Here is a 114,531-nt window from a genome sequence, read left to right as displayed (position 1 = left end):
AAAAATTTACTGAATATATGTATAACCCTCGCGCCCCTCTGTACAGTCGATGACGATTCGCTTCACTTCGCCGGTCGGCCGGGCCGCCGAACTCGCGGCGTCGATGGAGGTGTCCCCGTAGTGGTCACCAAACGCTCGCTCGTCTTCTTCGCGCTCGCCAGCGTCTTCTTCGGGGGCGTGTTCGTCGCCGCCAAAGCCGGACTCTCGTACTTCCCGCCGCTTCTGTTCGTCGCGCTCCGCTTCGACGTCGCTGCGGCGGTACTCCTCGGCTACGTGGCGCTCACGACGGCCCGCGAGGACCTCCTCCCTACGACGCGCGGCGACGTCGCAGGCATTCTCGCCACCGGCGTGCTCGCCATCGGCCTCGCCAACGGTCTCCTGTTCGTCGGCCAGCAGTACGTCTCCAGCGCCGTCGGCTCTATCATCTTCAGCCTCTCGCCCATCTTCACGCCGCTTCTCGCGGCGTTTCTGCTCTCCGACGAGCGACTCTCGCGCCGCGGCGGCGTCGGCGTGCTCGTCGGACTCGTCGGCGTGGCGCTCGTCGTCGGCGTCGACCCGCAAAACCTGCTCGGCGGCGGCGTCGTCGGCAAGGCCGTCGTCCTCGGCGGTGCGGCGAGCGCGGCGCTCGGCGGGGTGCTCATCCGCCGCGCCGACGGCACACTGTCGAGCACCGTCCGAACCGCGTGGGCGCTGCCCGTGAGCGCGCTGATGGTCCACGGCATGAGCCTCGGCGCGGGCGAATCGCTCTCGGCCGTCTCGTGGACGCCCGCCGCTTTCGTCGCGCTCGTCTACGTCAGCGTGTTCGCCGGAGCCGTCGCCTACATCGCCTACTTCGGTCTGCTCGACGACGTGGGCGCGATTCGCGCGAGCCTCGTCTTCTACGTCAGCCCCGTCGTCGCGACGCTCGGCGGGTGGGCGTTGTTGGGTGAGGCCATCTCGCTGTCGACCGTCGCGGGCTTCGGCGTTATCTTCGCCGGGTTCGTGATTCTCGGCTCCGAGGAACTCGAAGGTCGGCTGCCGGAACTCGCGGCCCGATTATCGACCGGCGAACCGTCGACGGTGCTGACCGACGGCGGCCGCGACGCGGAGAGTCGGACGGGTTGCGACGCGGAGTGAGCGACGATTTCGAGCGTCCGTCGAGGACTCCGGGGTAGTTATCTTCTGATGACAAATTTCTTTTACTGACGGCTGAAACGCGCGAGCGAATGGTCTCCAGAAGCACGAAGACGACGCTCCTCCTCATCTTCGGAATCGGGTTGCTGTTGAACCCCGTATACCTGTATCCGAACAACCTCGACGGCACCGGAACCGTCGTCACCTACGAGGTCGAACCGGTAGAGAACGAGACGGTCGCGGAATCGCTCGTCTACATCTCCGAGCAGACGCTCACGTGTGGGACCGAGCGGGCGTGCGCACTCGAACGCGAGGTGGCCGAACAGGGTTCGCTCGAATACAATCACACCGTTCAAGAGAGGTTACCGGGTTGGGACCCATTCAGTCTGAGCTACGCGAGATACACCCTCGTCGCTATCGACGGGCGGTTCTACGCGCCGGAGGTCAGAGAGGACGGCGAGCGGACGATTCTGACCCACCGCGAACTGTCGACGATGGAAGCGCTCGACCAGATCGCGGTCCCGAATGACGAGACCTCGCCGGAAGTCCGTCGGGCCGTGGAAACCGGTTCGGTCACGGTCGTCGACCACCGAATTCCCGAGTTCGAGCGCCGCGACCCCATCGCCCACGACGGCGAGGTGTACGCCGTGACGGGGCGGAGCTACAGTTCGGGCCCGCCCGAGAAAGTCCTCGTCTGGCGGGCGTTGTTCGTTCTGGTCGGCGTCGGGTGCGTCGCGGTCGCGTGGGATCTTCGCGGACGGGAGTAGAATCTCTCACTCCGAGCGTCGAGACCACATAGAACGGCGACTCCTACTGGAGACACGCCACTCCACGGCTCTTCTTCAGCTCTCCGTCCGAGGAGACACCGAACGAGAGTCGCCACTCCCGACACTTGTCCGTCCTCGTGAGCGACTCCCGTTTGGCGACCGTCTCTCCGTCGAGTGCCACCGTGACACTGTAACTACCCGGCTCTCGGAGCGGAACCTGCTCACTGCTCCCGGCCTCCAAGACGTGGTTTTCTTCGTGAATCACTTCGCCGTACCGTTTGACGACGACGGAGAGTTCGTGCGTCGACGAATCCGAGTTTTCGAGAACGACGCTCCCCACGTCTCTACTCCGTTCGGTGGTGGGTTCCGACGACAGCGTCGACGACGCGTTCGCCGGCTCGTCTGTACTTTCGTCTCCGGCCGCGTCCGTCCTACTGGTGCAGCCACTCAAACCGAGTGTGAGCGTGGTAGCAGTAATCTGAACCGTGCGACGACGTGTCAACGGAGGGCTCATAGACGATTTCGACGACCGAGGGCGAGAGAATAAGCTTTCCGTTGTCGCTCGGCGTTTCGAGCGTTCTTCGACTTCCTCGACCCCTCACTTCGCCGCCTTCACCTTCTCCAGCGCCTGTGGGTTCTCGATGCTGCTCATGTCGCCGAGTTCCTCACCCTCGTACACCGAGGCGATGGCGCGGCGAATTATCTTCCCGCTCTGAGTCTTCGGGAACTCGTCGACGAACAGCACCTCGCGCGGGCGGAACGGCTTGCCGAGTTCCTCGCCGACGACCGCTCTGAGTTCCGCGCGCAGGTCGTCGCTGGCGTCGACGCCGTCTTCGAGGACGACGTAGGCGACGACGGCCGTGCCCTTGGTGTCGTCGGAGACGCCGACGGCGGCGGCCTGATTTACTGCCCTGTGGTCGATGAGCGCGCCCTCGACCTCGGCGGGGCCGACTTTCCGACCGGCGACGTTGAGCACGTCGTCGGCGCGGCCGTGGAGGAACCAGAAGCCGTCCTCGTCCTTCTGCGCCCAGTCGCCGTGGTTCCACATGTCGTCGAAGCGCGACCAGTACTCGTTCAGATAGCGCTCGTCGCCGTCCCAGAGGCTCTTGGTCGTCGACGGGCAGGAGTCGCGCGCGACGAGGTAGCCCCGCTCGTGGGTGTCGGCGATGCTCTCACCTGTCGCGTCGACGATGTCGACGTTCATGCCGAGGCCGGGGCCGCCCAGCGTGCAGGGTTTCAGCGACTGGATGGGCATCGGCATGAGGAAACAGCCGCAAATCTCGGTCCCGCCGGAGATGTTCACGATAGGCGCTTCGCCGCCGCCGACGTTCTCGTAGAACCACATCCACGACTCGGGGTCCCACGGTTCGCCGGTCGACCCCAACAGTCGAAGCGAGGAGAGGTCGTAGCCGTCGAGCCAGTCGTCACCGTGCTTTCGAAGCGCGCGAATCGCGGTCGGCGAGATGCCGAACACCGAGAGCTTGTGCCGGTCGATCATCGACCAGAAGCGGTCGGGTTCGGGGTGGTCCGGCGCGCCCTCGTACATGAAGACGGTGCCGCCGAAGGCGTGGTTGCCGATGAGCGTCCACGGCCCCATCATCCAGCCGATGTCCGACACCCAGAAGAAGCGGTCCGACGGCTTGTGGTCGAAGCCGAAGTAGATCTCCTTGGCCGTCTGCATCAGCACGCCCGCGTGGGTGTGGACGATGCCTTTCGGCTTTCCCGTCGTCCCCGACGAGTACAGCAGCATCGACTCCTGCTCGCTCGGCAGTTCCTTCGTCTCGTACTCGTCGTCGGCCTCTTCTACTGTCTCGTGCCACCACTCGTCGCGCTCGTCGTGCCACTCTATCTCCGAACTGAGTCGCTCGTAGACGACGGTGTGTTCGACGTGGCCGGCCTGCTCGATAGCCTCGTCCGCGGCGTCTTTCAGCGTCACTTCGCTCCCGCGGCGGTAGAAGCCGTCGCCCGTGAAGAGCACCGAGCACTCGCTGTCTTCGATTCGCGTCGCCGTCGCGTCGACGCCGAACCCCGAGAAGATGGGAACGGCGACGGCTCCGACCTTGAAACAGCCGTAGAGAATCGAGATGACTTCGGGCACCATCGGCATGTACAACCCCACGGTGTCGCCCGTCTCGATGCCGCGCGCTTCGAGAACGTTGGCGACGCGGTTGGCCTGCCGGTGGAGTTCGTGGTAGGTTATCTCGCGGACGTCGCCGGGTTCGCCCTCCCAGATGCAGGCGACTTTGTTTCGAGTCCCGGAGTCGACGGCGGCGTGTCTGTCGAGCGTGTTGTGCGCGACGTTGATGGTGCCGCCGGGGTACCAGCGGGAGAACTGCGGGCCGTCGCTGTCGTCGCGGACGGAGTCGTAGTCGTGGTAGAAGTCGATGCCCAGATAGTCGGGCAGGAGGTCCCAGAACCAGTCGACGCCCGAGTCCGGTTCGCCCTCGACGTCGCCGCAGGTACGGGCGACGAGCTCCTCGTAGTCGTCGATCCCGTGCTCCTGCATGAACGCGTAGACGTTGGTCGACTCGACGAACTCCCGGGTCGGTTCGTGGACCACCTCGTCGGTGTCTGGGTGCGTGTTCATCGCACCCATCTTCTGCTGCCGCCGTCAAGTAGCTTGCTCACTATCGTCTGTGAACGATCGAGCCCGACGACTGGCCCGCGAGAGCGCTCGACGGGATGCGTTCTGTCGACGACCGCACGGTCGGTCCCGACGCCTCGCCCCGCCCCGCGATTCGCCAAATGTAAAAACAACCACACCAATCTGATAGTCGGCGGAAGCTGTCAGAACGGCCTCTCCCGTAGTCTATTCGGACTGTAACGAACCCCGAAGATACGGATTCACCGATACATCTCACCAATCTGTTAAGTGCTGTCCCGTGGGATACACCCTCGGTGGAGACAGATGTCCGACGAACCAACAACACGTGAACGAAACGTCACGACGGACCGAGACCGAATCCGAGAGTGGGCCGACGAGCGCGAGTACGCACCCGTCTACGAGGAGCGAGACACGGGTGGGATGAACTACCGGTTCGTCCGCGAGAGCGAGATAGACGACACCCACGACCGCCGCGACTGGGACGAGTTCTTCGAGACGTTCGACTCGGAGAACGTCGCGTTCGCCTACACCGAAGGCGAGACGGAAGGCGACGCCGAACCGTGGGAGTTCGTCACCCACTCCGACGTCGCAGAGCGCGCGGCGCTCGACAACGAGGAGGTCGAGAGCGCGCTGATGGAGGGTGAGACGGTGACCACCGAGGTCACGGAGACGAAAGTCGTCGAACGGACCATCGTCGAGCGCGACACCATCGAGAGCGACGTCGTCGACACCGAAACCATCGGCGAGACCACGGTCGACCGCGAACTCGTCAGTCGAGAGCTCGTCGAAGCGTCGTTCGTCGACGAAGAGAGCATCGAGGCGACTATCGAGGAACTGTGGTCGAACACCAACGAGATTCTCGAACGGATGATCGTCCACAGTCGCGTCGTCGACACCGAGCTCGAGGAGACCGACACCGTCGAGAGCGACACGATGGAGGCGGATATCGACATCCGAGGCGTCCAAGAGACCATCGTCGAGAGCGACATCGTCGAGAGCGACGCCGTCGGGAGCGAGGTCGTCGAGGCGGGCATCGTCGAGAGCCAGGTCATCGAAGGTGACATCGTCGAGAGCGAACTGTTCCAGCGGACCATCGTCGAAGAGGAGGTCGAGGAGCGCAAACGCGGCATCTACACCCTCTCGGAGACGGAGCTACTCGATACGAACGTCGTCGCGAGCCACGTCGTCGAGCGCGAAATCGTCGACCGCGAGTACGAGGGGATGGAGGCGGTCGAGACCCACGAGACGGCGACGACCGCCGACGCCGAGATGGCTGCGACCGCCGAAGGAACGGAAACCGACCAACCCGAGCGAGGCGAGGGAACCGCCGCACCGACGGGAACCGAGGGGACGGCGGCCGCCGAGGAGAACCGCTCTGAAGCGGTCGAACAGACCGACACTACCGGTACCGAGGAGGCAGAGCCGTTCGGCAGCGACGCGACCGAGACGGAGGACAGCAACGAACCGTTCACGAGCGACGCGACCGAGTCGTCCGACGCGACCGAGGAACAGCGACACGAGGGCGCACAGGCCGAAAGCGACCCGAGAACCGAAGCGGACACCGAGACGCACCTCGACGAGAACGACCAGGGGAAAGACATCGTCGACGAGAGCGGCCGGGAAGTCGGCATCGTCGCCAAAGTCGAAGGCGACGTCATCCACGTCGACCCCTCGCCGAGTCTCACCGACCGGTTGAAAGCCGAACTCGACTGGGGCGACGTCGACGACGACACGTACACCCTCTCGGGCTCCGACGTTCGGGAGGTCACCAACTCCCGTGTCGTCGTCCGGGATATGTGAAACTCGGCGCCACCGCCGCGGGCGCTGACGGCTGCGTAAATTCTTTTGCCCGCTCGGAGACTACTGGGTGACATGTACGTTCGAGACGCCAAGAACCGAGACGAGGTCTGGTTGCTCGATCACATCGAGGCGATGGACCTCGACGACGTCGCGTTTCGCTCGCGCGACTACGTCATCGCCGTCGACGAGGCGTCGAACACCCGGGCGGGATTCGGTCGGACCCGAATCCACAAACACGACGAGGGCGAGTTCTGCGAGCTCACCGGTATCGGCGTCTTGAGGGAGTGGCGCGGCCAGGGCGTCGGCGCACACGTCGTCGAACGACTCGTGAAAACCGCCGGCGACGAGGGGTTCGAGCGAGTGTACTGCTTCACGAACGAGCCGAACTACCTCGTCCAGTTCGGTTTCGCCCCGGTCGAGTCGGAGTCGCTTCCCGCGACGGTCCGGGAGCGGCTCGAAGCCAAGCGCGAAGACGTGATGCCCGACGCCGTGGCGCTTCTGCTTCCCGTCGACGCGTTCGAGATGCCCGACGAGGCGCGCGAGGCGTTCAAGCGCGCCGCACCGAAGGCGGAGCAGGCGTCGGAACCCGAAGAGCGCGCCGAGGACTTCGGCATCGACCCGGAGTCGGCGACGTACAAGTACGACACCGGCCGATAGGCGGGCGGAGAACCGGCCTACGTCCGGTCGTCGAGGAAGTCGGTGCTGAAGACGATCCACGCCAGCACCGAACAGAAGAGGATGGGCGGGAGGATGGCGAACGCCCACAGCGGTTCGATGCCCCAGAACAGCAGCAGCACCACGTCGAAGAGTCCCAGAGCGAGAAACGGTGCGACGGCGAGGGCGGCCCGTCTCCGGTTTCGCCCGCTCTCCTCCGCTAGCGGTGTGTTCTCCTCCGGTGTCGGCGTCGGCTCCGGTGAGTCGGAGTCGCTCGTCGAGGCGGCCATACCGAAACTCCGTGGCCGACCCTGAAAAGAGCCGCGCTCCGTTCGACGCTTCGACTACACTCGGTCGCGTTCTTCCACCCGAGAGACGAACTCCACGGCGCCGAACAGCGCACCGAGCGCTACCGTCGCCAGAACCGCGCCGTAGAGCGCCATCGGTATCGGACTCACTGGCAGCGTCGCGACGCCGAGAAGGTCGATAGACGCGCCCGCACTGTTCTCGCCGACGAACAGGCCGATGAGCGCCGCGACGAGCACGACGACGGCGCCGACGCCGAGGAGGATGCGCCGACCGCGGCCGGATTCCTTCACGTCGAGTTCGTTCACGGTCGAACTCTGTGGCGTCGGCTATAGACTCTTTCTCACTGCGACCGAGACGACACCGAGTCCGGTGCCGGAATCCACCGATCCGTGGCGGAGCGATTATACCCGCCGCGTGCGATGACGAAACCCCATGGTCGACGAACTCGTCGAGAAGGCGCGCGCGGTGCTCTCGAACGCTCACGTTCCGTACTCCGAGTACCGCGTCGGTGCCGCGCTCCGAACCGCCGACGGTACGGTGTTCGTCGGGTGCAACATCGAGAACGCCAACTACAGCAACAGCCTCCACGCCGAGGAGGTCGCCATCGCCGAGGCGGTGAAGAACGGCTACCGCGAGTTCGACCGCATCGCCGTCTCCTCGGGCGTCCGCGACGGCGTCACACCCTGTGGCATGTGCCGACAGACGCTCTCCGAGTTCTGTGACGACGGGCTCGTCGTCGTCTGCGACGAGGGCGGCGAGCGGGCCACCGAGTACACCCTCGGTCAACTGCTGCCGAACACCATCTCCGAGGGGACGCTCTCGGACGCCGAGCGCTCGGGCGAGAGCTAACGCGTCGCCGTTCATTTTTCCCCGCGGAGTCCCGTATAAATCGAATGATTTATACTGTTAACGGGTAACAAGCGACACGCCCGCGTAGCGATATCATACTATCGTCTGTCATCCCACCAGCGCGCGTCGCCGACGCCGTCCACGGTCGTCGGTGAGCCGTCGCGGGCGTTTCCATCCACCGAGCGACCGCGTCGTCGGACGCGCTCGTCGGGTCCTGCGCACCACCGGTTTATTTGTCGCATCGTCCCCGAGAGCGGATATGACCGACACCGACGCCAGCGAGGACCCCAACGACGAGGTCCAGTACCACATCGAAGTCGCCGAGGGCGACGTCGCCGACGCCGTGTTGCTCCCCGGGAATCCCGAGCGCGTGGACAAGATAACCGCGCTGTGGGACGACTACGAGGAGGTCGCGTACCACCGCGAGTACCGCACGGCGACGGGAACGTACGACGACGCGCCCATCTCGGTCACGTCGACCGGTATCGGCAGTCCCTCGGCCGCCATCGCCGTCGAGGAACTCGCGCGCGTCGGCGTCGAGACGTACATCCGCGTCGGTTCCTGCGGCGCGATTCAACCGGAGATGGAGGTCGGCGACCTCGTCATCACCTCCGGGGCGGTGCGACAGGAGGGGACCAGCGCCGAGTACGTCCGCGAGGACTACCCCGCCGTCGCCGACCACGAGGTCGTCTCGGCGCTCGTCGCCGCCGCGGAGCGTCTCGGCTACGACTACCACGTCGGCCTGACGATGAGCGCCGACAGCTTCTACGCCGGACAGGGTCGGCCGGGTCTCGACGGCTTTCGCGCGGCGGGCAGCGAGTCGCTCGTCGAGGAACTGCGGGAGGCGAACGTGAAGAACATCGAGATGGAGGCCAGCGCGCTGTTGACCATCGCCAACGTCTACGGCCTCCGCGCGGGTGCGGTCTGCTCGGTGTACGCCAACCGCATCACCGGCGAGTTCCGGACCGAGGGCGAGTCGCGGGCGGCGGAGACCGCGAGTCTCGCCGTTTCGCTTCTCGCGCGGATGGACGAAGTCAAACGCGAGGCGGGCGTCGACCAGTGGCACGCCGGCCTCTCGCTGTAAACCGACGCACCCGCCTCGTTTCCCCCGAACGGCCCCGTCACGGAATCGGGACGCACCCCAAAATTCGTTCGCTCTCGCGCGCGACGAGGCCGTTCTCGTTCCAAAGCCCCTTTATCGTATGACTCCGCAAATAGACGCATGACTCAGAAGGTCGTCGTTCTCGGTGCCGGGTACGCCGGTGCCGGCGCGGTGAAAGCGTTCGAAGACGAGATCGAAGACGGCGAAGCCGAACTCACGTGGGTCTCGGAGCGAGACTACCACCTCGTGCTCCACGAGGTCCACCGGGTCATCCGCGACCCGAGCGTCGAGTCGAAAGTCGCCGTCCCCATCGACGACGTGAAATCGCCGGAGACGGACTTCGTGAAGGGTCACGTCGAGAACGTCGACGTCGACGAACGCGTCGTCGAACTGAGCGACGACCGGACCGTCGAGTACGACTACCTGCTCGTCGCCCTCGGCAGCGACACCGCCTTCTACGGCATCGAGGGTCTCGAAGAGTTCTCGCTCACGCTCAAGAGCCTCGACGACGCCCGCGAGATTCACGAGCAGATCAAGGCGGCCTCCGAAGACGCCTCGCGCAGCGAACCCGCGCAGGTCGTCGTCGGCGGTGCGGGCCTCTCGGGCATCCAGGCGGCGGGCGAGATCGCGGAGTTCCGCGACAAGCACCGCGCGCCCATCGAAATCGAAATCGTCGAGGGGCTCGACGAGGTGTTCCCCGGTAACGACCCCGAACTGCAGGGCGCGCTCCGCAAGCGTCTCGACATCCAGGACATCGACGTCATGACCGGCGAGTTCATCTCGAAAGTCGACGAGGAAGCCATCTACGTCGGCGACGACACCGAACTCGACTACGACGTGTTCATCTGGACCGGCGGCATCACCGGCCAGAAGGAGGTCGCGGAGGCGAAACTCGACAAGGACGAGCGCTCGAACCGCATCTTCGCGGGCTCTGACTTCTCGACGAGCGACGAGCGCGTCTTCGCCATCGGCGACTCGGCACTCGTCGACCAGGGCAACGACAACGTCGCCCCGCCGACCGCGCAGGCGGCGTGGCAGGCGGCGGAGGTCGTTGGCGAGAACCTCGCCCGCACGATTCGCGGTCAGCCGCTGAAGACGTGGACCCACAGGGACAAGGGGACGCTCGTCTCCGTCGGCGACATGGCCGTCGCCCACGGCGTCCAGGGCGTGCCCGTCCAGACTTTCGGCGGTCCGGGCGCGAAGTTCCTCAAGAAGGCGGTCGCGACGCGCTGGATCGCCGACATCTCGTCGCCCAAGCGCGCGTTCACCGCCTGGGACGACATGTAAGAGACGGCCGCCTCGCGCGGCCCGCCCGACTTCCCAGACTTCTCGACTACTCGGTCTTTCCTCTCTCCGTTTCCGGACACCGTCTGCGACGAGCGACGGCACTGGTTTTCGGGCGTCGCTGTCGACGTCTCGGCGTCGTCACTCCGAGCGTAGAAGAGAAGAACCGTAGAAGACGAAAGAGCGTCCCCGAACCAGTTAGTGTTCCGGCTCCTCCGCGGGAGCGACCATGTCGTCGATGCGGAGAATGAGGATGTTGCTCGTGTCGTCCTTCCCGTCGACGGTTCCCTCGACGACGAGTTTCGATAGCGGCGTCGGGCCGACGGTGACGTTGTCGCCTTCGTGGAAGTCACGGACCGATCCCTGGAGGTGAATCTCCGCGCGGCAGAGCTCCGGGTGGTGGACGCTCGAGAGGTCGATCTCCTCGACGTTGGCGTTCTCGACGCGCTCGCCCTCGTGGAACAGCGGCACCGTCGCGGGTTCGTCCATCTCCTGGACGTCGAGCGCCTCGTAGGCGTTCGCCGTCGGCTTGTAACCGCCCTTCGGACCCGGGACGCCCTCGACCAACTGCAGCGCCTTCAGGCTCTGCATCTGGTTGCGAATCGTCCCCGGATTGCGGTTCACCTCCGCGGCGATATCTTCGCCTTTCACTGCGTCCTCGGCCTGACGGTAGAGATTTATCAGGGCCGTGAGTATCTGTTTCTGGCTCGGGGTGAGCTCGATAGACGACATAAACGAACGTTCGTAATTGATGTTCTTAAATTCGACGGATAACCGGTTTTTTGGTGATTATTATGGCGATGCTGTTGACTCGGTGACTGTCTCTTCAGAGAATGTCTGTTCGGTGACGTTCGACGCCTCAGTCCAACCTGAAACGTTCTGTTTCGCCTTAACGTATCGGTAGGCCTTTACCGCCACCTCTGGCCGTACACGTATGCAGAATCAGCGAGTTCTCGTCACCGGCGGGGCCGGATTCATCGGGTCGAACCTCGCGAACCACCTCGCCGTCGACAACGACGTGGTGGCCGTCGACGACCTCTATCTCGGTACCCCCGAGAACCTCACCGACGCGGTCGAGTTCGTCGAGGGGAGCGTCCTCGACGACGACCTGCCCACCGACGTCGACGTGGTGTTTCACCTCGCGGCGCTCTCGTCGTACGCGATGCACGAGGAGAACCCGCGTCGCGGCGCGCGCGTCAACGTCGAAGGGTTCGTCAACACCGTCGACCAGGCTCGACAGGACGGCTGTGACACCGTCGTCTACGCCTCTACGTCCTCCATCTACGGCAGTCGAACCGAACCGTCGCCCGAGTCGATGGCCGTCGAGGCGCGAACCGGCTACGAGGCGTCGAAACTCGCCCGCGAACGCTACGCGGAGTACTTCCACAACCACTACGAGCTGTCGCTCGCGGGGATGCGCTTCTTCTCTGTGTATCAGGGCTTCGGCGGTGCGGAGGAACACAAGGGCCAGTACGCCAACACCGTCGCGCAGTTCGCACACAAAATCGCTAACGGCGAGCGGCCCGAACTGTTCGGCGACGGCTCGCAGACGCGCGACTTCACCCACGTCGACGACATCGTCCGGGGACTCGAACTCGCCGCCGACCACCGGCTGCAGGGCACCTACAACCTCGGAACCGGCGAGAGCTACGACTTCAACGAGATGGTGGCGATGATAAACGAGGTGCTCGGCACCGACGTCGAACCGGAGTACGTCGAGAACCCCCTCGACGTCTACGTCCACGACACGATGGCCGACGCCTCGAAGATGCGCGAGGAGACGGGGTGGGAGCCGACAATCGGCTTCGAGGAGGGCGTCCGCCGCGTCTGCGAACCGTACCTCGGCGACTAAGCGGGTACGGGTCTCGGTCCGCGAACCGACCGACTCGACTGCCCGGCCTGTTGCCCCTCGCGGAACTCGACGGAGACGGCGACGTCACGCCCGGTCTCCTGTCGAATCCGCTCGCGGAGCGTCTCCGCGAGATTCGGATACGACTCGTCTGCCGGCCGCAGCACGACGACGGTCACCTCCGGCGTCTGTCCGAAGTGGCGCGCCATCCCCACCTCCGTCTGCATCGACGTGAGTTCGAGTTCGCCGTACTGGTCGTCTTCCAGCACCTGCTCGACGGCGGTGTTCACGTCGTTGTCGAACCCGATCTGACCGACGAGCAGGCCGCCGGCGCCGACGAAGATACCCCCGAGCAGTAGCAGCGCGACCACCGCTCCGAGATACTGCGGGCGGTCGTCCGTCTCGGCGGAGTCACCGTTGTTGACCTCGCGGGTGTTCTCGGTCCACGAGTCGGGTCGGTAGCCGAGATACCAGAGCACGAGAAACGCCGAGACGTTGACCGCCACGGCGTTCGCGACGAGCAGCACGCCCGCGCCGAGGTAGACGCTCGGCAGGCCCCACGCCAACCCGATGCCGACGGCCGCCGCCGCCGGAATGAGCGCCGCGGCTATCATGACGCCGACGAGCGAGACGGGCAGTGCCGTCGCGAGGCCGAACGCCCCGGCGGCCCCCGCACAGAGACCGACGAGCAGCGAGAGCAGTCCGGGAGAGATTCGCTTGCTTATCTGGCTGACCGTCGAGACGTCGAGGACTGACGTGACTATCTGGCCGGACTGCAGGAGCAGTCCGAGCGCGAACGCACCGAGAATCGCCGCGCCGAAGCCGAAGAACTGCTGTGCGAACCCGATACGAATCATCCGGCGGTCGTTCAGCGAGATGCCGACGCCGGCGATGAGCGCGGAGCCGACCTGCGGCGCGATGACCATGGCGCCGACGACGACGGCGGGCGAATCCAGAAGCAGACCCGACGCCGCGACGATGGCGCTGAACATCGTCATCGAGTAGTACGTCAGCTTGCTCCGGTGCATGTCGAGCGCCTTCGCGCGAATCTCCTCGCGCGCCACCGCGTCGTCCTCCTCGACGCCGGCGACGAACCGTTCTTCGAGTTCGTGGTAGTTGCGGGTTTTCGCCGTCTCGGCGCTGGCGATGACGGTGTACTCCCGGTCGTCGACGCCCGCGTCGCGGAGCTCGTCGATGACGTAGCCGACGGCCTGCGTCGGGAGCGGGAACTCGACGAGCACCGTGTCCTCGCGCTCCGTCGCGTTCTTCGTGACGACGAAGTCGATGTTCTCTGTCTCCAAAACGTCGACGACGTTCTGTTTGTTGGCCTCGTCGACGAGGAGTTTGATGAGCCGCATCTACTCCAAGAACACGCCTTCTCGCCTTGAGCGTGGCGGACAGTCGCATACGACGAAACGTTGTGTTCACGTCACTGTCGGGTTCGCAGGGGGAATCGGAACCACTACCCGCTCGGTCACGAACGTTCGGGTATGACCCGAACGGTCCGAATCATCGGAGCACCGACCGACTACGGGGCGAACCGACGCGGCGTCGACATGGGGCCGTCGGCGATTCGCTACGCCGGTCTCGCCGAGCAACTGGAGAACGCGGGCGTCGTCCCCGAGGACGCGGGCGACCTGCCGGTTCCGCGAGCCGAGGAGCGCGACCCGGAAGTGAACCAACCGTCGCAGGGACACGCGAAGTTCCTCCGCGAGACCGAAGAGGTCTCGAGGCGACTGGCCGACGACGTCGCCGACGCCCTCGACGACGGCGTGACGCCGCTGGTGCTCGGCGGCGACCACTCCGTCGCCATCGGGTCGCTCGTCGGCTCCGCGCGCGACGCCGACATCGGGGCCATCTGGTTCGACGCCCACGGCGACCTGAACACGCCGACGACGACGCCCAGCGGTAACGTCCACGGGATGCCGCTGGCGGCCGGTCTCGGCATCGCCGACTTCGGCGGCGTCGAGTGGGCGAACGCGCCGGGGCTCGACCCCGAGAACGTCGCCCTCGTCGGCCTCCGCAGCCTCGACGACGCCGAACGCGAACTCATCCGCACCACCGACCTCACGGCGTTCACCATGTCCGACATCGACGAGCGCGGCATCACCGACGTCGTCGACGACGCGCTCGACGTGGTCACCGACGGCACCGACGGCGTCCACGTCAGCCTCGACTTGGACTGGCTCGACCCCAAGGAGGCCCCCGGCGTCGGAACGCCCGTCCGCGGCGGCGTCAGCTACCGCGAAGCGCACTCGGCGCTGGAGACGGTCGCTCGGTCGGAGGCGATGCGCTCGCTCGAAGTCGTCGAGGTGAACCCCATCCTCGACGAACACAACGAGACGGCCGAGTTGGCGACGGAACTGGCCGCGAGCGCGCTCGGAAAGACGATTCTCTGACGACACAGCGTCACTCACCCTGAATACACAGACACCCCGTTTTTGCGGCTCTCCGTCGCTACTTTTCACGTGCGCCACGTCCACATCTTCGTCCCCGCCGAGGAGCGCCCGGCGGTCGAAGAGACGCTCTCGGAACTCGACGTCGACTACGCCGTCACGAGCGACGGCAGCGGTACCGAGGCGAAGGTTCTCTTCCAGTTTCCCGTCCCCGTCGACGGGGTTCGAGAGGTGCTCGAAGACCTTCACGACGCCGGGGTAGAGGAGGGGACCTACACCGTCGTCGGCAGCGCCGAGGCGGTGTTGACGCCGAACGTCGACCGGCTTCAGAAGCGGTACGCGCAGGACTTCACCCCGTTGGCGGAGTTCGAACTCCAGTCGAAAGCCGAGTCGTTGAGCCGCGACGACTACTCCTACGTCTGGATGCTGTTTCTCAGCGCCATCATCGCCACGGCGGGGTTGCTCATCGACTCGCCGGCCATCGTCGTCGGGTCGATGGTCATCGCGCCCATCATGGGGCCGATACTCACCGCGACGGTCGGCGCGACGACGAGCAACTGGGAGATGTGCGTCGCCGGCGTCCGCCAGCAGGTTCTCGGCCTCGGCGTCGCCGTCGTCGGCGCGACGGTCACCGCGTTCGCGCTGAAGGAACTCTCGCTCGTCTCGTCGACGCTCGCCCCCGCGAGCATCGAACTCGTCAGCCTCCGCCTCGCCCCCAGTTCGGTCGCCATCCTCGTCGGCGTCGCCGCCGGGGCCGCGGCGACGTTCGGCGTCACGACGAAGGGGCCGCTGTCGCTCATCGGCGTGATGGTCGCGGCGGCGCTCATCCCCGCGGCGGGCGTCACCGGCATCGGCGTCGCGTGGGGTGCGCCGCTGCTCGTGCTCGGGACGCTGTTGCTTCTGGCCGCGACGGTGCTCGCTATCGACGTCGCGATGATCGCCACGCTGTCGTTCTTGGGGTACCGCTCCAGCGTCGATAGCCTCCGCGGCTACCTGCAAAACGACGCCGTCAACGTGCCCGCCGTCGCGCTCGCGGCGCTGGTTCTCTTCGCGGGAGTGGGCGTCGTCACGGTCGGGACGGTCCAGCAGGTGAACTACCAGCGGACGGTGAACCAGCAGGTCGAAGAGGTGCTTGGGCAACAGCGGTACAGCGACCTGCAGGCGACGAGCGTCAGCGTCCAGTACGCCTACCCGGTCGGCTTCGCGGAGCGAGAGACGGTGACCGTCACGGTCACGCGGACGACCGACCGGTCGTACTCGTCGCTTCCGAGCGAGATACAGCGGGAGATACGCGCCGAGACGGGACAGAACCCCGTCGTCCGCGTCCGGTTCGTCGACTACTCGCAGACGAACTACTCGTCGTCGGCGTCGGCGGTCGGCGTCTCTTCGGATTCGATATCTGACTCCGCCTCTTCGCCGACGCTCGCGGCCGGAATCACGTCGACGGCGGCGACGTAGTCGCCGTCGTCTAAGTCCATCACGATGACCCCCATCGTGTTGCGACCGTACTTCGAGATGTCGTCGACGCGGGTGCGCATTATCTGGCCGTCCTCGCTCATCACGAGCAGGTGGTCGCCGGAGGCGACGGCGTCGATGGCACAGACCGTCCCGTTGCGGTCGTTGGTTTTGATGTCGATGAGACCCTTGCCGTTGCGGGACTGTTTGCGGTAGTCTTCGAGGTCGCTGCGCTTGCCGTAGCCGTTCTGCGTCACCGTGAGCAACCAGTCGTGCTGGCCGGGGTCGACCGCAGCGACGCCGGCGACCACGTCGCCGTCGGTGAGGCGGATGCCGCGGACGCCGCGGGCGCTGCGACCCATCGCGCGGACTTCGCCCTCGTCGAACCGGATGCTCATGCCGCCCTCGGTGGCGACGACGAGGTCGCGGTCGCCGTCTGTCACCTCGACGTCGACGAGTTCGTCGCCGTCTTCGAGGCGGATGGCGCGGATACCCGTCGAGAGGATGTTGGCGAAGTCGTCGACGGCGGTCCGCTTGGCGTAGCCGTCGCGGGTGACCATCGTGAGGAACTCGTCGTCGTCCATCTCGTCGGTGTTGACGACGGCCGTTATCTCCTCGTCGGCGTCGAGGTCGAGCAGATTGACCGCGGATTTTCCGCGGGCGGTCCGACCCATCTCCGGTATCTGGTACGTTTTCAGTTGGTAGACCTGCCCGTGGGTGGTGAAGACCAACAGGTAGTCGTGGGTGTTGGCGAAGAAAACGGAGGAGACGCGGTCGCCCTCCTTCAGGTCGGTGCCGATGATACCCTTCCCGCCGCGGCCCTGCGCGCGGAAATCGGCGGCGGGCATCCGCTTGATGTAGTCGTCCTCGGTGACGACGACGACCATGTCCTCCTGGGGGATGAGGTCCTCGCGGGTGACCGTCCCGGTGTCCTCGATGAAACTCGTCCGGCGCTCGTCGCCGTACTCCTCCTTCACGTCGCGGAGTTCGTCTTTGATGACGCCGAGCAGTTCGGACTCGTTTTCGAGAATCTCGTTGAGACGCTCGATGGTCGCCTGCACCTCCTCGTACTCGTCTTCGATGGCCTCGGCCTCCATCGAGGTCAGCGAACCGAGCTGCATCGCGACGATGTGGTCGACCTGCGCCTCCGAGAAGTCGTACTCCGCTATCAGCGCCTCCTTCGCGTCGTCGCGGCTCTCGGAGTTGCGGATGAGGTCGACCACGTCGTCGACGTTCTCGAGCGCGGTCAACCGACCCTCGAGGATGTGCGCGCGGTCTTCGGCCTCTTCGAGGTCGTACTCGCTGCGGCGGCGCACGACCTCGCGGCGGTGGTCGACGTACTCCTCCAGCGTCTCCTTGAGGGTGAGCACGCGGGGTTCGCCGTCGACGAGCGCGAGATTGATGACGCCGAACGTCGATTCGAGGTGGTGTTCGAGCAACTGGTTCTTCACAACCTCGGGCATGGCGTCGCGCTTCAGTTCGACGACGATGCGGATACCGTCGCGGTCGGACTCGTCGCGCAGGTCGCGGACGCCCTCTATCTTGCCCTCGTTGACGTTGTCGGCGATGCGCTCGACGAGTCGCGCCTTGTTCTCCTGGAACGGGAGTTCGGTGATGACGATGCGCTCGTCGTCTTCGACCTCGTACTCCGCGCGGACGCGGATGCGACCGCGGCCGGTTTTGTACGCCTGGTGGACGGCGTTGCGGCCGACGATGTTAGCACCCGTCGGGAAGTCCGGCCCCTTGACGAACTCCATCAGGTCCTCGATGGTGCAGTCGGGGTTGTCGATGAGGTGAACCGTCGCGTCGATGACCTCCGCGAGGTTGTGCGGCGGGATGTTCGTCGACATCCCGACAGCAATCCCGGAAGAGCCGTTCACGAGGAGGTTCGGGAACGATGCGGGGAGCACGTCCGGCTCCTGCAGGCGGTCGTCGTAGTTCGCGCGGTAGTCGACGGTGTCCTTCTCGATGTCCGAGAGCAGTTCCTCGGCGATGGCGGACATGCGCGCCTCCGTGTACCGCATCGCCGCCGGCGGGTCGCCGTCGACGGAACCGAAGTTGCCCTGGCCGTCGACGAGCGGGTAGCGCATGGAGAAGTCCTGCGCCATCCGGGCGAGCGCGTCGTAGATGGCGGAGTCGCCGTGCGGGTGGTAATCACCCATCGTCTCGCCGACGATAGAGGAGCTCTTTCGGTGCGAGGAGCGCGCGGTGACGCCCGCCTCGTGCATCGCGTAGAGGATGCGGCGGTGGACGGGTTTGAGGCCGTCGCGGACGTCCGGGAGGGCGCGGCCCGCGATGACCGACATCGCGTAGTCGATGTACGACTGCTCCATCTCGTCTTCGATTCGTGCGGTCTTGACGCGCGCGGCCTCCGCGTTCGCGTCCGGGTCGGGGAGTTCTGAACTCATGTATCAGATTAAATGTCCACCCACTCTGCGTCGGTGGCGTGGTCTTTGATGAACTGTTTTCGCGGTTCGACGGCGTCGCCCATCAGCACGTTGAACATGCGGTCGGCCTGGGCGGCGTCCTCGATGGTTATCTGTTTGAGGATGCGGTTCTCGGGCTCCATCGTCGTCTCCCACAGCTGCTCGGGGTTCATCTCGCCGAGCCCCTTGAACCGCTGGATGCGCGTCGGGTTGCCGTTGCACTTCTCTTCGACGATGCGCTCGCGTTCTTCCTCCGTCATCGCGTCGTACGTCTCGCCGCGGTAGCGGATGCGGTACAGCGGCGGTTGCGCCGCGTACACGTAGCCGGCCTCCAGAAGCGGCTTCATGTGACGGTACAGAAGCGTGAGGAGCAAAGTACGGATGTGCGCGCCGTCGACGTCGGCGTCGGTCATCAGGATGATCTTGTGGTAGCGGGCGTTCTCGATGTCGAACTCCTCGCCGATGCCCGCGCCGATGGCGGTGATGAGCGCGCGCACCTCGTTGTTCTCCAGAATCCGGTCGAGACGGTGCTTCTCGACGTTGAGAATCTTCCCGCGGAGCGGGAGGATGGCCTGATTGTGCCGGTCGCGGCCCTGTTTGGCGCTCCCGCCGGCGGAGTCACCCTCGACGATGAACAGTTCGGACTCCGCGGGGTCGCGGGTCTGACAGTCGGCGAGTTTGCCGGGCAGCGCCGTCGATTCGAGCGCGCTCTTGCGGCGCGTCAGCTCTTCGGCCTTCTTCGCGGCTTTCCGGGCTTTGGCGGCCTCGGCGGCCTTGCGGATTATCGCCTGCGCCGTTCCCGGGTTCTCCTCGAAGTACGTCGAGAGGCGTTTGTGCGTCGCGCTCTCGACGATTCCTCGGACCTCGGAGTTGCCGAGCTTCGTCTTCGTCTGCCCCTCGAACTGCGGGTCGGGGTGTTTGACGGAGATGACCGCGGTGAGTCCCTCGCGGACGTCCTCGCCGCGGAGGTTGTCGTCCAGGTCGTCGATGAGTCCCTGCTTGCTCGCGTAGTCGTTGACGACGCGGGTGAGCGCCGTCTTGAACCCGGTGAGGTGGGTACCGCCCTCGCGGGTGTTGATGTTGTTGGCGAAGGCGTGGATGGAGCCCTGCAGCTCGTCGGTCGCCTGCATGGCGACTTCGACCTGGATGTTCTGGTCCTCGTCTTCGAAGTAGACGACGTCGTCGTGAAGTGCGGTCTTCGTCTCGTTGAGGTACTCGACGAACTCGCGGATGCCGCCGTCGTAGTAGAACGTCTCCGAGTCGTCGGAGCGCTCGTCGGTGAGCGTGATTTCGACGCCGGAGTTGAGGAAGGCGAGTTCGCGGAGACGGGTGGCGAGCGTCGAGAAGTCGAACTCCGTCGTCTCGAAGATGTCGGAGTCGGGCCAGAACTGGATGGTGGTTCCGGTGCTCTCGTCGGGGTCGAGGTCGCGGACGCGCTCGAACTCGCCTTGTTCGGGTTCGCCCCGGTCGAAGCGGTGCTTCCAGACGCCGCCGTCGCGCTTGATCTCGACCTCGAGCCAGTGAGAGAGCGCGTTGACGACGGAGACGCCGACGCCGTGGAGGCCGCCGGAGACCTGGTAGGATTTGTTGTCGAACTTCCCGCCGGCGTGGAGGACGGTCATGATGACCTCGACCGCCGGACGCTCGTACTGTTCGTGGGTGTCGACCGGGATACCCCGGCCGTTGTCGGAGACCGACACCGAGCCATCGTCGTGAATCGTCACCTCGATAGCGTCACAGTGGCCCGCGAGGGCTTCGTCGATGGAGTTGTCGACGACTTCGTAGACGAGATGGTGGAGTCCACGAACGTCTGTAGAACCGATGTACATCGCCGGACGTTTCCGGACGGCTTGCAGGCCCTCGAGGACCTGAATCTGCCCGGCGCCGTACTCGCTGTCTTGGGACATAGAATCTACCTCAGCTAAGATACCGCCCTCCTTAAAGCCCTCGCACGCGCGGGCGCGCGGACACCAAATAAACCACAGAGGCGACGTTCGACGACCCGGCGTTCGGAGCGGACGGACGACGTTCGTCGCGTCCGAGCGCCGCTCGCTGTGACGATACCGAGATGACCTACGAATAGTTTTCGACTGTACGACCGACGAAACGACCCGACGCTCCGAGTCGCCTTTCGGCGGTCGCCCGTAACCGTCCGGAAGGGGGTTTCGGGCGTCGAACCCCTGGGGGAAGCCCACCGACAACGCCACTCTTCGAACATCGTACTACTCGGTTGTGCGAGACATTTCGGAAGGCGAACCGTTCGGTGTGCGAACGGCTCTCACTCCGATTTTCACTTTCACCCTGGTCCCGAACAGGTTTTAACCGTCCCGTCGATAACTGGATTCACAGAATGACCTCGTTTCAGTCGACACTCGGCGACGAGGCGGGAATCGCCGACGAGCTGGCGCAGAACCAGCGGTCGATTTCCATCGCCGAGTTCTTCGAGAAGAACAAACACATGCTCGGCTTCGACAGCGGGGCCAGAGGGCTGGTCACCGCCGTCAAGGAGGCCGTCGACAACGCCCTCGACGCCACCGAAGAAGCCGGAATCGCCCCCGACATCTACGTCGAAATCGCCGAGGCGGGCGACTACTACCGCCTCGTCGTCGAGGACAACGGACCGGGCATCACCAAAGAGCAGGTGCCGAAAGTGTTCGGGAAACTGCTGTACGGCTCTCGCTTTCACGCCCGCGAGCAGTCGCGCGGGCAGCAGGGTATCGGTATCTCCGCGGCCGTCCTCTACTCGCAGTTGACGAGCGGGAAACCCGCCAAAATCACCTCCCGAACCCAGGGAAGCGCCGAGGCGCAGTACTTCGAACTCGTCGTCGACACCGACAAGAACGACCCCGAGATTCGCGAGTCGCGCGAGACCTCGTGGGACCGCCCGCACGGCACGCGCATCGAACTGGAGATGGAGGCGAACATGCGCGCGCGCCAGCAACTCCACGACTACATCAAGCACACGGCGGTCGTCAACCCCCACGCGCGCTTCGAGCTCCGCGAACCCGGCCTCGACGCGCCTCTCAAGTTCGAGCGCGCGACCGACCAGCTCCCCGCCAAAACCGAGGAGATTCGCCCGCACCCCCACGGCGTCGAACTCGGCACGTTGCTGAAGATGCTCGACTCGACGGACTCGTACTCGGTTTCGGGCTTCCTCCAGGAGGAGTTCACCCGCGTCGGACAGAAGACGGCGTCGAAGGTGCTCGACAACTTCCGCGACAACCACTTCGGCCGCGAGATGTCGTGGCCCGCCGTCGCCGACGCCGACGAACTCGAAGCCGAAATCGCCGACGCCGTCTCCGGGAAAGGTCCGGACGCGACGGCTCAGTTCGCCGGCGGCGTCGCCGACGTGCTGACCTCCCGCGAGCGGACGAGCCACTTCCAACTCGTCGACATCGTCGACAACGTCGCCGAGACGGTGCAGGAGGAGACCGGAAAGACGTTCGGCGAGACGGTTCGAGAGAACGCCGTCGACGCCGCGTGGGCCGAACTGACCCGCCACGAGGAGACCGACGAGGGTACCGAGTCGGCGCTGGTTCCCTCGATACACGCCGCCGTCGACGAGGCGACGAGTACGCAGAAAGACGACGCGACGGTTCACGGCCTCGCAGAGCGCATCGCCCGGAAGTTCGCCGCGCTCGACGACGACAGACACCGCCTCTCGCGGAAGACGCTTCGAGCGCTCGTCGACGACGCCGCCGACGCCACCGTCGAGTACGACGACGCGACGTTCGGCGAGACGGCCCGCGAGAACGTCGTCGACGTGCTCTGGAACTCGATGCGGACGGTCCCCGACGACGCGCCGCCGGTGCGCGAGGTCGCAGACGACCGCGACGCCGCGAGCGACCTGCTCGAAGCGATGCGCGTCACCGACATCCTCGCGCCGCCGACGGAGTGTCTCTCGCCCATCACCGCCGAACTCGTCGAGGCCGGACTCCGGAAGGAGTACGACGCCGACTTCTACGCAGCGGCCACCCGCGACGCGGAGGTCCACGGCGGCGACCCGTTCATCGTCGAAGCCGGTATCGCCTACGGCGGCGAACTCGCCGCAGAGGGACGCGTCGACCTGCTCCGGTTCGCCAACCGCGTCCCGCTGGTCTACCAGCGCGGCGCGTGCGCCACGACGGACGTGGTCAAGGGTATCGGCTGGCGAAACTACGGGTTGGACCAACCCGGCGGCAGCGGGATGCCGAACGGCCCCGCGGTCATCATGGTCCACGTCGCCTCGACGAACGTCCCGTTCACGAGCGAGTCGAAGGACGCGCTGGCGAACATCCCGGCCATCGAAGACGAGATAGAGCTCGCCATCCGCGAGGCCGCCCGCGAACTGAAATCGTACCTGAAGAAACGGCGCTCGATGCAGCAGCGCCGCCAGAAGCAGAACGTCCTCGGGAAGATTCTCCCCGAGATGGCCGACAAGGTGTCGGAGGTGACGGGACGAGAGCGCCCGAACATCGACGGCGCGATGGCCCGCATCATGAACAACGTGAGCGTCGAACGCCGCGTCGACGGCGACGAAGTGACGCTCAGCGTCCGCAACTACTCGGACCGAAGCGAGGAGTTGGACATCACGGACATCGTCTCGGTCGAACCGCAGGGGCTCAACGGCGAGGCGAGCGTCGTCGACCTGGACGGCGAGTGGTTCGTCCAGTGGAAACCCGCGGTTCCGTCGGGCGAGACGGCGACGCTGACCTACACGGTCGGCGCGGATGCAACGTTCGACATCGACGTCGACGGTGTCGAGACGGAACGACTTACGGTGAACGCATAATATGAGTTCAGACACGGAGCTACAGGAGGAGAAAGCCCGCGAGCGTCTCATCGACCTCGCGGTGGAGTTCTACGACCAGTTCGCCGGCGGGCAGATTCCGGAGATGAAACTGCCCACCCGGACGAAGAGCAACATCGAGTACGACGAGGACAGCCACGTCTGGGTGTACGGCGACCGGACGAGCACCCGCAGCGCCAACAGCGTCCGCGGCGCGCGGAAACTGCTCAAAGCCGTCTACACCATCGACTTCCTCGCCCAGCAGTTGGAGGAGGACCGCTCGTCGACGCTGCGTGAGTTGTACTACCTCTCGGAGTCGTGGGACTCCGAGGAGGCCGGCTTCAACGACCAGGACGAGTCGAACCAGCTGGTTGAGGACCTCGAAATCGTCTCGAAGGTCACCCGCGAGGACTTCCACATGCGCCCCGAGGAGTCGGGCGCGACGCTGATGGGGCCGCTCCGCATCCGCGAGCAGACGCGGCGCGGAGAGCGCGAAATCCACTGTCAGGAGGACGTCGGCGAGGGCGGCTATCAGATCCCGAACAACCCCGACACCATCGAGTTCCTCGACCACGACATCGAGTTCGTCCTCTGCGTGGAGACCGGCGGGATGCGCGACCGACTCGTCGAGAACGGCTTCGACGAGGACCACGGCGCGATGGTCGTCCACCTGAAGGGTCAACCCGCCCGCGCGACCCGCCGCATCACGAAGCGACTGCACGACGAACTCGACCTGCCCGTCGTGGTGTTCACTGACGGCGACCCGTGGTCGTACCGCATCTACGGTTCCGTCGCCTACGGGTCTATCAAATCCGCGCACCTCTCGGAGTACCTCGCCACGCCCGAGGCGAAGTTCGTCGGCATCCAACCGCAGGACATCGTCGACTACGACCTGCCGACGGACCCGCTCAGCGACTCGGACATCAACGCGCTCGAAAGCGAGTTGGACGACCCGCGGTTCCAGACGGAGTACTGGACCGAACAGATAGAGCTCCAACTCGACATCGGCAAGAAGGCCGAGCAGCAGGCGCTCGCGTCCCGGGGGCTGGACTTCGTCACCGACACCTACCTCCCCGAGCGACTCGGCGAGATGGGTATCCTGTAGGGACACGCGACGGCCGGTCGCTTCACGGCGTCGCGTTCGACGACGCCGTCGAACTCGTTTCCGGTATCGGGAAACCGGCGACGCCGTACCGGTAGACGCTTCTACGGTTCCCGAAAAGAGTAGCTCGATGAGCGGAGACGCCGAACCGGACTCTCGCTCCGAGACCGTCGGAGTCGCGTTGGTCGTCGTCTCCGCGTTCGGCTTCGGCACGCTGGCGGTTCTCGGGGAGTTCGCCTTCGACGCGGGGTTGAACATCTCGTCGGTGCTCGCGCTGCGCTTCGCACTGGCGGCGGCTCTCGTCTGGACGCTCCTCGCCGCGCGTCGACGCCGGTCCGACGCGTCCGGGCGGCTCCGACTCCGCGGACGACTACTCGCCGTCGCGGTCGGACTCGGCCTCGTCGGATACACGGGACAGAGCGCGCTGTTCTTCTGGGGGCTCGAGTATCTCACCGCCGGCGTGACGACGCTCGTGCTCTACACGTACCCGGCGTTCGTGCTCGTGCTCTCGGCGCTGTTTCTCGGCGAACCGCTGACGCGACGGCGACTCGTCGCCCTCCCGCTCGTCCTCGGCGGGGTGGCGCTCGTCGCGGGCGTCGACCCCGCCGGCGTCGCCCCCTTCGGGGTCGCCATCGTCCTCGGGTCGGCGCTCGTCTACTCGGGCTACATCGTCGTCAGCCGGGTCGCGCTCGCGGATACCGACGGTCTCCTGCTCGCGGGGTACGTCCTCCCGGCGGCCGCGGTTTCGTTCTTCGTCTACGGGACCGCCACCGGCTCGCTGGCGTTGCCGGCGACGACCACCGCCTGGTCGACGGTCGTCGGTATCGCCGTGCTGTCGACGGTGGTTCCCGTCGTGACGTTCTTCGGCGGTATCCGACGAATCGGTGCGTCGCGGGCCGGTCTCGTCAGTACGGTCGAACCGATAGTCGCCGTCGTCCTCGGCGTACTGTTGCTCGACGAACCGTTCCCGCCGGCGGCGTTCGTCGGCGGCGCGCTCGTCCTCGTCGGCGTCTGGCTCATCCACGCGGAGTCTTGACGACCCTCAGGCCGTCTCGTAGAGTTCGCTCGGTTCTCGCTCGACGGCCGACACGCCCACGTCCTCCTCGGCCGCACAGCGACGACAGTAGCTGTTCGACCCCTCCTCGTGCGTCTTCACCGGAACCCCGGCAAGGTACGTCTTCTCGGCGAACGTTCGCTTCACGCCGCCGCGGGCGCGCTCGCCGCAGACGACGCAGCGCTCGCGCTCGCCGGCGGCTTCGGTGTCGACGCTCCGATTTCGGCCGAACGTCGTCAACGACTGCTCCCTGTCGAGTCGCTTTCGGACCGGCGGCAGTAGCCCCAGTCCTGCAGTCAGGAGCAGCAGTCCGACGAGCAGGTCCCCGACGCCGAGGACGCCTGTCGAAAACACGGCGAGCGACACGAATACGAGCAGAATACCGGCGACGAAGCCGCCCGCCGTCGCGAGGTCGACGCCGAACTTCGAGCGACTCTCCGACCGACCGTCGACCCACCGCTCGGTGCCGTCGGCTCTCAGTTCCGCCCGCGACGCGCCGAGCGAGTAGCGGTACCACGCGTAGACGGCGTTGCCGATGCCGCCGGTGACGAGGAACAACAGGACGTGGACCGGAATCGACCCGAAACCGCGCTTCCTGACGACGACCCTGTCGCCGTAGTCCTGTTCTATCTCCCAGCCGTGGACGGTGTACTCGCGGACTCGCCGGCGGAACGGGGAGAGCGTCGCGCTCGCGGCCGACTCGGTGGAGGACGAGACGGCCGTTCCGCACCGCGAACAGAACGACGCCCCCGCCGCGAGGCGGGCACCGCAGTCCGCACAGAAGTTCGGTGTCTCCGATTCGGGGACCATGTTCGAAAATCGACACGCGCGCGACAAGTAATTTACGTGACCCGGAACTCGGGCGGTTACGCAGTCCGGAACTCGCGCGGTTACGCGACTCGGAACTCGGGCGACTCGACTCGTCGCTCAGTCGAGTTGCGCCACCGCTTCGCTTCGGTCGCGCAGGAATCGCCGTATCGTCGCGTCGGCGGTCGCCCGCCGCTCTTCGAGCGCACCGTGTCCGACGCCGCCGAGCAGTGCGAGTCGACCGTCGGGAATCCCCGCGGCCGTCTCGCGCAGAATCTCCTCAGTGAAGAAGTGGTCGTGCGCGCCGCCGATGACGAGCGTCGGCGCGTCGACGTCGACGAGTCGCCGCCGCGTATCGTGTTCGAGACACGCACGACAGGAGACGGAGACGTCCGAGCCGACGAGAGGGTCCGGAACCGACGCGTCGCCGACCAGCCGGAGCAGTGGCGGGTAGACCAACGAGCGATAGCCGCCGTACGTCACGGCGACGCTGTCGAGGAGAATCTCGCGCCAGTCGCCCCGCTCGGCCCAGGAGGACCACCGCCCGAGCGTGTCGGCACCCCGTTGGCCGACGTAACAGCCGCTGACGCCGAGGACGAGACGCCGAGTCAACTCGGGGTAGTCGGCGGCGAAGTGCTGGGCGACCAGCCCTCCCATCGAGAGACCGAGAATCGACGCCGACCCGATGTCGGCCACCACCTCCGCGTAGTCGGCGGCCATATCACGGGTCGTGTGCCCGGCGGGCATCCCCCGCGGACGGCTGATGACCCAGACGGTGTACTCGTCGGTGTAGCGACGGTACGCGTAGTTTGCGAGCAGTTCGGCGACTAAGCGGGATGGCTCTCTCCCCGAGAGAGGGTCGCTCAGACCCGGAAAGACGACGAGTCGGCGCGGGCCGTTACCGACCCGGTGGTAGGGGTGTCGCCCGTCGAGATGTCCGTAGTCGATGCGATTGCGCACGGGCGTTCACCGCTCGTCCAGCACGACGGGGACGCCCCGCGACGCGATGTCGGCGGCGAACGCGCGCGAGTCTGTCTCCAGGTCCTCGAACGTGTCGTAGTGGATGGGAAGGACGAGGTCGGGGTCGAGCGTCTCCGCGAGGTCGGCGGCCTCCCCGCGGTCCATCGTGAACGCGCCGCCGATGGGCGGCAGGAACAGCGACACCTCCAGTTGCTCGTGACCCTCCAGCGCGTCGGAGTCGCCCGGCCAGAAGACGGTCCGGCCGCCCACCGCGAGGAGGTAGCCGACGCCGAACCCTTCCGGGTGGTAGGGTTCGCCGTCCTCGCGGGTGTGGGGGCCGCCCGGTTCGTTGTACGCCGGGAGCGTCCACACGTCCGCGCCGTCGACCGAGAAGCGGTCCTCCTGACCGAGCGTCACCACCTCGTAGTCGAGTCGGTCGAGCGGCGTCACGTCGCGGTCCGTATCGCCGGCGTCGATACCGCCGTAAGCGACGACCGTCGCGTCCTCCTTCGCCACGCGCTCGATGGCGTCGGGGTCGTAGTGGTGAACGTGCGTGACGCAGACCAGATCCCCGTCTCCGGCGTCGTAGCCGTCGAGGACGCCGTAGCGACCGGGGTCGAGGTAGGCGACGAACCCCTCGGGCGTCTCGATTCTGACCGTCGCGTACCCGAACCAATCGACGGAGAGACCGTCGTGTCGAATCGTCATACAGAGTGAGTCGAACCGCGCCGGGATAAATCTCGCACGTCTTCGCAGACGCTGTGAGTCGCTCGCCGACTCTCGCCGCGGCGCTGCGGTCACTGCGTCTCGGCGAGTCGTTCGACCCGCGCGAGCGCGTCGGCGTCTTCGGGCGATTTATCCTCCCGCACCGAGAGGAACCGCGGGAACCGCAGCGCGTACCCCGACGAGTACGTCGGCGACCGCTGTATCTCCTCGTAGCCGACCTCGAACACCGTCGAGGGTCGAAGCTCCACCTCGCGGCCGTCCTGGGAGACGATTTCGGGTTCGAGGCGTTCGGTCAACTCGGCGAGTTGATCGTCGGTGATGCCGGTGGCGACCTTCCCGAGCGTGCGGTACCGGCCGTTTTCGTCGCGCGCCGACAGCAGAAACGTCCCCAAAAACTGCGCGCGCCGCCCCTCGCCCCACTCCGCGCCCGTGACGACGAGGTCGAGCGTCTCCACGTCCGGTTTGCGTTTCAGCCAGTGTCTCCCGCGGTTGCCCGGCGAGTACGTCGACTCGGGGTCTTTCAACATGATGCCTTCGTGACCCGCGTCGAGCGCGTCGGCCTCGAAGGCGGCTATCTCGTCGGCGTCGGCCGAGCGAAGCAGCGTCGAGACGGCCGCGTCGTCGCCGACGACGTCGGCGAGACGGTCGTGACGCGTCACGAGCGGTTCTTCGAGCAAGTCGTCGCCGTCGGCGTGCAGACAGTCGAAGGCGTGCAACCTGAGCGTCACCTCCTCGCGCATCCGCGCGACGTCGTGTTTGCGACGGAACCGCCGCAGGACCTCCTGGAAGGGCAGCGGGTCGCCCTCGTCGTCGACGGCGACGACTTCACCGTCGAGAATCGCGGGCGCGTCGACGGCGCGTTCGACGAACTCGACAATCTCGGGGAGGGCATCCGTCACGTCCTCCATGTTGCGGGAGAACAGCGACACCGCAGCCGACTCGGCGTCGTTCTCGTTACCGGCGTCGTTCTCGTCGCCGGCGTTGCTCTCGTCGCCGGTATCGTTGTCGCCATCACTGTCGCCGTCGTCGCCACCGCCGCCGTCGGACCGACGACGGTGAATCTGGACCCGCGCGCCGTCGTACTTCGTCTCGACGACGGCGTCTTCCCACTCGTCGAGAGCGTCGGTGACGGTACCGGCCTGCGCGAGCATCGCCTGCACCGGTCGGCCGACTTCCAGACCCACCTCGTTCAGGCCGTCGACGCCGTCGTCGCGGGCGATTTCGGCGACGTAACCGTAGTCGTTCGACACCTGGAGCGCGCGCTCGACGCTCTCGGTGGGCACCTCGAACGCTTCCGAGATCGCGTCTCGAACCGCCCCTTCGCCGACGCCGATGCGCATCTCCGAGAGGACGACCCGCGCGAGATAGCGCGCCTCCTCCGGGCTCGTGCGGTTGAACAGGCCGAACAGGGTGTCGACCTTCCGGTCTTGGCTCCCCGACCCCGTCGCCGCCGCGAGCGCTCGGAGCGTCTCGTCTACTTCGGCGACGGTCAGGTCGGCCGCTCCCCCGGTCCCGAACGCGGCGAGACCCCGCTGGCCGCCGAACTCGTAACTGGCGGCGACGGCACCGATTTCGCCGGTCTCGGCGAGTTTCGACTCCACGTCCGAAGCGTCTACGTTCCGGCCGGCGGCGCGCGCGATAGCCTCGTAACAGAGATTCGGACCGATGTCGAGCGTCGCCGACCGCCACGCGGGAAAGACGCGCCCCTGGACGAACCGCGCGACGACCGGAAGCTCCGGCCCGGCCTCCAGAAACGTCTCCGCCAACAGCGAGACGATTTCGAGGTCCGCCGACTCCGCCTCGATAGCCGCCGCCCGGTCTGCGAACGCCGCGAACTCCATCGCAGGGCGGTACTCGCGTCCTCGGTTTAACTGCCTCGCCTCGGCGGCGACGCGGTCGATTGAGGGGTTCGTATAAACTAGATAAACTTTACTCCGGGAGAGAGAGTGGGAGCGTTCTTATGTGGAACGCTCTTTATCACCCGTATGCATCGGAGGCGGTTCCTGGCGCTCGCGAGCGGTGCACTCGTTGGCCTCGGGGGCTGTACGTCGAGCGATACGCGACCCGTCGACACGACGTCCGAACCGACGGAGACCGAAAACGGCGTCATCGACCGGCTCGCGGGTAACGACAGCGGCGGCAGTACCGACGAGGATTCCCCCGACATCGTAGTCACCTCCCACGAACTCGTCACCACCGACGATACCTACCGTCAGTCGGCAGCCGTCCTCGCGCTGATGGAGAACGTCGGACCGACGCCTTCCGGGGGCATCCGCGTGACTGCGCGCTTCTTCGACGAGGACGACAACCCGCTCGACGTCGCCACCGAGTACCTCATCGGTCTCAACCCCGGCGAGACGTGGAAGGCGTACATCCCGTACTACGACGACGGGGTGAACGTCGCATCGCACGAACTCGAAGCGGCGTTCCAGGTCGAACCGCTCCCGCGCGTTCCGGAGGGAATCGAACTCCTCGACAGCCAACTCGACACCGAGGACTCCGAGGCCGTCGAGGCCGAACTCACCGGGAAACTCCGCAACGTCGGCGAGGAACCGTTCGAGTACCTCAAAGCCGAGGCGAAGTTCTACGCCGACGAGACGACGGTCCTCACCTCGAACTACGCGAGCACGACCAACCTCGAAGCCGAAGACGAGTGGTCCTTCACGGTCACTTACCTCCCGTACGACGAAGAGTGGGCCAGCCCGATCACCGACTACGAGTTACACGTCGTCGACAGCCCCTACTGACCGACCGAGCGCGGGCCGACTCGGCCGAGGCCGTCGCACTTTTAGACGCCCCTCGCGCATGAGACGGTATGGACAAGACGTTCGCGGAGCGGGTGTCGGCGGTGCTCGGCGTCGACACCGAGACGTTCCGCGCACAGGCCGCCGCCGACGGGGAAGTCGTCAAGGAAGAGTTGGCAGCGGGCACGTTCGACAACCACCAGTCTATCGTCGGCTTCGAGTACGAGTTCTACGCCGTCGCCGACGGCCGCTGGACGGAGTCGACCGACGACGAGAACGCACTGATGCGCGTCCCGCGGCGACTGCTCGAACTCATGGGGTTCGAGAAGGAACTGGGCCTGCACAACGCCGAGATGTCGACGAGTCCACAACCGTTCGGGCCGTACGGCATCCGCGCCCAGGAGTCGGAGGTTCAGGCGCGACTCGCGGCCGCGCTCGACTGCACCGCCGCCGAGGGGATGCGCCTCGTCAGCGACGCGATGTGGACGATTCCGCCCGCGGGCGAGACGGCCCGGAGCTATCTCTCCGACAGCGTCGTCGACGACGGCGTCCGCATCGCCACCAACATGAGCGACTCCGTCCGCTACCACGCGATGGCGAACACGGACGAGGCGGCCGACACGTTCGCCGTCGACGCGCCGAACGTCGACCTGCGGGCGGACACGGTGATGCCCGAGAGCCTCATCACCTCCATCCAGCCGCACTACCAGGTCGCCCACGCCGCCGACCTCCCCGTCTACCACAACTACGCGCTCCGCATCGCGGGGCCGCTTCTCGCGCTCGGGGTCAACTCGCCGTTTTTCCCGCCGGACCTCTACGAGGAGGGCGTCGACGCCGAGACGATTCTCGCCGACGCCTGGGACGAGCACCGCATCGCGGTCTTCGAGTCCGTGCTGAACGACGACGACGACGACAAAGTCGCGTTCCCCGAGGACCTCGACTCCGTCGAGGAGGCCGTCGACAGGGTCGTCGTCGACTCGACGCTCGTCCCGATGCCCGTCGAGCGGGGCGACCGCTTCGACGACTCGTTTGCGACGCTCAGAACGAAACACGGCACCTACTGGCGCTGGGTTCGTCCGGTGTTCGACGGGCCGACCCGGTCGGCGGCGAACGCCCGCATCGAGTTCCGGCCGATTCCCGCCCAGCCCACCGTCAGAGACTCCATCGCCTTCCAGGCGGCGTTCGCGGGGCTGATGGAAGCGTTGCCGCGCCGGGAACACCCCGTGCTCTCGCTGGACTGGGGACAGGCGCGCGAGAACTTCACCGCCGCGACGCGGATGGGACTCGACAGCGGCCAGCGCTGGATCACGAACGACGGCCAGGAGACGACGAACCCGGTCGAACTGTACGAGGACCTGCTGGCGCACGCCCGCCACGGCCTCGAAGTTTCCGGCTTCTCGGAGACGGAGGCCGAGCGCTACATCGCACCGCTTCGCTGGCGCGTGGAGGCGAAGGAGACGCCAGCGACGTGGAAGCGCAGAGAGGTGAGAACGCGACTCGACGACGGCGCGTCGCTCGCCGAGGCCATCGCGGGGATGCAGCGAGCGTACATCGAGGCCCAGGAGGAGACGCTCCTCGAAGGGACGTTCGCCGACTGGGCGTAGCACGGTCGCCGACTGGGCGTAGCACGGTCGGCCCGAGTGCGTTCTTGCCGACGGGGGCAACGGTGAATATCGGGCGCCCCAACTGCTGGCTATGGTCGACATCGGAGACGAAGCACCCGACTTCACAGTACCGAAAGCCGGCGGGGAGGCGTACAACGACCTCGAAGCGTTCACCCTCTCGGACGCCGTCGCGGACGGGCCGACAGTGCTCGCGTTCTACCCCGCGGCGTTCACCAGCGGCTGTACCGCGGAGATGTGCGCCTTTCGGGACTCGATGGGGCTGTTCGACGACCTCGACGCGCAGGTGTACGGCGTCAGCGTCGACTTACCGTTCTCGCAGAACGTCTGGATACAGCAGGAGGCGATCAACTTCCCGATGCTCTCGGACTGGAACCACGAGGTCATCCACGCCTACGACGTGGTGCTCGACGATATGTACGGGACGATAGAGGTGGCCCAGCGGAGCGTGTTCGTCGTCGACACCGACGGCGTCGTGACGTACAAGTGGGTACGGGACGGAGAGAACCCCGACTTCGATACGCTCGTCTCCGAGACGGGAAAGGCGGTCGAGGAGGCCACGCTCGCGTCGGACTGAGAAAAGTCGGCGTCCGAGCGGTCGGTGGTCGCCGTGACCGGTCGCCGCGGTTCTCGTCGCCGTCTACAGCAGCGACTCGATGTCTTTGTGTCGCTCGATGTCGACGCCGTCTTCGGTGACGACGGCGATGTTGATGCCGTTGCCGGAGGCCAGGTCACGTTCGACGGCGCTCTTGATGGCGCGAGTCGCGACGTCTTTGGCCTCGTCGAGCGAGAGGCTCTCGTCGTAGTCCTGTTCGAGCACACCGAGAGCGTACTGCGAACCGGAACCGCTGACGGTGTACTCCTCCTCGGTGGTGCCGCCGGCGGGGTCGATGCTGTAAACGTGCGAACCCTCGGAGTCGACGCCGCCGAGGATGGGGCTGACGATGAGGAAGCCGCCCGAGCGCAGGAAGTTGCCGACGAGCGTCGACAGCGCGGTCATGCTCATCTCCTCGCCGCGGCGGGCCTCGTAGAGGCGCGTCTCCGCGCGGAGCGAGCGGATGAGCGACTGCGCGGCCGACACCGACCCGGCGATGGTGAGCGCACCCGTCGGGTGAATCTCTTCGACCTTCTGGACGTCTTTGCTCGCCACCATGTAGCCGGCGCTGGCGCGCATGTCGGTCGCGAGAACGACGCCGTCCTCGGTTTTGATGCCGACGGTGGTCGTCCCGGTTTTCATCTCGCCTTCGCGCGGTTCCGACGACTGCTCGGCGTTCGGGAACTCGCCGAGTTCCGGCCCGAACACGCTCGAACGGTTACCGTCGAGGGGACTGTCGCTCCCGGAGAAATCCGATGTCGGTGGACGCATTACCTACACTTGCGCGGCCGCGCAGATAAATGCACCTCTTCACTCGCTCGTTGCCGCCGTCGCAGCGGTCGGTTCTCCGTCACGCGAGGGCGCCGCCGCTGGACGAGCGAGAGCCACAAAGACGGGCGGTGTCGACGGGTTCGAGTGGGGTCGACGGGTTCGGGGTTACTGTGCGGCGGCGTTCTCGTAGGCGGTTCCGACGGTTTCGACGAGACGGCCGACCGGGAGTCGAACGCCGAGCTGGCGAACCAGGAGCGTCAGTGGGAGGAGCGCGATACCCAGTGCGAGCGTCAGGTGGTACAGGGCGAACAGGCTGATACGGGACAGCGACTCGAACATTGCCTACCCCGGGCTCCATCCCGGTGGTATATAAACTTTCTCGCTTCTCCAAGCCGACGAAGTCGACGCCCGCTTGCGATTAAACTCCAGTTGTGTTCTCCGCAACTGGGGTGGGTTTTCTGGCAACCACGACGGATACGGTGGGTGGGCAATCACTGTATCACGCATAACTTACGGAGATAATCCGCCGAGGTACACGGCCGGTTCCGACCGCTCTCCGCGGCGGACGTTCGGTCACGACCGAATCACAAGACACGAAACCCCCTATCCCTACCTACGGGTATGAGCAACTACCTCGTAGCGATGGAGGCGGCCTGGCTCGTACGTGACGTGAAAGACATCGACGACGCCATCGGCGTCGCCGTCAGCGAAGCGGGCAAGCGCCTCAACCAGCAGAACAAGGAGTACGTGGAAGTCGAAGTCGGCGCGACGCCGTGCCCGGCCTGCGGCGAACCGTTCGACTCGGCGTTCATCGCGGCCAACACGGCGCTCGTCGGCCTGCTCCTCGAAATCGACGTCTTCAACGCCGACGGCGAGAAGCACGCCGCCCGCATCGCCAAGAGCGAAGTCGGCGGCGCGCTCCGCGACGTGCCGCTGTCGGTCATCGACATTGTCGAGACCGAAGAGGAAGACGAGTAACGCGGCGACGAAGTCGACTCTTCGCTCGTTCGACGCACCGCGCACCGCGCGCCGCGGCGCGGATAGCCGAAACCTTTTCAATAACCGCTGGTAATCGGCGGACATGGAACTCCCGACGCCGCAGGACCTGCGCGAACGCAGGAACACGCTGGGGCTGACCCAGAGCGCGCTGGCGGACGCCGCCGGCGTCTCCCAACCGCTCATCGCCCGCATCGAGGGCGGTGACGTCGACCCCCGACTGTCGACGCTCCGCCGCATCGTCGAGGCGCTCGACGAGGCCGAAGGCGACGTGCTCCGCGCCGGCGACATCATGAACGAGACGGTCATCCACGTCGAACCGGACTCCTCGGTCCGGGAGGCCGTCGACGCGATGGAGGAGGAGGCGTACTCGCAACTGCCCGTGCTCCAGTCGGGGATTCCGGTCGGCTCCATCAGCCAGTCGGATGTCATCCGCGGCGGCGACAACGTCGGCGACAAGCCGGTGAGCGAACTGATGAGCGAGTCGTTCCCCACCGTCGCCCGCGACGCCACCGTCGACGAAGTTCGCAACCTCCTGGACCACTACAAGGCCGTGATGGTGACCGAGGGCGGCGAGACGGTCGGCATCATCACCGAAGCCGACGTGGCCGCGCAGCTCTCGTAGTCGATTCTCACACTCTCCCCGTTCGCCGTTCCGAGCGTTTTTGTGCGAAGACGGGGCCATCCTGCCGCGTGACTTGACGAGTCTGCGCAGCGCGGCCGAGGCGGGAGCACGGCGAGCCCGTTGCGCTCCGAAGTCCCGATTCGCCGTCTGTTCGCCATCCGCTTTCCCCTTCGAGCGTCGGCTCTCCGACCGGACGCCTACAGCTCCAACCCGCGAATCGAGACGCCGGAGCCGTCCTCGACGCGGCCGATTACGCTCCCGTCGGCCGCGTCGGCCAGCGCTTCTGCGCCCTCAGGGTCGAGCGCCGCGACGAACCCGGTGCCCATGTTGAACGTCCGGTGCATCTCCTCGTCGGAGACGTTGCCTTCCGACTGGACGAACTCGAACACTGGCTGGGGGTCGAACGCGTCGTCGACGACGTAGCGGTTCTCGCCGAGGCGTTCGAGGTTCGTCCACCCGCCGCCGGTGACGTGCGCCGCGCCGCGGACGCCGTGGTCGCGCATCGGGTCGAGCAGGTGGGTGTAGAGTCGCGTCGGTTCCAACAGCGCCTCGCCGACCGTCTCGTAGCCGTCGCCGGGGAACGCGTCGTCGTAGTCGTGGTTCTTCGTCGCCGCCTTCCGCGCGAGCGTCAGGCCGTTCGAGTGGATGCCGGAGGACCGAAAACCGACGAGCGCGTCGCCGGGTTCGGCGTGGCCCTCGAAGATGTCGTCTTTGGCTGCGAGGCCCGCACACGTGCCCGCGAGGTCGAGTCCGTTGATGACCTCGGGCATCACCGCCGTCTCGCCGCCGACGAGTTCGATGTCCGCCTCGTCGGCACCGGCGGCGAGTCCTTCGCCCACCTGCTCGGCGAACGTCTCGTCGGGTTCGTCGACCGCGAGGTAGTCGACGAACGCGACCGGTCGCACGCCGGCGGCGACGAGGTCGTTCGCGTTCATGGCGATGCAGTCGATGCCGACCGTCGAGTAGTCCGAGAGCGCCTCGGCGACCAGCAGCTTCGTCCCGACGCCGTCGGTCGCCAGCGCGAGGTACCGGTCGCCGATGTCGAGCAGTCCGGCGTAGTCGCCCTCGCTGTCGCCGACGGCCGATACGAGCGCGGCCGTCGCCGCCTCGCTGGCCCCGATGTCGACGCCGGCGTCCGAGTACGTGAGTTCCTCGTCGTCTCCCATGCGCGAACCCCCGCGGTGGCTCCTCAAAAGCCCACCGCTCGCGGGTCGCCGCCTCGCCGGGGTGGTGGTACGCGGGACGTAACAGGGCTGTGCCCCGTCCCACTTTCGGGATAGGCAGCCCCAACCCCGGCGGTTGCGGTCGCCTAACGCGGTCGACGCCGCGGTTGAGACCGCCTAAACGTCGCTTCGACGACCGTACGCCTACTCGGGCGGAATGCGTCGGGGTCGCCCGAATTCCGCCGTGATAGCCGTTCGCACGAACCGGTAGGCAGTGACAACTCTCGAGAACGGTTCAGAACGAACTACCGCTTATATGCGGACTGAAGCAGTCGAATAGAACGCCGTCCATGGCAAGTGCGCCTTCAACTGCCGACCGCCGTATCACTCGCCCCGCGGACGTTCGGTTCGGCCCCACGGTTCGTGCGATCACCGTCTCGGCGATTCGATTCGTCGCCTTCTGGCTGGCGGTCGCACTGCCGTTCTGCCAGCTCGCGCTGGTCGTCGGCGGGCTGTCCGGCGACCGGTCGCTAGTGCTCGTCGCCCTCCTCGGCGTGAACGTGCTCGCGCTGGTCGTCGGGCACAACTACCGGAGACGGTGACGCCGCCGAACGCGTCACCCTCCCAGCGGAACCTCGACGAGAGCCATCTCGTCTCCGTCGACCACCGAGTCCAGAACCGTTTCGAGCTCTGCCCACGACTCGGGGCGGTAGCCGTCAACGCCGAAGCTCTCGGCGAACGCGACGAAGTCGGGGTTGGTGAGTCCCGTTCCGAACGCCTCGCCGGTGTGTTCGCGCTGCTTCTCCGAGATGAGCCCGTAGTCGTCGTCGTTGAACACCAAGACGGTGAAGCCGAGACCGAGACGCGTCGCCGTCTCCAGTTCCGCGGCGTTCATCAGAAAGCCGCCGTCGCCGGTGCCGACGACGACGTTCGAGTCGAGCGCCAAGTCGGCGGCGACGCCCCCGGGGACGCCGATGCCCATGCTGGCGAGACCGTTCGAGACGATGCACGTGTTCGGCTCGAACGTCGGAAACCGCGTCGCGATGGCCATCTTGTGGCTCCCGACGTCGGAGACGAGCACGTCGTCGTCGGCCATCGCGTCTCGGAGGTACGGGAGCACGCCAGCGACCGAGAACGGCTCGTCGTCCTCGGGCGTCTCCAGGGCGTCCGCGAGCACCGCTTCGTGTGTGTCGGCACACCACGTCCCCCACGTTCCCTCGACGGTCGCTTCGAGGCGCTCCAGCGCCCGCGAGATGTCGGCGACGATCTCGACATCCGGGTTGTAGTGCTGGTACACCTCGGCGGGTTCGTGGTCGACGTGGACGACGCGAGTGTCGGCGTTCGGATTCCAGCGCTTCGGGTCGTGTTCGGCGATGTCGTAGCCGACGGCGACGACGCAGTCCGCGCGTTCCATCGCCGCCTCCGCCTCGCCGTCCGGTCCCGAATCCAGCGTCATCAGCGAGTGGGCGCTGCGGTCCGACACCGCGCCCTTCCCCATGTACGTCGAGACGACGGGGACGTCGGTCGCCTCGACGAACGACCGCAGGCGGTCGGCGGCGTTGGCTCGGACCGCACCGTTTCCGGCGAGTACGATGGGTCGCTCGGCGGTCGACAGCAGGTCGGCGGCGCGTTCGACCGACGCCGCGTCCGGGTCGGGTCGACGGACCTTCTCTCGGACCGGGAGCGGTTCGTAGTCGACGGCTTCGGCGGCGACGTCCTCCGGAAATTCGAGGTGAGTCGCGCCGGGCTTCTCGTACTCGGCGAGTTTGAACGCTTTTCGGACGGACTCGTTGATTATCTCGGTGTCGTTCAGCTGCGTGTTCCACTTGACGACGGCCTCGAACGTGTGGACGACGTCGAGCGCCTGGTGGCTCTCCTTGTGGAGTCGCTCGCGGCCGCCCTGTCCGGTGATAGCGACCAGCGGCGACTTGTCGAGGTGCGCGTCGGCGACGCCCGTGAGGAGGTTCGTCGCGCCCGGACCGAGCGTGGCGAGGCAGACGCCGGCGTCGCCGGTCAGACGACCGTGCACGTCGGCCATGAACGCCGCGCCCTGCTCGTGTCGGACCGGGATGTACCGTATCGAGGAGTCCCGAAGCGAGAACAGCACGTCCTCCAGTTCCTCGCCGGGGACCCCGAACACGTACTCGACGCCCTCGGCCTCCAGACACCGGACGAGAAGGTCCGAAGCCTTCATTCCGAGAGCGACTCCAGGCCGGTGCTCGAGTCGCCGTGCTGGACCCAGACGGTCTTGCGGTTGACGAACTCCCAGATACCGTGTTCGGAGAGTTCGCGGCCGTAGCCCGAGTCCTTCACGCCGCCGAACGGCACCCGCGGGTCGGATTTGACGATCTCGTTGACGAAGCAACAGCCGGCGTCGAACGCTCGCGCGAATCGCTCGCCGCGGTCGGGGTCGCCGGTCCAGACGCTCGCGCCGAGTCCGAACGGCGTGTCGTTGGCTCGCTCGATGGCCTCCTCCTCGCCGTCGACGCGCCACAGCGACGCGACGGGGCCGAATATCTCGTCGTGGGCCGCCGGCGTCCCGTCGGGGATGTCCGTCAAGACGGTCGCCGGGTAGTACGCTCCCTCTCTGTCCATCGGCTCGCCGCCGGTCAGCACCGTCGCCCCGGCGTCGACGGTCTCTTCGACCTGCTGGTGAAGGTCCTCGACGAGGCCCTCTCGCGCCTGCGGGCCGAGTTCCGTCCCCTCGTCCGCCGGGTCGCCGACGGTGAGCGACTCCATCTCCTCGACGAATCGCTCCTCGAACTCGTCGTACACCTCGTCCATCACGATGAATCGCTTGGCCGCGATACAGGATTGGCCGTTGTTCTGCGTCCGCCCGTAGACGGCGCTCCTCACCGCGCGTTCGACGTCGGCGTCGTCGAGGACGACGAACGGGTCGCTGCCGCCGAGCTCCAGCACCGACTTCTTCAGGCTCTCGCCCGCCGTCGACGCGACGGCTCGACCGGCGGGGCCGCTGCCGGTGAGCGTCACACCCTGCAGCCGCTCGTCTTCGATGATGCCGTCTACGAGGTCGGAGCCGACGAGAAGCGACTGGAACGCGCCGTCGGGGAAGCCGGCTTCCGAGAACACCTCCTCGATGGCCTTCGCACAGCCCGGCACGTTCGAGGCGTGTTTCAGCAGGCCGACGTTGCCCGCCGCGAGGTTCGGCGCGGCGAATCGGAACACCTGCCAGAAGGGGAAGTTCCACGGCATGATGGCCAGAACCGGGCCGAGCGGTTCGTAGCTCACGAACGCGTGGGCGTCGGCTTCGGTGCCGATAACCTCGTCCTGAAGGTGTTCTTCGGCCGTCTCGGCGTAGTACTCGCAGACCCACGCGCACTTTTCGACCTCCGAGCGGGCTTGGACGATAGGTTTGCCCATCTCGCGCGTCATCAGTTCGGCGTACTCGTCGGTGTTCTCGCGGAGCACCTCGCCCGCTCGCTTCAGGAGCGAACAGCGGTGCGCGAAACTCGTCTCGCGCCACTCCGCGAACGTCTCCGTCGCTCGGTCGAGGGCGGCGTCGACGGTCTCCTCGTCGTCGTCGGGATACGTGTCCAGTCGCTCGCCGGTCGCCGGGTTGACGCTCTCCATAGCTTCGAAAACGGAAGCGAGTCGCTTAGTCGTTCGCCGGCGAGCGAAGGCCCGTCGGCCGTCTCCTGTCCCCTCAGAAGAAGAGCAGAAGCACGGTTACGCCCATCGTCGGCACCGTGAAGACGACGTAGACGATTTTGCTCCACCCGAGCACCTTTCGGCCGTCGAGCGGGCCGAACGGAATCATGTTGAACGCGGCCAAGAAGAGGTTGATGATGACGCCGAGGTTCGCCATTTCGGCGAGGAAGCCGCCGGTGGGAACGACGAGCGCCAGCGGCAGAAACACCAGCGCCAGCACGACGTTCACCGCCGGTCCCGCGAGCGCGATGAGGCCGTGTTCTCGCTCCGTGAGCATCCCGCGGTGGTGAACCGCGCCCGGGGCGGCGAAGATGAAGCCGAGAAACGCGCTCAGAAGCGCCAGAACCAGCATGCTGTAGTCGGCGCGGAACTCCGCGACCTGCCCGTAGTGGACGGCGACGACTTTGTGTCCGAGCTCGTGCAGCAGGAAGCCGACGCCCGCCGTCAGGAGGCTGACGACGAGCCCGGAGACGAGTCCCCGTTCGAGCAGTCTGAAGGGGTCGCCGCCGGCGAAAAACAGCGCGAAGGCGACGCCGAGTACGAGCCACGCGACGGCGAGGTCGCGGACCTCGCGGCCGCTGAAGGTGAGATTCACGCGACCGCCCCCCAGACGAGCTCGGCGCTTCTGCGTGCGCCCTCCAGCATCAGTCGGCTGACGGCTTCGGCACCGCCGAGCTCCGCGCCGAACAGCGGCAGGATGTACGTCACGAACAGCAGGCTGGCGATGATACTGCCGATGTTCGTCATGGCGACGACCATGATGAGTCGGAACAGCGGTACGTCGAACATCTGCTCCAGCAGTTCGCCCAGCGGCGTCTCCTCGTCGGTGAGCAGTTCGTTCAAGCGACCGATGTCGGCGACGTTCACCGCCGTGTGGCGCAGTTCCATGTAGCCGGTGAACCACCCCGGCGCGAGCAGCGGGTTGACCGAGGTCATCCAGGCGACGAGACCGCCCACGGTCGCCGACGACCATCGCGCACCGGCGAGTTTGGCGAGTCCGGCCGCGAAGATGCCGTTGACGAGGAACCACGCGCCGAACAGGCGGAGCAGGAAGCCGTCTCTGACGCCCGCCATCGCCAACAGGACGAAGAAGGCGACGAAGCCGACGGAGACGAGCGTGCCGATTATCTTCATCCACGGGATTCCGCGTTTCTCGGCGACGCCCGTCAGCGACTCCATCGGCGGCAGCGTCTCGGGGTTCCGGAGGTAGTTCTCGATACCCCGTTTGTGCCCCGCGCCGACGACGGCGACGACGTCTTTCCCCTGGTCGCGGAGGGCGACGATGTTGTGCGCGAGGTAGGCGTCGCGCTCGTCGATGAGCGCCTCCGCGCCGCCGGGGCTGAACGCCCGAAACTCCTCCATCATCACGCTCACGACGTCGGTGTCGGTGAGTTCGGCCATGTCGAGTTCCTCGACCTCCTCGCCGCGGTCCATCCCCGTCGCCGCGAGGACGAAGCCGGCGAGCAGGCCGACGACGACGCTCCCGGAGATACCGAGCGCGAGGCTCCCGCCCACCTGAATCACGAATCCGGAGAACGTCGACTGGACGAACGGATCCGTCAGACCGAGCGTCGCCCCGCCGAGCAGCGCGACGGCGAGACCGCCGGCGATACCCGCGAAGATACTGTCGCCGTCGTCGACGACGAGGGAGGCGACCCACGAGACGACGAGGCCGGAGACGACGCCCGCCAAGGCGGACCCGAGCGCCCGGACGAACACCGCGTCAGTGATGCCGAGAAAGCCGCCGAACAGCGCGATGATCGGGCCCGCGACGAAACCGACGAGTAGGCCGAACATGAGACCGACGACGCGGGCGTCGGTGACGCCGAAGGCGAGGCCGCCGGCCATCCGGAGTTTCTCGACGAAGCTCATCCGCGCCCAGAACCGCTGGATGGTCGTCTGGATGTCGCGGTCGACGAGCGCCACGTCGATGCCGTGGCCCTGGGCCGTCTCGACGGCCGCGAGCATGTCCGCACCGGGTTTCACGTCGAACTTCTCGCCCATCTGCGCCTGCACGTACGAGAGCATCCAGTAGGCGATGAACTGAAAGACCGTGTTCCCCTGCAGCAGTTCGCCGGGGTCGAGGTCGTCGGGCGTCTCGCCCTGCATCTGCCGATAGCGCCCCTCGTCGAGTTCGACGGCGACCACGTCGGGTCGCTCGGCGTCGATGGTCTCTTCGACCTCGCGGACGCTGTCGGCGGAGACGTGCGCGGTGCCGACGACGCGCACGCGTCCCGTTTCGGGGGCGGACTCCGCTCTATTACTCATCGACCTCCGCTACAAGTTCACCCCTGTTATCAGTGTCGGAGTCGTGAACGAATCTCTCGGCGAATACGACGGTTGTGAGCGTCTCCCGCCATCTACGCTTTTGTCGCCCCCGTGCGACGCTCCGGTATGACCTTCGTCCGCAACGCCGCCGCGCTCGGCGGCAGCGAGGCCCGCGAGACGGCGCTGGCCTGTCTCGACGCCGGAATCGACGCCGCGAACCCCGAACGCGTCGTCGCCGACGCGGTGACGTTCGACGGGCGGCTGCTGACCGTCGGCGACGACAGCTACGACCTCCGCGAGTTCGACGACGTGCTCGTCCTCGGCGGCGGGAAAGCGGGCGTCGGCGTCGCTCGCGCGCTCGAAGGCGTTCTCGGCGACCGTCTCACCGACGGCGTCGTGGTCGTCCCCGACGCCGCCGATCTCTCCCGCGTCTCCGTCGTCGTCGGCGACCACCCCGTTCCGAGCGACCGCGGCGTCGAGGGAACGCGTCGCCTGCTCGACCTCGCCGAGGCGGCCGACGAACGGACGCTCGTCCTCGCCGTCGTCACCGGCGGCGGGAGCGCGCTTCTGGCCGCGTCCGCGGAGGACGTGAGCCTCGACGACCTCCGGCGAACCACGGACGCGCTGCTCGACAGCGGGGCGGAGATACGGGAGATGAACGCCGTCCGCAAGCACCTCTCGGCCATCAAAGGCGGCCGCCTCGCCCGCGCCGCCGCCCCGGCGACGGTGGTCGGTCTCGTCCTCAGCGACGTCGTCGGCGACGACCTGAGCGTCATCGCCAGCGGGCCGACCGCACCGGACGAGACGAGTTACGCCGACGCCCTCGACGTGCTGGACCGGTACGATATCGACGCCCCGGCTGCCGTCCGCGAACGACTCGAACGCGGCGCGGCGGGTGGAATTTCGGAGACGCCCCGCGAGGGCGACTCCGCCTTCGACCGCGTTCGAAACGTCCTGCTCGGGAGCAATTTCAGTTCTCTCGACGCCGCCAGAAACGAAGCCGAGACGAGGGGTTACGACACCTGTATCCTCTCCTCGCGGGTCCGCGGCGAGTCGCGCGAAGCGGCGAAGACGCACGCCGCAGTCGCCGAAGAAGCAATTTTCACCGGAAATCCGGTGTCCCCACCGGCAGTGGTGCTCTCGGGCGGCGAGACGACGGTGACGGTTCGCGGCGACGGCACCGGCGGTCCGAACCAGGAGTTCGCGCTCTCGGCCGCCGTCGAGTTCGCGACCGCGTGGCGGGGCGAAGCCGACGTCGTCCTCGCCTGCGTCGACACCGACGGCAGAGACGGCGGGACCGACGTCGCCGGAGCCGTCGTCGACGCCGAGACGGTCGACGACGCGGCCGCGGCCCGAGCGGCCCTCGCCGACAACGACGCGTTCAGCTACCTCGACGCCCGCGACGCCGTCGTCGAGACGGGACCGACGGGAACGAACGTCAACGACCTGCGGGTGCTCGTCGTCGAGGACGAGTGAGGTCGACGCTGACGCCGAGTGAAGTCGTCGCTGACGCCGAGTAAGGTCGTCGCTGACGCCGAGTGAGGACGACTCGTCGACGAAAACGGTTTAGTCCACCCGTGGGATACTCTCTCGGTATGGCGAGACTGTTGCCCTCCACGCCCGACACCTCCGCCGCCGACGAGGCGGAGCCGCGGGTCATCGGCGTCGACAGCGAGGACGCCGACGACCTGCTGTCGGCGCTCTCCTCCGACACCGCACGCACCCTCCTCTCGAAGCTCCACGACGAACCCGACACGCCGTCGGGGCTCGCGTCGCGCGTCGACTCCTCGCTGCAGAACGTCCAGTACCACCTCAAGAAACTGGAGGACGCCGGCCTCGTCGGCGTCGTCGACACCGTCTACTCCGAGAAGGGCCGCGAGATGAACGTCTACGCGCCCGCGGACCGCCCGCTCGTCGTCTTCGCCGGCCGCGAGTCCGAGAGCGCGGGTCTGAAGACGGCGCTCAAGCGTCTGCTGGCGAGCGTCGGCATCCTCGCGGCCGCGAGTTTCGTCGTCCAAATCGTCGCCACCGGCGAGATACCGTTTCTCGCGCAGTCGGCGTCCGGCGGCGATGGGGGAACTGAGCTCACGACCTCCGCCGTCGAGACGACTGCGTCGACGGCACCCGGCTTCCCGCCGGGGCTGGCCTTCTTCCTCGGAGGCCTCGTCGTTCTGGCGTTCGCCTTCGCGGTCTGGTACGCCCGGCGGTGAGCGTCCGACGCTCCGCCGTCGAGCTATCAGCAGAATCGATTGTGCTGTTCGCGTTTCTCTCCGCCCGTAGTGTCTGTTCGCGCTATTTGCGGGTCGCAGGTAGCTATTTACCTTCGACGACGAACGTGTGAGCATGGAGCACACTGCCGAAGTGGAGGGCATCGGCGTCGGCGTCGGGGCCGACGGGACGAACGTCCCCGCCGTCGTCCTCCGCGCCCGCGAAGAGGTCCTTCCGATATTCGTCACGGCCGACCAAGCACAGACGATCCGTCTCGGACTCGCCGGCGAACCGTTCGAGCGCCCGCTGACTCACGACCTGTTGGTCGAGATGGTGACCGAGTTCGGCGGGGCCATCGACGGCGTCCGCATCGACGACCTCTCGGACGGGACGTTCTACGCGAAACTCGACGCCGAACGCTACGAGGACGGCGAACCGGTGAGTTACGTCTTCGACGCCCGCCCGAGCGACGCCATCGCCCTCGCCGTCCGCGTCGACTGCCCCATCTACGTCTCCGACGAGATTCTCGACGCCGCCGGACGACCACCCTCCGCCATCGACCTCTCGCCGGACGACGACGACACGTTCTGAATCCGTCGAGATTCGCTCGTTCTCGCTTTTCTCGGTCGCATCGACTCGAATCCCGCCTCGACGGCATTGGAGCGGCGACTGATGCGCTCAGACACCTCTGTTCTCGGCGAACAGGGCGTCGAATACCTTGTTTTCCGCCTTCCGAAGGTGTTGGGAGAACGTCGGTGCCGAGACGCCCAGCGACTCGGCGACCTCCGCACCGGTGCTCTCGCGGGGCCACTCGAAGAACCCGGCGTAGTACGCCGACTCCAGGACGGCACGCTGTCGCTCGGTTAGGTCCTCGTAGAACGCGCTCACGGCTTGGTTCGAGGCGTCGTCGGTGCGCGTGACCTGACGCTGCGAGCGCATCACCGCGGCCGGGTACGCCTCCTGGACGGTCTCGACGAACTCGCGGACGTCCGCGGTAACCGGAAGTTGGATGCGCATGTGGTAGTCGTCGTCCTCGATTTTGGCGTGCTTGACGTAGCCGCTCAGCGACGCGATAGCCGAGAGCACCGGCGGCTCGGAGAGTCGGATCTCGAACTTGGCCCGGCCGAACCCCTCGCTGAGCACGCGAAGGGCGATCCAGTGCGGTACTCGCTCGACGATCTCCCGCACGACTTCGAGGTCGTCCGCGCTCGCCGTGCCGTAGACGAGGTACTCGCCGCCGCCGATGGGAACCGACTGGCCCAACGTAATCTCGTCGGTCGCGGTGGCCTGCAGGTCGAGTTCGTCGAAGACGTTCTCTATCTGGAGGTCGATCTCGGTGAGCTGGTCGCTCGTGAGCGCGTGCTTGCGCTCTATGGCGGTGATGGCGTGTCCGACGACCTCGCCGAGCTGTTCCAGCACTTCGCTTTCCTCCTCGGTGAACGCGAGCGCTCGCTCCGCGTACACGTTCAGAACGCCGTAGAGGTTCCCTTCGTACACGATAGGAATCGCGGCCGAGGAACGGTAGCCGTACATCGTCGCCCGCTCGCGCCAGTGCGCGTAGTGGGGATCCGAGAAGATATCCTGTGTGACCTGTATCTCCTGCGTCTGCACTGCCCGGCTCGTCGGTCCTCGACTTCGTGGGTCGTCGGGGTCGACGGAGAGAGTTACATCGTCGAGGTAGCCATCGACGCCCGCTTCCTCGCGAAGGGAGACCGTCTCCGTCTCGGCGTCCACCTCACCGACCCACGCGAAGAGGTACGAATCCGTGGAGGTGAGCGCCTCACAGACTGTGCGTTCGATCTCCTCGCGCGTGGATTGACTGATGACCGCTTCGGTGACCTCACGGGCGACTCGATTGAGGTGGTTCAGCGCGACGAGCCGTTCGCGCTGCTGTTCGAGTTCGCGCTCGCGCTCGCGCAGTTCCGTTATCTCCTGTGTCACGAGCATGCCGGCGTACGGCTCGTCACGTTCACCGACGATGGGCACGGCCCACATCTGAAACACCCGGCCGTTCCACTCGAACTCCGAGCGAGTCGTCTCTCCGTCGAGCGCGTCCCGACAGTATCGACGAAGGTCGTCACCCAGTTCGACGTCCGATGAGAGGTCGGCGACGTCGGCCCCCAACAGCCGCTCACTCGAGATGTCGTACTCCTCGAAGACGGCTCCCTCGAGCAGCGTGTACCGCAGTTCCTCGTCGAAGAGTGCGACGCCCCCGTTGGGGAACTGTTCTGCGAGCGTCCGGTAGCGCCGCTCGCTCTCCTCCATCGCCCGCTCGTGCTCGGCGCGTTCGATGGCCGTCGCGAGGACGTTCGCGACGCTCTGTAGAAAGTTCACGTCGTTCTGTGAGAACTCCCGTCGCTCGGTGGCGTGCGCGCCGAGGATACCCCACGGGTCGTCGGGCGGGCCGACGACGACGCTCATACCGCTCGTCACGTCGTGGTCGAGCAGCAGGCCCCGCCCCGAAAACCGCGTCTCGGCGGCGAGGTCCTCGACGACGACCGGTTCGTTCGAGCACAGCGTGTACCCCGCCTGAGAGTTTTCCTTCGCGTCGACGGTTGCGGTGCCGACGATTCCCTCGTGCCACCCGACACCCTCGCAGAGGATCAGCTCATCGCCTTCGGGGTGAAGCTCTAGAAGCTCGCAGTACTCCATCTCGAGCGTGTCGGCGACGGCGGCGACGACCGTCTCCACGAGCGTGTCGAGGTCCCGTTCGGCGAGCGCCCGCTGGCCGAGGTCGGTGACGACCTGTTGTTGGCGGACCCGCGATTCGAGTTCGCGCTCGCGTTCGATTCGCTCGGTGATGTCCCGGACGACCCCGCACCGGCCGTCTCTCTCCGCCATCGAGAGCGGGGCGACCCGACTCTCCACGGGCACTTTCTCGCCGTCTCTCGTCGAGAGGTCGAGTTCGATGATTATCTCCTCGCGGCTCCCCTCGCTCACCTCCTCGGCCATCCGCCCGACCTGCGGTGTGACCGCGTCGTCGTGGACTATCGTGGCGTGTGCACCGAGCAGTTTCTCGCGGTCGTAACCGGTCGTCTCGCAGAAGGCGTCGTTCACGAGAACGAAACGTGCGTCCGAGTCGACGGCGTAGATGCCGTCGTCGACCGTCTCGACGATGGTCTCGTACCGTTCGAGTTCGAACTCGCGCGCTTTGCGTTCGGTGACGTTCTGGAAGTACACGGACAGCCCCGTCTCGGAGGGGTACGCTCGCACCTCGAACCACGTATCGAGCGGCGGGTAGTACTCGTCGAACGAGACGGATTGCTGCGTCTCCATCGCTCGGCGGTACTCGGTCTCGAACGCCGTCCCCACCGTTTCGGGGAGCTCCTCCCAGACGTTCGCGCCGACGAGTTCGTCGGCCGAGCGCTCCAAAACCGCCTCCGCCGTCTCGTTGACGTACGTGAACTGCCAGTCGGTGTCCAGACCGATGAACGCGTCCGTGACCCGCGTGAACAGTTCGTCGAGCTCCGACCGGAGTTCGTCGCGCTCGCGCCGCAGCCACTCGGTCTGTCGCTTCAGTTGCGTGATGTCGTCGCCGACGACCACGACTTGCTCGACCTCTCCGTCGTCGAGGAGCGGCATCGCGTTGATGGAGTACCAGCGCCGCTCGCCGCCGGGGAGCTCCATCTGCGCCTGCCAATCGTACACCGGTTCGCCTCGTTCCAGCGCCCACGCGTACGGGCGCTCCTCGCGGGGAACCGGTTCGCCCTCCTCGTCGTACACCGGGATGCTGCCCGCCGTGTACTCTAACACCTCCGAGCCGTTCGTGTAGGCGTCGAGCACCTGCGCTGCGGCGTCGTTCGCGCGGACCAGGTCGCGGCTCTCCGCGTCGAAGACGCCGACGATGACGGGACACGTCTCGAGGACGTTCTCCAGCAGGTCGCGCTCTCGCTCGAGCTGTCCTTCGCGTTCGCGGCGCTCGGTGATGTCGCGGGCGATTCCCACCGTCCCCGTCACTTCGCCGTCGTCGGTGAGCAGCCCGAACCTGATTTCGACCGGAATCTCGCGGCCGTCGCGCATCCGAATCGGTATCTCGCGGGTTCGAACGCTCTCGGTCGGTTCGCGGAGGAGTTCGAGAATATCCGAGGCGAACCGAGCGACGTCGTCGTCGTCTAACAGTACGGAGACGTGCTCACCGACGAGTTCCGCGCGAGAGTACCCTGTGACGTCGAGGAGGACGTCGTTCACGTCGACGAAGCGACCCGAGAGGTCCAGCTGATAGATTCCGTCGCCGACCGTCTCGATGACCGACTCGTATCGCCGGAGCTTTCGGCACCTCTCTACGCGTGTTTGTGACTCGTCTCTCCCGCTCCCACCCTCTCCAGACATATTAGTCGCTCACAGTCGACTACGAGGCATAAATTATCTGGACAGAACCCCGGTCTGTAGCGAGGACTGACAACTCGGCGACCGCTCGACGGTCGGCTCTATCGCCCGTTCGCCAACTCCGCCTCCGCTTCCAACGCCTGCTCGCGGAGTCGTTCACCCTCCTCGCTCTCGACGGTCAGTTCCGGTACCGGCGACGGCTTGTGATTCTCGTCGATGGCGACGTAGACGAAAAGCGACTCGGTGGTCAGTTCCGTCTCGCCGGTCTGTGGGTTCTCGCGGAACGCCTTGATGCGAACGCGGATGCTCGTCTCGCCGGCTTTGTAGACGTACGCCTGTATCAGCGCCGTGTCGCCGCGCGGGATGGGTTGGACGAAGTTCACCTGCTCCATCCGGGCGGTCACGCAGGTCTGTCCGGCGAAGCGCATCGCCGCCAGCGCGCCGTCGGTGTCCATCCACTTCAGGACGTTGCCCCCGTGGGCCATGTCGTAGTTGTTCGTGTCGTTCGGCTGGATGAGGTGCCGGTTCTCGATGTACGTCTCCATCAAGTCGGTCATGGGTCACGTTTCGACGGGAGACTGCAAGAACGTGGCGTCGAATCGTTCGTGACAGTCGTTACTGGTCGTCCAGTTCCTTCAGCACCCGCGCCGGATTCCCCCCGACGACGACGTCCGAGGGGACGTCTCCCGTCACCACCGCCCCGGAGGCGACGACGGCGCGGTCGCCCACCGAGACGCCGGGGTTGAGCACCGCTTGCCCGCCGACCCACACGTCGTCACCGACGGTGACGGGGTCGCCGAACTCGACGCCCTCGCGCCGCGTCTCGGCGTCGAGCGGGTGCGTCGCCGTGTACACGTGAACGCCCGGTCCGAGCAGGCAGTGCGACCCGAACCGTATCTCGCAGACGTCCAGCATCACGCAGCCGAAGTTGGCGAAGAACTCGTCGCCGACGTGAATCTGCGAGCCGTAGTCGCAGCGGAACGGCGGTTCGACGAAGGCGTTCTCGCCGACGGTGCCGAACAGTTCGGCCAGTAGCGCCGCGCGGGTCTCCGTCTCGGTCTCCTCGGTGTCGTTGTACCAGCGGGTGAGCGACCGGGCTCGGCTCCGTTCTTCGACGAGTCGGGGGTCGAACGGGTCGTAGGGGTCGCCGCGAAGCATCTTCTCCCTCTCGGTGGTCACGTCTGCGTGCCGACTCGGCGTGCGAGCGAAAGTAGGTTCGGGTTGCGCTCACGGAACTGCACGAGGCGGAGAGCGGATGCTCGACGTGCTGCTGTCGACGGAGCGCCGGTCGACGAGCGACCGGCGTCGCGGTACTTTTCTCTCTCGCCCGCGACGCTCGAACCATGGCACTCGACGTTTCCACCCCCGACCCGCCGGAACTGTCCGCAGTCGACCCGAGCGAGTACGACGACGCCGAGGTCATCGCGGACGACGACTACCGCCGCGACGAACTCGGCGAGTTCCTCGACTCGGGCGCGTGGGCGGAGTCGTTCGAGCGGTGGACCGAAACGGCCGAAGTCAGCGAGTCGGAGTGGCGCATCGTCGAGGAGCTCGGACTCGTCGAGCGGTTCGACTTCTTCTGGGACGACTTCGCCGACCGGGTCGGCTACCACGCGCCGGGTATCCCCGAGGACTGGAAGGAGCGAGCGGTGCACCCGGACCTCGACAGCTGGTCGCAGGTGTCCTCGATAAACGCTGGACTCACGGAACTGGGGCAGGTCGTCTGCGACGTGCTCAAAGACGACTACGTCGACTGGGAAGCCGAGTTCGAAGCGCCCGACGACTTACCCGACTTCGACTGACGACGCGACTCGGCGAGCGCCCCGGCGCGCCCGCCGGATTCATCACCTCGCCGCGTGACCCACACGACAGGTGACTCGTCATCTACTCTAAACACCATCTCGTCGTCTCGCTGGCGCTCGGCGCGCTGTTCGTCCTCGCCGTCGACTCCTCGCTTCCGCTCTGGTTCGTCCTCGCGTACTCCGCGGTCGTCGGCGTCGGCATCGACTTCGACCACTTTCTCGTCGCCCGCGTCAACACCGGAAGCTGGCGCGCCGCCCGCGAGTGCCTCCTGAATCCGACGCGGGTGTTCGCCGGACAGGACGAGATATTCGAAGACGGGGAGGTCGGGACGCTCCGGCGACTGCTCAGCCACGTCGTCGTCGTCGGCGTCGCGGTTCCCGCGCTCGTCCTCGTGAGTCCGGCGCTCGCGCTGTTGACGGCCGTCGTCCTCTACGGTCACCTCTTGGCCGACCTGGTCTGGGACGTGTACCTGGAGATAGAGAACGGGAGTCCGGAAGTGCCGAACGTCGTTCGGCGGTGAGCGACTGCGCGACGGCCGCGCGGCGACTGCGGATGATTGGATGACTGCGCGACGACCGTGCGACGACTGCGGACGACTGTGTGACGCCCGCGCGCTGACCCGTCTCACAACCGTACGCGCGGGACCACCGTTTTGATATACGCCGGGCGACAGCATCCTGTATGGAAGACGTCGCAGACCAGTACGCCCCGGAGGACGTGGAGTCCTCGACGCGGGCGCACTGGGACGACACGGACGCCTACGAGGCGACGAAGGAGGCGCACGCCGACGACCCCGCTTTCTTCTTCGTCGACGGCCCGCCGTACACCTCGGGTCAGATGCACCTCGGAACGGCGTGGAACAAGACCCTGAAAGACGCCATCATCCGACGCAAGCGGATGGAGGGCCACCGCGTCACCGACCGACCGGGCTACGACATGCACGGCCTGCCCATCGAGGTGAAAGTCGAGCAGGAGCTCGGCTTCGAGTCCAAGCGCGACATCGAGGAGTACGGGATGGAGGCGTTCATCGAGGAGTGCAAGCAGTTCGCCGAGCGCAACAGGGAGAACATGGACGAGGACTTCCAGTCCATCGGCGTCTGGATGGACTGGGAGAACCCCTACAAGACGCTCTCGCCGGAGTACATGGAGGCCGGTTGGTGGGCGTTCAAGCAGGTCCACGAGAACGGCCTGCTCAGTCAGGGTAAGCGCTCGGTCAACCAGTGCCCGCGCTGCGAGACGGCCATCGCCGACAACGAGGTCGAGTACCACGAGATCGAGTCGCCCAGCATCTACGTCAAGTTCCCGCTGAAAGGGAGAGAGGGGAACCTCGTCATCTGGACGACGACGCCGTGGACCATCCCGGCGAACACGTTCGTCGCCGTCGACGGCGAGATGACCTACCTGGGCGTTCGCGCCGAGAGAGCGGGAGAAAGCGAGGTGCTCTACCTCGCCGAACCCGTCGTCGAGGAGGCCCTGAAGGAGGGTCGCTACGAGGACTACGAGGTCGTCGACGAAGTCACCGGAGAGGAGATGGTCGGCTGGGAGTACGACCACCCGCTCGCCGACGAGGTGCCCGACCACGCCGACTTCGAGGGCGCGGGGGAGGTCTACACCGCCGACTACGTCGAAGCCGACCGGACGGGTCTCGTCCACTCCGCGCCCGGCCACGGGCAGGAGGACTTCGAGCGCGGTCAGGAACTCGGCCTCGACGTGTTCTCGCCGGTCCGCGGTAACGGCGACTTCACCGAGGAAGCGGGCAAGTACGAGGGGACGTTCGTCCGCGACGCCAACGACGAGATCATCGAGGACCTCGACTCGAAGGGCCTCCTGTTCGCCTCGGGCACCCACCGCCACCGCTACGGCCAGTGTTGGCGCTGCGACACGGACATCATCTTCCTCGCCACCGACCAGTGGTTCATCACTATCACCGACGTCAAAGACGAACTCCTCGACAACATCGAGGATTCGGAGTGGCATCCGCAGTGGGCGCGCGACAGTCGCTTCCGCAACTTCGTCGAGGACGCCCCCGACTGGAACATCTCGCGGCAGCGCTACTGGGGGATTCCCCTTCCTATCTGGGTGCCGCAGGGTAACGCGACGCCGGACCCCGAGGAGTTGATCGTCGTCGGCACGCGCGAGGAACTCGCAGAGCGCGTCGACCAGGACGTGAATCCCGAGGAGATCGACCTGCACCGACCCTCGGTGGACCTGCTGACCATCACCGAGGACGGGACGACGTACGAGCGCGTCCCCGACGTGTTCGACGTCTGGATAGACTCCTCGGTGGCTTCGTGGGGGACGCTCGACTTCCCCGGCAACGAAGAAGACTACGAGGAACTGTGGCCCGCCGACTTCATCGTCGAGGCGCACGACCAGACCCGCGGCTGGTTCTGGTCGCAGCTCGGCATGGGGACGGCCGCGGTCGGCGAAGTGCCGTACAAGGAGGTGCTGATGCACGGGTTCGCCAACGACAAAGATGGGAGAAAGATGTCGAAGTCCGTCGGCAACATCGTCACGCCCGAGGAGGCCATCGAGCGCGCGGGCCGCGACCCGCTGCGCGCGTACCTGCTGAGCCACGACCAGCAGGGCGTCGACCTCTCGTTCGAGTGGGAGGGTCTCGGCGACGTGCAGTCGACGCTCAACATCCTCTGGAACGTGTTCCGCTTCCCGCTGCCGTACATGCGACTCGACGGTTACGACCCCGCCGAAGCGAGTCTCGAAGACGGTGAACTCACCGTCGTCGACGAGTGGGTGCTCTCGCGCCTGCAGTCGGTGAAATCGAACGTCGACGAGGCGTGGGACGAGTTCCGTATCGACGACGCGCTCAACGAGGTGCTCGACTTCGTCGTCGGCGACGTCTCGCGGTTCTACGTCAAGGCCATCCGCGAGCGGATGTGGGAGGAGGAGGACTCCGATTCGAAGCGCGGCGCGTACGCCACGCTCTCGACGGTGTTGCTCGAAACCGTGCGCCTCATCGCGCCGTTCACACCGTACCTCGCCGAGGAGATGTACCAGCATCTCGACGGCACCGAAACCACGGTGCACATGCTCTCGGTCCCCGAGGTCGACGACGACCTCCACCGGCCGAAACTGGAGGCCGACATGGACGTGCTCCGACGCGTCGAGGAGGCGGCGGCGAACGCCCGCCAACAGGGCGGCCGCAAACTCCGTTGGCCCGTCCAGCGCGTCGTCGTCGAGACAGGCGCCGACGAGGTGGCCGACTCGGTTCGCTCGCTCGAATCGCTGCTGCTCGAACGCGTCAACGGTCGGTCGCTCGAAGTCGTCGACGGCTTCGACGAACTGGTCGAGCGCGCCGACCCGCAGATGAGCGTCATCGGCCCCGCCTTCGGCGGTGACGCCCAGAAAATCATGGGCGCGGTACGGGGCGCGTCTCGGGACGAACTCACGCGGGACGGAACGCTCGTCGCGGAGGTCGACGGCGAGACGTACGAACTCGACGAGGAGATGGTCGAGTTCCACGCCGAACCGCCCGAGTACCTCTCGGCCGCCGAGTTCGAGAGCGGGACGGTGTACGTCGACACGCGCCTGACCGACGATATCGAGTCCGAGGGCTACGCCCGCGACGTGGTCCGCCGGATACAGGAGATGCGCAAACAACTCGACCTCGACGTCGAAGAGAACATCCGGGCGTACGTCGACGTCGCCGACGACCGGGTCGCCGGGTTCGTCGACGAGAACCGAGAGTTCATCGCCGAGGAGACCCGCACGAGCGAGTTCGTCGGCGAGGACGAGGAGTTCGACCTGCGCGAGGAGTGGGACGTCGAGGGCGTCGACGTGACCATCGGCATCGCCCGCGTCGCCGAGCAGTCCGCGTCCGCGCAGGACGACTGAGCGGCGCGCACCCTCCGTACAGTCAGTCGAGAGACCGCTCCAGAACTGTTTTACAGCTTACCTGTTATCACGCTGTATGGTTGGCGACCCGCCCGAACAGTCGACCCTCCGTCAGTCGCACCGCCTCGTCGAACACTACACGCCCGACGGGATGCTCGGCCGGCTCCTCCTCGCATCGGTGACGGGCGCGCTCTCCGGCGGCGCGTTCCTGCTCGCGATCTTCGGACTGGCTTCCTTCGGCTTCGTCTGGTTCATCACGGGAGTGCTCGCGGCGGTCGTCGGCGTCGTCGCCGCGTTGCTGACGATTCTGACGCTCTGGCCGGTGTACCTCTCGCTCATCGGCAACGTCGACTCGCCGGAGAAGTACGGTCGGACGGGCTCACCGTCGACGCCGGCCGCTAAGCGCGCCGCCGACACTGACCCGTCGGAGATTCTAAAGCGCAAGTACGCGGCCGGAGAACTCTCCGACGAGGAGTTCGAGCGCCGGTTGGACACGTTGCTGGACGCCGACGAAGTCGCTCGCCGCGGAAGCGACGGCGAAAACGCGGCCTCGAAGCGCACGCTTCGAGAGCGGAACTGAACCGAATCGGTCGCGGCTCAGTCCGCCGTCAGCACGTCCTCGTCCGACGGCGAGCGCGCGTCGTACTCCGCGACGAACTCGTCTAACCGCCGTTCGTCGTCGATTCCGGGTAACTCTTCCTCGGCGGTGCGACACGGTTCGTCGACGCCGATCGCCTCGCAGACGTGGTCGGCGGTCGCCTCCGCCATCATCCGGTACGTCGTCAGTTTGCCGCCGACGATGCTGGCGAAGTTCTCGACGCCCTCTCGCTCGTGGTCGAGTAGGAAGAAGCCGCGCGAGATGCCGCGGGCGTCGCCCTCGCCGCCGTCCATCGTCTCGCGCTCGGCCTCGTCGGGCGCGTACAGCGGGCGGACGCCCCACCACGTGCGGAGAATCTCGCTCTTCGCCGCTTCGGGGAGCATCTTCGAGCACTCCTCGACCATCTTCCGTATCTCCCAGTGTTCCTCGTCGAACTCGTCGGGGTCGTCGACTTCGATGCTCGTCGTCCCCAACACCGCCTGCGTCTCGTGGGGGACGACGATGTCGCCGTCGGCGGGCGGGCGGCAGCGGTTGAGCACCGGGCCGAGACCCGGATAGTCGACGGAGACCATCACGCCCTTGGTCGGTCGCATCGCCACCTCGACGCCCGCGAGTTCCGCGCACTCACCGGCCCACGTGCCGGCGGCGTTGACGACGTAGTCGGCGTCGACCGTCTCGTCTACGTCACCGCCGAGCGTCGCGCCGGTCGCCCGTCCGTCTTCGACGCGGACGTCCGTGACCGGCGCGTGCGTCAGCACCTCCGCGCCGTTCTCGGCCGCGCTCGCCGCGTTGGCGGCGACGAGACGCGAGGGGTAGACGACGCCGTCGGGGACTTTCATCACTCGCTCCGCGTCGGGTGTGAGCCCCGGCACCTCCGCTCGGGTTTCCTCGTCGCCGAGCACCTCCGCCTCGATGCCGATATCCTCGCAGGCGGCCAGTTTCTCCTCGAAGAACTCGGGGTCGTCTTCGGGTAGTTGGACGAAGAATCCACCCGTGTCGCGGATGCAGTGCCCTGCGATATCCCGAAGGATTCGGTTCTCGCGGATACACTCCTCCGCGCCGAGTTCGTCGTCCGGTGCGTACCGCGCGCCGCTGTGCAGCAGGCCGTGCGACCGTCCGGAGGTCCCGCTGGCGAGGCCGCCGCGTTCGGCGACGACGACGTCGACGCCGCGCATCGCCAGGTCGCGCGCGATTCCGACACCCGTTGCTCCACCGCCGATGACGAGGACTTCAGTCTGGATAGTCATAGTCGTCGGGCGAGTTTGCTCGCCCACAGTCTCCGCTCGCGGGTTAGGACCCGACGCGCAAAAGCCCTGCGTGAGTCGCCGTCGAGGGCGAAAAATCGTGTACTTCGGCTACGCCATCGCCTCTTCGAGGACCTGGAGGGGGTGTCGAATCTCGTAGCCGGTGCCGTGTTCCATCTGCATCGAACACGTCGGACACTCGGTCATGCCCACCTCGCCGGCGGCGTGGTGCATGTGCTCGAACATCTCTTCGCCGATCTTCATCGACTTCTCGTACTTCTCTTCTTTCCAGCCGTACGTGCCGGAGATGCCCGAGCACGACGGCCCGACGTCCTCGATTTCGACGCCGTCCAACTCGCGGAACAACTCGACGGCTTGGCGGTCGAGTCCCTGATTGCGGGCGTGACACGGTGCGTGGTACGCATACGATTGCTCCGGGACCGACGAGTCGGCGAGCGCACCCTCTAAATCCTCGTGGATGCGGAGGTACTCCATCGCCTCGTAGGTGTGCGCCGACACGTCCTCGATGCCGTCCAAGTCGAACAGTTCGGGGTACTCCTGTTTCAGAGACATCGAACAGGACGTACACGAGGCGACGATATCGTAACCGTCGGCGATCAATCCAGAGAAGTTCTCGACGTTGATGCCGGCGGCGCGTTTCGCGTCGTCGAGCATCCCGTTGGCGAACATCGGCGTGCCCGAACAGCGCTGGACGGGGACGACGACCTCGTATCCGAACTTCTCGAAGACGCGGACCAGCGCCTTGCCGACCTCGGGCGTGTTGTAGTTCGAGTAACAGCCGTGGAAGTACGCCACGCGCTTTTGTTCGTCTCTGACCTGCGGCCCACCGCGTTCGTTCCACCACTCTCTGAACGTTTGGGCGGCGAACTCGGGGAACTCCCGCTCCGACGTGACGCCCAACACCTTCTCGTTGAACAGTTTGGTGACGCCGAGGCCCATCACGAAGTTGGTCAGTCGCGGAACCTTGCTGCCGAGTTCGGCCATCGTCCGGTAGTTGGCGAGAATGCGGTTACGAACGTACTCTCGGGAGAGTTTCTCCATCCGTTCGTCGACGAACTCGCCTCGCGCGGTGTTGTGCATCTGGCTCAGCGGGACGGACGACGGACAGACGTCGTCGCAGCGCATGCAGTTCGAGCAGTCCATCACCGACGCGTCGATGTCCTCGTCGCTCTTGCGTTTGAGGCGCCATTGCTCGGGTCCCTGGAACTTCGGACCGGGGAACTCGTCGTCGACTTCGGCGACCGGACACGCCGAGTCGCATGTCGTACACTTGTAACAGTTGTCCGCGCCCGGTCTGAGGTCCATCTCGTCGGCTTCAGGAAACACCTGTACGGGTTCGAAGTCGTCCTGTGCTACGTTCGGGTTGCTCTCGTCTGCTGGGTGTTCTGCGTCGCTCATTGGGTTAGATACTCGCTCCTGCTTCTCGGCCGGCGACGACGCCGGTCGCGAGGGAGATGCCGCTACTCGATTTCTCGGCCGCGCCGTCGGCACCGCCGACGACCGCGCCCGCCGCCCGCAGATTCGCGAACTGCGGCGCGTCGTTTCGGTCCAAAACGCGCATTTCGTCGTCGACGACGACGCCGAAGCGTGCGAACGGATGGTCGCCGAAGGCGTCGGTGTCGAACCAGTCGTAGCGGTCGGACGGGTGCGGCACGTACGACTCGAAGATCGGTTCTCGGACGCGCGAGCGGTTCGAGTCGATGCCTTTGCCGACCAATCCGCCGGTCGCCAACACGAACTCGTCGGCGTGGTACGGAACCTTCCTGCGTTTCTGGTCGACGTGGACGGCTTGTAACTCGTCGCCGTCGGCTTCGTAGTCGACGACGGGGTTGCCCGTACTCATCCTCACGCCCGCGTCGTCGAGCGCCGCAAACAGCGCGTTTTCGAGTCTGAGTCCGGGGAAACTCGGCGGTCCCATCGGAATCTCGAACACGTCCACACCGAGATGTGATTCGAGGTCCGCGCGCACCTCGTCGGCGTGCTCGTCACCTAACAGCGAGGGGAAGCCGACGCGTTCGACACCTTTGAGCCGCGGTTTGACGGTCTCGGCGAGCGCCTCGCGCGCCCCGACCGACCGGCCCGCGAAGCGAATCTCCTCGTCTCTGTCGAGCGCGTTGGCGAACCGAGTCACTTTGGCGTCAGCGCGGAACTCCTCCGGGAACGAGAGCTCCGCGCCGCGGACCTCGAAGGGAACGCCGGCGGCTTCGAGATGTTCGGAGACGAGTCGGGCGTCGAAGTCGGTGAGCGAACGAAAGCCGACGACGAGCATCGACCGCGCATCGCTGGCGAGGCCCGCCGCCGACGCTTCGGGATACCGGGCGGTCGGTTTGACCGTGCCGCCGTAGGTGGGCACGAGCGCGTTCGCGTCCGTGTGTGAGCCGCGATAACTGTCGGCGGTCACCTCGTCGAACAGGTCGAGTCCGTCGCGGATGGCTTGCTCGCCGGCGAGCGAGTACGGGTGGTCGTCGGGAAGCGACGAGAGCGCGTCGTACGGATTCGAGACGGGGCCGTCGCCGTTCGGATAACCCAACACGTCGATTAGTCCGCTCGCGAAGCGGAGCGTGCTCTTCTTGTAGGAGACGAGGCGGACGCTCGCGCCCGCCTCGGCGGCCGAGAGTGCGGCTATCGAGCCCGCGAGGCCGCCGCCGACGACGACCACGTCGTCTCGGATGGGCATCAGCGCTCACCCCGTCGCGTTCCACCATCCGCGGCTGTCGCGTCCGAGCGTCCGGTTTCACCGTCACTCGCGTCGACGCCGACCCCGCCGTCGAAAGCGGCGAAGTCGACGGCTCCGTCCATCGCTGCGGGGTCGCCGTCGCGGTTCATCGTCGTCGCGTGCAGCGCGTAGTTCAACATCGCCTGCGAGAGCTGCTCACCCCATAGCGCGTGGACTTCGCCTTTCCAGCGCTCCTGAAACAGTTCGTCGAGCGCCTCGCGAGCGGTTGGCTCGTCGTACTGTGGGTAGAGTTCGTTCGCCATGCGGTGACAGCAGAAACCGCCCTGGCAGTTGCCCATCGAGGCTCTCGTGCGGATTCGGACGGCGTTGAGGTCCGAACCGGACTGCTCGATAGCGTCCCGAATCTCGGCGCGGGTGACGGCCTCGCACTCGCAGACGACGGGGTTCGGCTCGCCGGTTTTCAGCACTTCGTCGGCGCGTGAACCGAGTCGCTGGACGCTGCGGCGGCCGATAGGCGACCGGAGGCCGAACTCGTCCATGTAATCGCGCAGTACGGAGAAGTCCTCGCTACCCGGAAGCGGTTCGTCCGCGGTGCGACACGCCGCGTTGATGCCGAACTGCTCGCAGACGTGGTCGGAGATCTTCTCGGCCATCATCCGATAGGTGGTGAACTTGCCGCCGACGATGCTGGTCATGCCCGGGAGGTCGTCGCGTTCCTCGTGGTCGAGCAGGAAGAAGTCGCGCGTGATGTCGGTGGGGTCGGTCGTGCCGGTCCCCGGTGGTTCGTACAGGGGACGCACGCCCCAGAACGAACGAATCGTCCGGGCGTCTTTGAGGATGGGGACGAGTTCAGAGAGCGTGTCGATCATGAGGTCGACTTCCCACTGTTCTTCGGGATAGTCGTCGGGGTCTTCGACCTCCTCGTCGGTCGTGCCTAAGATGCAGGTGGTCTCGTGGGGGACGACGATGTCGGCGTCGCCTTTGGGTCGACAGCGGTTGACGACAGTGTCGACCTGCCGGGTGTTCATAATGGTCATGACGCCTTTCGAGGGACGCACCGCGACTTCGACGCCGGCCATCTCGCCGATTTGGCCGGCCCACGCGCCCGTGGCGTTGACGACGTAGTCGGCGCGAATTTTCTCGGTCGAGCCGGGAGTTCGGTGGACGCGCTTGCCGGGGCCGGAGGCGTGTTCGACTTCGATGCCGACGACCTCGCCGTCTTCGAGGAGCACGTCGACGACTTCGGCGTGGGGTTCGATGCGCGCGCCGTACTCCTGGGCGCTGGCGGCATTGGCGACGCAGAGTCGGAAGGGGTCGATAGCGCCGTCGGGGACTTTTATCGCTCTCTTGATGTCTTTGGCGAGGTACGGTTCGATCTCTCGGGCTTCCTCGGCGGTGAGCACTTCGGCGGGGATACCGCACTCGCGGCAGCCTTCGAGCTTCTCGTCGAAGTAGTCGTCCGGGTCGTCGGGTTTCTGGACGAACAGCCCGCCCGTCATCTCGACGCAGTGGGCGGCGATGTCGCGGAGGACGCGGTTCTCCTCGATGCACTCTCTCGCGCTCGCTTGGTCGGAGACGGCGTAGCGACCGCCGCTGTGCAACAGTCCGTGCATGCGGCCGGTAGTGCCGTGGGTGAGGTTGCCTCGTTCGACGAGGGTGACGTCGAGGCCGCGCATCGCGAGGTCGCGCGCGATGCCGCAGCCGGTCGACCCGCCCCCGACGACGACCACGTGGGGTGTATCTGTCATCGGTTTACCGTGACGAGGGTTTTCTGGCGACTTCACTCTACCTTCGACGAAGCGGACGGTTTCGTCCGCAGACCAGTTCGAGTTCCGGATTGTATTTCTCGGAGAGAATCGTTTCGAACCAAACGAGTGTGTGTCGAACGATCAGATTAACCACCGTTCGACCCCGTATCGCGGTCGAAAAGTGAGCAACGTTTATCATCTTCATGCACGGTTTTTCATTGTGGTGTGGGGCGCTAGCACGTCAGCGTAGTACGCGGGACTAGCTCCGACACACGAAGGAGAAACACCAATGGCAACAGAAACATACGTTGGCGCTATCGACCAGGGGACGACGGGAACCCGGTTTATGGTCTTCGACCATAGCGGACGCGTCGTCACGAGTGCGTACGAGAAACACGAACAGATCTATCCCGAACCGGGTTGGGTCGAACACGACCCGGCCGAGATCTGGGAGAAAACGCAGTCGGTGATCACGTCTGCGCTCCAGAAGGCCGACCTGACGGCCGACCAGCTGGAGGCGATCGGCATCACGAACCAGCGCGAGACGACGCTGCTGTGGGACGCCGACTCCGGAACGCCGGTCCACAACGCCATCGTCTGGCAGGACCGACGAACGACCGACCGCGTCGAGGAACTGGAGGCCGAGGACAAAGTCGAGTGGATTCGCGGGAAGACGGGGTTGGAAGCCGACGCGTACTTCTCGGCGACGAAAGCCGAGTGGCTGCTCGACAACGCCGACCCGATGAAGATGCAGCGGGCGCGACCCGCCGACGTCCGCGAGCGCGCCGAAGACGGCGAAATCCTGTTCGGCACCATCGACACGTGGCTCATCTACAAACTGACGGGCAACCACATCACGGACGTCACGAACGCCTCGCGGACGATGCTGTTCGACATCCACGAGATGGAGTGGGACGAGGAACTCTGCGAGGAGTTCGACGTGCCGATGGCGATGCTCCCCGAGGTCCGACCGTCCTCCGACGACAACTACTACGGGACGACGGACTCGGAGGGCTTCCTCGGCAGCGAGGTGCCCGTCGCAGCCGCGTTCGGCGACCAGCAGGCGGCGCTGTTCGGCCAGACCTGCTTCGACGAGGGTGACGCGAAGAACACCTACGGAACGGGGTCGTTCATGCTGATGAACACCGGCGAGGAGGCCGTCGAGAGCGAACACGGCCTGCTGACGACCGTCGGCTTCCAGCGCTCTGGCGAACCGGTGCAGTACGCCCTCGAAGGGGCTATCTTCGTCACCGGTGCAGCCATCGAGTGGCTCGAAGACATGGAGATCATCTCGAACGCCTCCGAGAGCGAGACGCTCGCTCGGAGCGTCGACTCGACGGACGGGGTGTACTTCGTGCCGGCGTTCACGGGACTGGGCGCGCCGCACTGGGACGGCCGCGCTCGCGGGACCATCGTCGGGATGACCCGCGGGACGCGCCGCGAGCACGTCGTTCGCGCGACGCTCGAATCCATCGCGTTCCAGACGAAGGACGTCGCCGACGCGATGGAGGCGGACTCGGGCATCGAGATGACGACGCTTCGCGTCGACGGCGGCGCGGTGAAGAACAACTTCCTGTGTCAACTGCAGGCGAACATCGTCGACTCGACGATCGTCCGCCCGCAGGTCGACGAGACGACCGCGCTCGGGTCGGCGTACGCCGCCGGGCTCGCGGTCGGCTACTGGGAGACGCTCGACGAACTGCGCGACAACTGGCAGGTCGACCGCGAGTTCGAAGCCGAGGACGGCAAGAACGTCGAGAGACGCCACGAACGCTGGCAAGAGGCGGTCAAGCGCTCGCTCGACTGGGCGCGCGACGGGAGTGACTGACCGATGTTGAAACTCGGACCCCTCACCGCGGTCGGTCTCTCCGGTTTCGTCCCGGTGATGCAGACCGGTTTCGGCGTCTTCGTCGACCCGGTGATGATTCTGGCGGCGCTCGCGGGCGGCGCGTTCGGCGCGGCGCTCGGCGCGCTCCCGGCGTTCATCTTCACCGGCTTCATGGTCATCGCCGGACAGGTCGCGGAGTACGTCAACCCCGAGGCGGCCGGCATCACCGGCGCCATCGCCTTCGGACCGCCGTTCTCGCCGGCCATTAGCTTCGCCGGCGGCGCGGCCGCGGCGGCGTACGCCGCCAAACAGGGCTACATGGACACCGGTTTCGACTACCACGAGGCGAAGAACATCGCCTTCGCACAGGGGACGAAACCCGACGTGCTCCTCGTTGGCGCGGTGTTCGGCGTCGTCGGCTACTGGATCACCCAGGTGTCGAACGTCTTCCTCCTGCCGTGGGACTCCATCGCGATGGGCGTCGTCATCTCGGCGCTCATCCACCGACTCGCCTTCGGTTACCCGCTCATCGGCGACGTACGCGGGGGCAGCCTGCTCGACATGTCGCCGTTCGAGCGAGAGGAGATGCGCGCGAGCGGCGGCGGAGAAGCCGCAGTCGACGGCGGAACCGACCGACCGCAGACGGACGGGGGCACCGTGACCAAGTCCCGCTTCGCGGTCGAACCGTGGCTGCCCCACCAGTACAAGTGGGTCAACGTGGCCACGCTCAGCATCTTCGGCGGTCTGCTCGGCGGGTTCATCGCGCTCGAAACCGGCCTCGTCTTCCTCGGGTTCGGCATCAGCGCGGCGACGCTCGTCTTCCTGAACTGCGGCGTCGAACAGATTCCGGTCACCCACCACATCACGCTCATCGGGAGCGCGGGTGCGGTCGCCGCGGTCGGCGGTGACCCCGCGGGGGCGACGGTAGTCGGACTGCTCGCGGGCGCGTTCTTCGGCCTCATCTCGGGGCTGTTCGGCGAAGCGTTCCAGCGCGTCTTCTACGCGCACGGCGACACTCACTGGGACCCGCCGGCGGCGGCCATCGTCTTCGGCTCGCTCGTCATCGCGGTGCTCGCCATCCTCGGCATCCTGCCGGACTCGTCGTACGTGCCGACGCTCGGAATCGAAATCTAACTGTACTTTTCTTCTCCTTTCGAACCGGTCGCTCGGGACGCGTTGCCGAACCGGAGAGACGGCGACGGCCGAGTCACCCGAGCGGTTCGACTTCGTCTTCGGTGAGTTCCGTGAGGTGGAGCGTACTCTCGGCTAAGGAGTTGTGCGCCCGGCGGAGCCGTTCCGAGAGCGCCTGTTGGGTGATGCCGATCTCGTCGGCGAGTTCGGTGAGCGTCACGTCTCGCGGAACCTTGAAGTAGCCGCGCCGGTGAGCGATGACGAACGCCTCCTTCTGCTCGTCGGTGAGTGCGAACTCGCTGTCGCCGAACGTCTCGTCGAGTTCGGTGATCCGTTCGACGGTGATCTGCAAATCGTTCGATTCCCAGCGGTCGTGTGCCGTGGCGAGTTGTTCGTGTCGGGGGAACAGTACGCGGAACTGCCAGCGTCCGTTCTCCGCCGAGGCACCGAGCAGTGTCGCACATCCGAGCAACGTCTCGAGGGTGTCTCGGACCGACGGCGTCCACGTGAGCTGATAGAGCCACTTTCCGTTCGACTCCGCCAGAAGCGTCGCGGTCTCGACCGACGAGTCGCGGTCGAGAGCCGACTCGAGGTCCACCGACCCGTCGTGGTTGAACCACAGGAGCGACGCTGGCGTCTTCTGTCCGTCCGCTGCGGTCCGGAGAACGTCAGTGCTGACCTCCGAGTGTCGCTCGAAGAGCGTTCCCAGAGCGAACTGTTCGGCCGGCGTACGTAGTTCTGCAATCGTTGTCATATCCGTGAATTGTCTAAGTCGTGTCGGGTGTCTCACAGTGCCCGGAGTCCTCGATTCCCTTCGATTAGTTGTCCACGAGTAGCGAGATAAGCAGTTTTGTGACTATCGAAGACATACACCGACACTGACTGGGTTCGCCGGGACCAGCGTCGAAGCGACGCCGTCGCTTCGGCCGGTTCTCCGTTATTCGACCCGTCGTCGGAGCCGCCCCTTCGCGCGTTGTCTCGTCCCCGCGAGACCGTACGGCATCAGACGAGATTACACGACATCAGTTTAGTTTCCGATAATCTCGGGCTTCCTCGGCGGCTTCGACGACCGAATCGAGAGTCGCCTTCGACCCGCTCGCCTCGACGGCGGCGTTGAGCGTTCCTTCTAGTATCGGTGCATCGGCGATACGGACGTTCGAGTCGCTCATCTCCATGGCGACCTCGGCGTTCATCACGGCGCTTCCGAGGTCCACGAGGACCACCACGCCGTCGCCGTCTGCGGCGTCGGCGATGGCGGCCTCGATTCGGTCGACACTCGTCCCGATGTCGCCGTCGGGACCGCCACCGGCGGGTTCGATACGCGCGTCGCCGCCGCCCATCTGCGCGGCGATCTCACAGATTCCTTCGGCGGCTTTCCCGCTGTGAGAGACGACGACCAGGCCGACCATCTACTCGTCCCCCTCGTCGAGCGGTTCGTTCGCGGCCTCCTCGGGCGACTCGTTCGGTACGTCCGGCGACCGGGCGTCTCGAACCACCTCGCCGTCGAGGTACTCCGCTGCGGTTTCGAGTAGTTCCTCCAGTACGAACAGCGTACTCGTCGCGCCGGGGTCCTGATGTCCGACCGACCGCCAGTCGAGGTACGACGCGCGACCTTTTCGCGCTCGAAGCGGGACGGTGTAGCGGACGCCGCGCTCGCAGGCGTCGACTGCCTTCGAGAGCGCCGTCAGCGGTGGCAGGTCGTCCTGTTCGATGGACTTCTTGTACGTGTGGACCGCCGGAACGAGCGCGTCGACCATCGTCTTCGCACCGATTTCGGCTTTGCCCCGGTCCTGCACCTTCTGGAGATACGTCTCGGCGAACGCCACGCTCGTCTCGGCGGTGATGCCGCCTTCGAGCTCCTTGCTGGCGAGCATCGTCGACCCGCCGTACAGCGGCCCCGCCGCGCCGCCGACGTTCGAGATGATGGTCTTGCCCACCAACTTGACGAGCTCGTCGGGGCCCATCTCGTCGACCTCGTCGTCGTCGACGGCCTCGACGACGGCCTGAAACCCCCTGTTCATGTTCGCCCCGTGGTCGGCGTCGCCGATGGCCGAGTCGAGGTCGGTCAGATACGACTTCTCCTCCGCGATACGCGCGGCGACGTTCTCGACGGCCGCCAGAATCGCCTCCCGCTGAATCTCCGCGTCTGTCATATCCGATAGAGGGGCCCCGCGGCGCAAAGTGTTTGCGTCGGTGGCACCGCTCGGCGGACGCGACTGAGCAGTGGATAGCGTACAGACGACACGACCGATAGCCTCTTCCGCTCCGTGCGACGCGGTGTCGTACTCCCGCGGGGCGTCGCACGGCGGTTCGTCAGGTCACGGACTCTCTGGCCGCCTTATCGTTCAAAAAAGGTCGGACGGCTGTGCGCTCAGTCCGTGCGTTTGAGCGCCGGCGTGTCGACGGGCGCGCCGAGCAGTTCCTTCAGTTCGTCGTCGAGACGGAGCACGGTGACCGAACAGCCCATCATGTCGAGCGAGGTCATGTAGTCGCCGACCCACGCGTCCCAGGTCTCGACGCCGCGGTCGTCGAGAATCTGCTGGACGCGGCGGTTGACGATGTACAGCTCCGACAGCGGCGTGCCGCCCATCCCGTTGACGATGGTGGCGACCTCGTCGCCGCCGTCGATTTCGAGGTCGTCGAGCACCTGTTCGGTGAGGCGGTCGGCCACCTCGTCGGCGCTCATCACGTCGGTGCGCTCGACGCCCGGTTCGCCGTGGATGCCGATGCCGAGCTCGATCTCGTCCTCGCCGAGGTCGAACGTCGGTTCGCCCTTCTCGGGCGTGATACAGGAGGTGAGCGCCATCCCCATCGTGCCGACGTTGTCGACGACTCTCTCGGCGACCGTCCGAACTTCCTCCAGGTCGCCCCCGGCGGCGGCTTTCGCGCCGGCAATCTTGTGCACGAAGATGGTGCCGCAGACGCCGCGGCGACCGCTCGTGTACAGCGAGTCCTCGACGGCGACGTCGTCGTCGACGACGACTTCCGCGACGTCGACGTCCTCCATCTCGGCCATCTCGCCGGCCGTCTCGAAGTTCATCACGTCGCCCTCGTAGTTCTTGACGACGCAGAGTACGCCCTCGCCGGCGTCGCAGGCGCGGACCATATCCTCCAGTTGGTCGGCCGTCGGCGACGTAAACACCTCGCCCGCCGCCGCGCCGTCGAGCATCCCGTCACCGATGTAGCCGGCGTGCGTCGGTTCGTGGCCGCTTCCGCCGCCGGAGACGACGCCGACCTTCCCGTCGACCGGTGCGTCCGCGCGGACGAGCACTTTCGTCCCGTCGAGGCGTCGGAGGCGGTCGGGGTGAGCGGCGACCATTCCGTCGAGCATCTCGTCTACGTAATCTGCCGGGTCGTTGATGAGTTTCTTCATGGTTCGTGGTAACGTTGGGCGAAACCGGGCAAAAGCTTTCCTCGCCCGCGGAGCCGTTCCCGTCTCGGTGCGACCGCCGGGCGTGCCGATGGAACGGGATTTACGCCTTCGGAGACGAACTCCCCGCATGTCTCGCCCCCTCGCGCTCGACATCGACGGGACGCTCACGCGCGGCGACGGCTCCGTCGACCCGCGAATATTCGACGTACTCCGAAACTGGGACGCACCGGTCGTCCTCGCCACCGGCAAATCGTTTCCCTATCCGGTCGCGCTCTGTCACTTCGTCGGCATTCCTGAGACGGTGGTCGCCGAGAACGGCGGCGTCGTCTACGCCGCCGACGAGGTGACGTTCACCGGCGACCGCGAGAGCGCGAGCGCCGTCGCCGACGAGTTCGTCGCCCGCGGCGGCGACCTCGGGTGGGGGAGAGCCGACACGGCGAACCGCTGGCGCGAGACCGAGATCGCGGTCAACGTCGACGCCGACGAGGAACTGCTGAGGACCGTCGCCGACGAGTACGGAATGGAGGTCGTCGACACCGGCTACGCCTATCACGTGAAGTCGCCGGGCGTCTCGAAAGGCAGGGGACTGAAGGCGGTCTGCGAGACGCTCTCTCTGGACCCGACGACGTTCGTCGCCGTCGGCGACAGCGAGAACGACGTCTCGACGTTCGAGCTGGTCGAGGAGTCGTACGCCGTCGCCAACGCCGACGAGCGAGCGCGCGCCGCCGCGGAGACGGTCCTCGAAGAGAGTTACAGCGACGGGACGCTGTCGGTGCTGGAGTCGCTTCGGTGACGGACCGCTCGCTCGGCTACTCTCCGTCGGACTCGACCGCGCCCGCGCGCCACGCCGCGAACGAGTCGAGCACGTCGTCCTCGTCGAACCGCTCGATGCAGGGCGTCTCGTGCGGGTGGAGTTCGAGCACCCGGTCGCGGAGTTCGTCGTAGGCGTCGTCGGTCGTCTTCGCCAGCAGTACGACTTCGTCCTCGTCGACGACCTCGCCCTCCCAGCGGTACGTCGAGGCGCAGGGGAGCTGGTTCACGCAGGCGGCCAGTCGCTCGTCGACGAGCGTCCGTGCGAGCGTCGACGCGTCGCTCTCGGGGGCGGTGATGTAGGCTGTGGGCATGAGTGGAGTGGAGACCGTCGGCTATCCCTCGATAGGGAGGAAGTTTCCGTTGATGTCCCACTCGTGGATGCAGTGGACGCTGCCGGTCTGCGGTTCGTCGGCGTCGTCGACGACGACGCGCCACGACTCGTTGTCGTCGTTCCACGCCTCGCGGCGGCCGCAGCGCTCACAGGTTCTGTCTGTCGGTCGGCGGAGTCGGACACCGCTGCTCATACGTCTCAGAAACGTGCCGAGCGAGTTAAGCGTATTCCCGGAGCGTACAAGCGAACCCGACTCGCCGAGGCCGACGGGTCCTCGCGCCGGTAAAACGCTCCGGCACCGACGACTGTAACCGATAGAGGGAAGTCGTCCCTCACGGAGGGTCCTGTATGATTAAACTGGTAGAACTGCTGGTGCGCCGCGACGGGATGAGCCACGAGGAGTTCGTCGACTACTGGTTGAACGAGCACAGCCCCATCGCCGAGGAGATGCCGGGGCTGCAGAAGTACGTCACGTCGATACCGAAAGACCCCGAACGCACCGAGTACGACGGCGTGCTCGAACTGTACTTCGAGGACAGCGAGGCGATGTCGGCCGCCTTCGACTCCGAGGCGGGCGAGCGAACCCTCGCGGACGCCGAGCAGTTCTTGGAGACCGGTGCGGGGCCGCGGCTCGTCCTCGACGAGACGATACAGCTCGACGACCTGTAGCCGGACGACCGCCAACCGAACGGCTCCTCGCGGCGTCGGTCTCCGACGTTCGCGGGTCCGACTCTCGGGCGGAGCGGTTCGACGTTTCGCTCACGGGTCGAACTCGTCGCACCCGATACTTTCCTTACGCCGCCGCGCGAACGGGCACTATGGGTTTCCACACGTTCGATATCGACCGCGCCGACGCGCTGGAAGATGCGAGTCGCTACCGCCACCTCTCGGCGGAAGAGCTACTGTCGGCGCTCCGACCGAACCCCGAGATGACCGTCGCCGACCTCGGGAGCGGGACCGGGTTCTACACCGACGACGTGGCCCCGCACGTCGGTCACCTCTACGCCGTCGACGTGCAGGAGGCGATGCACGACCTCTACGGCGAGAAGGGGCTCCCCGAGTCGGTCGAAACCGTCGTCGCCGACGTGGCGTCGCTCCCGTTCGACGACGGCGCGCTCGACGCGGCGTTCTCGACGATGACCTACCACGAGTTCGCAGGCGCGGAGTCGCTCGCGGAGCTCGCTCGGGTGCTCCGACCCGGCGGTCGGGTCGTCACCGTCGACTGGAGTGCGACCGGCGCGGGCAGGGCGGGTCCGCCGAGGGACGAACGCTACAGCGTCGGCGACGCCGCCTCGGCGTTCGAAGACGCCGGTTTCTCCGTCGACCGCGCCGAGTCGCGGACGGAGACGTTCCTCTGCGTCGTGTCTCTCTGAAGCGCTCCCGGTCCCGCGTCAGGACTCGAGAGGGGCAAAAATCCGGATTTTCAGTCGAGATCAATGCCGGCGACCCGGTCGACGACGACGACCAGTCCACCGCCGACGAGCGCCGCGACGGCGAACGCGACGAGGACGTCCGTCGTCCACGACCCGCCGTGTTCGGCGAGGCTCGTCGACAGTTGCGAGATGGGCGCGCGGAGCGCGCCGAAGATGAGCGCGATGAGGAACGCGAACGTCGCCTCGCGGTGGTGTTCGAGCGCCCAGTCGACGGCGTGGGCGACGGTGAACAGGCCGATGAGTGCGCCCGAACAGAACGTGACGATGGTGACGAACGGACCGGCCAGCGCGTCGAGGGTGCCGCCTCCGAGGAGGCCGAACACGCCGTCCCGGAACGTCGAGAGCGTGTCGGTCATGTAGAAGTACTGCCCGAGGATGAGCAGCAGCAGCGACCCCGAGACGCCGGGGAGAATCATCGCGCTGATGGCGACGGCTCCGGCGACGAACGTCACGACGGGGCTGTGTCCGAGCGCCGACTGCGCCTCGCCGGAGACGACGAACGCGAGGGCGAAGCCGGCGACGGAGGCCGCGATTCGGCCGGGCGTGTCGACCGACACCTCCGTGACGAGCACGAGCGCCGACGCCGCGATGAGACCGAAGAAGAACCCGAACGTCGGGGCCGGAACGGTCTCGACGGCGACTTCGACGAGACCCGTGATAGTGACGATGGCCGTCATGATACCAAAGCCGAGCGTCACGAGAAACGCGGCGTCCATCTCCCGCAGCGAGGCGAACGCGTCGCTGCTGTCGCCGGTGACGCCGCGGAGCACGCGGAGTACGTTGTCGACGTCGATGGCCGTCACCGCGTCGATGAGGCGCTTGTAGATGCCGGTGATGAGCGCGATGGTGCCGCCGGAGACGCCGGGCACCGCGTCAGCGGCACCCATACAGACGCCTCTGAGGTAGATGCCGAGCCACCCGCGTAGGCCTCCCGACACCGTGTTCACGTCCGAAACCGTCTCTCCGTCGGCCATCGAGTTAGCCCCACACCGCCGCCGGAGCGGTCACCAGTGCGGTCGCCGCGCCGCGAGCGGTCGTCGCGTCGGGAGCGACGAGCGACGTGCTGTTCTCGGAGTCGTTTCCGGCGGCGGTCGACTCGTTCGACGAGGTCGAGTTGCCGGTCTCGTTGCCCGACTCGCCCTCGACGCTCTCGTTGCCGAATGGGTTCTCGCCGGTGGCGTTGTCGACCGTCCCGTTACCGACCGTCTCGTTGCCCGAGTCGTCGCTCCCGTCTTGCACGGGCGACTCGGTCAGTTCGACGGTCGCGGGACTGCCGTCTTCACCGACGACTTTCGCGTCGGAGACGTCGACCGTCCCGTCGTAGACGACCGAATCGCCCGACTCGTTCTCGGTCGCCTGCGTGCTGACGTAGTACGGACCGGTCGCGCGGACGCTGACGTTCGTGTACTCGTCGCCCGTCTCGTCGTAGCCGGTCGTCGAGTACGGCAGCGTGAGCTCGAAGTCGCCGTCGGCGTCGGTCTCGGCGTACTGGACGTAGGTGAACGTCTCGCCCGCGCCCATCTCCATCTGGACCGCCGCGCGAACTTCGCTGTTGGCGGGTGCGCCGCTGCCCTCGACCGTCGCGCCGGGGACGCGCTCGAACGTCTTGACCCACTGCGGCGGCGTCTGCGTCAGGAACTGCGCGTTCAGCCCCGTTATCTGGCCGGTGCTGAGCAGTTGGCGGAAGTACGACTGCGACTGCGTCGCCGACGACTCGCTGGCCTTCACGAGGCGGTAGTGTTCCATCGCCTCGACGCGCTCTTCGGGGTACGGCCCGACGCCGCCGACCTGGGCGGTGCCGTCCTCCTCGACGAAGTCGCGGGCGGCGCTCATGTTGTCGAACGTCCGCAACAGCGTCGCGTTCTCACCCTCGCCGGCGGGCGTCGGCACGGTGACCTCCTCGCCGGTCTGCTGGTTCACGGCGGGGGTCGGCTCCCAGTCGACGACGAACGGCTGGGGGTCCATCGCGCTGCCGTGGTACTCGTACAGACGGACCATCGTGCTGTCGTAGTAGCGCTGGTCCTTGAGGAAGAAGCTCCCTCTGAACCCTTCGGCGTAGACGCGCTGGTAGAAGTCCGACTGCGAGATGTTCTCCTCGTCGTCGTAGAAGACGGTCGGCGCGCCGAACTTCTCGCCCGGCGTCACCATCTGCCAGTCGACCATCACGTAGCGCGTCTGGTTGCCTTCGGTGCTCTGGCTGGCGAGCACCTCCTCGGACCGCTCCTCGCTCGGCGCGAGCAGGAAGTTCGCCGCGGCGGTCGCGCCCTGCTGGAACGGGTTCGCGTTCGGTATCCGCTCTGCGCCCATCGTTATCCAGTGGCCGTAATCCCACCAGGACATGACGCCGTAGGCCCCCTCGGGGTAGTCGTAGTCACCGTCGGCGGGACGCTCGAAGCGGTCGTAGTAGCCGAACTGGTCGGCGTTACCAGCGCCGCCGTAGTCGCCTTCCGCGGGCGTGTTGTTCGCCATCCACTCGAGGCTCCCCTGCCACTGCGTGTACGCGCCGGGCTGGTTCGCGGCCCCGATCTGCTGGGCTGTCGCCGTCTGTGCGCCCTGGCCTCCCCCGAGGGGAACGAGAAGCACCGGCGTGAGCACGAGCACGATGACCGTCGCGACGGCGAGCACCTGGTACGCTTCGATGTCGTCGGTGGCGCGCGCGATGGATTTCCGAAGGCCGAGATAGCCGAGCACCTCTCCGAGGAAGAACGCGTTCATCACGACGACGACGAGCGCGAGGTAGTAGTTGAAACGCAGCTGCGTGAACGCCGCCGCGGTCAGAAACGCCGCCCAGACGACGACGAGCAGGTGTTCGGCCCGGTACGTCGTCAGGAGCGTCGCACCGACGATGAGCCCGAAGACGACGACGAGACCCAGAAGGGCGTGGTCGATGCCGAGCGCGCCGCCGACGGCTTTCGGCACCGCGGGGACGAGGTACAGGAGGCCGACGACGGCGACGGAGCCGGCGACGTACCCGACCTTACGCGGGTCCGCACCGCGCAGCAGCGGCTTCGCGAGCATCCACGTCGCCGCCGCGACGCCGGTGAAGATGGCGAGGCCGTACTCGCTGAGCAGTTGCATCGTCGCCGTCGTCCCGAACTGCGAGAGGGTGTTCGGGTCGAGGAACGGCTGCGCCTCGCTGATGGTCCGGGTTCGCGCGCCGGCGCTGAAGCCGAGAATCCGGTTGAAGTTGTTCGTCAGCTGCTGGAACGCGTCCGGGAGCACGACGGCCATGAGGCCGAGCGAGACGACGATCGCGCCGCCGACGGCGACCGGGTACAGCGCGATAGAGAGGTCGCGCGACTCCCACTCGCGGGCGAGCCACGCGAGGAACACCGACCCCGCACCGACGGCGAACGCCAGCACCGGCTGGATGAGCGAGAACTGCGTCGCGCTGAACTCGAACGTGTCGATGCGGAGGAGCATGAAGAGGCCCGCGACGCCCATCGACACCGCGCCCACGAAGGCGATGGGTTCGGGCGACTCGCCGTTGACGGTGTCGCTCACCATCTTCACGACGAGGAACGTCCCGACGATACCGACGAGGAGGACGCCCGGCGGCCACACCCACATGTACATCGCCAGGGCGACGCCGGCGAGGGCGGACCACTTCAGCGGCGAGCGGAGCGCGTCGCGGTCGCGAGCGTCGACGAGTTCCCAGATGGGTTTCTCGCGCTCGGCGACGGTGAACGCGACCATGAACGCCAGAACGGCGACGGCCATGAACAGCGGCTCGACGCCGTTGTGGTCAGAGACGCCGACCAGCGAGCGTCGGAGGAACGACCCCGGGAGCAGCATCAGGATGACCGCGCCGAACAGACCGGCGAACCGGCCGGCGAGCCGTTTGCCGATGTAGTACACCGGAATCGCGGTCAGCGCGCCGAAGACCGCGGGCGCGACGAGCAGCGTCTTGGCGACGAGTTGGTCGCTCGGGCTACCGAGGCCGATGACCAGCGCGACGGTGGCGACGATCTGGTCGTACAGGGTCCCGAACTGTCCCTGATAGGTGCCGTACGGAAAGTAAGTCCAGGGGTCGAACGGCATCGTGAAGGGCCAGTGTCTGACGGTGTATTCGACTTCGCGGAGGTGGTACCAGGCGTCGTTGCCCGAGAAGACGACGGTACCGTTCTCGATGTAGTTGCCGTAGCCCTGCAACCGGTAGTAGAGCATGACGGCAACCACACCCAGGAGGGCGGGGACGTGGTACCAGTCTTCGAGGCGGTCGAGGTAGGAGTTCTCAGTCTCCTCGACGCTCTCTGTTCGATGACTCATTGGCCGAAAGGACTGGGAAAACCCGCATAAGCCTTATGATACGGGACTCTTCGAACGTTAGCGAATCTCGCCTCTCAGGTCCTGTACGACCCACCACGCGTCGTTTCTGAGTCGACCGTTCGTCACGAGCAACGAGGCGAAGTACGCGAGGCCGCCGACGCCGAGCACGACGCCGAGCGTGAACAGTCCCGAGATGCCCCCGAGAAGCGCGTAAACGGCGCCGACGATGAGCATCATCGACAGCGTCGCCGCCAGTTGGCTCCCCACGTCGGCGAGCAGTTCTCGAGTGGGTCTGTACTCGAGACTCCACCACAGCAGTAGACAGCTCCCGCCGAAGCTGAGTGTGGTCACGAGGCCGAGTCCGATAGTGCCGGCCAGTTCGGCCAGCGGGAGGACGAAAACGGCGTACGTCGCGATGAGCACGACCGAACTCAGCGCGCTGATTCGCGGACGGTTCGTCCCGAGGAAGTACGATTCGAGGACGCTCCGGTAGCCGTTCGAGAGGTTCGCCAGCGCCAGCACGGCGATGAGGAGGTTACCGACGCCGACTGCGCCGACGGCGCCGAGCGAGACCGTTCCGGGGTCGACGTCGTAGATAACCGAGAGGATGTCGTTGCCGACGATGAGGCCGCCGCCGATGGCCGGGATGGCAAACAGGCCGGCGTACGTCACCGACTTGGCGAGCAGTTCGCGGATGCGCTCGGCGCGGTCGCTCGCCTCGAGCCGCGAGAACTCCGGAAACGAGACGTCCGACAGCGCCGACGAGAACAGCATCGCCGCCTCCGTCAGCGTGAACGAGAGCTTGTACAGCCCGGCCGCACTGCTGCCGAACAGCTGGCCGAGGACGATGTAGTCGGCCTGTTTGAACAGTTGCGACCCGAGCGACTGCACGTAGGTGTACTTCGAGAAGGAGAGGAAGTCTCCGAGGAGTTCGCGCGAGGGGAACGCGGGAATCACGCGCGCGTAGCCGAGGTAGGCGACGAGAAACGTCGCGAACTGCCCGAGGACGAGCCCCCACAGCAGCGCGTACACCTCGTACCCGAGGAGCAACAGCGCGGTCTGGATGCCGACGATGACGACGTAGCGCCCGTTCTCGATGAAGCCCGCCAGCGCCACTTTCCCCTTCCCTTCGAGGAACGCTCCGGCCACTCGCATGAGGCTCCACGAGAGGATGCCGAGCGGGACGAGCAGCGCGGCGTCGGCGTCGAGAATCCCGTTGACGAGCGGCGCGGCCGCCGCGAACGCGACGGCAGAGATGGCGGTTCCGACGAGGACGATGAGGACACCGCTCGTGAAGTGTTTGGCCTCGTTCTCGCCCTCGCTGACTCGCTTGGTGAGCGCGCTGAAGAGCCCGAACGTCACGAGTGTCGCCGCCGCCATCTGGAAACTCGTGAAGATGGCGTAGACGCCGAGACCCGACGTCCCCAAGAGGCGCGTGAAGTACACCGTCCCCGCGAATCCGGCGACGGTTCCAAAGACGTTCGCCACGAACCGTTTCGAGACCTCCGCGCCGACCTTCATTATTCGAGGTAGCCGAGTTCGCGCAGGCGGGATTTGACCTCCGTCTCGCGTTCGTCGTCGCCGGAGACGCCGCCCTCGTTGACCGCGCTCTCGCCGGCGAAGTCGTAGTACTCGGGCTCTCGCTGCGCGGCGTCGCTTCCGGCGGCGAACACGTCCAGCACGTCGCCGTCGATCGAGTTCGGGAGCGCCCGGCCGAGCGCGTGCAGCACCGTCGGCGCGATGTCGGTGATGCGAGCGCCGTCGACGGTGCCGGTGCGGAACGACGGACCGCGCGCGAAGAAGATGCCGTTGCGAGCGTGGCCGCTCGTCGAGGCGTCGAACAGCGGCGACTCCACGTCGAACCGCGAGGAGGCGTGGACCTCGGGCGTCTCGATGACCATCGTGAGGTCCGGCGTGTGCGGTCCGCCGCGGTCGAGTTCGACGAAGCGCACGTCGAGTCCGGCGTCGTCGGCCGAGTCGACGAGTGCTTCGCGGGCTTCGGCGACGATTTCAGCGCGCTCGTCGGCGTCGTCGGTGAGCGCGTACACCATCGTCGTCTTCTGGCCGATGTCGGCGACGGCGCGAGTCCGCTCCCAGTCGATGCGACCGAGGCTGATGGCGTTGTCGAGACCGAGCGTCGACCCCGTCGGGAGGTCGGCGACGTAGCTCTCGGGGACGACGTTGCGCGCGAGCGTCAGCAGGCCGACCCGACCGAGCGCGTCGCTGGCGGCGTCGCGGAGTTTCCCGAGCGCCTGCTTCTTCCCGTCGCCGCTCTCGTTGAGGCGGACGAGTCCGGCCTGCGACAGCGCGTAGTTCGGCGCGAACTTCTTCGAGACGGCCTCGAAGCCGTGGTCGCTCATCACGACGACGTCCTCGTCTTCGTGGGCGTCGAGGAACTCGCCGAGGCGCTCGTCGACGCGGCGGTACACCTCGAATATCGGGTTCGACTCGTCGGCGGGCGGTAGCGTGTCCGTCCCCCAGTAGTGGTGGGCGACGCGGTCTGTCGCGCGGACGAGGCCGACCGCCAACTCGGGCTCCTCCTTCTCGATGAAGTGCTCGAAGCCGTCGAAGCGTTTGTCGACGAGCGAGAGGCTCTGGTCGACGTAGTTCCGGCTTCCGGGGGTCGCGTCGTTTCTGAGCTTGTAGTCGCCGACGACCGACTCCAACTCCTCCCAGCGCTCCTCGGGGTAGCTGTAACTCTCTTTGTACTCGGGCGCGGCGGCGATTATCGTGCCGTCGATGGCCTGCCACGGGTACGACCCGGGGATGTTGAACACGACGCAGCGGCCGCCCTGGTCGTCGACGACGTCCCACATCTTTCCGGGGACGAACTCGTCGTGGCTCAGGTCCAACTCGCGCGTCTCGCGGTTGAAGTGCGTGAAGCCGTAGACGTCGAGTCGCTCGGGGTTTCTACCGGTGGCGAAGGCGGGCCACGCCGGAACCGTGATCTCCGGGATGGTGCTCTCCAAGTCGCCGTGGACGCTCTCCTCGTAGAGGCGGGCGAACGTCGGGAGGTGTCCCGCGTCGACCCACGGACGAATCAGCGAGTGGGTCGCGCCGTCCAAGCCGAGGACAATCATGCCGGAAGCGATGTTGGTTCCGAGTAAAAGCCGTTCGGTCTCTCGGGCGGCGAGTCACTCCAGATACCCCAAATCCGCGAGTCGACTCGCCACCTCGTCGTCGTCGGTCCGCACCCGGCCGCCGACGTCGAACTCCGCGTACGTCTCCGGTTCCGGCCCGGAGACACAGGGGAGCGTCTCGCCGTCCATCTCGACGTCCGGCGCGATACCGAGCGTCGCCAACACGGTCGGCGCGACGTCGAACAGATGTGCGCCCGAGAGGTCGGCGTCGGCATCGACGCCCGAACCCGACACCGAAACCACGCCGTCGAGTTTGTGGTTCCACGGTTCGGGGTCGCCGAACTGCTCGCCGACGAGTGCCGACAGCGAGTGTTCGAATTCGGTAGGGACGGTGACAATGTCGACCGCTTCCTCGGCGTACGGCCCTTCGAAGACCTCCTCTCGCGGAGCAACGCGCTCGAACACCGGCTCTCCGTCGGGCGTCGTCGCTGCGCGCAACTCCTCCATCAGCGCCTCGCGGACGGCGTCGTACTCGCCTTCGGGAATCGTTCCCTCGGGCTCTCTCCCTTCGGCGTTCAACCGAACGCCCAACTCAGAGGGCGAGCGGAGATAGGCTTCCGACGCGGCGAAATCGACGGACTCGCTGGCCGCGAACACAACGGAGACGGGAACGTGGCGGCCGACGAACTCCGCGAGACCGACGCGGTCAAGAATCGCCTTTCCGCGCTGGTAGGTCAGTCCCGCGCGCGCGGCCGCGGCGGCGACGGCCGAGAGTAACTGTGTACCGCTGTCGCCGTTTTCCTCACTCGATTCGGACTCGTCGGTCAACTCGCTATCCTTGATCTGGAACCACGAGGGCACGTCCTGGCCGCCGCGAGCGGTGACGACCCGGTTTCGCTCCTTGAGGAACTGGTTGACGCGGAACTCGTAGCCGTCGTACTCGCCCATCCCGTGGTCGCTGGCGACGACGACGGCCTCGGGGTCGCAGGCGTCGAGAATCTCGGCGAGTTCCTCGTCGACGGCGCGGTAGATGTCGCGGACTTTCGCCCGGTCGTCGGGGAAGTCGTGGAAGACGGCGTCGGTTTTCTGGAACTGAACGAAGCCGAACTCGGGGTCGAACCGGTCGGCGAGGTAGCGGAACGTTCGCCCTCGAAGGTGGCTCAGTTCGACGTAGTCGCGGAACTTCGCCTCGTCGCTGCGGCGTTCGTCGGTCTCTCGTTCGGCGTAGACGCGGTACGGCCCCACGTCGTCCTCGATGTCGTCGAGCAGTCCCTCGGGATGACAGCGCGGTTTCTCGGCGGCCAGATACCCCGGCACGAGCGCGCCGTCGAACTCCCGCGGCGGGTCGGTGACGGGCGCGTTGACGACGACGCTCGTCAGGCCTGCCTCGTCGGCGTACTCCCACATCGTCCGCGCCTTCACGTCCGTCGAGTTGACGATATCCCACTCGTACCCGTCGAAGGAGAGGAAGTCGAAGACGCCGTGTTTGCCGGGGTTCTTCCCCGTGTACAAAGAGGGCCACGCGCTCGCGGTCCACGGCGGAATCTGCGACTCCAGCGGCGCGGCCGCGCCCTCGTCGAACAGCGAGCGGAGCGTCGGCAGGTCCCCGTCGTCGAACAGCGGTCGAAGGACGGGCAGACTGGCGGCGTCGAGTCCGACCAACAGGGTTCGCATGGTTTCCCGCACAGGCTTGGTCGGTAAAACGTTCCCTATCTACTTCGTTGGAGGCGTCCACTCCGGTCGACCGACGGCGGGCTAATCGAGATAGCCGAGCTCCCGAAGGTTCCGCTCGACGCCCGCGCTGTACTCCCGTTCGTCCTCCCCGTCGACGACGAACTCCTCGCCGAGCGTCCCGACCAACCGCTCCCGCAACGAATCCGCGAGTGCCGGGTCGTCGGTCTCTTCGCCAGTCCGCACGTCGTACAGTCGCTCGCTCCCGTCCGACCGTCGCTCGAGGCGATGTGTCGCCGTCTGAATCGACTTCTTGCCCGTCTCGAACGCCGAAAGCGTCTCCCTCGACACCTCTGCGGCGGCCTCCCGGTCACGTTCGTCCATAACCGCCGTCTCCGCGAACACCGCGTTGCGCTCGTCGTCGTTCGACTCGTTCCCGTCGTCCGCGTCGCGGGCGAACAGCGCCCGCCCGCTCGTCGCCTCCGGTGCCGATATGCCCGAGAGGTCGCAGACCGTGTCGAAGACGTCGACGAGCGAGACGAGGTCCGAGCGGCGCTCTCCGGCGGGGACTTCGGGACCGCTGACGACCAGCGGAACGTGCAGCAACTCGTCGTGGAGGAAGTACCCATGGTACATCGTCCCGTGCTCGCCGAAGCACTCGCCGTGGTCGGAGGTGAGGACGACGTGGGTCTCCTCGCGCCGGCCCGTCTCGTCGAGCCAGTCGAACAGGTCGCCGAGTCGGGCGTCCAGATACCGGACGCAGGCGCGGTACCACGCCCTGAGCACCGAGAGCTCCGCGTCCGTGAGATACTCGCCGGTCTCGTACTGCCGCATCGCGATGCTGGTCGCCGACGCGCCGTCGGCCGCCGCGAACAGCCGCTCGGGCCGTACGTCGTCGCGGTCGAGCCGCACCGCCGACGGGCGAAACTCCTCCAGCAGCGGGAAGAACGGTCTGCGTAACTCAGGCGTCTCCTCGCGCATGTACGGCTTCGGTACCCAGTACGGCGCGTGAACGGTAGTGAGATTCGCCATCGCGAACCACGGCGCGTCGGCCTCGGCGACGAACCGGCGGAGCTTCTCCAGCTTGATTTCTGTGTAGTAGTCGTTGCCGCGGGTGGCGAGGCGCGCGAAGTCGCGGCGGACGAACTCGTCGGTGAGCAGCTGTCCGAGATACCGCAGCGAGGGTCGCTTCGCCATCTCCTCGTACACCTCGTAGTACTCGTCGAAGCCGCGGTCGAGACCGACCGGCGACCCCATCTTCGACGGCCCCGGAATCCCGATGGTGTCGTACCCCGCGTCGCGGAACCGTTCGGCCATCGTGGTCTCGTCGTCCGACAGCGAGGGCCACGCGCCGGCGAACCCCGTCTCGGAGGGATACCGGCCGGTGAACAGCGCGCCGTGCGAGGGCGGCGTCCACGACCCGACGGCGAACGCGTTCTCGAACGTCGTCCCCTCGGCGGCGAGGCGGTCGAGGTTCGGCGTCGGCGGCGCGTCGTCGGCGTAACGGGAGAGGGCGTCGACGCGGAGGGTGTCGCAGACGACGAGGAGGACGTTGGGCGGAGAGTCCATAACGGTCGTTTCGGAGGAACGGTAATATCGTTTGCGTGTCAGAACCGCCGTCGACGGCGCGGCGGCGTCCGGCGGAGTCCAGCGGATTTATACCCCTCTCGCTCGCCGCTTCTCCCGTGAATCGACGGACCGCACGGGTCGCGATGCTGTATCAGGACCCCCACCCCGCCCACCGCGGCTTCGCCGAGGCCATCGACGCCGACCTGGTCGACTTCCAGCGACACTCGCTCGGCCCGCTCTCCGACAGCCTCGTCGGCGACGTGTACAACGGGCTTCGCTACCCCTCGTACGACGTGTACCTCGTCGAAGGCTCTCGGCCGCTGTACGCGGCGCTCGCCCACCGTGCGGTCCGTCGCTCGAAGCTCGTCTACCTCTGCGCCGACCACGGCCTCTACAGCCTCGGCCAGTCGGAGTTCGAGGGGAGTTCGGGGTTCAAATCGCTCGTCGGTCGCTTCGGCAAACCGGCCGTCGGCGCGGTCGGCTCTCGGTTTATCGACGGCGTCGTCGCCGTCTCCGAGTTCGCCGCCGAGTTCACGCGACCCGTCGTCGGCCCCGACACGCCCATCGAAGTCGCTCATCCGTTCATCCAACCGAAGGTGTACGACGCGCTCGGCGGCGTCTCCCCCGCGCTCGACGACGACGTCGCCGTCACCGTCGGCCGCCCGTGGCGCTACAAGGGCGTCGACATGCTCGTCGAGGCGTGGCCGACGGTCCGCGAGTCGGTTCCCGACGCGGAACTGCACGTCGTCGGCGGCGGTCACCCCGAGTCGTACGCCGAGACGCCCGGCGTCGAGGTCCGCGGTTACGTCGAGAACCTCGCGGACGCCTTCGCGCCCGCCTCGCTGTACGTTCAGCCGTCGCGGATGGACACCTTCCCCGTGAGCGTGCTCGAAGCGATGCGAGCCGGGTTGCCGCCGCTGGTCACCGAGACGACGGGGACGCGGTCGGAGGCCCGCGCGCTCTCGCCCGAACTCGTCGTCGACCCCGCTCCCGAGGCGCTCGCTGCGGGCGTCGTCGCGTACTTCGAGCGCGACGGCTCGGAGCGACGAGACCTCTCGTCGCGCGCTCGGGAGCGCGGGGCGACGTTCGACGCCGAGAGCCGCACGAACGGCTTCGCTGAGGCGTTCGATACCGTACTCGAAGCACTTTAACGCGGGTGTGCCGATAGCCCGGACATGACCGTCTACGTCGTCGGACTCGACGGGGCCGACTGGTCGTTGCTCCGCGACGGTATCGACGCGGGCGACCTCCCGGGATTCGCCCGTATCGCCGACGAGGGCGTCTCCGGGAACTTAGAGAGTACGCTCCCGCCGATCACTTTCCCCGCCTGGAAGTGCTACTCGACCGGCAAGACGCCCGGCAAGCTCGGCGTCTACGAGTGGTTCGGCTTCGACCGCGAGTCGCAGTCGATAACGACGAACGACTCCTCGAACTTCCGCTCGCGGGAGTACTGGGACGTGTTGGCCGACGAGGGATTCACCCCCGCCGTCGTCAACATGCCGACGACGCACCCGCCGAACACCGACGACGGCGTGCTGACCGTCGCCGGCAGTCCCGCCTCCGAGCGCGGCGAGTTCACGAAACCGGCATCGCTGAAAGCCGAACTCCTCGACGCGGTACCGGACTACCGGACGAAACCCGACCTCGTCCTCGACGAGGCGTCGCCCGAGGAACTCGTCTCGGAGGCGAAGACGCTCGCCGACCAGCGCTTCGACGCCGCCGAGTGGTTCGCCGACGAGAAAGCGTGCGACCTCGTCCACCTCACCGTCTTCGTCACCGACACGGTCCAGCACCGGCTCTGGGACCGGCCCGAGATGATTCGGGAACTGTACGAACGCATCGACCGCCGCATCGCGGCGCTGCTCGACCGCGAGGACGCCGAGGCGGTGTTTCTGATGAGCGACCACGGGTTCACCGAGATAGACGAGACGTTTCTCGTCAACCAGTGGCTCGTAGAGCGCGGCGACCTCGCCGTCGACGACGCGGGCGGCCGCGACGCGCTCGCCTCCGTCGGCATCACACGCGAGCGACTCAAGCGCCTCGTCGACCGCCTCGGCCTCGTCAACCTCGCGCAGGGGTTGATTCCCGAATCCTTGCAGCGCTTCTTCCCCAGCGAGAGCGGTCGCGTCGCCATCCAGGACGCGCCCATCGACTGGGCGGAGACGAGAGCCATCTCGCTCGGCCGCGGCCCCATCTACCTGAACGACGCCGCCTTCGAGAGCGACGCGGCGAAACGAGCCTACCGAACGTCGCTGTCGGAGGCGCTCTCGTCGCTGGAGACGCCCGACGGCGACCCCGTCGTATCGGCGGTTCACGAACCCGACGACGTCTACACGGGCGAGCTGCACCGCGCGCCGGACCTCGTCGTCGAGTACGCGACGGGCGTCGACGCGCCCGAGGCCGTCGGCGGTCGCGTCTTCGGCGAGCGGACCGAGTGGTTGGCGACGCACCGCAGGCAGGGCGTCTTCGGTGCGTGGGGCGACGGGTTCAGCTCCGGCCGGTTCGACTGCACGCTGTACGACCTCGCGCCGACCATCCTCCACTGGTTCGGCGCGCCGGTCCCCCGAGACATCGACGGCGACGTCCTGCGGGCGATTCTCATCGGCGAACCCCAGCAGCGCAGCGTCGAGGAGGGGCCGGCGACGGCGACGTCCGGCGGCGGCGACACGGCGGGCGACGAAGTGCAGGAGACGCTACGCGATTTGGGATATCTGGACTGAGCTCGCGGGCGCACGACTACGATTCCTCGGAAACTCACAAAATACAAACGAGACGCCGACGACTCTCGGGTATGTCCGACCGCCCGAACACCCTCCTCGTCTCGTGGGACAGCGTCCGCGCCGACCACCTCTCGACGCACGGTTACGAGCGCGAGACCGCCCCGTATCTGACGAGCGTCGCCGCCGACGGCCTCGTCTTCGAGGACGCGCAGGTACCGGGCGTCGGTACCATCACGAGTTTCACCGGCGCGTTCACGGGTGCGCACGCCGACGCGACCCAACAGTCCATCGAACCCGCGGACTGGAAGGCGGCCAACGCCGACCGCCGCCTGCTCTCGGAGGCGCTCTCCGAGGCCGGCTACCACACCGGTGCGGTCCACTCGAACGCGCTCATGAGCCGCTTTTACGGCTGGGACCGCGGGTGGGACGTGTACAAGGACAACGTCGTCACCGAGTCCGACGGCGACTCCGACTCGGCGAAGTGGTGGAATCGAGTAAAGAAAGAGCGACTGCTGCCGACGCTGCGCCGCCTCGGCGTCGCCGGCGCGGTCATCCACGGCCGCAACATCGCGCTGAAGACGCCGTCGTACGTCGAGTGGGAGCGGATGTGGGACGATGTGGAGCAGTTCGTCCGCGAAGCGCCCGAACCGTGGTTTCTCTGGGTCTTGCTCGTCGACACGCACCACCCGTGGTGTGCGCCGCCGGAGTACCGCGAGTGGGAGCAACCGGGGTTCCGCGGCGCACACGCGTGGAACTACGTCATGCGACGGTACCCCGAGCGGACCGGCGACCGTCGTCCGACCATCGTCAACGCCTACGACAACGAGATTCGCCACGCCGACGCGTTCCTCCGGAAGTTGGACGGCCTCCTCGAAGAGACAGGGAACGACGACGCGGCGCTCGTCGTCCACAGCGACCACGGCGACGAACTCGGCGAGCACGGCGAGTACGGCCACTCCTCCCAGCGGATGTACGACACGCTCACCCGCGTCCCGCTGGTGATGCGAAACGTCGGCGAGACGGGGAGAATCGAGGGTCCGCACACGCTGTTGGACCTCGGGAGCACCATCCTCGACATCGCCGGGAGCGACGAACGCCTCGCCGACCGACCGTCGTTGCTCGGCGACGAACGCGAAATGAGAGAGTCGGTCGTCGTCGAGAACCTTGCCGGGGAAGGCGACGCCCGTGCGGCCGCCGTCGGCGAGGAGTGGAAAGTGCTTCACCACCCCGACACCGGCTGGCACGCCTTCTTCCGACCCAACGACCCGCTGGAGCGCGAGGACCGCTGGGGCGACCACCCCGAGGAACTCGAAGCCGTTCTTCGGACGCACCTCCGAGAGCGAAAGGGCGTCACCGTCACTGGAGAGAAGGACGACGGCAGCATGAGCGACGTGCAGGAGCGGCTGACGAACCTCGGCTACATCGACTGAAAACGTCTTAGACGCTCAGAGATATCCCAGCGCGCCCAGTTTCTCCTCGATATCACCGCGCTCGACGTTTCGCTCCGTTTCGGGGTCGTGCGTCCCCTCGTCCTCGGCGGCCGTCTCGTACCACGGCACCCGCCGAACCGACGGAATGGGTACTTTCGGGTGGCCGTAGACGCCCCACTCGCCCTTCGCGTTGCCGTGGTCGGCGCTGATGACGACCCGCTCGGCGTCGAGATTTTCGAGCAGGAGGGAAACGTCGTCGAGCACGTACCGGAGGTTCTCGCGGTAGCTCTCCCACACCCGTTCTTCGGTGAGTTCGCCGCGCCGCAGTCGGTCCCACGGCGAGTCCCACCCGGCACCCTCGCCGAGCGTCTCGCTGTTCATCCCGCCGCCGAGGGGGTCCGGCACCGACGGGAAGTGCGGTTGCATGTAGTGGACGACGAGGCGGTCGGCGTCCGTCTCTCGGCCCGCCGCGATGGCGCGGTCGGTGATGGGTCGCGCCGGAATCGTCCCGGCGTCGTCGTCCCACGCGTAGCGCCACACGTCGTCGAGGCGCACCAGGTCGCTCTCCGAGAGCACGCGGTGACTGAACGGGTTGCCGGTGACGTACGCTGTCCGGCGCATCTCGTCTCTTCGCTGGTCAGTGAACGTCCGCTCCATCCAGTCGATAGAGGAACTGCCGACCGACACGAGTTCACCGGGACGATTCAGGAACGGATACTCGTCGGCGACTTCGCGCATCAGGTCGACGCGACAGGCGTCGAGGAGAATCAGTGCGTCCCACTCCCGGTCGTACACGTTCGTTCCCTCGGGGTAGAACTCGTTGACGCGGCGGAGGCCGCCGAGATACAGTTCGTAGCCGCTCTCTCGGAGGCCGGCGACGCCGTCGTCTCGGACTCGATTCCTCGTGTCGGAGACCCAGTCACCGAACGTCATTCCATGTACCCCAAATCCCGCAGGTGTTTCTCGACCATCTCGTCGTCCTCGTCGACGGCGACGTCGCCGCCGCGGAGGCGCCGCATCTGTTCTCGGTGCTCGTCTAACGCCTCGCTCAGCGCCTCGTACTCTGCCGGGTTCAACTCCCGGCGGTCGTCCTCCGGGCGCTCCTCGGGCGTCTCCCGAATCTGGAAGAAGAACTCGCCGTCGTCGGCGTGGCGGAGCAGTTTCCAGCCGTCGGCGCGCCGGGCGTAACACCGGCCGTAGTCGACCTGTCGTCCCACGTCGCCGAAGGCGTACTCGCGGGCGTCGACCTCGCCGCGGGCGAGTTCGAGCGCCGACTCGCCCTGCCACGCCGCCGGAGCGTCGACGCCGACCGCCTCGGCGAGCGTCGGCGCGGTGTCGAGCAGCCGAATCTGCCCGTCGACGGTCTGTTTTCCTGTTTCGTCGCCGCCGACCCCGTCGAGGACGAACGGCACGCGGACGACGCCCTCCCAGAACTCCGGCGGGTGACCGGCGTGGTCGTGTTCGCCGACGAGTTCGCCGTGGTCGGCGGTGAGACAGACCGCGGTCTCCTCGCGGACTCCTCGCTCCTCCAGCGCGCCGACGAGCGCCTCGAACTGGTCGTCGGTGTAGGCGCATTCGGCGTCGTAGAGGCGGCGAATCGTCTCCCACTCGGCGTCGGTCATCTCCTCGGGGTGGTGGGTCCCCTTCCGCGAGAGCCGGCGACAGTCGGCGACGCTGCGGGGGGAGTCGAGGAACCGCCGCTGGTACTCCTCGGGGGCCTCGTAGGGGTGGTGGACGTCCATGTAGTGCAGCCACGCGAACCACGGTTGCTCCTCGGGCACGGTGTCGACCCAGTCGAGGAACCGCCGGTTCAGTGACTCGGCGCGCTCGTACTCGCTGGCGTCGCCGCTGGAAGCGGTCGCCATCGCGGCGTCGACGCGGTTGTAGACGCGCTCGATGCTGCGAAAGAGCGGACCGTCTTTGTCGAGGTTCGACTGGACGAACTGCTTGAGCTTTCCCGCCTCCGCCGACCCGCTGGCGTCGTGCATCAGATCGAAGCCGCGGTCGTAGTGGTAACTGCCGCTGGCGAAGTGGTTGTCCGTGAAGCCCGCCGTCGCGTAGCCGTTTTTTCGGAACTGCTCGGCGAGCGTGACGACGCTCTCGGCTCGGTCGTCTCCCCCCGCTTCGGGGATACCCAGCCCTTCGATGCTGGCGAAGTGTCGACTGGCGTGAATCGCCGGGAACGACGCGGGCGTCGACGGCCCGTTGGCGACGCAGTCGGTGAACTCCAGCGCGCCGTCGGCGAACGACCGAGCGAAGGGCATCACCCGGTCGTTCACCCGGTCGGCCCGCAGCGAGTCGACGGTGACGAGGAGGACGTTCATGGCCGACCCTCCGCGTCGGAGGACAAAAGCGCACGGTACTTCGATTCGAGCGCGTCGACCACCTCGGTCCACGTCGGCAGCAGCGTCGCAGGGGCGTCGAGTTCGACCACCCGCCGGACAGCGTCGGCCACTGTCTCGGGGTCGACGCGCGAGATTCCCAGACAGTCGGGCCGCCCAGCCCAGTCGACCAGCGCGCCCGCCTCCCTGACGAGCGCGGGCGTTCCGGCGGCGAGCGACTCGGCGACGGTCATCCCGTACGCCTCGTGCGTCGACAGCGCGAGATGCGCCGCGGCGCCCGCGTAGAGGTTCGGCAGGTCGTCGTCGTCGACGTAGCCCAGAAACTCGACGCGGTCGGCGACGCCGACGTCGCGCGCGAGCGTCTCCAGCTCCGGACGATACGGCCCGCTCCCGGCGACGAGCAGGTCGTACTCGGGGAGCGCGGTGAGCGCCCGAATCGCGTGCTGGACGCCCTTGTATTCGACGAGTCGGCCGACCGCGAGCAGGTACGGCCGTGGGCGCTCGCGGGCGAGCGGCGTCGCGTTCTCGAATCTGTCCACGTCGAGGCCGTTCGGAATCACCGCCGCGTCGACACCGAAATCCCGTCTCAACCTCTCTCGTTCCCACTCGCTGACCGCGACGACGGCGTCGGCGCGGCGGAGCGCTTCTCTCCCAACCGGCCGGTAGAGTCCGAGCAGTCGGTCGCGGAGGCCGTCCGCGCTGGAACCGTGGTAGTGCGGCGTGGCGACGAACGGCCGCGACTTAGCGCCGAGTGCAGCCAGCGCGAGCGGAAACGAGTGGTAGTTGTGCGCGTGAACGAGGTCGGCGTCCGCGGCCGCGTCGGCGACGACCCGCGCCACGCCCGGCGCGAAGTGGAACGCGCCGCCGGGAGCGACGCCCCGGCACCGCCGGATTCGCACGCCGTTTCGACGCTCGCGTCGCGATACGTCGGACCCGGCGTCGGCGGTGACGACGGTGACTCGGTGGCCGCGTGCGACGAGTCCCTCGCTCACTCGCTGGACGTGCGTCTCGACGCCGCCCGCGCGGGGCGGATAACGGTGGGTGACTTGAAGAATCTTCATCGGAGTGCGGGGCGCTACTCGTACTGCTCGCGCAGTTCGGCGTCGACCTCCCAGATGGGGCCGCCCTCGCCCTGGAGGAGTCGGACGCTCGCCCACCACAGCGATATCTGCGTGTCGAACAGGGCGTACGCCGACTGTGCGGGTCCGAGCCGTTCCGTCGACCCGAGCGCGACGACCGCCAGGAGGAGCACCGGAACCGCGAGCGCGAGCGGGCCGCCGAACGCCGCCAGCGCGAGCGTGAACGCGACGATGCCCGCGGCGATGGCCCACGGCGACAGCACCATGAAACACCAGTTGAACGGGAGGACGACCCAGCCGTACAGTCCGTGGCGAAACAGCGCGTCGCGGTTGCGAGAGAGCAGGCGAACCAAGCCCATCGCGCGGCGGTCCTTCTGCTTTCGTCGCTTGCGGAACGCCGAGTGCGACGCCTCCATATACTGGATGGCCGGGTCGAAGACGACGCGGCCGCCGTTCTTCCGAATCTTCATCGCCAGTTCGGTGTCGTCGGCGATGGAGTCCTCGTCGATGGGGACGATGGCGTCGCGCTCGAACGCCGAGAACGGCCCGTGGAAGATGAGCGTCGAGTCGAGGTGCGACTCGAGCGTCTGAATCCGCGCCTGAACGTCGCGGTACCCCTCCTCGACTTCGCTGCCGCCGAGCACGTCGACGTTGCGGCCGGTGACGCCCTGCACCGCGGGGTCGGCGAGGTTCGCCACCGCCTCGCGGAGCGCGTCGGGCGCGATTTTGGAGTCGCAGTCGGTCTTGACGACGACCTCGTTCGAGGCCGCCGCGTACGCCTCGTTGAGCGCGATGGCGAGTCCGCGTCGTTCGTCCTCGCGCAGGAGCGTCAGCGTCGGCGCGTCGCGCTCGGCGAAGAACGCCTCGACGAGGTCGGGCGTCGCGTCGTCGCTGGAGTCGACGACGACCACTTCGACTTTCTCCATCGGGTAGTCGAGCGCGAGGATGTCTTCGAGCTTGTTCTCGACGATGCGCTCCTCGTTGTACGTCGGGAGCACGACGCTGACTGTCGGCTCTTGCGGGCGTTTCTCGGCGGGTGAGCCCTCGGGTCGCACCAACCCTAAAAGCAACAGGAACAGCGCGTACGGCAGGCCGGCCAGGAAGAACAGCAGTCCGGCGAGCCGGGCGAGACGCTTCATGTCTGCCGGTATCCGGCCGGGTGACAAAAACCCCCGCGATGTGGGCTTTCGACCCCTTCTCAGAGCAGGAGGAAGCGTTTTTATGCGACCCTCACACAGGTCACGCCAATGGACCGCGCCGACGTCTGTGTGCTCCTCCCCACGTACGACGAGGCCGAGACTATCGGCGAAGTCGTCGACGGCTACCGCGAGCAGGGCTTCTCCGACGTCCTCGTCATCGACGGCCGCTCCACGGACGGCACGCGCGACATCGCCCGACAGCACGGCGCACGCGTCGAGACCCAGTCCGGGACCGGGAAGGGACAGGCCATCCGCGAGGCGATGGAGTACATCGACGCGCCGTACGTGCTGATGGCCGACGGCGACGGAACGAACCCGCCGAACGACGCCGCGGCGATGCTCGAACCGCTCGACGACGGCTACGAACACGTCGTCGGCAACCGCTTCGCCGACATGCGTCCCGGAGCGATGACGGGGCTGAACAAACTCGGCAACCGCATCGTCAACCGGGCGTTCGCGTACATCCACGGCGAGAACTTCGCGGACATCCTCAGCGGCTACCGCGCGTTCACCCGCGAGTCGTTCGAGCGACTCGACCTCACCTCCGACGGGTTCGGTATCGAGACCGAGATGTCCGTCGAGTGCGCGAAGCGGAACGTTCCGACGGCCGTCGTCCCGGTCACCTACCACCCCCGTCCGGACGGGTCGGACACGAACCTCCGCCCGTTCCGCGACGGCAGCATCATCTTCCTCGAACTGTACCGCCGCGCGAAGACGAACAACCCGCTGTTCTACTTCGGCAGCGTCGGGGTTCTCTCGACGTTGACGGGACTGCTGTTGACGCTCTACGTCGCCTACGAGTGGTTCGTCCCGCCCCGCGTCTCGCACGAGGTCATCGCCGTCAGCGCGGCCGCGGGTATCCTCTTCGGCGTCCAACTGCTCATCTTCGGCGTACTGGCGGACATGATTCTCACGTTCCACCGCGAGCAGCTCCGAAAAATCGAGGAACTCGACGAGCGAACGGACGCCTCGGCTCCGAAACGGAAACCGAGACAGAAGCGATAACGCCGCCGCGAAGGTCGGCCGAGCGGTGCGCGACCGATTCAGAACGGAATCAGCGCGCGGAGGCGACCGAAGACGCTCTTTCCGACGGCCGCGCGCTCCTCTTCGAACACCGGGTGGAGTTTGTCGAGCAACTCGGTCTTGTTCTCGAACCGGTCTTGGTGGACTCGGTCCAGCGCCTCCGAGAGGCGCAGCGTGTTCCCCGACGCGTCGCAGGGAATCTCGGTTTCGTCGATCGCCGCGACGAGTTCGTCGCTCGTCGCGGGGAACTGTACCCCGGCGTCCGACAGTCGCGCGTCGAGAGCGGCGATGCCGAACTCGATCTGGTCGGGTTCGGAGCTATCGCGCTGTGGGGGCCGCGCTGCCATGGCGCGCTGTTGGGACTCGAAGGACAAAACCCCAACGGCAGCCAGCGTCTTTATCCGACCCCCGTCCCTGAAGGCGTGTATGACGGAGTACACGACCGTCTCCATCCCGAAGGAACTCGCCGAACGCGTCGACGACACCATCGAGGGGACGAGTTTCTCCAGTACGAGCGACCTCGTCCGGTTCCTGCTCCGGAGCATCGTCATCCAACATCAGCGGCAGGGACAGCTCACCGAAGCCGAGTTCGAAGAGATCGCCGATCAGTTGACCGACCTCGGCTACCTGAAGTAGCGTCGCGGCCGGAGACCCGACCGCCGCCCCGCCGGCGTCGCGCCGGTCGCCCGACTCAAGCGAACGATTCCTGCGGCGGTTCGGCGTCGAGAATCGACAGTTCCAGTCGCGCCCCGGCCCGGTCGAACGCCCCGAGCGAGCGGTCTTCCCACGGCGGGACGGCGACGAGGACGACGCCCGCGAGGTCGTCGCGCTTCGTCACTTCGAGTTTTCCCTGCGGGTGGCTGACGAAGCGAGCACGCCCCCGTCCGGCGGGCGTCGCGAGGTCGACGCCGAAGATGGCGTTGACCGACCGCCCGGCGTCCGGGAGGTAAAAGTGGGTCAGCACGGGCGTCTCGGGGTCCAATCCGAGCTCCGTCTCGAACTCGCCCGCGGGCGTCGTCGCCAGCACGACGTTCGCTCGCTCCGGTTCGGCGTCCTCGGCGAGGCCGAAGAGCACGTCGACCAGTCCGCGGGTTGCGTAGACCACGCGCGGCCGTTCCGGGTGCGGTGATATAACCTCGTTGACTCGGTGCGAGGGGGTGTTCGGTCGCTCCGTCACCCGGAGACCATCGTCTTGAGCGTCTTCCCGTACAGCGACGGCGTCCGCCTCCGCGAGTTCTCCAGCGCGTCGGCGAGCGCCTCGCTCGCGCTCTCGTGAACACCCTCGCCGTGGCCGACGAGAACCCGCTCGGGGTCGAGACCCGAGAGCGCGCGCGTCGGCGGGAACAGCCGAAGCATCGGGTGGACGCCGAGGCGTTCGCCTTCGGCGAGGAAGTACGGCGCCGTCCCGAGCGCCTCGGGGACGACGAGCGTCCCGGTCGACTCGTCGTAGAGGCCGACCTCCTGCCACGGCGGCACAGACGAGTCGCGGACGGTGAGCGCGCGGACGCCCGTGTCGCCGAGTTCGCGGCCGAACCGCTCGACCTCGGCGTTCAGTTTCTTCGCGACTCCGCTCATCCAGTCGGGGACGTACACGGGAACGCCGTGTCGACGGGCCAGCGCCGCGGCGTCGCGTTTGTGCCGGTCGAGGCCGACGACGACGCCGGCGACGTCGCCGAACTCGGCGAGCAGTTCGTCGACGCCGTCGGTGTCGACGGGGTCGACGACCCACACGCCGCCGTCGAGCTCCAGCGCGTGACTCGCGCGCTGCATCTCCTCGCCGGGGTGGGCCATCCATCCGACGCCGTGGTCCCACCGGTCTATCTCGCGGAGTTCCTCGCGGCCGCCTTTCATCGGCATGGACGCAGATTAGGGCGGAAGACGGATAAATGACGCTCCGGCCGCACCGCGGCGCGTCGTTCGGCTTCGTTCGCCCGACTTCGCTCCCCCGACTTCGTTCGCCCGGTTCCGCACGGTCTCGTCCCGCGTGGTTTCGTCCCGCATGGTTTCGTTCCGCGTGGTCTCGTCCCGAGGGGTCGAGTCCCCTCCGGCCGGTTCGAACTATCCGTTCTGCCGAACAGAACGTTCAAGTTTGACTGTCGATTTCTCCCGACTATGGTCAGTCTCCGACGGCTGAAGCCGTTCATCGCCGGCGCACTCGGGATGTTCATCGCCGGACTCGGCCACCTGTACCTGCGGCGGTGGCGACGCGCTATCGCGTGGATGGCGCTCGTCATCCTCGTCGGAGAACTGTTCTTCTCTCCGGAGACGGTCGCGTTTCTCGACTCGACGGTCTCGCAGGGGCCGCCGTTCGTCGCCGACCAGGCCCCGAGTTCACCGGTCGTTCTCGAAGAACTGCTGCTCGTCTCGTTCGTCATCGTAGCGAGCGCACTCGACGCCGTTCTCGTCGGCCTCCGCACACTCCGCGCCGAGGACGCGGCCGCCGCGGGCGAGGGTGACGACGGGCCGTCCGACGCCGAAGCCACGTGGAACTGTCCGAACTGCGGCAAAGCCGTCGAAGAGGAGATGGAGTTCTGCCCGTGGTGCGCGGAGCGCGTCGACTCCCGCACCGACGCCGACGGCTGACCGACGGACGCGAGGCACGGAGACGGCTGACCGACGGACGCGGGGCACGGAGACAGAAGATATAAGCGACGCGTTCGACGAGTCAAACCGACTGATGGGTGACACCGAGGAAACGGCGAACCAGCCGACGCGCGACGCCATCATGGAGGCGACGTTCCGCGCTCTGACCAGACACGGGTACGCGGGGCTGACGATGCAGAAAATCGCCGACGAGTTCGACAAGAGCAAATCGCTGCTGCACTATCACTACGACACCAAAGACGAACTGCTCGTCGCGCTCCTCGACTACATGCTCGCGCAGCTCGACGAGCGGCTCGCGCTCGACGAGGAGTCGGATCCGCTGGACCGCTTGACGACGCTCGTCGACATGCTCCTCTTCGGTCCGGACCGCGAGGCGCACAAGGCGTTTCAGACGACGCTTCTCGAACTCCGCGCGCAAGCGCCCTACAACAAGGCGTTCCGCGAGCAACTGGCGACCAACGACGCCGCGATCCACGAACTGTTCGTCGACATCGTCGCCGACGGCGTCGAACAGGGAACGTTCCGCGAAGTCGACCCCGACGCGGTCGCGACGCTCGTCCTCTCGGCGCTACAGGGCGCGCGGGTCCGCTGGGTGACGCTCGACGAAGACAGCGCGCCCGACGAACTCCGCGACGCGCTGTTCACGTATCTCGTCGACGAACTCCGCCCCGAGGGCGACGCGTAGTCTCCTTTCGCCGTCGCCGACGCGCTCTTTCGCTACCTCCTCGCCGATGCGCTCTTGCCGGTCACGGGCGTACGACCCCACATGCTGGTCGGTCTCGCACACCTCGGCCTCGAAGTGAAGTATCTCGACCGAGCGCGGTCGTTCTACGGTGACCGCCTCGGTCTCGACGCCGCGAGCGACGGCGACGACGTTCTCGTCTACCCCGTCGGCCCCGTCGACCTCCGGATTCGACGCCCGACGGGCGTCCCGCGCGGCGGTCTCCACATTCACTACGCGTTCTCCGCGCCCGGCGACGAGTACGACCGATGGCTCGACCACCTCTCGAATCTGGCCCCTGAGGAGGTACAGTTCGGCTCCTACCGGTCGCTGTACGTCGACGACCCCGATGACCACTGCGTCGAAATCGGCGGCACCGACGACGAATCGAGGACAGACCGCGTTGACGGTGCCGACGACGACGCCTCACTCTCGCTCACGGGCATCTTCGAGGTCGTTCTCGAAGTGACCGACCTCGACGCCGCGGAGCGACGGTACGGCGAACTCGGCTTCGAGGTGGTCGACCGCGGCGACGACCGACGGCGCGTCCGCCTTCGGGGACCCGGCGAGGCCCGGGAGCGCTCGTCGTACCGTCCGTTCGACCTCGAACTGTGGGAGCCGCAGTTGGGACTCGCGGACGCCCGCGGCGGCGTCCACGTCGAACTGGGTCTCGCCGTCGACGACCCCGACGCGGCCGCCGAGACGTTCTCGGCGTTCGCCTGCGAGTCGCTACCGACCGGTAGCGGCGGTGACGAGCGGCGACTGCGCGACCCGGACGGGCACGTGCTGACGTTCGTCGGCGCAGAGAGCGAGTAACAGTTCTGCCGCGGTCCGCGGACGTAAAGGTGAGAAGTGCGAACGCCGACCCATGCCCGAGTACCGCAAGGTGTCCGTCGAGTCGGTGCCGAACACGCCGAACCCGACGCGCGAGAAGAGAGAGCTAGACGAGGCGGTCGGCGCGAGCGAGTTCGGGTTCAACGTGTTCACGGCCGACCCCGGCGAGCAGGTGCCGTGGGGCTACCACCGCCATCCCGACCACGAGGAACTGTTCTACGTGCTCTCGGGCGAACTCCGGGTCGAGACGCCCGAGGGCGACTTCCTGGTCGAGGCCGACGAGGCCTTCTTCGTCCCCCGGAACGCGCCGAACCGCGCCGTCGCCGCGGGCGAGCAACCCTGTCGGTTCGTCGCCGTCGGCGCGCCGAAAGACGCCGACAGTGCGATTATCGAGGAGGAGTGTCCGGCCTGCGCCGAGGAGACCGACCGGTCGTACGAGCAGGTCGAAGACGACGGTCGGACGGTGTACGTCCTCTCGTGTGCGGAATGCGGTGTGGAGACGCGACGCTTCGAGTGAGCCGCGCGCGACTCGACCCGGCGCTCGTTACCGAAGTCGGTCGGTGTCGATGTCGACGCCCGGCGGGGTGACGACGAGGAACTTCCGGAAGTGCATCAGCTGTCCGCCCATGTCCTTGACCTCGCGGGCGAACCCGGCGGCGAGTTTGTTCAGGTCGCCGTGCACCGACAGCACCAACACGTTTCCTTCCTTGACGTTTCGGACCCACTCGGACGGGTCCGTCGACCCGTCGAGCACGCCGAGAACGACGTCGCCGCGAATCTCGGCGTTCTCGATGTGGGATTCCGCAGTTCGGAGGTCGAGGTCGAAATCGCTCATACGCGGCACTTGCGCGAGGGTATCAAAAATCCTCGCCTTCTCGGCGGGTCTCGAACCTCGCCGTTCTCTCGGCTCGCCCGTCTCCCCGAGCGCGTTCGGACCCGACTCGTTGTGACCGATCGGTCACCTGTCCCGTTCTGCGGCGCTCCGTTACGGACGGATGTCCAGTTTTCGTCACCTCACGTGACAATCCGCGCGCGACTCGGTAGCACGGTGAATCGCCACCGTTTGGTGGCAATTTTGTCCAGTCGGCGCGGGCTGTCGACCTCCGACAATATTATCGGATATAAGGAATGGGGTCGTATGAAAGGACGTTTTAGTCGTGCGATTCGCCGGTCGTTCACGAACGTTGATGTCGTCCTGATTTCGCCACGAATCTGTCTGAGAGAAACTTTTATATGTGTGGTCACCCCGAGCACGGCACACGATGTCTCACAACGACACGGAGGACACGTCGGCTACCCCGGCGGGTCGAGTTCTTCGACGGCACACTGAACTGCGAATCTGAAATCGAGACGGTACGACTGTTCGACACCACCCTGCGCGACGGCGAGCAGTCGCCGCGCACCTCGTTCAGCTACGACGACAAGCGAGAGATCGCGTCGATCCTCGACGCGATGGGCACCCACGTCGTCGAGGCTGGCTTCCCCGTCAACTCCGACGCGGAGTTCGAGGCGGTCCGCGACACCGCGGCCGCGACGGAGACGACCACCTGCGGCTTGGCCCGCGTCGTCGACGGCGACGTGGAAGCCGCGCTGGACGCCGGTGTCGACATGGTACACGTGTTCGTCAGCACCAGTGACGTACAGCTACAGGACTCGATGCACGCCTCCCGCGAGGAGGCGGTCGAGCGAGCGGTCGCATCGGTCGAACGAGTGAAGGAGGCGGGCGTCGACGTGATGTTCTCGCCGATGGACGCCACGCGGACCGACGAGGCGTTCCTCTACGAGATAATCGAGGCCGTCACCGAGGCGGACGTCGACTGGATAAACGTCCCCGACACGTGCGGGGTCGCGACGCCGACGCGCTTCGGCGACCTCATCGGGTCCATCACGGAGCACACCGACGCGCGCATCGACGTCCACACCCACGACGACTTCGGGCTCGCCGCCGCCAACGCGATGGCGGGGTTCGAGGCGGGCGCGGCGCAGGCGCAGGTGTCCGTCAACGGCATCGGCGAGCGCGCCGGCAACGCCGCCTTCGAAGAGGTCGTCATGGCCGCCGAGAGCGTCTACGGCGTCGACACCGGCGTCGACACGACGCGAATCACCGAACTCTCCCGCATCGTCGAGGAGAAGTCGGACATCCCGGTCCCCGCGAACAAACCGGTCGTCGGCCGGAACGCCTTCTCGCACGAGAGCGGCATCCACGCGGCGGGCGTCATCGAGAACGCCGACACCTTCGAACCCGGCGTGATGACGCCGGAGATGGTCGGCGCGAAACGCGAGTTCGTGCTGGGTAAACACACCGGCGCGCACTCGGTCCGGAAACGGCTGGAGGACGCGGGCTACTCGCCGACGGACGCCGAGGTCAGACAGGTCACCCGTCGCGTCAAAGACTACGGCGCGGACGGCGGGCGCGTCACGGTGAGCGTCCTCGAACAGTTCGCTCACGACGCGGGTGTCGAGAAACCGGAGGAGGTCCGGGCCTGATGTCCCGGCGCGGCGTCGCAGGCTCCGAAGAGCCGCGGGTGTACCACCCGGCGAGCAGTCGCGTTTACGATTCGTTCCGCGGGGCCGGAGCACCGCCCCGCGGGCGACCCACCGAGGAACTCCCGTCCCGTGCGAACGCGACCCGTTCGGGCAACGTTTGCACGGCGCGAAAGGGTTTTTACCCACCGGTGATACGGAGCGAACGAGATGCGACAGTCAGTGACGCGCCGCACGTCCGCGACGGCTCCCGAGCCGTCGCTGCGCGGCGAGGCTGTCCTCGGTTCGCTCATTATTGTAGGGGCCGCCTAGCCCCTCACCACCCCTTCTTCCGACTCCGTTTCGCACCGTTTTCGAGAGCGAGCCGCGCGACCGGTTCGCGCGCTCCGCGACACCAAGCCACACGCACACCACCGATGCGACCGCACCGACCAACCACACACGACGCAGACCAGAGAGGAGGGACAGCATGAGCGAACAACAGACCACCCCCGCCACCGACGAGAGAACCGAGGACGACCGGACGGCCGAGACGACGCAGACGCCGATCACGACCGGCGCGTCGTCGGCCGTCCGCGCGCTCGAGAACGCGGGCGTCGAAACCGCCTTCGGCGTGCAGGGCGGCGCGATAATGCCCATCTACGACGCGCTGTACGACTCGGACATCCACCACGTGACGATGGCGCACGAGCAGGGCGCGGCGCACGCCGCCGACGCCTACGGCGTCGTTCGAGGTGAACCGGGCGTCTGCCTCGCAACCTCGGGGCCGGGCGCGACGAACCTCGTCACCGGCATCGCCGACGCCGACATGGATTCCGACGCGATGCTCGCGCTGACGGGACAGGTGCCGTCGACGATGGTCGGCTCCGACGCGTTCCAGGAGACCGACACCACCGGCGTCACCGCGCCCATCACGAAACACAACTACTTCGCCAGCGACGCCGACACCGTCGGCGACACGGTGGGCGAAGCGTTCGCGCTCGCCGCGGAGGGGCGACCGGGGCCGACGCTGGTCGACCTGCCGAAGGACACGACGATGGCCGAGACCGACCGCGAACCCGGTCCGGCCAGGCCGCCGGAGACGACGACGCCCCCGACGGAGGCCGACGCCGAATCGGTCGAAGCGGCCGCCGCCGCCATCGAGCGCGCGGAGAAACCGCTCCTCCTGTTCGGCGGCGGCGTCGTCAAGGCCAACGCCACCGAGGAGGCTCGGGCGTTCGCCGTCGACAACGGGATTCCCGTGGTGACGACGATGCCCGCCATCGGCTCGATGCCGGAGGACCACGAGCTCTGCCTGTCGTGGGCGGGGATGCACGGCACCGGCTACGCGAACATGGCGGTCACCCACTGCGACCTGCTCGTCGCCGTCGGCTGCCGGTTCGACGACCGCCTCACCGGCGGCGTCGACACCTTCGCCCCCGAGGCCGAGGTCGTCCACGTCGACGTCGACGAGGCCGAAATCTCGAAGAACGTCCACGCGGACTACCCGGTCGTCGGCGACGCGAAGGCCGTCCTCGACCAACTGGCCGGGGAAGTCGGCCAAGCGCCCGACGCCCGCGAGTGGCGACAGCAGTGCCAGACGTGGAAAGAGGAGTATCCGCTGGCGTACAAAACCCCCGAGGACGAGCCGCTGAAACCGCAGTTCGTCGTCGAGGCGTTGGACGAGGCGACGTCCGACGACACCATCGTCACCACCGGCGTCGGCCAGCACCAGATGTGGGCCGCGCAGTTCTGGACGTTCACGAACCCGCGCACGTGGGTCTCCTCGCACGGCCTCGGCACGATGGGCTACGGGCTGCCCGCGGCCATCGGCGCGAAACTCGCCGCACCCGACCGGGACGTGGTCTGCGTCGACGGCGACGGCTCCTTCCTGATGACGATTCAGGAACTCTCCGTGGCCGTCCGCGAGGAACTCGACATCACCGTCGCCGTCCTGAACAACGAGTACATCGGGATGGTCCGCCAGTGGCAGGACGCGTTCTTCGAGGGCCGCCGGATGGCCGCCGAGTACGACTGGTGTCCGGACTTCGCCAAACTCGCCGAGGCGTTCGGCGCGCGCGGTTTCAGCGCCGAGAACTACGACGAGGCCGCCGACGCCATCGAGAACGCGCTCGCCTACGACGGGCCGTCGGTCGTCGACTTCCGCGTCGACCCGGCGGAGAACGTCTACCCGATGGTCGCCAGCGGCGGTGCAAACGGCAAGTTCGCGCTCTCGGAGGACCAGCTATGAGCGGCGAGGACTCGACGGACGCTCCGGAGTTCGAAACCGAGAGCGGATACGAACTCGACGGACCCGGCATGCCCGGTCCCGCTCCAGACGAGCGTCCCCACCCGGAGGGCCGACGCAACACCCACGGCGTCCGAATCGACCCGGAGGCGGAGGCGAAGCCGCGACACCGGACGGCGGTCGTCTCGGCTCTGGTCGAACACGAACCGGGCGTGCTCTCGCGCGTCTCGGGACTGTTCTCCCGGCGGCAGTTCAACATCGAGAGCCTCACCGTCGGGAAGACGACCGTCGACGGCCACGCGCGAATCACGCTCGTGGTCGAGGAGACCGACGCCGGCATCGACCAGGTCAAAAAGCAGCTGGCGAAGCTCAAACCCGTCATCCAGGTCGGCGAACTCGACGACGACGCCGTGCGCGCCGAACTGGTCCTGCTGAAAGTTCGGGGCGACGAACCCGACAAGGTCCACGCCATCACCCAGATGTACGAGGGCCAGACGCTCGACGCCGGCCCGCGCACCATCACGGTCCAGATCACGGGCGACCAGCAGAAGATAGACGACGCCGTCGACGCGTTCCGACAGTTCGGCATCATCGAGATCGCGCGGACGGGACAGACGGCGCTCGCCCGCGGCGACACGCCGACGACGCCCGGCGAGGAGCCGGGGCACTCCACCGAGCCGAAAGACTCGACGTATCGCGACGAAACCGACGACGACGACGACGAAAACCAACTGACACACCAACCATGACAGACGAACTCGACGCGACGATCTACTACGACGACGACGCAGACGCAACGTACCTCGACGGCAAGACGGTCGCCGTACTCGGCTACGGCAGCCAGGGCCACGCCCACGCGCAGAACCTCGCCGACAGCGGGGTCGACGTGGTCGTCGGGCTGCGCGAGGACTCGGCCTCCCGCGCCGCTGCGAGAGACGACGGCCTGGAGGTAGCGACGCCCGTGGAGGCGGCCGCCGCCGCCGACGTCGTCTCCGTACTGGTACCCGACACGGTCCAGCCGTCGGTGTACGAGGCCATCGAGGACGAACTCGAACCCGGCGACACGCTGCAGTTCGCCCACGGGTTCAACATCCACTACAACCAGATTCAGCCCTCCGAGGACATCGACGTGACGATGGTCGCGCCGAAGTCGCCGGGCCACCTCGTCCGCCGCAACTACCAGGCCGACCAGGGCACGCCCGGTCTCGTCGCCATCTACCAGGACACGACCGGCGACGCGAAAGGCGAGGCGCTGGCGTACGCGAAGGCTATCGGCTGCACTCGCGCGGGCGTCGTCGAGACGACGTTCCGCGAGGAGACCGAGACCGACCTGTTCGGCGAGCAGGCGGTGCTGTGCGGCGGCGTCACCTCGCTGGTGAAGACGGGTTACGAGACGCTCGTCGACGCGGGCTACAGCCCCGAGATGGCGTACTTCGAGTGCCTCAACGAGCTCAAACTCATCGTCGACCTGATGTACGAGGACGGGCTCGGCGGGATGTGGGACTCGGTCTCCGACACCGCCGAGTTCGGCGGTCTCACCCGCGGCGACGTCGTCGTCGACGACCACGCCCGCGAGCGGATGGAGGAGGTGCTCGAACAGGTCCAGAACGGGACGTTCGCCCGCGAGTGGATCGTCGAGAACCAGGCCGGCCGCCCGAGCTACGAGCAACTGCGCGAGTCCGAGAAGAACCACGACATCGAGGCCGTCGGCGAGGAACTGCGCGGCCTGTTCGCGTGGGCGGAGGAGGAACAGAGCGAGACGACGGACGAGGACGAAGACGAGAAATCGCGAGTGAGAGCATGAGCGAACGAAACCGACGAAGCGGACGAAACCAGAGCACGACCGAGAAACGGACGATGGCCGACGTGAGCCACACGCATCCGACCACGCGCGAGACGTTCGGCGCGGTGTTCCAGCGCGGACCGGCGATGGCCGACGGCGGTGCGAAAGACCGAACGGGTCGACGGGGCGAGACGATGCGCGACGTGGACCACACGCCCCGACACGGCGAGGACGTCTCGGAGGTGTGGGCGCGCGGCGGCAACGAGCGACAGACCGTACGCGACGCGCGACGGAGCGAGGGTGAACCGGTAGATGAGTGAGGGCACGCTGTACGACAAGGTGTGGGACCACCACGCCGTCGCCGAACTACCGACCGGCCAGACCCAACTGTTCGTCGGCCTCCACCTCATCCACGAGGTGACGAGTCCGCAGGCGTTTGGCATGCTGCGCGAGCGCGACATGGAGGTCGCCTACCCCGAACTGACCCACGCGACGGTCGACCACATCGTCCCCACGGCGGACCAGTCGCGCCCCTACGGCGACGCCGCCGCCGAGGAGATGATGGCGGAACTGGAGGAGAACGTCCGCGAGGCGGGCATCGACTTCTCCGACCCGACGAGCGGCGACCAGGGTATCGTCCACGTCATCGGCCCGGAACAGGGCATCACTCAGCCCGGCAAGACCATCGTCTGCGGCGACTCCCACACCTCGACGCACGGCGCCTTTGGAGCATTGGCGTTCGGCATCGGCACCAGCCAGATTCGAGACGTGCTCGCCACCGGCTGCGTGGCGATGGAGAAGCAGAAGGTGCGGAAGATAGAGGTCACCGGCGAACTCTCCGAGGGCGTCGAGGCCAAGGACGTCATCCTCGAAGTCATCCGCCGCCTCGGCACCGACGGCGGCGTCGGCTACGTCTACGAGTACGCGGGCGAGGCCGTCGAGAGCCTCGACATGGAGGGCCGGATGAGCATCTGCAACATGTCCATCGAGGGCGGCGCGCGCGCGGGCTACGTCAACCCCGACGAGACCACCTACGAGTGGCTCGAAGCGACCGACGAGTTCGCCGACGACCCCGAGAAGTTCGAGCGACTGAAGCCGTACTGGGAGTCGATTCGTTCCGACGACGACGCCGAGTACGACGACGTGGTCGTCGTCGACGGCGACGAACTCGAACCGGTCGTCACGTGGGGCACCACGCCCGGTCAGGGCGTCGGCGTCACCCAGCCGATTCCCGCGCCCGAAGAGCTACCCGAGGAGAAGCGGGAGACCGCGAGAATGTCGCAGGAGCACATGGGCGTCGAACCCGGCGACACGATGGAGGGCTACGAGATTGACGTCGCCTTCCTCGGGTCGTGTACGAACGCCCGCCTGCCCGACCTGCGCCGCGCGGCGAAAATCGTCGAGGGGCGGCAGGTCCACCCCGACGTCCGCGCGATGGTCGTCCCCGGCAGTCAGCGCGTCCAAGAACGAGCCGAGGAGGAGGGACTCGCCGACGTGTTCCGCGAGGCCGGCTTCGACTGGCGCAACGCCGGTTGCTCGATGTGTCTCGGTATGAACGAGGACCAACTGGAGGGCGACGAAGCCTGCGCGTCCTCGTCGAACCGGAACTTCATCGGCCGGCAGGGAAGCAAAGACGGCCGGACGGTTCTGATGAACCCGCAGATGGTCGCCGCGGCGGCGCTCGAAGGGAGAGTTACCGACGTGCGGAACCTCTCGGAGGTGACGACGGTATGAGCGCCGATGCAGCGGACGGACCGGCCGACACCGTCCGGCACGTCTCCGGCGCGGGCGTCCCCGTCCACGGCAACGACATCGACACCGACCAGATAATTCCGGCGCGCTTCATGAAGGTCGTCACGTTCGACGGCCTCGGGCAGTTCTCCTTCTTCGACCAGCGGTTTGGCGACGACGACGAGGAGAAGGACCACCCGTTCAACGAGGACCGCTTCCGCGACTCCTCGGTCCTCGTCGTCAACGCCAACTTCGGCTGTGGCTCCTCCCGCGAGCACGCCCCGCAGGCGCTGATGCGCTGGGGTATCGACGCCATCGTCGGCGAGTCGTTCGCCGAGATTTTCGCGGGCAACTGTCTCGCGCTCGGTATCCCGACGGTCACCGCCGACTCCGAGACCATCGCCGACCTACAGGCGTGGGTCGACGAGAACCCCGACGGCGACATTGACGTCGACGTCGAAGCGGAGACGGTGACCTACGGCGGCAACGAGGTCGCAGTCGACGTCGACGACGCCCAGCGGAAGGCGCTCGTCGAGGGCGTCTGGGACACCACCGCGTTGATGAAGTCGAACAGGAACGCCGTACAGGAGACGGCCGACTCGCTGCCGTACGTGGAGACGGATGACTGAGCAGATAGTCGTCATCCCCGGCGACGGCATCGGTCAGGAGGTCGTCCCGGCGGCCGTCCGCGTGCTCGACGAGGTCGGCGAGTTCGAGTTCGTCGAAGCCGAGGCGGGCGACCGCGTGAAGGAGGAGACCGGCGAGGCGCTGCCCGAGGAGACGTACGACCTCGTCGCCTCGGCGGACGCGACGCTGTTCGGCGCGGCGGGCGAGACGGCCGCGGACGTCATCCTCCCGCTCCGGAGAGCGGTCGACTCGTTCGTCAACGTCCGCCCGGCGAAGGCGCACCCCGGCGTCGACGCGCTCCGCCCGGAGACCGACCTCGTGTTCCTCAGAGAGAACACCGAGGGCGTCTACGCGGGCCACGAGGACCGCCTCAGCGACGACCTCTCGACGCTCACCCGGGTCGTCACCGACTCCGCCTCGCGGCGACTCGCCGAGTACGCCTGCGAGTTCGTCTCTACGGGCGAGTACGACGACAGCGGCTTCACCGTCGCTCACAAAGCGAACGTGATGCGCGAGACGGACGGTCGGTTCCGCGAGGCCGTTCTCTCGGTCGCCGACGAACGCGGCGTCGACACTGACGAGGTGCTGATGGACGCGTTCGCGACGCGGGTCTGTCTCGACCCGACGCAGTTCGGCGTCGTCGTCTGTCCCAATCTGGCGGGCGACGTGCTCTCGGACCTCGCGGCCGGACTCGTCGGCGGGCTCGGACTGCTGCCGTCGGCGAACGTCGGCCCCGAGCGCGCGCTCTTCGAACCGGTCCACGGAACCGCGCCCGACATCGCGGGCGAGGGCGTCGCCAACCCGGCGGCGACGCTGTTCTCGTCGGCGATGCTGCTCGAACACCTGGGCTACGACGAGGCCGGGACGAACGTCCGGTCGGCCGTCGAGTCCGTCCTCGAAGACGGCCCGCGGACGCCCGACCTCGGCGGCGACGCGTCCACCGAGGACGTGACGAGCGCCGTCGTCGAACAGCTCTGAGGCCACCCGTTCGGTCCGCTCGTCGGACGGCCCCGAGCCACCCACGCGCCGGACAGCCCCAAACCACCCACGCGCCGAACGGTTCAGAGATGTCCACGGTCACGACCGGTCTCTTTCTCGACACGACCGACCAAAAGTAGCTTTCGCTGCGCGCCGTACACACTGGCATGAGTCGAGACCACATCGACGACATCGAGCGGCTCCCGTCCGCGGAACCAACATCCGACGAGCGAACCGGCGGCGGAGACGCCCGGCCGACAGGCGAGGAGGCGACGGCGTGATGGAGCGAACCGTCACCATCGTCCCCGAGGCGGGACTGCACGCGCGTCCGGCCTCGAAGTTCGTGCAGACGGCGAACGAGTACGACGCCGAGGTGACGATAGAGAAAATCGACGGCGACGGCGGACCGGTGAACGCCGCCAGCATGCTCTCGGTGACGAGCCTCAACGCGGCCCACGGCGACGAGGTGCGACTCGCCGCGGAGGGCGACGATGCCGAGGCGGCGCTCGACGCGCTCGAAGAGATACTGTCGACCCCTGAAGCCGGCGACGACGGGGACGACGGGAACGACGGGGACGGGGAGTGACCGCCCCGTGAGCGAACGAACGCTCTCCGGCGTCGGCGCGACGCCGCTGTCGGGCGTCGGCACCGTCGTCTGGTACCGCCCCGGCGAGGCGCTCGAACTCGACGACCCGCCGGAACCGGACGCCGTCGACCCGGCGACCGAGCGCGAGCGCTTCGAGGCGGCCAGAGACGCCGCCCGCGACGAACTGGAGGCCGAGCGCGAACGCGCCCGCGAGCGGGTCGGCGACGAGGAGGCCGCTATCTTCGACGCGCACCTCCAGTTTCTCGACGACCCCCAGATCGGCGACGCCGTCGGGAACGAACTCGACGGCGGGCTCCCGGCCGAACACGCCGTCCGCGAGGGCTTCGCCGGCCCCATCGAGCAGTTCGAGGGGATGGAAGGCCGGATGGCCGAGCGCGCCGACGACCTCCGCGACATCCGCGACAGACTCCTTCGCCTGCTCGTCGGCGGCGAGCGGACCGACCTCTCGGCGCTGCCCGAGGGGAGCGTCGTCTTCGCCGAGCGGCTCACGCCGAGCGACACGGCGCAGCTCGACCCCGAGGTCGTCTCGGGGTTCGTCACCGCTACGGGAGGGAGAACGTCGCACGCGGCCATCTTCGCGCGGTCGCTCGCGCTACCCGCCGTCGTCGGCGTCGGCGACGACCTGTTCGCGGTCGAGGAAGGCACGGAAGTCGTCGTCGACGGCGACACCGGCGACGTGGTTCTCGACCCGAGCGAGGAGACGCGCGCGGCGGCCGCCGACACCGACCGCGCGGAGGTTCGCCGCGAACCGGTGGCGACGACCGACGGCAAATCCGTCGAGGTGGCGGCGAACGTCGGCCAACCCGCCGAACTGGAAGGCGCGGTCGAGCAGGGAGCCGACGGTATCGGCCTCTACCGGACCGAGTTCCTCTTTCTCGAACGCGAGTCGTCGCCGGACGAGGAGGAGCAGTACGAGGCGTACGTCGAGGCGCTGGACGCCTTCCCCGACGGCCGGGTCGTCGTCCGGACGCTCGACGTCGGCGGCGACAAACCCATCCCGTATCTCGAACTGCCCGAGGAGGAGAACCCGTTCCTCGGCGAGCGCGGCATCCGGCGCTCGCTCGGCGTCGACGCCGACCTCTTCGAGACGCAACTGCGCGCGCTCCTTCGGGCGGCCGCAGACGGCGCGGGCGACCTGGCGGTGATGGTGCCGATGGTCGCCACCGTCGAGGAGTTCGAGCAAGCGCGCGAGAGGCTCGACTCGGTCGCCGCCGACCTCGAAAGCGAGGGGATCGACGGCGAGACCCCGGAGTTCGGCCTGATGATAGAGACGCCGTCGGCGGCGTTCATGGCCGACGAGTTCGCCGCCCGAGCGGACTTTCTCTCCATCGGGACGAACGACCTCACGCAGTACGTGATGGCGGCCTCTCGCGGGAACGAACGCGTCTCGGAACTGCACGACCCGCAACACCCGCCTGTGCTTCGCGCCATCGCGCGGACGGTCGAGGGCGCGGAGGGAACCGACGCGTGGGTCGGCATGTGCGGCGAGATGGCTGGCGACCCCGACCTCACGGAACTACTCGTCGGCCTCGGTCTCGACGAACTGAGTATGAGCGCCGTCACGATTCCGGAGGTGAAGGCGAACGTCGCCGAGACGGACCGTGAGTCGGCCGGGGAACTCGCGGCGCGGACGCTCCGGGCGAGCACCAAGCGCGACGTCGAACGGCTGCTGGACGACGAGACAGCGGACTGAGTTCCGTCGACGGCACCGTCGTTTCGGAGGCGATTTTCCCTCGGTTCCGCTCACCGTGGGCCGATGCTTATACCCGTGGCCCGTGAAGATGCGACCATGCCCGAGATTCACCTCGACGACGAAACCGTCAGCCGACTCGACAGCCTCCGCGAGGAGGACGAGGAGTACGACGAGATAGTCAACGAACTCATCAACATCTACGAAGCGGGCGAACTGACGCTGTTCCACGGCGGCGACGAGATCTGAGGCCTCCGTCCCGCTTCCGTTCGCGCGTTCGGACCCCTCACTCCTGGTAGGCGACGCGGACCTGCTGCCACTTTCCCTTCTGTTCGAGATGCGACTGTAGCTCGTCGGCGTACTCCTGGGTGAGCCGCTCGGCGCGTTCGAGTTTCTCCTGGTCGACACCGCCGCCGCCGCTCCCGAGTCCCAGTGCACCCTTTATCGAGTCGACGATGCCGCCACCGCCGCGGTTGCTCCGCTCGGGCGCGCCGCCCATCGACTGCATCTGCGAGCGGACGTTCTCCAGTTCGGGGATTATCTGCGGGACTTTCTCGGTGTTGGCGACGATGCGCGCGTTCTCGGGGTCGTCGGCGTTCTCGATTTCGAACTCGGTAGCGGTCATGACGAGTCCCCACTCCTGGCTCGTGAACGCCGAGTCCCGAATCCGCTGGTTGAACTCCCTGTCGACGGTCATCCGCTCGCCGACGATGCTGTCGGTCCAGTTCTGCATGCCCGACGTTTGGCACACCGCGAGTATCAGCGTTGTGTCCCGCCGCGAACCCGCCGGTTAGGAGCGCATCGGCGACGCGAACGCGCAGGGTTCACTACTCTCTCCCCGTGCGACGACGGTTTCGTCGGGGCGCGCTCGTCGTCGCGCTTATCACGCCGGCACACCCTCTCCGAGTATGGAACGGTACGACCTGCTGTATCGACTGTACGACGAGTTCGACACGAAGACGCTGCGGGAGTACCAGAACTTCGTCGACGTGTTCCCGCCGGTCGACTCCCGGGTCGCCCTCGACCACTGGCAGGACGCCAACGACGAACTGGAGGAGCGAAAAGACGAGATTCGGTCGGCGTTCGCGATGGGTGCGACGTACGCCGAAGTCGCCGCGCGGGCGAGCAGAGAGCAGGCGTTTACGGCCCTCGACCTTCACTCGAAGTACGACCGGGCAGTGAACGCGCTGGTGTTGGATGTCGACGAGACGCTTCGCTCGGCGGGGCGCACCGACAACGAGATCCCGCGCGACACGCTGCACATGCTCACCGAGTTCCACGACGCCGGCGTGCCCATCGTCATCTGCACCGGCCAGACGCTGGAGAACGTCAAGGGGTTCGCGATTCAGGGTCTCGGCAACGAACTCGTCCACTCCGGCAACGTGAGCATCGTCTACGAGGCCGGAACCGGCGTGTTCACGCCGGGCCACGGTTCCGACACCAAGCGGTTGCTGTACGAGGACCTCGACCCCGAGATTCAGTCGGTGTTCGCCGAGATTCGCTCGCGGGTGCTGCCCGACGCCGACGACGAACTCCGGCGGTCGGTCCACCTGCAGGGCAACGAGTTCAACGTCACGCTCAAGCCGAATTTCGAGACCGGGAGCAAGCGGGCCGCGGCGGTCATCGACGAGGGGCTCGTCTACCTGCTCGACTTGGTCGGCGAGGCAGTCGTCAACTCGTTGGACGCCGACGAGGGCGAACTGGGGGAGCCCGACCGCGGCCCGTCGTGGGCGCGGGCGTACTACGGGGACGCGGACAACGAGATCCGCGAGGTGCTCGAATCCGAACACGCCGCTCCCGAACTGTCGGTCGACGCCGTCCCCGAGGCCGTCGCCGCCCGGTTCGACCGAATCGACGTGGCGTACTACCACGCCGACGCCGCGGAAGTCGGGTCGCTCGAACTGAACAAGGCCGCGGGCGTCGAGTCCGCGCTCGACGTGCTCGGCGTCGACGACCCGTTCGTTCTGGTGATGGGCGACAGCAAATCCGACCTCAGAGTGATGCGGTGGGCCGCCGACGCCGACGCCGGACTCGCCGCCGCCCCGGACCACTCCTCGCGCGATGTGCTCGCGCACGTGATGGACACCGACGAACTCGTCTTCGACCGAGGGCGCTCGGCGGAGATGCTCCAGACGATATTCGTCCTCAACCTCCTGGCGAAACTGGAGTGAACGAGTCCTCGGACGAGAGTTTCACGGGCGTCGAAAGTACTATGTTCTCAACACGTATTCTGACAGGACGATGCGACTGCTCCCGTTCGCGTCGGCGTCCGCACTGGGTGACCGTCTCTCGCTCTCGGAGACACCGTTCGACGAACGGGAGTTCACGAATCTCTGGTTTCTCGCCGCCCTCGGCTACGGCGTCGGCGACACCGTCACCACCATCGCGCTCATGGGCTACAGTCCGACCACCGTCGAGGGCAATCCGGTTCTCAGATGGGCCGTCACCGAGTTCGGCCAGAGCGGCCTCGTCGGGCTGAAACTCGTCGCGTTCCTCGCGTGTCTCGCGCTCAGCCTCGACGCTGCTCGGGACGGAGACAGACTCTGGTACTACGCGCCGCCCATCGCGCTGACGCTCGTCGGGGCGTTCACCACCGTCTACAACGTTCGATTGATGCTCGGCTGAACACTGGAGGTCACCAGCACCGCGTTCGGACCCGGCACTCCAATTCCTGCTACCGATTTGCTGAGAGTTCGTCGTTGCGCGGGCGTTCGACCGCGTCCGGTCGTCCCGTGACGCCTCACGCTGCCCCGGGTACGAGGAGCGTCCGTTTACGAGCCGGACTGGGCGTCCACAACGTCGTTCAGAAGCCCGTTCGATACACTCTGCGGGCTCTACTGGCCCACCGAGATACCCCATATGCCGACCCAGATTCGGGCTGTGTTGCCGCAAAGAACCGGGGTCCGAACACTCACCTCTAGATACTGGTCGCAGATTTTAAATATCATCCAAATTGACTACTCTGCGATGGGTGTCACCGAAGTAGACGAAAACGAGCTCACACTGTCTCGGGAGGAGGCGTTCGAGACGTTGAGCAATCGGCGTCGACGATACGCGATACACGCGCTCCTCCAGGAAGACGCGCCGGTCGAACTCGGCGAACTCTCGCGGCAGGTCGCGGCGTGGGAGACGGGTCAGTCGCCGTCTGCGGTCTCCTCCGAGGAGCGTCGGCGAGTGTACAACGCCTTACAGCAGTCGCATCTCCCGAAGATGCACGACGTCGGCGTCGTCGAGTACGACCGCGACCGGGGAATCATCTCGACGACGACGGAGGCGTCGAATCTCCACGTGTATCTCGAAATAGTCCCCGGAAACGACATCCCCTGGAGCGTTTACTATCTGCTCTTGGGCGCGTTCTCGCTCTCGTTCGCCGGCGCGGTCGTCGGCGGTCTCCCGCCGTTCGGCGCGATACCGTCGCTCGTCGGCGCGCTCGTCCCCGGGTTACTGTTGGTCGCGTCGGCGGCGGTTCACACGCTCCACAGCCGGCGACAGCGCCTCGGTCGCGACGGGTTACCGCCGGAGCTCCGGCACCAGGATAACGAGTAAGGCCGGCCGACTGTCAGTTTCGAATCGACGAAAATCAGCGTCGGTCTCGCGTTCGGTTTTCGGCGCGTCCTCGGTTCTATCGGTAGTTAGGCGAAAGCAGCGGCGAGTCCGTCGCTCTCGAGCGCGCTGGCGGTCGCGTCCGACTCAGCCGACACCCCGACGCTCGCCTCGACGTTCGTTACGTCGAAGGCGTACGCGCCGGTTTCGGTGACGCGGGCGACTTCTCGCTCTCCGTCGAAGAGAACGACGGTCACTCCGACGCGTCCGGTTCGCTCGACGGTCGTTCCGTCGTCGTCGTTCGCGAACGCCGCGGTGGTGTCGTCGTCGTCGGCGTACGTGACTGCGTCGTCACCGAACACGGTTCGGAGGTCGAGTTTGCGTTCGTCCTCGGTCGCGACGGTCTCTCTCGTCGCTTCTCGCCACGTGCCGTCGTCCGTCCGCGCACTCACGACGAAGACGACGGCGTCGACGTTGGCTCGCTCCCACGAGACCGTCCCGGACAGGTGTCCTCTCACGACGTCGACGGAGCCGTCGTCGCTTCGGACGTCGGCGGCGTCGCCGACCGAGAGCCCGAGGTCGGCGTCGCGCTCGTCGTTCCCGTTCGACCGGTCACTTCGGTCGTTCGAGCGCTCGGAGCGGTCGTTTTCGTCGTTTTCGTCGCTCTCGTCGGACTCGTCGGAGTTCGCCGCCTCCGCCGGCTCTTCGGTGCTGTTAGACGGCGCTGCTGTCGTCGTCGGCTGCTGGTCGGACCCCTCGTCGTCGCCCGTCTCCGTCGGCGGCGGCGTGACGGTCGGGTCGGGCGTCGACGTCGCGTTCGTCAGGTCGGTCTGGTCGGTCGGCTGCGACGAATCGCCGCCGAACGGGGAGTCGAGGGCCCCGAACCCCGCCCCCAACGCGACGGTCGAGACGAGGATGAGCGCGAAAATCGACTTCTTGGTCACCAGCGCCGCGACGGAGGATTTCAACGGCATCGATTACCCCTGGTTCTCGCCCGCCGCGGTCGACGGACCCCTCGTCGTCGGGGTTCGGTCGGTCGTCGCGCTGGCGTTCGGCGAGCCAGTAACGGGTGTCGCTACCGTTCGTGATGGGTGCATACGAGATACCCGCCGGCGGAGTCGAACCGCCGTACGCCAGCGCGGGAGTAGTTGTCGAGAGATGGGTGCGATGCGAGGCGGTTTCGGTGCGACGAGTGTCGCGTCGAAACGCCCGTTCGCGTCGGCGTTTACGACTGGACGATTTCCTCGGTGAGGAAGTACGTCGTGTCCGTCCCGTCCCACGCCGCCTTGCCGTCCGGGTCGTTCGAGATGGTGACGTGTTCGCCCTCGCCGCCGTAGCTGCTGTTGCAGACGAACTGGTAGGCGTCTCCCTCGCCGAAGCCGAGACCGCTGGCGTCGAATTCGATGTGGAAGGACTCTCCGTCCTTGTCGATAGAGACCATCTCGGGGATGGAAATGTCGTTCCACGATCCGTCCGTGACCGCTTTTGCGAACGTCTCGTTGGAGGCGTGCCATCCGATCTGGAACGCCGGGTGGCTGTCCGTCTTGATTCCGAGGGCCATGTTCGCAGACGGTTCGTCCTCGTCGGACCACGGTTCCTCCAGTTCCACGTCGAACAGGACCTTCGAGAGGTCGTTGCCGTCGTAGACGTAGGAGATGAACAGCTCCATCGCTCCCTCGGTGTACTCGGGGTCGAACTTGTCGGGGTTCTTCAGGTCCTGATTCGCCCGCGAGATGTAGTGAGAGTCGTAGCCACCGGCCGAACCAGTAGCCTCACTCTCGGAAGCGACCGTCTCCTTCTCGTTCGTCACTTCGAGAGCCATCGTTCCGTCTTCGCTGGCCGAGACTGCCGAGCCGTTGCGGGGAGTCACTTCGATTCCCAGACTGAGTTTCAGATTGGAAGTGACCGTCTCCCCGTCGTCCGAAACCGAAAACGCCTCGTCGCCGAACACGTCGGTCACGTCCTCCTCCAGCGAGAACGGGGCGCTACCGTGCGTGTTAGTGAGCCCTTCGAGTTTGACCGAATCGATCTCTTTGGATTCATCATCGCCCTCGACCTCGCCGCTGAGAGTGACCGTCGCGTAGTCTGCGGGCGAGTCGAACCCGTCCCAGGTGACGGTCCCCTCCACAGCGACGACGTAGCGCGTCACGGCGCCCTCGTCGTTGACGACCGGGTCCGGGTCGTTCACCGTGAACGCTGCGTCAACGTTCTCCGCGGCCGCAGTGCTCGCGAATCCCGCGCCGACTCCGACCGCGCCGATTGCTCCGAGTGCCGATACGACTTTCCGCCGACTGAACTTGTTCTGCTTGGACATGGTTCGCGTCTTGCCGGTCCCTGCCGGCTTGCTTTCCACTCGGGGTGGTACCCACTTACTCATTAGCCAGGAGATATGTCTCATTGGTTGTCAGAATACCGTTCAACCGGTGTCAGAAGTCCAGTAATTGACCCCTACCGTCACGTTTAGGACCGCCGGACGGGGGATTGCCACTACCGTGTTCCGAAGCTCAGACGCTTACAGATGTGGCGTTCGTCGGCTTTCGATAGATGGCATGTGGCACGGCGTGTGGGAAGGGACTATCGACCCGTCACGCCGAACAGAAACGACGGCCGCTTCACTGGCTCTCGGACTCGGTGTCGTGAGACGCGATGTCCCCGACCCTCGTCGGTGGTTCGTACGTGTACAGACAGGCGTCGGTGACGACGTAGTACACCTCGTCGTCGGGGTCGGCGACGACGCCGGTGTTCGAGTCGATAGCGAAGTCGACGAGGTCCGCCAGCGACGCAGCCTCCGCGCGGGGAGCGTCGATCACAGACGGTGGGAGTCGGACGGTCGTTATCCACTCGTCGAACTCCGCTCGATCGTCCGCGTACTGCAGATACGCGCGCTCGGCCGCAGTCAGTTCGATGCCGCGGCGACGGGCGACGCCGACGGCACCGAGGCCGCCGAGCGCTGCCACTAGCATCGCTGGACCGCCGACTCGGCGGAGCGAACCGGGGCGGTCGGGCACGCTGACCGACTCGGTTCGCTCGTACGTCTGCGGCGTCGTGTTCTCCGAAGTCGGCCGGTAAACACCTTGCTCGAACGTCACGGCCAACACGTCCCGCCGTTGTTCGGACACCGGTCGTTCGTTGACCGTCCCTTCGATGGTCGTCGTCGCAACGATTCTCGCTTCCGTCTCTCCGGGCGAACCGTCGAGTCGGTCCTCGATGAGCTCCGCTCGGTTGCGCGTTGCGTTCAGATTCGCCGAGAAGGATACCGGAACTGATTCACCGGGAGCGACGTCGGTGTACGACTCGTTCTGCAACGGTACTGTTCGATGCCAGTACTCGCGGCCTTCGTCGTCGACGGAGCGAACGACGAGGACGACGGTGGTCCGCACGTCGATAGAACCGCCGTCGCTCGCGTCGTACTTGACGCTGTAGGTCCCGTCGAGCGTCGGCGAGGCGCGGAAGAAGTAGGCGCTGCGGTTCGACAGGACGGTCCCCGTCTCGAACGCCGGGTTCGGCTCGGTCACGTTCGCGGCGTGGGAAAACTCGCTGTCGAGCTCCCAGGAATCGACCGTTCGTTCTTCGGTGTGGGTTCCTGGCGAGACAGCGGTGACGGTGACGCCCGCACCGACCAGTGCGACGAGGAGCAAGAACCCGACGAGCACCGTCGCGTACCGAGAGAGGAACGCACGAGTACGGAGTCGTCGACTCACGGGACCCCCTCCGCGAAGGCGACAGTCGTCCGATTCCTCTGAACTGTTCGCGTTATCCGACCGACCGCTGCCTCGTCTGCGCGGCCTTCTCTGCGATTCTCGCACGTAAACCGGGTGGATTGTCTCTGTTCGCTCATCTCTCGTACACACTCCGTAGTAGTTTCCGAATCGATAGGCGCTCCGTCGGTCGCTTCGACCGTGTTCTTACCCGTCCCGTTCCCACCACCGCCCGTCCGACGAGGTAGAACGCCCCGCCCAGCATCGCGTCTACGAGAACAATCGGGACCCACGGGTGGACGGCGTATCCGGCTCGGATGACCGACATCGGCAGGAGCGCCAGATATCGGTGTTCGACGACGAACATCCGGTAGTAACCGGTCTCCGGCGGTGCGGTGAGTGTCACAGTCGCGTTTTTGACTTCACCGCTCTCGACACGCACCTCTCGAGGCGTCACGTCGACGCCGTCACCCCGTGGTTCGACGAACGAGACAACCGGAATCAGACCGCCGTTGACCACCGGGTACATCGTCTCCTCGCTCGTTCCCTGTAGAATCACCCGAGCGCCCTCGGCGTCTCGGTCGGCACTGACGACACCGTACTGCTGCACCCCAGCGGGCACCACCATCGCCGCCGTCGCCGTAACGACGAGCAACGCCGCGAGAGCGCCGAGAACGAGTCGAGTACTGTGGCCGGAGTCGCGCGCTCTGGACCGCGACCGAGTCCGTCCGCCGCTTCGATAGCTTTCGACGACGTA

General features: G+C 66.7%; 105 protein-coding genes (1 of these 105 running past the window's edge). 54 read left to right on the top strand and 51 right to left on the bottom strand.

The features are described from left to right. Positions 1-120: 120 nt before the first annotated feature. Entirely contained in the window at positions 121-1,116 is a 996-nt protein-coding gene (locus FCF25_RS14870; RefSeq protein WP_137049242.1) for a DMT family transporter, read from the top strand. Between the two features lie 89 nt (positions 1,117-1,205). Then, complete coding sequence (locus FCF25_RS14865) at positions 1,206-1,880, top strand: hypothetical protein (protein ID WP_137049241.1); 675 nt, start codon at positions 1,206-1,208, stop codon at positions 1,878-1,880. A 43-nt stretch (positions 1,881-1,923) separates the two neighbouring features. Here FCF25_RS14865 and FCF25_RS14860 read toward each other — a convergent pair whose 3' ends face one another. Beyond that, positions 1,924-2,220: a hypothetical protein gene (locus FCF25_RS14860; protein WP_137049240.1), complete on the bottom strand. Its 297-nt coding sequence runs from the start codon at positions 2,218-2,220 to the stop codon at positions 1,924-1,926. Between the two features lie 258 nt (positions 2,221-2,478). After that, complete coding sequence (locus FCF25_RS14855) at positions 2,479-4,467, bottom strand: AMP-binding protein (RefSeq protein ID WP_137049239.1); 1,989 nt, start codon at positions 4,465-4,467, stop codon at positions 2,479-2,481. 321 nt (positions 4,468-4,788) lie between these two features. On the opposite strand from FCF25_RS14855, the gene FCF25_RS15910 reads away from it, so the two are divergent. After that, complete coding sequence (locus tag FCF25_RS15910; protein ID WP_137049238.1) at positions 4,789-6,285, top strand: hypothetical protein; 1,497 nt, start codon at positions 4,789-4,791, stop codon at positions 6,283-6,285. 72 nt (positions 6,286-6,357) lie between these two features. Further along, complete coding sequence (locus tag FCF25_RS14845; RefSeq protein WP_137049237.1) at positions 6,358-6,942, top strand: GNAT family N-acetyltransferase; 585 nt, start codon at positions 6,358-6,360, stop codon at positions 6,940-6,942. A 17-nt stretch (positions 6,943-6,959) separates the two neighbouring features. Here FCF25_RS14845 and FCF25_RS14840 read toward each other — a convergent pair whose 3' ends face one another. Together FCF25_RS14840 and FCF25_RS14835 are read right to left on the bottom strand one after the other, a co-directional pair. Next, the gene (locus tag FCF25_RS14840; protein ID WP_137049236.1) at positions 6,960-7,229 is read right to left on the bottom strand and encodes a hypothetical protein; all 270 of its coding nucleotides are present in this window, start codon (positions 7,227-7,229) and stop codon (positions 6,960-6,962) included. Between the two features lie 54 nt (positions 7,230-7,283). Then, complete coding sequence (locus tag FCF25_RS14835; RefSeq protein ID WP_254425866.1) at positions 7,284-7,553, bottom strand: hypothetical protein; 270 nt, start codon at positions 7,551-7,553, stop codon at positions 7,284-7,286. 127 nt (positions 7,554-7,680) lie between these two features. Here FCF25_RS14835 and cdd point away from each other — a divergent pair, with 127 nt between their 5' ends. From cdd to FCF25_RS14820, 3 genes are all read left to right on the top strand, one after another. Then, entirely contained in the window at positions 7,681-8,097 is a 417-nt protein-coding gene (cdd, locus tag FCF25_RS14830) for a cytidine deaminase (RefSeq protein ID WP_137049235.1), read from the top strand. Between the two features lie 259 nt (positions 8,098-8,356). Continuing rightward, positions 8,357-9,181 carry a nucleoside phosphorylase gene (locus tag FCF25_RS14825; protein ID WP_117591089.1) on the top strand — a complete coding sequence of 275 codons (825 nt, stop codon included), beginning with the start codon at positions 8,357-8,359 and terminating at the stop codon, positions 9,179-9,181. Between the two features lie 138 nt (positions 9,182-9,319). Beyond that, positions 9,320-10,486 (top strand): NAD(P)/FAD-dependent oxidoreductase, encoded by a 1,167-nt coding sequence (locus tag FCF25_RS14820; protein ID WP_137049234.1) that lies wholly within the window; start codon positions 9,320-9,322, stop codon positions 10,484-10,486. Positions 10,487-10,681: 195 nt separating this feature from the next. Here FCF25_RS14820 and FCF25_RS14815 read toward each other — a convergent pair whose 3' ends face one another. Then, positions 10,682-11,215, bottom strand: a complete 534-nt coding sequence (locus FCF25_RS14815) for an Rrf2 family transcriptional regulator (RefSeq protein WP_117591091.1) — start codon at positions 11,213-11,215, stop codon at positions 10,682-10,684. Between the two features lie 202 nt (positions 11,216-11,417). Between FCF25_RS14815 and FCF25_RS14810 the strand changes: the two genes are divergently transcribed. Continuing rightward, positions 11,418-12,335 carry an NAD(P)-dependent oxidoreductase gene (locus FCF25_RS14810; protein ID WP_137049233.1) on the top strand — a complete coding sequence of 306 codons (918 nt, stop codon included), beginning with the start codon at positions 11,418-11,420 and terminating at the stop codon, positions 12,333-12,335. Here FCF25_RS14810 and FCF25_RS14805 read toward each other — a convergent pair. Further along, the gene (locus FCF25_RS14805) at positions 12,332-13,690 is read right to left on the bottom strand and encodes a DUF389 domain-containing protein (protein WP_137049232.1); all 1,359 of its coding nucleotides are present in this window, start codon (positions 13,688-13,690) and stop codon (positions 12,332-12,334) included. The genes FCF25_RS14810 and FCF25_RS14805 overlap by 4 nt on opposite strands. A gap of 132 nt (positions 13,691-13,822) precedes the next feature. Between FCF25_RS14805 and rocF the strand changes: the two genes are divergently transcribed. Both rocF and FCF25_RS14795 read left to right on the top strand, forming a co-directional pair. Beyond that, on the top strand, positions 13,823-14,731 hold the full coding sequence (rocF, locus tag FCF25_RS14800; protein WP_137049231.1) for an arginase: 909 nt from the start codon (positions 13,823-13,825) through the stop codon (positions 14,729-14,731). Positions 14,732-14,800: 69 nt separating this feature from the next. Then, positions 14,801-16,186: a DUF389 domain-containing protein gene (locus FCF25_RS14795; protein ID WP_137049230.1), complete on the top strand. Its 1,386-nt coding sequence runs from the start codon at positions 14,801-14,803 to the stop codon at positions 16,184-16,186. On the opposite strand, the gene gyrA is transcribed toward FCF25_RS14795, so the two are convergent. Both gyrA and gyrB read right to left on the bottom strand, forming a co-directional pair. After that, positions 16,081-18,591 (bottom strand): DNA gyrase subunit A, encoded by a 2,511-nt coding sequence (gene gyrA / locus FCF25_RS14790; RefSeq protein WP_137049229.1) that lies wholly within the window; start codon positions 18,589-18,591, stop codon positions 16,081-16,083. The two genes, FCF25_RS14795 and gyrA, sit on opposite strands and share 106 nt — an antisense overlap. A gap of 8 nt (positions 18,592-18,599) precedes the next feature. Beyond that, the gene (gene gyrB / locus FCF25_RS14785) at positions 18,600-20,516 is read right to left on the bottom strand and encodes a DNA topoisomerase (ATP-hydrolyzing) subunit B (protein WP_117591097.1); all 1,917 of its coding nucleotides are present in this window, start codon (positions 20,514-20,516) and stop codon (positions 18,600-18,602) included. A 443-nt stretch (positions 20,517-20,959) separates the two neighbouring features. On the opposite strand from gyrB, the gene FCF25_RS14780 reads away from it, so the two are divergent. From FCF25_RS14780 to FCF25_RS14770, 3 genes are all read left to right on the top strand, one after another. Next, positions 20,960-23,380 carry a DNA topoisomerase VI subunit B gene (locus FCF25_RS14780; RefSeq protein ID WP_137049228.1) on the top strand — a complete coding sequence of 807 codons (2,421 nt, stop codon included), beginning with the start codon at positions 20,960-20,962 and terminating at the stop codon, positions 23,378-23,380. 1 nt (position 23,381) lies between these two features. After that, complete coding sequence (locus tag FCF25_RS14775) at positions 23,382-24,482, top strand: DNA topoisomerase IV subunit A (RefSeq protein WP_117591099.1); 1,101 nt, start codon at positions 23,382-23,384, stop codon at positions 24,480-24,482. A gap of 127 nt (positions 24,483-24,609) precedes the next feature. Beyond that, a complete protein-coding gene (locus tag FCF25_RS14770; RefSeq protein WP_137049227.1) occupies positions 24,610-25,515 on the top strand; it encodes a DMT family transporter in 906 nt (301 codons plus the stop codon). A 6-nt stretch (positions 25,516-25,521) separates the two neighbouring features. On the opposite strand, the gene FCF25_RS14765 is transcribed toward FCF25_RS14770, so the two are convergent. The 4 genes from FCF25_RS14765 to FCF25_RS14750 all read right to left on the bottom strand — a co-directional run bounded on the left by FCF25_RS14765 (position 25,522) and on the right by FCF25_RS14750 (position 29,867). Further along, positions 25,522-26,343, bottom strand: coding sequence for a zinc ribbon domain-containing protein (locus FCF25_RS14765; protein WP_137049226.1), 822 nt, complete (start codon positions 26,341-26,343; stop codon positions 25,522-25,524). Positions 26,344-26,460: 117 nt separating this feature from the next. Next, positions 26,461-27,300, bottom strand: coding sequence for an alpha/beta fold hydrolase (locus FCF25_RS14760; RefSeq protein WP_137049225.1), 840 nt, complete (start codon positions 27,298-27,300; stop codon positions 26,461-26,463). Between the two features lie 6 nt (positions 27,301-27,306). Continuing rightward, positions 27,307-28,008: an MBL fold metallo-hydrolase gene (locus FCF25_RS14755; protein ID WP_137049224.1), complete on the bottom strand. Its 702-nt coding sequence runs from the start codon at positions 28,006-28,008 to the stop codon at positions 27,307-27,309. 89 nt (positions 28,009-28,097) lie between these two features. Beyond that, positions 28,098-29,867, bottom strand: coding sequence for an ATP-dependent DNA ligase (locus tag FCF25_RS14750; protein WP_137049223.1), 1,770 nt, complete (start codon positions 29,865-29,867; stop codon positions 28,098-28,100). 144 nt (positions 29,868-30,011) lie between these two features. Between FCF25_RS14750 and FCF25_RS14745 the strand changes: the two genes are divergently transcribed. The 3 genes from FCF25_RS14745 (at position 30,012) to FCF25_RS14735 (ending at position 32,969) form a co-directional block, all read left to right on the top strand. Further along, entirely contained in the window at positions 30,012-30,773 is a 762-nt protein-coding gene (locus FCF25_RS14745) for an FxLYD domain-containing protein (protein ID WP_137049222.1), read from the top strand. 68 nt (positions 30,774-30,841) lie between these two features. Next, positions 30,842-32,374 carry a hypothetical protein gene (locus tag FCF25_RS14740; protein ID WP_117591106.1) on the top strand — a complete coding sequence of 511 codons (1,533 nt, stop codon included), beginning with the start codon at positions 30,842-30,844 and terminating at the stop codon, positions 32,372-32,374. A 91-nt stretch (positions 32,375-32,465) separates the two neighbouring features. Further along, positions 32,466-32,969: a redoxin domain-containing protein gene (locus tag FCF25_RS14735; RefSeq protein WP_137049221.1), complete on the top strand. Its 504-nt coding sequence runs from the start codon at positions 32,466-32,468 to the stop codon at positions 32,967-32,969. Positions 32,970-33,032: 63 nt separating this feature from the next. On the opposite strand, the gene psmB is transcribed toward FCF25_RS14735, so the two are convergent. Both psmB and FCF25_RS15740 read right to left on the bottom strand, forming a co-directional pair. Further along, positions 33,033-33,758 carry an archaeal proteasome endopeptidase complex subunit beta gene (gene psmB / locus FCF25_RS14730; protein WP_137049220.1) on the bottom strand — a complete coding sequence of 242 codons (726 nt, stop codon included), beginning with the start codon at positions 33,756-33,758 and terminating at the stop codon, positions 33,033-33,035. Positions 33,759-33,923: 165 nt separating this feature from the next. After that, a complete protein-coding gene (locus FCF25_RS15740; RefSeq protein ID WP_168191267.1) occupies positions 33,924-34,097 on the bottom strand; it encodes a hypothetical protein in 174 nt (57 codons plus the stop codon). A 282-nt stretch (positions 34,098-34,379) separates the two neighbouring features. Between FCF25_RS15740 and FCF25_RS14725 the strand changes: the two genes are divergently transcribed. Beyond that, on the top strand, positions 34,380-34,736 hold the full coding sequence (locus FCF25_RS14725; protein WP_117591109.1) for a DUF555 domain-containing protein: 357 nt from the start codon (positions 34,380-34,382) through the stop codon (positions 34,734-34,736). A gap of 103 nt (positions 34,737-34,839) precedes the next feature. Next, positions 34,840-35,379: a CBS domain-containing protein gene (locus FCF25_RS14720; protein ID WP_117591110.1), complete on the top strand. Its 540-nt coding sequence runs from the start codon at positions 34,840-34,842 to the stop codon at positions 35,377-35,379. Between the two features lie 197 nt (positions 35,380-35,576). On the opposite strand, the gene purM is transcribed toward FCF25_RS14720, so the two are convergent. Further along, complete coding sequence (gene purM / locus FCF25_RS14715; RefSeq protein ID WP_137049219.1) at positions 35,577-36,545, bottom strand: phosphoribosylformylglycinamidine cyclo-ligase; 969 nt, start codon at positions 36,543-36,545, stop codon at positions 35,577-35,579. 347 nt (positions 36,546-36,892) lie between these two features. On the opposite strand from purM, the gene FCF25_RS14710 reads away from it, so the two are divergent. Further along, a complete protein-coding gene (locus FCF25_RS14710) occupies positions 36,893-37,144 on the top strand; it encodes a hypothetical protein (RefSeq protein ID WP_117591112.1) in 252 nt (83 codons plus the stop codon). Positions 37,145-37,158: 14 nt separating this feature from the next. Here FCF25_RS14710 and FCF25_RS14705 read toward each other — a convergent pair whose 3' ends face one another. From FCF25_RS14705 to FCF25_RS14690, 4 genes are all read right to left on the bottom strand, one after another. Further along, positions 37,159-38,736: an acetolactate synthase large subunit gene (locus FCF25_RS14705; RefSeq protein WP_137049218.1), complete on the bottom strand. Its 1,578-nt coding sequence runs from the start codon at positions 38,734-38,736 to the stop codon at positions 37,159-37,161. Beyond that, a complete protein-coding gene (locus FCF25_RS14700; protein ID WP_137049217.1) occupies positions 38,733-40,133 on the bottom strand; it encodes an NAD-dependent succinate-semialdehyde dehydrogenase in 1,401 nt (466 codons plus the stop codon). The genes FCF25_RS14705 and FCF25_RS14700 overlap by 4 nt, the downstream gene beginning before the upstream one ends. A 73-nt stretch (positions 40,134-40,206) precedes the next feature. Next, positions 40,207-40,806, bottom strand: a complete 600-nt coding sequence (locus FCF25_RS14695) for a metalloprotease (protein ID WP_117591115.1) — start codon at positions 40,804-40,806, stop codon at positions 40,207-40,209. After that, complete coding sequence (locus tag FCF25_RS14690) at positions 40,803-42,479, bottom strand: TraB/GumN family protein (protein ID WP_137049216.1); 1,677 nt, start codon at positions 42,477-42,479, stop codon at positions 40,803-40,805. Before FCF25_RS14690 ends, FCF25_RS14695 begins: the two co-directional genes overlap by 4 nt. 126 nt (positions 42,480-42,605) lie before the next feature. Here FCF25_RS14690 and FCF25_RS14685 point away from each other — a divergent pair, with 126 nt between their 5' ends. The 3 genes from FCF25_RS14685 (at position 42,606) to FCF25_RS14675 (ending at position 45,278) form a co-directional block, all read left to right on the top strand. Continuing rightward, complete coding sequence (locus FCF25_RS14685) at positions 42,606-43,955, top strand: glycerate kinase (protein ID WP_137049215.1); 1,350 nt, start codon at positions 42,606-42,608, stop codon at positions 43,953-43,955. Positions 43,956-44,074: 119 nt separating this feature from the next. Then, on the top strand, positions 44,075-44,689 hold the full coding sequence (locus FCF25_RS14680) for a winged helix-turn-helix domain-containing protein (RefSeq protein ID WP_137049214.1): 615 nt from the start codon (positions 44,075-44,077) through the stop codon (positions 44,687-44,689). Positions 44,690-44,822: 133 nt separating this feature from the next. Next, entirely contained in the window at positions 44,823-45,278 is a 456-nt protein-coding gene (locus FCF25_RS14675; protein WP_137049213.1) for a bifunctional nuclease family protein, read from the top strand. An 87-nt stretch (positions 45,279-45,365) separates the two neighbouring features. Here the strand turns inward: FCF25_RS14675 and FCF25_RS14670 are convergent, their stop codons facing one another. The 3 genes from FCF25_RS14670 to FCF25_RS14660 form a co-directional block, all read right to left on the bottom strand. Beyond that, complete coding sequence (locus FCF25_RS14670) at positions 45,366-49,016, bottom strand: PAS domain S-box protein (RefSeq protein ID WP_137049212.1); 3,651 nt, start codon at positions 49,014-49,016, stop codon at positions 45,366-45,368. A gap of 98 nt (positions 49,017-49,114) precedes the next feature. Then, a complete protein-coding gene (locus FCF25_RS14665) occupies positions 49,115-49,570 on the bottom strand; it encodes an acyl-CoA thioesterase (RefSeq protein WP_117591121.1) in 456 nt (151 codons plus the stop codon). A gap of 58 nt (positions 49,571-49,628) precedes the next feature. Further along, complete coding sequence (locus FCF25_RS14660; RefSeq protein WP_117591122.1) at positions 49,629-50,192, bottom strand: sugar O-acetyltransferase; 564 nt, start codon at positions 50,190-50,192, stop codon at positions 49,629-49,631. A gap of 164 nt (positions 50,193-50,356) precedes the next feature. Between FCF25_RS14660 and FCF25_RS14655 the strand changes: the two genes are divergently transcribed. From FCF25_RS14655 to FCF25_RS14640, 4 genes are all read left to right on the top strand, one after another. Then, complete coding sequence (locus FCF25_RS14655) at positions 50,357-50,815, top strand: hypothetical protein (RefSeq protein WP_117591123.1); 459 nt, start codon at positions 50,357-50,359, stop codon at positions 50,813-50,815. A 284-nt stretch (positions 50,816-51,099) separates the two neighbouring features. Continuing rightward, on the top strand, positions 51,100-51,336 hold the full coding sequence (locus FCF25_RS15825; protein ID WP_198665621.1) for a hypothetical protein: 237 nt from the start codon (positions 51,100-51,102) through the stop codon (positions 51,334-51,336). 161 nt (positions 51,337-51,497) lie between these two features. Then, the gene (gene ileS / locus FCF25_RS14645; RefSeq protein WP_137049211.1) at positions 51,498-54,668 is read left to right on the top strand and encodes an isoleucine--tRNA ligase; all 3,171 of its coding nucleotides are present in this window, start codon (positions 51,498-51,500) and stop codon (positions 54,666-54,668) included. A gap of 76 nt (positions 54,669-54,744) precedes the next feature. Continuing rightward, entirely contained in the window at positions 54,745-55,248 is a 504-nt protein-coding gene (locus tag FCF25_RS14640) for an SHOCT domain-containing protein (protein ID WP_137049210.1), read from the top strand. A gap of 17 nt (positions 55,249-55,265) precedes the next feature. Here the strand turns inward: FCF25_RS14640 and FCF25_RS14635 are convergent, their stop codons facing one another. The 4 genes from FCF25_RS14635 to glpA all read right to left on the bottom strand — a co-directional run bounded on the left by FCF25_RS14635 (position 55,266) and on the right by glpA (position 60,956). Next, complete coding sequence (locus FCF25_RS14635) at positions 55,266-56,513, bottom strand: FAD-dependent oxidoreductase (RefSeq protein WP_137049209.1); 1,248 nt, start codon at positions 56,511-56,513, stop codon at positions 55,266-55,268. A 108-nt stretch (positions 56,514-56,621) separates the two neighbouring features. After that, positions 56,622-57,929, bottom strand: coding sequence for an anaerobic glycerol-3-phosphate dehydrogenase subunit C (locus FCF25_RS14630; RefSeq protein WP_137049208.1), 1,308 nt, complete (start codon positions 57,927-57,929; stop codon positions 56,622-56,624). Between the two features lie 4 nt (positions 57,930-57,933). Further along, complete coding sequence (gene glpB / locus FCF25_RS14625; RefSeq protein ID WP_137049207.1) at positions 57,934-59,208, bottom strand: glycerol-3-phosphate dehydrogenase subunit GlpB; 1,275 nt, start codon at positions 59,206-59,208, stop codon at positions 57,934-57,936. Continuing rightward, complete coding sequence (glpA, locus tag FCF25_RS14620; RefSeq protein WP_137049206.1) at positions 59,208-60,956, bottom strand: anaerobic glycerol-3-phosphate dehydrogenase subunit GlpA; 1,749 nt, start codon at positions 60,954-60,956, stop codon at positions 59,208-59,210. Before glpA ends, glpB begins: the two co-directional genes overlap by 1 nt. A 289-nt stretch (positions 60,957-61,245) precedes the next feature. Here glpA and glpK point away from each other — a divergent pair, with 289 nt between their 5' ends. Then, on the top strand, positions 61,246-62,784 hold the full coding sequence (gene glpK / locus FCF25_RS14615; protein ID WP_137049205.1) for a glycerol kinase GlpK: 1,539 nt from the start codon (positions 61,246-61,248) through the stop codon (positions 62,782-62,784). Positions 62,785-62,841: 57 nt separating this feature from the next. Further along, positions 62,842-63,918 carry a hypothetical protein gene (locus FCF25_RS14610; RefSeq protein WP_168191282.1) on the top strand — a complete coding sequence of 359 codons (1,077 nt, stop codon included), beginning with the start codon at positions 62,842-62,844 and terminating at the stop codon, positions 63,916-63,918. Positions 63,919-63,991: 73 nt separating this feature from the next. On the opposite strand, the gene FCF25_RS14605 is transcribed toward FCF25_RS14610, so the two are convergent. The 4 genes from FCF25_RS14605 to dhaK all read right to left on the bottom strand — a co-directional run bounded on the left by FCF25_RS14605 (position 63,992) and on the right by dhaK (position 67,288). Further along, a complete protein-coding gene (locus FCF25_RS14605) occupies positions 63,992-64,669 on the bottom strand; it encodes a helix-turn-helix domain-containing protein (protein WP_137049204.1) in 678 nt (225 codons plus the stop codon). 268 nt (positions 64,670-64,937) lie between these two features. After that, positions 64,938-65,324, bottom strand: coding sequence for a dihydroxyacetone kinase phosphoryl donor subunit DhaM (dhaM, locus tag FCF25_RS14600; RefSeq protein WP_117591133.1), 387 nt, complete (start codon positions 65,322-65,324; stop codon positions 64,938-64,940). Further along, positions 65,325-66,068, bottom strand: coding sequence for a dihydroxyacetone kinase subunit DhaL (dhaL, locus tag FCF25_RS14595; RefSeq protein WP_117591134.1), 744 nt, complete (start codon positions 66,066-66,068; stop codon positions 65,325-65,327). 218 nt (positions 66,069-66,286) lie between these two features. Next, positions 66,287-67,288 carry a dihydroxyacetone kinase subunit DhaK gene (gene dhaK, locus FCF25_RS14590; protein WP_137049203.1) on the bottom strand — a complete coding sequence of 334 codons (1,002 nt, stop codon included), beginning with the start codon at positions 67,286-67,288 and terminating at the stop codon, positions 66,287-66,289. Between the two features lie 127 nt (positions 67,289-67,415). On the opposite strand from dhaK, the gene FCF25_RS14585 reads away from it, so the two are divergent. After that, positions 67,416-68,081 carry a phosphoglycolate phosphatase gene (locus FCF25_RS14585; RefSeq protein WP_137049202.1) on the top strand — a complete coding sequence of 222 codons (666 nt, stop codon included), beginning with the start codon at positions 67,416-67,418 and terminating at the stop codon, positions 68,079-68,081. 16 nt (positions 68,082-68,097) lie between these two features. Here the strand turns inward: FCF25_RS14585 and cutA are convergent, their stop codons facing one another. Both cutA and FCF25_RS14575 read right to left on the bottom strand, forming a co-directional pair. Next, positions 68,098-68,412 (bottom strand): divalent-cation tolerance protein CutA, encoded by a 315-nt coding sequence (gene cutA, locus FCF25_RS14580; RefSeq protein WP_137049201.1) that lies wholly within the window; start codon positions 68,410-68,412, stop codon positions 68,098-68,100. 21 nt (positions 68,413-68,433) lie between these two features. Beyond that, complete coding sequence (locus tag FCF25_RS14575) at positions 68,434-68,625, bottom strand: HEWD family protein (protein WP_117591138.1); 192 nt, start codon at positions 68,623-68,625, stop codon at positions 68,434-68,436. A gap of 155 nt (positions 68,626-68,780) precedes the next feature. Between FCF25_RS14575 and FCF25_RS14570 the strand changes: the two genes are divergently transcribed. Next, positions 68,781-69,101, top strand: a complete 321-nt coding sequence (locus FCF25_RS14570) for an EthD family reductase (protein ID WP_137049200.1) — start codon at positions 68,781-68,783, stop codon at positions 69,099-69,101. A 149-nt stretch (positions 69,102-69,250) separates the two neighbouring features. Further along, on the top strand, positions 69,251-69,805 hold the full coding sequence (locus FCF25_RS14565; RefSeq protein ID WP_137049199.1) for a class I SAM-dependent methyltransferase: 555 nt from the start codon (positions 69,251-69,253) through the stop codon (positions 69,803-69,805). 50 nt (positions 69,806-69,855) lie between these two features. Here FCF25_RS14565 and FCF25_RS14560 read toward each other — a convergent pair whose 3' ends face one another. The 6 genes from FCF25_RS14560 to FCF25_RS14535 all read right to left on the bottom strand — a co-directional run bounded on the left by FCF25_RS14560 (position 69,856) and on the right by FCF25_RS14535 (position 80,454). After that, positions 69,856-70,839 (bottom strand): DUF368 domain-containing protein, encoded by a 984-nt coding sequence (locus tag FCF25_RS14560; protein WP_254425865.1) that lies wholly within the window; start codon positions 70,837-70,839, stop codon positions 69,856-69,858. Positions 70,840-70,843: 4 nt separating this feature from the next. Then, complete coding sequence (locus FCF25_RS14555) at positions 70,844-74,134, bottom strand: oligosaccharyl transferase, archaeosortase A system-associated (protein WP_137049198.1); 3,291 nt, start codon at positions 74,132-74,134, stop codon at positions 70,844-70,846. A 57-nt stretch (positions 74,135-74,191) separates the two neighbouring features. Next, a complete protein-coding gene (locus FCF25_RS14550; RefSeq protein ID WP_254425864.1) occupies positions 74,192-75,622 on the bottom strand; it encodes an oligosaccharide flippase family protein in 1,431 nt (476 codons plus the stop codon). A 32-nt stretch (positions 75,623-75,654) separates the two neighbouring features. After that, positions 75,655-77,214, bottom strand: coding sequence for an alkaline phosphatase family protein (locus FCF25_RS14545; protein ID WP_137049196.1), 1,560 nt, complete (start codon positions 77,212-77,214; stop codon positions 75,655-75,657). Between the two features lie 54 nt (positions 77,215-77,268). Next, the gene (locus FCF25_RS14540; protein ID WP_137049195.1) at positions 77,269-78,888 is read right to left on the bottom strand and encodes an alkaline phosphatase family protein; all 1,620 of its coding nucleotides are present in this window, start codon (positions 78,886-78,888) and stop codon (positions 77,269-77,271) included. Positions 78,889-78,969: 81 nt separating this feature from the next. Next, positions 78,970-80,454 carry a sulfatase gene (locus tag FCF25_RS14535; RefSeq protein ID WP_137049194.1) on the bottom strand — a complete coding sequence of 495 codons (1,485 nt, stop codon included), beginning with the start codon at positions 80,452-80,454 and terminating at the stop codon, positions 78,970-78,972. A 116-nt stretch (positions 80,455-80,570) separates the two neighbouring features. Between FCF25_RS14535 and FCF25_RS14530 the strand changes: the two genes are divergently transcribed. The 3 genes from FCF25_RS14530 to FCF25_RS14520 all read left to right on the top strand — a co-directional run bounded on the left by FCF25_RS14530 (position 80,571) and on the right by FCF25_RS14520 (position 84,604). After that, positions 80,571-81,605 (top strand): glycosyltransferase family 4 protein, encoded by a 1,035-nt coding sequence (locus FCF25_RS14530; protein ID WP_117591147.1) that lies wholly within the window; start codon positions 80,571-80,573, stop codon positions 81,603-81,605. A 24-nt stretch (positions 81,606-81,629) separates the two neighbouring features. Next, on the top strand, positions 81,630-83,174 hold the full coding sequence (locus FCF25_RS14525; RefSeq protein ID WP_137049193.1) for an alkaline phosphatase family protein: 1,545 nt from the start codon (positions 81,630-81,632) through the stop codon (positions 83,172-83,174). Positions 83,175-83,245: 71 nt separating this feature from the next. Further along, positions 83,246-84,604, top strand: coding sequence for a sulfatase-like hydrolase/transferase (locus FCF25_RS14520; protein ID WP_137049192.1), 1,359 nt, complete (start codon positions 83,246-83,248; stop codon positions 84,602-84,604). A 15-nt stretch (positions 84,605-84,619) separates the two neighbouring features. Here the strand turns inward: FCF25_RS14520 and FCF25_RS14515 are convergent, their stop codons facing one another. From FCF25_RS14515 to FCF25_RS14500, 4 genes are read right to left on the bottom strand one after another with little or no spacing between them, the layout of a single operon-like run. Next, positions 84,620-85,537 (bottom strand): hypothetical protein, encoded by a 918-nt coding sequence (locus FCF25_RS14515; protein WP_137049191.1) that lies wholly within the window; start codon positions 85,535-85,537, stop codon positions 84,620-84,622. Further along, a complete protein-coding gene (locus FCF25_RS14510; RefSeq protein ID WP_137049190.1) occupies positions 85,534-86,928 on the bottom strand; it encodes a sulfatase-like hydrolase/transferase in 1,395 nt (464 codons plus the stop codon). Before FCF25_RS14510 ends, FCF25_RS14515 begins: the two co-directional genes overlap by 4 nt. Continuing rightward, positions 86,925-88,007, bottom strand: coding sequence for a glycosyltransferase family 4 protein (locus tag FCF25_RS14505; RefSeq protein WP_137049189.1), 1,083 nt, complete (start codon positions 88,005-88,007; stop codon positions 86,925-86,927). The genes FCF25_RS14510 and FCF25_RS14505 overlap by 4 nt, the downstream gene beginning before the upstream one ends. A 14-nt stretch (positions 88,008-88,021) precedes the next feature. Next, a complete protein-coding gene (locus FCF25_RS14500; protein WP_137049188.1) occupies positions 88,022-89,164 on the bottom strand; it encodes a glycosyltransferase in 1,143 nt (380 codons plus the stop codon). A 108-nt stretch (positions 89,165-89,272) separates the two neighbouring features. On the opposite strand from FCF25_RS14500, the gene aglJ reads away from it, so the two are divergent. Next, positions 89,273-90,229 (top strand): S-layer glycoprotein N-glycosyltransferase AglJ, encoded by a 957-nt coding sequence (aglJ, locus tag FCF25_RS14495; RefSeq protein WP_117591154.1) that lies wholly within the window; start codon positions 89,273-89,275, stop codon positions 90,227-90,229. A 38-nt stretch (positions 90,230-90,267) separates the two neighbouring features. Here aglJ and FCF25_RS14490 read toward each other — a convergent pair whose 3' ends face one another. Beyond that, the gene (locus tag FCF25_RS14490) at positions 90,268-90,594 is read right to left on the bottom strand and encodes a hypothetical protein (RefSeq protein ID WP_117591155.1); all 327 of its coding nucleotides are present in this window, start codon (positions 90,592-90,594) and stop codon (positions 90,268-90,270) included. Positions 90,595-90,673: 79 nt separating this feature from the next. Here FCF25_RS14490 and FCF25_RS14485 point away from each other — a divergent pair, with 79 nt between their 5' ends. Next, on the top strand, positions 90,674-90,883 hold the full coding sequence (locus tag FCF25_RS14485) for a ribbon-helix-helix domain-containing protein (RefSeq protein WP_058581891.1): 210 nt from the start codon (positions 90,674-90,676) through the stop codon (positions 90,881-90,883). Between the two features lie 55 nt (positions 90,884-90,938). Here the strand turns inward: FCF25_RS14485 and FCF25_RS14480 are convergent, their stop codons facing one another. Both FCF25_RS14480 and FCF25_RS14475 read right to left on the bottom strand, forming a co-directional pair. After that, the gene (locus FCF25_RS14480) at positions 90,939-91,424 is read right to left on the bottom strand and encodes a hypothetical protein (RefSeq protein WP_394338677.1); all 486 of its coding nucleotides are present in this window, start codon (positions 91,422-91,424) and stop codon (positions 90,939-90,941) included. Continuing rightward, positions 91,421-92,104 carry a hypothetical protein gene (locus FCF25_RS14475; RefSeq protein ID WP_174786386.1) on the bottom strand — a complete coding sequence of 228 codons (684 nt, stop codon included), beginning with the start codon at positions 92,102-92,104 and terminating at the stop codon, positions 91,421-91,423. The genes FCF25_RS14480 and FCF25_RS14475 overlap by 4 nt, the downstream gene beginning before the upstream one ends. A 255-nt stretch (positions 92,105-92,359) precedes the next feature. Between FCF25_RS14475 and FCF25_RS14470 the strand changes: the two genes are divergently transcribed. The 4 genes from FCF25_RS14470 to FCF25_RS14455 all read left to right on the top strand — a co-directional run bounded on the left by FCF25_RS14470 (position 92,360) and on the right by FCF25_RS14455 (position 94,923). Next, positions 92,360-92,830, top strand: coding sequence for a zinc ribbon domain-containing protein (locus FCF25_RS14470; protein ID WP_137049187.1), 471 nt, complete (start codon positions 92,360-92,362; stop codon positions 92,828-92,830). Positions 92,831-92,924: 94 nt separating this feature from the next. Continuing rightward, complete coding sequence (locus FCF25_RS14465; protein ID WP_137049186.1) at positions 92,925-93,536, top strand: TetR/AcrR family transcriptional regulator; 612 nt, start codon at positions 92,925-92,927, stop codon at positions 93,534-93,536. A gap of 81 nt (positions 93,537-93,617) precedes the next feature. Then, positions 93,618-94,388: a VOC family protein gene (locus FCF25_RS14460; protein WP_137049185.1), complete on the top strand. Its 771-nt coding sequence runs from the start codon at positions 93,618-93,620 to the stop codon at positions 94,386-94,388. A 52-nt stretch (positions 94,389-94,440) separates the two neighbouring features. Then, positions 94,441-94,923, top strand: a complete 483-nt coding sequence (locus tag FCF25_RS14455) for a cupin domain-containing protein (protein ID WP_137049184.1) — start codon at positions 94,441-94,443, stop codon at positions 94,921-94,923. A 27-nt stretch (positions 94,924-94,950) separates the two neighbouring features. Here the strand turns inward: FCF25_RS14455 and FCF25_RS14450 are convergent, their stop codons facing one another. Further along, complete coding sequence (locus FCF25_RS14450) at positions 94,951-95,241, bottom strand: DUF5779 family protein (RefSeq protein WP_117591160.1); 291 nt, start codon at positions 95,239-95,241, stop codon at positions 94,951-94,953. A 398-nt stretch (positions 95,242-95,639) separates the two neighbouring features. On the opposite strand from FCF25_RS14450, the gene FCF25_RS14445 reads away from it, so the two are divergent. From FCF25_RS14445 to FCF25_RS15735, 11 genes are all read left to right on the top strand, one after another. Continuing rightward, positions 95,640-96,893 carry a LeuA family protein gene (locus FCF25_RS14445; RefSeq protein ID WP_137049183.1) on the top strand — a complete coding sequence of 418 codons (1,254 nt, stop codon included), beginning with the start codon at positions 95,640-95,642 and terminating at the stop codon, positions 96,891-96,893. A gap of 466 nt (positions 96,894-97,359) precedes the next feature. Then, entirely contained in the window at positions 97,360-99,120 is a 1,761-nt protein-coding gene (gene ilvB, locus FCF25_RS14440) for a biosynthetic-type acetolactate synthase large subunit (RefSeq protein WP_137049182.1), read from the top strand. Beyond that, positions 99,117-99,866, top strand: a complete 750-nt coding sequence (gene ilvN, locus FCF25_RS14435; protein WP_137049181.1) for an acetolactate synthase small subunit — start codon at positions 99,117-99,119, stop codon at positions 99,864-99,866. The genes ilvB and ilvN overlap by 4 nt, the downstream gene beginning before the upstream one ends. Then, on the top strand, positions 99,863-100,921 hold the full coding sequence (gene ilvC, locus FCF25_RS14430; protein WP_137049180.1) for a ketol-acid reductoisomerase: 1,059 nt from the start codon (positions 99,863-99,865) through the stop codon (positions 100,919-100,921). Before ilvN ends, ilvC begins: the two co-directional genes overlap by 4 nt. Continuing rightward, positions 100,918-101,220, top strand: a complete 303-nt coding sequence (locus FCF25_RS14425; RefSeq protein ID WP_137049179.1) for a hypothetical protein — start codon at positions 100,918-100,920, stop codon at positions 101,218-101,220. The genes ilvC and FCF25_RS14425 overlap by 4 nt, the downstream gene beginning before the upstream one ends. Then, the gene (gene leuC / locus FCF25_RS14420; protein WP_137049178.1) at positions 101,213-102,634 is read left to right on the top strand and encodes a 3-isopropylmalate dehydratase large subunit; all 1,422 of its coding nucleotides are present in this window, start codon (positions 101,213-101,215) and stop codon (positions 102,632-102,634) included. Before FCF25_RS14425 ends, leuC begins: the two co-directional genes overlap by 8 nt. Beyond that, on the top strand, positions 102,631-103,260 hold the full coding sequence (gene leuD, locus FCF25_RS14415) for a 3-isopropylmalate dehydratase small subunit (protein ID WP_137049177.1): 630 nt from the start codon (positions 102,631-102,633) through the stop codon (positions 103,258-103,260). Before leuC ends, leuD begins: the two co-directional genes overlap by 4 nt. Then, on the top strand, positions 103,253-104,236 hold the full coding sequence (gene leuB / locus FCF25_RS14410) for a 3-isopropylmalate dehydrogenase (RefSeq protein ID WP_137049176.1): 984 nt from the start codon (positions 103,253-103,255) through the stop codon (positions 104,234-104,236). The genes leuD and leuB overlap by 8 nt, the downstream gene beginning before the upstream one ends. 280 nt (positions 104,237-104,516) lie before the next feature. Beyond that, entirely contained in the window at positions 104,517-104,822 is a 306-nt protein-coding gene (gene ptsH1, locus FCF25_RS14405) for a phosphocarrier protein HPr (protein ID WP_117591169.1), read from the top strand. Positions 104,823-104,829: 7 nt separating this feature from the next. Beyond that, positions 104,830-106,536: a phosphoenolpyruvate--protein phosphotransferase gene (ptsP, locus tag FCF25_RS14400; RefSeq protein ID WP_137049175.1), complete on the top strand. Its 1,707-nt coding sequence runs from the start codon at positions 104,830-104,832 to the stop codon at positions 106,534-106,536. Between the two features lie 96 nt (positions 106,537-106,632). Next, positions 106,633-106,782: a hypothetical protein gene (locus tag FCF25_RS15735; RefSeq protein WP_168191266.1), complete on the top strand. Its 150-nt coding sequence runs from the start codon at positions 106,633-106,635 to the stop codon at positions 106,780-106,782. A 37-nt stretch (positions 106,783-106,819) separates the two neighbouring features. Here FCF25_RS15735 and FCF25_RS14395 read toward each other — a convergent pair whose 3' ends face one another. After that, positions 106,820-107,266 (bottom strand): DUF5799 family protein, encoded by a 447-nt coding sequence (locus tag FCF25_RS14395; protein WP_117591171.1) that lies wholly within the window; start codon positions 107,264-107,266, stop codon positions 106,820-106,822. Between the two features lie 175 nt (positions 107,267-107,441). On the opposite strand from FCF25_RS14395, the gene FCF25_RS14390 reads away from it, so the two are divergent. The 3 genes from FCF25_RS14390 (at position 107,442) to FCF25_RS14380 (ending at position 110,079) form a co-directional block, all read left to right on the top strand. Further along, entirely contained in the window at positions 107,442-108,704 is a 1,263-nt protein-coding gene (locus FCF25_RS14390; RefSeq protein ID WP_137049174.1) for an HAD family hydrolase, read from the top strand. 70 nt (positions 108,705-108,774) lie between these two features. Then, on the top strand, positions 108,775-109,158 hold the full coding sequence (locus FCF25_RS15820; RefSeq protein WP_198665622.1) for a hypothetical protein: 384 nt from the start codon (positions 108,775-108,777) through the stop codon (positions 109,156-109,158). A 342-nt stretch (positions 109,159-109,500) separates the two neighbouring features. After that, positions 109,501-110,079: a hypothetical protein gene (locus tag FCF25_RS14380; protein ID WP_117591173.1), complete on the top strand. Its 579-nt coding sequence runs from the start codon at positions 109,501-109,503 to the stop codon at positions 110,077-110,079. An 86-nt stretch (positions 110,080-110,165) separates the two neighbouring features. On the opposite strand, the gene FCF25_RS14375 is transcribed toward FCF25_RS14380, so the two are convergent. The 4 genes from FCF25_RS14375 to FCF25_RS14360 all read right to left on the bottom strand — a co-directional run. Beyond that, the gene (locus tag FCF25_RS14375; protein WP_137049173.1) at positions 110,166-111,050 is read right to left on the bottom strand and encodes a hypothetical protein; all 885 of its coding nucleotides are present in this window, start codon (positions 111,048-111,050) and stop codon (positions 110,166-110,168) included. Between the two features lie 251 nt (positions 111,051-111,301). Further along, entirely contained in the window at positions 111,302-112,390 is a 1,089-nt protein-coding gene (locus FCF25_RS14370) for a hypothetical protein (RefSeq protein WP_137049172.1), read from the bottom strand. A 298-nt stretch (positions 112,391-112,688) separates the two neighbouring features. Beyond that, a complete protein-coding gene (locus tag FCF25_RS14365; protein ID WP_137049171.1) occupies positions 112,689-113,777 on the bottom strand; it encodes a DUF5305 domain-containing protein in 1,089 nt (362 codons plus the stop codon). Between the two features lie 133 nt (positions 113,778-113,910). Beyond that, on the bottom strand, positions 113,911-114,531 hold the 3' portion of the coding sequence (locus FCF25_RS14360; RefSeq protein WP_137049170.1) for a signal peptidase I. The gene runs 540 nt beyond the window's last position; 621 of the gene's 1,161 nt are visible here — the last part of the coding sequence; the start codon falls outside the window, past its right edge; its stop codon occupies positions 113,911-113,913.

Source organism: Haloprofundus sp. MHR1 (assembly GCF_005155585.1).
GTDB lineage: Archaea > Halobacteriota > Halobacteria > Halobacteriales > Haloferacaceae > Haloprofundus > Haloprofundus halophilus.
Note: the sequence above shows the minus strand (reverse complement) of the source record. Positions and strands in the feature narration are given on the sequence as shown.

Coding starts and splice junctions, on each gene's coding strand:
- dhaM (WP_117591133.1), bottom strand. CDS start 65,324: ATGGTCGGCCTGGTCGTCGTCTCTCACAGCGGGAAAGCCGCCGAAGGA.
- FCF25_RS14525 (WP_137049193.1), top strand. CDS start 81,630: ATGACCGTCTACGTCGTCGGACTCGACGGGGCCGACTGGTCGTTGCTC.
- FCF25_RS14775 (WP_117591099.1), top strand. CDS start 23,382: ATGAGTTCAGACACGGAGCTACAGGAGGAGAAAGCCCGCGAGCGTCTC.
- FCF25_RS14605 (WP_137049204.1), bottom strand. CDS start 64,669: ATGACAACGATTGCAGAACTACGTACGCCGGCCGAACAGTTCGCTCTG.
- FCF25_RS14700 (WP_137049217.1), bottom strand. CDS start 40,133: ATGGAGAGCGTCAACCCGGCGACCGGCGAGCGACTGGACACGTATCCC.
- psmB (WP_137049220.1), bottom strand. CDS start 33,758: ATGCGTCCACCGACATCGGATTTCTCCGGGAGCGACAGTCCCCTCGAC.
- FCF25_RS14825 (WP_117591089.1), top strand. CDS start 8,357: ATGACCGACACCGACGCCAGCGAGGACCCCAACGACGAGGTCCAGTAC.
- FCF25_RS14720 (WP_117591110.1), top strand. CDS start 34,840: ATGGAACTCCCGACGCCGCAGGACCTGCGCGAACGCAGGAACACGCTG.
- ptsH1 (WP_117591169.1), top strand. CDS start 104,517: ATGGAGCGAACCGTCACCATCGTCCCCGAGGCGGGACTGCACGCGCGT.
- FCF25_RS14810 (WP_137049233.1), top strand. CDS start 11,418: ATGCAGAATCAGCGAGTTCTCGTCACCGGCGGGGCCGGATTCATCGGG.
- gyrB (WP_117591097.1), bottom strand. CDS start 20,516: ATGTCCCAAGACAGCGAGTACGGCGCCGGGCAGATTCAGGTCCTCGAG.
- FCF25_RS14460 (WP_137049185.1), top strand. CDS start 93,618: ATGCTGGTCGGTCTCGCACACCTCGGCCTCGAAGTGAAGTATCTCGAC.
- FCF25_RS14740 (WP_117591106.1), top strand. CDS start 30,842: ATGGACAAGACGTTCGCGGAGCGGGTGTCGGCGGTGCTCGGCGTCGAC.
- leuB (WP_137049176.1), top strand. CDS start 103,253: ATGACTGAGCAGATAGTCGTCATCCCCGGCGACGGCATCGGTCAGGAG.
- FCF25_RS14505 (WP_137049189.1), bottom strand. CDS start 88,007: ATGAAGATTCTTCAAGTCACCCACCGTTATCCGCCCCGCGCGGGCGGC.
- gyrA (WP_137049229.1), bottom strand. CDS start 18,591: ATGAGTTCAGAACTCCCCGACCCGGACGCGAACGCGGAGGCCGCGCGC.
- FCF25_RS14380 (WP_117591173.1), top strand. CDS start 109,501: ATGGGTGTCACCGAAGTAGACGAAAACGAGCTCACACTGTCTCGGGAG.
- FCF25_RS14395 (WP_117591171.1), bottom strand. CDS start 107,266: ATGCAGAACTGGACCGACAGCATCGTCGGCGAGCGGATGACCGTCGAC.
- FCF25_RS14855 (WP_137049239.1), bottom strand. CDS start 4,467: ATGAACACGCACCCAGACACCGACGAGGTGGTCCACGAACCGACCCGG.
- aglJ (WP_117591154.1), top strand. CDS start 89,273: ATGGACCGCGCCGACGTCTGTGTGCTCCTCCCCACGTACGACGAGGCC.
- FCF25_RS14755 (WP_137049224.1), bottom strand. CDS start 28,008: ATGACGATTCGACACGACGGTCTCTCCGTCGATTGGTTCGGGTACGCG.
- FCF25_RS14485 (WP_058581891.1), top strand. CDS start 90,674: ATGACGGAGTACACGACCGTCTCCATCCCGAAGGAACTCGCCGAACGC.
- FCF25_RS14725 (WP_117591109.1), top strand. CDS start 34,380: ATGAGCAACTACCTCGTAGCGATGGAGGCGGCCTGGCTCGTACGTGAC.
- FCF25_RS14450 (WP_117591160.1), bottom strand. CDS start 95,241: ATGAGCGATTTCGACCTCGACCTCCGAACTGCGGAATCCCACATCGAG.
- FCF25_RS15910 (WP_137049238.1), top strand. CDS start 4,789: ATGTCCGACGAACCAACAACACGTGAACGAAACGTCACGACGGACCGA.
- FCF25_RS14805 (WP_137049232.1), bottom strand. CDS start 13,690: ATGCGGCTCATCAAACTCCTCGTCGACGAGGCCAACAAACAGAACGTC.
- FCF25_RS14690 (WP_137049216.1), bottom strand. CDS start 42,479: ATGAGTAATAGAGCGGAGTCCGCCCCCGAAACGGGACGCGTGCGCGTC.
- glpK (WP_137049205.1), top strand. CDS start 61,246: ATGGCAACAGAAACATACGTTGGCGCTATCGACCAGGGGACGACGGGA.
- FCF25_RS14470 (WP_137049187.1), top strand. CDS start 92,360: ATGGTCAGTCTCCGACGGCTGAAGCCGTTCATCGCCGGCGCACTCGGG.
- FCF25_RS14815 (WP_117591091.1), bottom strand. CDS start 11,215: ATGTCGTCTATCGAGCTCACCCCGAGCCAGAAACAGATACTCACGGCC.
- FCF25_RS14655 (WP_117591123.1), top strand. CDS start 50,357: ATGGCACTCGACGTTTCCACCCCCGACCCGCCGGAACTGTCCGCAGTC.
- ilvN (WP_137049181.1), top strand. CDS start 99,117: ATGAGCGGCGAGGACTCGACGGACGCTCCGGAGTTCGAAACCGAGAGC.
- FCF25_RS14445 (WP_137049183.1), top strand. CDS start 95,640: ATGTGTGGTCACCCCGAGCACGGCACACGATGTCTCACAACGACACGG.
- cutA (WP_137049201.1), bottom strand. CDS start 68,412: ATGCCCACAGCCTACATCACCGCCCCCGAGAGCGACGCGTCGACGCTC.
- FCF25_RS14510 (WP_137049190.1), bottom strand. CDS start 86,928: ATGAACGTCCTCCTCGTCACCGTCGACTCGCTGCGGGCCGACCGGGTG.
- FCF25_RS14455 (WP_137049184.1), top strand. CDS start 94,441: ATGCCCGAGTACCGCAAGGTGTCCGTCGAGTCGGTGCCGAACACGCCG.
- FCF25_RS14500 (WP_137049188.1), bottom strand. CDS start 89,164: ATGAAGCGTCTCGCCCGGCTCGCCGGACTGCTGTTCTTCCTGGCCGGC.
- FCF25_RS14570 (WP_137049200.1), top strand. CDS start 68,781: ATGATTAAACTGGTAGAACTGCTGGTGCGCCGCGACGGGATGAGCCAC.
- FCF25_RS14635 (WP_137049209.1), bottom strand. CDS start 56,513: ATGACTATCCAGACTGAAGTCCTCGTCATCGGCGGTGGAGCAACGGGT.
- FCF25_RS14490 (WP_117591155.1), bottom strand. CDS start 90,594: ATGGCAGCGCGGCCCCCACAGCGCGATAGCTCCGAACCCGACCAGATC.
- FCF25_RS15740 (WP_168191267.1), bottom strand. CDS start 34,097: ATGTTCGAGTCGCTGTCCCGTATCAGCCTGTTCGCCCTGTACCACCTG.
- FCF25_RS14745 (WP_137049222.1), top strand. CDS start 30,012: ATGCATCGGAGGCGGTTCCTGGCGCTCGCGAGCGGTGCACTCGTTGGC.
- ilvB (WP_137049182.1), top strand. CDS start 97,360: ATGAGCGAACAACAGACCACCCCCGCCACCGACGAGAGAACCGAGGAC.
- leuD (WP_137049177.1), top strand. CDS start 102,631: ATGAGCGCCGATGCAGCGGACGGACCGGCCGACACCGTCCGGCACGTC.
- FCF25_RS14575 (WP_117591138.1), bottom strand. CDS start 68,625: ATGAGCAGCGGTGTCCGACTCCGCCGACCGACAGACAGAACCTGTGAG.
- FCF25_RS14465 (WP_137049186.1), top strand. CDS start 92,925: ATGGGTGACACCGAGGAAACGGCGAACCAGCCGACGCGCGACGCCATC.
- FCF25_RS14680 (WP_137049214.1), top strand. CDS start 44,075: ATGGCGAGACTGTTGCCCTCCACGCCCGACACCTCCGCCGCCGACGAG.
- dhaL (WP_117591134.1), bottom strand. CDS start 66,068: ATGACAGACGCGGAGATTCAGCGGGAGGCGATTCTGGCGGCCGTCGAG.
- FCF25_RS14820 (WP_137049234.1), top strand. CDS start 9,320: ATGACTCAGAAGGTCGTCGTTCTCGGTGCCGGGTACGCCGGTGCCGGC.
- FCF25_RS14735 (WP_137049221.1), top strand. CDS start 32,466: ATGGTCGACATCGGAGACGAAGCACCCGACTTCACAGTACCGAAAGCC.
- dhaK (WP_137049203.1), bottom strand. CDS start 67,288: ATGAAGAAACTCATCAACGACCCGGCAGATTACGTAGACGAGATGCTC.
- FCF25_RS14750 (WP_137049223.1), bottom strand. CDS start 29,867: ATGGAGTTCGCGGCGTTCGCAGACCGGGCGGCGGCTATCGAGGCGGAG.
- ileS (WP_137049211.1), top strand. CDS start 51,498: ATGGAAGACGTCGCAGACCAGTACGCCCCGGAGGACGTGGAGTCCTCG.
- FCF25_RS14675 (WP_137049213.1), top strand. CDS start 44,823: ATGGAGCACACTGCCGAAGTGGAGGGCATCGGCGTCGGCGTCGGGGCC.
- purM (WP_137049219.1), bottom strand. CDS start 36,545: ATGGGAGACGACGAGGAACTCACGTACTCGGACGCCGGCGTCGACATC.
- FCF25_RS14845 (WP_137049237.1), top strand. CDS start 6,358: ATGTACGTTCGAGACGCCAAGAACCGAGACGAGGTCTGGTTGCTCGAT.
- FCF25_RS14670 (WP_137049212.1), bottom strand. CDS start 49,016: ATGTCTGGAGAGGGTGGGAGCGGGAGAGACGAGTCACAAACACGCGTA.
- FCF25_RS14840 (WP_137049236.1), bottom strand. CDS start 7,229: ATGGCCGCCTCGACGAGCGACTCCGACTCACCGGAGCCGACGCCGACA.
- FCF25_RS14585 (WP_137049202.1), top strand. CDS start 67,416: ATGTCTCGCCCCCTCGCGCTCGACATCGACGGGACGCTCACGCGCGGC.
- glpB (WP_137049207.1), bottom strand. CDS start 59,208: ATGCCCATCCGAGACGACGTGGTCGTCGTCGGCGGCGGCCTCGCGGGC.
- FCF25_RS14705 (WP_137049218.1), bottom strand. CDS start 38,736: ATGAAGGCTTCGGACCTTCTCGTCCGGTGTCTGGAGGCCGAGGGCGTC.
- FCF25_RS14560 (WP_254425865.1), bottom strand. CDS start 70,839: ATGGCCGACGGAGAGACGGTTTCGGACGTGAACACGGTGTCGGGAGGC.
- FCF25_RS14610 (WP_168191282.1), top strand. CDS start 62,842: ATGCAGACCGGTTTCGGCGTCTTCGTCGACCCGGTGATGATTCTGGCG.
- leuC (WP_137049178.1), top strand. CDS start 101,213: ATGAGTGAGGGCACGCTGTACGACAAGGTGTGGGACCACCACGCCGTC.
- rocF (WP_137049231.1), top strand. CDS start 13,823: ATGACCCGAACGGTCCGAATCATCGGAGCACCGACCGACTACGGGGCG.
- FCF25_RS14565 (WP_137049199.1), top strand. CDS start 69,251: ATGGGTTTCCACACGTTCGATATCGACCGCGCCGACGCGCTGGAAGAT.
- FCF25_RS14390 (WP_137049174.1), top strand. CDS start 107,442: ATGGAACGGTACGACCTGCTGTATCGACTGTACGACGAGTTCGACACG.
- FCF25_RS14545 (WP_137049196.1), bottom strand. CDS start 77,214: ATGATTGTCCTCGGCTTGGACGGCGCGACCCACTCGCTGATTCGTCCG.
- FCF25_RS14630 (WP_137049208.1), bottom strand. CDS start 57,929: ATGAGCGACGCAGAACACCCAGCAGACGAGAGCAACCCGAACGTAGCA.
- FCF25_RS14710 (WP_117591112.1), top strand. CDS start 36,893: ATGGCAAGTGCGCCTTCAACTGCCGACCGCCGTATCACTCGCCCCGCG.
- FCF25_RS14555 (WP_137049198.1), bottom strand. CDS start 74,134: ATGAGTCATCGAACAGAGAGCGTCGAGGAGACTGAGAACTCCTACCTC.
- FCF25_RS15820 (WP_198665622.1), top strand. CDS start 108,775: ATGCGACTGCTCCCGTTCGCGTCGGCGTCCGCACTGGGTGACCGTCTC.
- FCF25_RS14665 (WP_117591121.1), bottom strand. CDS start 49,570: ATGACCGACTTGATGGAGACGTACATCGAGAACCGGCACCTCATCCAG.
- cdd (WP_137049235.1), top strand. CDS start 7,681: ATGGTCGACGAACTCGTCGAGAAGGCGCGCGCGGTGCTCTCGAACGCT.
- FCF25_RS14515 (WP_137049191.1), bottom strand. CDS start 85,537: ATGACGTTCGGTGACTGGGTCTCCGACACGAGGAATCGAGTCCGAGAC.
- glpA (WP_137049206.1), bottom strand. CDS start 60,956: ATGACAGATACACCCCACGTGGTCGTCGTCGGGGGCGGGTCGACCGGC.
- FCF25_RS14375 (WP_137049173.1), bottom strand. CDS start 111,050: ATGCCGTTGAAATCCTCCGTCGCGGCGCTGGTGACCAAGAAGTCGATT.
- ilvC (WP_137049180.1), top strand. CDS start 99,863: ATGACAGACGAACTCGACGCGACGATCTACTACGACGACGACGCAGAC.
- FCF25_RS14685 (WP_137049215.1), top strand. CDS start 42,606: ATGACCTTCGTCCGCAACGCCGCCGCGCTCGGCGGCAGCGAGGCCCGC.
- FCF25_RS14865 (WP_137049241.1), top strand. CDS start 1,206: ATGGTCTCCAGAAGCACGAAGACGACGCTCCTCCTCATCTTCGGAATC.
- FCF25_RS14535 (WP_137049194.1), bottom strand. CDS start 80,454: ATGGACTCTCCGCCCAACGTCCTCCTCGTCGTCTGCGACACCCTCCGC.
- FCF25_RS15735 (WP_168191266.1), top strand. CDS start 106,633: ATGCCCGAGATTCACCTCGACGACGAAACCGTCAGCCGACTCGACAGC.
- FCF25_RS14765 (WP_137049226.1), bottom strand. CDS start 26,343: ATGGTCCCCGAATCGGAGACACCGAACTTCTGTGCGGACTGCGGTGCC.
- FCF25_RS14370 (WP_137049172.1), bottom strand. CDS start 112,390: ATGTCCAAGCAGAACAAGTTCAGTCGGCGGAAAGTCGTATCGGCACTC.
- FCF25_RS14540 (WP_137049195.1), bottom strand. CDS start 78,888: ATGCGAACCCTGTTGGTCGGACTCGACGCCGCCAGTCTGCCCGTCCTT.
- FCF25_RS14520 (WP_137049192.1), top strand. CDS start 83,246: ATGTCCGACCGCCCGAACACCCTCCTCGTCTCGTGGGACAGCGTCCGC.
- FCF25_RS14770 (WP_137049227.1), top strand. CDS start 24,610: ATGAGCGGAGACGCCGAACCGGACTCTCGCTCCGAGACCGTCGGAGTC.
- FCF25_RS14640 (WP_137049210.1), top strand. CDS start 54,745: ATGGTTGGCGACCCGCCCGAACAGTCGACCCTCCGTCAGTCGCACCGC.
- FCF25_RS14425 (WP_137049179.1), top strand. CDS start 100,918: ATGAGCGAACGAAACCGACGAAGCGGACGAAACCAGAGCACGACCGAG.
- FCF25_RS14475 (WP_174786386.1), bottom strand. CDS start 92,104: ATGCCGATGAAAGGCGGCCGCGAGGAACTCCGCGAGATAGACCGGTGG.
- FCF25_RS14780 (WP_137049228.1), top strand. CDS start 20,960: ATGACCTCGTTTCAGTCGACACTCGGCGACGAGGCGGGAATCGCCGAC.